The 90,230-nt window shown below is 68.2% G+C and carries 75 protein-coding genes; 43 read left to right on the top strand and 32 right to left on the bottom strand.

The features are described from left to right. Nucleotides 1-901 precede the first annotated feature (901 nt). From IHE47_RS01165 to IHE47_RS01155, 3 genes are all read right to left on the bottom strand, one after another. The gene (locus IHE47_RS01165; RefSeq protein ID WP_192103355.1) at nt 902-1,597 is read right to left on the bottom strand and encodes an AIM24 family protein; all 696 of its coding nucleotides are present in this window, start codon (nt 1,595-1,597) and stop codon (nt 902-904) included. Nucleotides 1,598-1,674: 77 nt separating this feature from the next. Beyond that, nucleotides 1,675-2,520, bottom strand: coding sequence for a restriction endonuclease (locus IHE47_RS01160; protein ID WP_192103353.1), 846 nt, complete (start codon nt 2,518-2,520; stop codon nt 1,675-1,677). Between the two features lie 53 nt (nt 2,521-2,573). After that, a complete protein-coding gene (locus IHE47_RS01155) occupies nt 2,574-3,527 on the bottom strand; it encodes an HNH endonuclease (protein ID WP_192103351.1) in 954 nt (317 codons plus the stop codon). 160 nt (nt 3,528-3,687) lie between these two features. On the opposite strand from IHE47_RS01155, the gene IHE47_RS01150 reads away from it, so the two are divergent. Next, nucleotides 3,688-3,969 (top strand): type II toxin-antitoxin system RelE/ParE family toxin, encoded by a 282-nt coding sequence (locus IHE47_RS01150; protein ID WP_192103349.1) that lies wholly within the window; start codon nt 3,688-3,690, stop codon nt 3,967-3,969. 16 nt (nt 3,970-3,985) lie between these two features. Then, nucleotides 3,986-4,276: a HigA family addiction module antitoxin gene (locus IHE47_RS01145; protein ID WP_192103347.1), complete on the top strand. Its 291-nt coding sequence runs from the start codon at nt 3,986-3,988 to the stop codon at nt 4,274-4,276. Nucleotides 4,277-4,382: 106 nt separating this feature from the next. Here the strand turns inward: IHE47_RS01145 and IHE47_RS01140 are convergent, their stop codons facing one another. Continuing rightward, complete coding sequence (locus IHE47_RS01140; RefSeq protein WP_192103344.1) at nt 4,383-5,768, bottom strand: M20/M25/M40 family metallo-hydrolase; 1,386 nt, start codon at nt 5,766-5,768, stop codon at nt 4,383-4,385. Nucleotides 5,769-6,234: 466 nt separating this feature from the next. Here IHE47_RS01140 and IHE47_RS01135 point away from each other — a divergent pair, with 466 nt between their 5' ends. Continuing rightward, on the top strand, nt 6,235-8,220 hold the full coding sequence (locus tag IHE47_RS01135; RefSeq protein ID WP_192103342.1) for an alpha/beta fold hydrolase: 1,986 nt from the start codon (nt 6,235-6,237) through the stop codon (nt 8,218-8,220). Nucleotides 8,221-8,377: 157 nt separating this feature from the next. Here the strand turns inward: IHE47_RS01135 and IHE47_RS01130 are convergent, their stop codons facing one another. Together IHE47_RS01130 and IHE47_RS01125 are read right to left on the bottom strand one after the other, a co-directional pair. Next, a complete protein-coding gene (locus IHE47_RS01130) occupies nt 8,378-9,223 on the bottom strand; it encodes a hypothetical protein (RefSeq protein WP_192103340.1) in 846 nt (281 codons plus the stop codon). A 319-nt stretch (nt 9,224-9,542) separates the two neighbouring features. Further along, nucleotides 9,543-10,187 (bottom strand): glutathione S-transferase family protein, encoded by a 645-nt coding sequence (locus IHE47_RS01125; protein WP_192103339.1) that lies wholly within the window; start codon nt 10,185-10,187, stop codon nt 9,543-9,545. 244 nt (nt 10,188-10,431) lie between these two features. On the opposite strand from IHE47_RS01125, the gene IHE47_RS01120 reads away from it, so the two are divergent. Continuing rightward, nucleotides 10,432-11,457: a VOC family protein gene (locus tag IHE47_RS01120; protein ID WP_192103337.1), complete on the top strand. Its 1,026-nt coding sequence runs from the start codon at nt 10,432-10,434 to the stop codon at nt 11,455-11,457. Between the two features lie 312 nt (nt 11,458-11,769). Here IHE47_RS01120 and IHE47_RS01115 read toward each other — a convergent pair whose 3' ends face one another. Then, nucleotides 11,770-12,384 (bottom strand): hypothetical protein, encoded by a 615-nt coding sequence (locus tag IHE47_RS01115; protein WP_192103335.1) that lies wholly within the window; start codon nt 12,382-12,384, stop codon nt 11,770-11,772. 662 nt (nt 12,385-13,046) lie between these two features. After that, a complete protein-coding gene (locus IHE47_RS01110) occupies nt 13,047-13,802 on the bottom strand; it encodes a M90 family metallopeptidase (protein WP_192103332.1) in 756 nt (251 codons plus the stop codon). 295 nt (nt 13,803-14,097) lie between these two features. Here IHE47_RS01110 and IHE47_RS01105 point away from each other — a divergent pair, with 295 nt between their 5' ends. Next, the gene (locus tag IHE47_RS01105) at nt 14,098-14,484 is read left to right on the top strand and encodes a hypothetical protein (protein WP_192103330.1); all 387 of its coding nucleotides are present in this window, start codon (nt 14,098-14,100) and stop codon (nt 14,482-14,484) included. A 269-nt stretch (nt 14,485-14,753) separates the two neighbouring features. On the opposite strand, the gene IHE47_RS01100 is transcribed toward IHE47_RS01105, so the two are convergent. Further along, complete coding sequence (locus IHE47_RS01100) at nt 14,754-15,707, bottom strand: hypothetical protein (protein WP_225561536.1); 954 nt, start codon at nt 15,705-15,707, stop codon at nt 14,754-14,756. Then, on the bottom strand, nt 15,704-15,868 hold the full coding sequence (locus IHE47_RS01095) for a hypothetical protein (protein ID WP_192103328.1): 165 nt from the start codon (nt 15,866-15,868) through the stop codon (nt 15,704-15,706). The genes IHE47_RS01100 and IHE47_RS01095 overlap by 4 nt, the downstream gene beginning before the upstream one ends. A 165-nt stretch (nt 15,869-16,033) precedes the next feature. Between IHE47_RS01095 and IHE47_RS01090 the strand changes: the two genes are divergently transcribed. The 4 genes from IHE47_RS01090 (at nt 16,034) to IHE47_RS01075 (ending at nt 19,529) form a co-directional block, all read left to right on the top strand. Next, nucleotides 16,034-16,702, top strand: a complete 669-nt coding sequence (locus IHE47_RS01090) for a glutathione S-transferase (protein ID WP_192103326.1) — start codon at nt 16,034-16,036, stop codon at nt 16,700-16,702. Between the two features lie 260 nt (nt 16,703-16,962). Next, nucleotides 16,963-17,643: a hypothetical protein gene (locus IHE47_RS01085; RefSeq protein WP_343227417.1), complete on the top strand. Its 681-nt coding sequence runs from the start codon at nt 16,963-16,965 to the stop codon at nt 17,641-17,643. Between the two features lie 147 nt (nt 17,644-17,790). After that, nucleotides 17,791-18,135, top strand: a complete 345-nt coding sequence (locus tag IHE47_RS01080) for a RidA family protein (protein ID WP_192103324.1) — start codon at nt 17,791-17,793, stop codon at nt 18,133-18,135. Nucleotides 18,136-18,491: 356 nt separating this feature from the next. Further along, entirely contained in the window at nt 18,492-19,529 is a 1,038-nt protein-coding gene (locus tag IHE47_RS01075) for a sensor domain-containing diguanylate cyclase (protein WP_343227416.1), read from the top strand. A 157-nt stretch (nt 19,530-19,686) separates the two neighbouring features. On the opposite strand, the gene IHE47_RS01070 is transcribed toward IHE47_RS01075, so the two are convergent. From IHE47_RS01070 to IHE47_RS01055, 4 genes are all read right to left on the bottom strand, one after another. Further along, the gene (locus IHE47_RS01070; protein WP_192103320.1) at nt 19,687-22,587 is read right to left on the bottom strand and encodes an EAL domain-containing protein; all 2,901 of its coding nucleotides are present in this window, start codon (nt 22,585-22,587) and stop codon (nt 19,687-19,689) included. A 264-nt stretch (nt 22,588-22,851) separates the two neighbouring features. Then, nucleotides 22,852-24,804 (bottom strand): CocE/NonD family hydrolase, encoded by a 1,953-nt coding sequence (locus IHE47_RS01065; protein ID WP_192103318.1) that lies wholly within the window; start codon nt 24,802-24,804, stop codon nt 22,852-22,854. Between the two features lie 94 nt (nt 24,805-24,898). Further along, on the bottom strand, nt 24,899-25,624 hold the full coding sequence (locus IHE47_RS17935) for a lysozyme inhibitor LprI family protein (RefSeq protein WP_192103316.1): 726 nt from the start codon (nt 25,622-25,624) through the stop codon (nt 24,899-24,901). A gap of 33 nt (nt 25,625-25,657) precedes the next feature. After that, a complete protein-coding gene (locus tag IHE47_RS01055) occupies nt 25,658-26,038 on the bottom strand; it encodes a DUF202 domain-containing protein (protein ID WP_192103314.1) in 381 nt (126 codons plus the stop codon). 164 nt (nt 26,039-26,202) lie between these two features. On the opposite strand from IHE47_RS01055, the gene IHE47_RS01050 reads away from it, so the two are divergent. The 3 genes from IHE47_RS01050 to IHE47_RS01040 all read left to right on the top strand — a co-directional run bounded on the left by IHE47_RS01050 (nt 26,203) and on the right by IHE47_RS01040 (nt 28,332). Continuing rightward, nucleotides 26,203-26,685 (top strand): DUF3455 domain-containing protein, encoded by a 483-nt coding sequence (locus tag IHE47_RS01050; protein ID WP_192103312.1) that lies wholly within the window; start codon nt 26,203-26,205, stop codon nt 26,683-26,685. A 16-nt stretch (nt 26,686-26,701) separates the two neighbouring features. Then, nucleotides 26,702-27,196 carry a gluconokinase gene (locus tag IHE47_RS01045; RefSeq protein ID WP_343227415.1) on the top strand — a complete coding sequence of 165 codons (495 nt, stop codon included), beginning with the start codon at nt 26,702-26,704 and terminating at the stop codon, nt 27,194-27,196. 173 nt (nt 27,197-27,369) lie between these two features. After that, complete coding sequence (locus IHE47_RS01040) at nt 27,370-28,332, top strand: PD40 domain-containing protein (RefSeq protein WP_192103310.1); 963 nt, start codon at nt 27,370-27,372, stop codon at nt 28,330-28,332. Between the two features lie 94 nt (nt 28,333-28,426). On the opposite strand, the gene IHE47_RS01035 is transcribed toward IHE47_RS01040, so the two are convergent. The 3 genes from IHE47_RS01035 to IHE47_RS01025 form a co-directional block, all read right to left on the bottom strand. Further along, on the bottom strand, nt 28,427-30,694 hold the full coding sequence (locus IHE47_RS01035) for a glycoside hydrolase family 3 C-terminal domain-containing protein (RefSeq protein WP_192103307.1): 2,268 nt from the start codon (nt 30,692-30,694) through the stop codon (nt 28,427-28,429). Nucleotides 30,695-30,802: 108 nt separating this feature from the next. Beyond that, entirely contained in the window at nt 30,803-32,050 is a 1,248-nt protein-coding gene (locus tag IHE47_RS01030) for a hypothetical protein (protein WP_192103305.1), read from the bottom strand. Nucleotides 32,051-32,163: 113 nt separating this feature from the next. Next, nucleotides 32,164-35,388, bottom strand: a complete 3,225-nt coding sequence (locus IHE47_RS01025) for a TonB-dependent receptor (RefSeq protein WP_192103303.1) — start codon at nt 35,386-35,388, stop codon at nt 32,164-32,166. A 453-nt stretch (nt 35,389-35,841) separates the two neighbouring features. Here IHE47_RS01025 and IHE47_RS01020 point away from each other — a divergent pair, with 453 nt between their 5' ends. Beyond that, a complete protein-coding gene (locus tag IHE47_RS01020) occupies nt 35,842-36,855 on the top strand; it encodes a LacI family DNA-binding transcriptional regulator (RefSeq protein ID WP_192103369.1) in 1,014 nt (337 codons plus the stop codon). Nucleotides 36,856-36,914: 59 nt separating this feature from the next. After that, nucleotides 36,915-38,219 carry an MFS transporter gene (locus IHE47_RS01015; protein WP_225561535.1) on the top strand — a complete coding sequence of 435 codons (1,305 nt, stop codon included), beginning with the start codon at nt 36,915-36,917 and terminating at the stop codon, nt 38,217-38,219. 4 nt (nt 38,220-38,223) lie between these two features. On the opposite strand, the gene IHE47_RS01010 is transcribed toward IHE47_RS01015, so the two are convergent. From IHE47_RS01010 to pyrC, 5 genes are all read right to left on the bottom strand, one after another. Further along, the gene (locus IHE47_RS01010) at nt 38,224-39,423 is read right to left on the bottom strand and encodes an amino acid deaminase (RefSeq protein WP_192103300.1); all 1,200 of its coding nucleotides are present in this window, start codon (nt 39,421-39,423) and stop codon (nt 38,224-38,226) included. 275 nt (nt 39,424-39,698) lie between these two features. Continuing rightward, nucleotides 39,699-40,136 carry a thioredoxin TrxC gene (gene trxC, locus IHE47_RS01005; RefSeq protein ID WP_192103298.1) on the bottom strand — a complete coding sequence of 146 codons (438 nt, stop codon included), beginning with the start codon at nt 40,134-40,136 and terminating at the stop codon, nt 39,699-39,701. A gap of 247 nt (nt 40,137-40,383) precedes the next feature. Then, nucleotides 40,384-41,454: a flagellar motor protein MotB gene (gene motB, locus IHE47_RS01000; protein ID WP_192103296.1), complete on the bottom strand. Its 1,071-nt coding sequence runs from the start codon at nt 41,452-41,454 to the stop codon at nt 40,384-40,386. Then, the gene (gene motA / locus IHE47_RS00995; protein WP_192103295.1) at nt 41,451-42,320 is read right to left on the bottom strand and encodes a flagellar motor stator protein MotA; all 870 of its coding nucleotides are present in this window, start codon (nt 42,318-42,320) and stop codon (nt 41,451-41,453) included. The genes motB and motA overlap by 4 nt, the downstream gene beginning before the upstream one ends. 108 nt (nt 42,321-42,428) lie before the next feature. Then, on the bottom strand, nt 42,429-43,466 hold the full coding sequence (gene pyrC / locus IHE47_RS00990) for a dihydroorotase (RefSeq protein WP_192103293.1): 1,038 nt from the start codon (nt 43,464-43,466) through the stop codon (nt 42,429-42,431). 63 nt (nt 43,467-43,529) lie between these two features. Between pyrC and IHE47_RS00985 the strand changes: the two genes are divergently transcribed. From IHE47_RS00985 to IHE47_RS00970, 4 genes are all read left to right on the top strand, one after another. After that, a complete protein-coding gene (locus IHE47_RS00985; protein WP_192103291.1) occupies nt 43,530-43,994 on the top strand; it encodes a helix-turn-helix transcriptional regulator in 465 nt (154 codons plus the stop codon). A 28-nt stretch (nt 43,995-44,022) separates the two neighbouring features. Beyond that, a complete protein-coding gene (locus IHE47_RS00980) occupies nt 44,023-44,433 on the top strand; it encodes a VOC family protein (RefSeq protein WP_192103289.1) in 411 nt (136 codons plus the stop codon). Between the two features lie 21 nt (nt 44,434-44,454). Beyond that, the gene (locus IHE47_RS00975; protein WP_225561534.1) at nt 44,455-44,928 is read left to right on the top strand and encodes a DUF1801 domain-containing protein; all 474 of its coding nucleotides are present in this window, start codon (nt 44,455-44,457) and stop codon (nt 44,926-44,928) included. Between the two features lie 101 nt (nt 44,929-45,029). Then, nucleotides 45,030-46,625 (top strand): carboxylesterase family protein, encoded by a 1,596-nt coding sequence (locus IHE47_RS00970; protein WP_192103287.1) that lies wholly within the window; start codon nt 45,030-45,032, stop codon nt 46,623-46,625. A 133-nt stretch (nt 46,626-46,758) separates the two neighbouring features. Here IHE47_RS00970 and IHE47_RS00965 read toward each other — a convergent pair whose 3' ends face one another. The 3 genes from IHE47_RS00965 to IHE47_RS00955 all read right to left on the bottom strand — a co-directional run bounded on the left by IHE47_RS00965 (nt 46,759) and on the right by IHE47_RS00955 (nt 48,619). After that, nucleotides 46,759-47,127, bottom strand: a complete 369-nt coding sequence (locus tag IHE47_RS00965) for a hypothetical protein (RefSeq protein WP_192103285.1) — start codon at nt 47,125-47,127, stop codon at nt 46,759-46,761. Next, nucleotides 47,124-47,621 (bottom strand): polymer-forming cytoskeletal protein, encoded by a 498-nt coding sequence (locus tag IHE47_RS00960; RefSeq protein WP_343227414.1) that lies wholly within the window; start codon nt 47,619-47,621, stop codon nt 47,124-47,126. Before IHE47_RS00960 ends, IHE47_RS00965 begins: the two co-directional genes overlap by 4 nt. A 155-nt stretch (nt 47,622-47,776) precedes the next feature. Beyond that, entirely contained in the window at nt 47,777-48,619 is an 843-nt protein-coding gene (locus IHE47_RS00955) for an MnmC family methyltransferase (RefSeq protein WP_192103281.1), read from the bottom strand. 142 nt (nt 48,620-48,761) lie between these two features. On the opposite strand from IHE47_RS00955, the gene IHE47_RS00950 reads away from it, so the two are divergent. After that, nucleotides 48,762-49,169, top strand: a complete 408-nt coding sequence (locus IHE47_RS00950; protein WP_192103279.1) for a hypothetical protein — start codon at nt 48,762-48,764, stop codon at nt 49,167-49,169. Nucleotides 49,170-49,290: 121 nt separating this feature from the next. Continuing rightward, nucleotides 49,291-49,845: an NADPH-dependent FMN reductase gene (locus IHE47_RS00945; RefSeq protein WP_192103277.1), complete on the top strand. Its 555-nt coding sequence runs from the start codon at nt 49,291-49,293 to the stop codon at nt 49,843-49,845. Between the two features lie 75 nt (nt 49,846-49,920). Here the strand turns inward: IHE47_RS00945 and IHE47_RS00940 are convergent, their stop codons facing one another. From IHE47_RS00940 to IHE47_RS00910, 7 genes are all read right to left on the bottom strand, one after another. Further along, nucleotides 49,921-51,078: an isovaleryl-CoA dehydrogenase gene (locus tag IHE47_RS00940; RefSeq protein ID WP_192103275.1), complete on the bottom strand. Its 1,158-nt coding sequence runs from the start codon at nt 51,076-51,078 to the stop codon at nt 49,921-49,923. Nucleotides 51,079-51,288: 210 nt separating this feature from the next. After that, on the bottom strand, nt 51,289-52,152 hold the full coding sequence (locus tag IHE47_RS00935) for a hypothetical protein (protein ID WP_192103273.1): 864 nt from the start codon (nt 52,150-52,152) through the stop codon (nt 51,289-51,291). Next, a complete protein-coding gene (locus IHE47_RS00930) occupies nt 52,149-52,691 on the bottom strand; it encodes a hypothetical protein (RefSeq protein ID WP_192103271.1) in 543 nt (180 codons plus the stop codon). The genes IHE47_RS00935 and IHE47_RS00930 overlap by 4 nt, the downstream gene beginning before the upstream one ends. Before the next feature lie 152 nt (nt 52,692-52,843). Further along, on the bottom strand, nt 52,844-53,665 hold the full coding sequence (locus tag IHE47_RS00925; protein WP_192103270.1) for a CsgG/HfaB family protein: 822 nt from the start codon (nt 53,663-53,665) through the stop codon (nt 52,844-52,846). Nucleotides 53,666-53,939: 274 nt separating this feature from the next. Continuing rightward, the gene (locus tag IHE47_RS00920) at nt 53,940-56,306 is read right to left on the bottom strand and encodes an MMPL family transporter (RefSeq protein ID WP_192103268.1); all 2,367 of its coding nucleotides are present in this window, start codon (nt 56,304-56,306) and stop codon (nt 53,940-53,942) included. Next, on the bottom strand, nt 56,303-56,917 hold the full coding sequence (locus IHE47_RS00915; protein WP_192103266.1) for an outer membrane lipoprotein carrier protein LolA: 615 nt from the start codon (nt 56,915-56,917) through the stop codon (nt 56,303-56,305). Before IHE47_RS00915 ends, IHE47_RS00920 begins: the two co-directional genes overlap by 4 nt. Before the next feature lie 121 nt (nt 56,918-57,038). After that, a complete protein-coding gene (locus IHE47_RS00910; protein ID WP_192103263.1) occupies nt 57,039-58,142 on the bottom strand; it encodes a Glu/Leu/Phe/Val dehydrogenase in 1,104 nt (367 codons plus the stop codon). A 434-nt stretch (nt 58,143-58,576) separates the two neighbouring features. On the opposite strand from IHE47_RS00910, the gene tssB reads away from it, so the two are divergent. The 23 genes from tssB to IHE47_RS00795 all read left to right on the top strand — a co-directional run. Next, nucleotides 58,577-59,095 carry a type VI secretion system contractile sheath small subunit gene (tssB, locus tag IHE47_RS00905; protein WP_192103261.1) on the top strand — a complete coding sequence of 173 codons (519 nt, stop codon included), beginning with the start codon at nt 58,577-58,579 and terminating at the stop codon, nt 59,093-59,095. 3 nt (nt 59,096-59,098) lie between these two features. Next, nucleotides 59,099-60,592 (top strand): type VI secretion system contractile sheath large subunit, encoded by a 1,494-nt coding sequence (tssC, locus tag IHE47_RS00900; RefSeq protein ID WP_192103255.1) that lies wholly within the window; start codon nt 59,099-59,101, stop codon nt 60,590-60,592. Nucleotides 60,593-60,794: 202 nt separating this feature from the next. Beyond that, a complete protein-coding gene (locus tag IHE47_RS00895) occupies nt 60,795-61,298 on the top strand; it encodes a type VI secretion system tube protein Hcp (RefSeq protein WP_192103249.1) in 504 nt (167 codons plus the stop codon). A gap of 54 nt (nt 61,299-61,352) precedes the next feature. After that, nucleotides 61,353-62,150 (top strand): type VI secretion system accessory protein TagJ, encoded by a 798-nt coding sequence (locus IHE47_RS00890; RefSeq protein ID WP_343227413.1) that lies wholly within the window; start codon nt 61,353-61,355, stop codon nt 62,148-62,150. A gap of 4 nt (nt 62,151-62,154) precedes the next feature. Further along, nucleotides 62,155-62,658 (top strand): type VI secretion system baseplate subunit TssE, encoded by a 504-nt coding sequence (gene tssE / locus IHE47_RS00885; protein WP_192103245.1) that lies wholly within the window; start codon nt 62,155-62,157, stop codon nt 62,656-62,658. A gap of 365 nt (nt 62,659-63,023) precedes the next feature. Further along, complete coding sequence (gene tssF / locus IHE47_RS00880) at nt 63,024-64,907, top strand: type VI secretion system baseplate subunit TssF (protein WP_192103243.1); 1,884 nt, start codon at nt 63,024-63,026, stop codon at nt 64,905-64,907. Then, a complete protein-coding gene (tssG, locus tag IHE47_RS00875) occupies nt 64,871-65,908 on the top strand; it encodes a type VI secretion system baseplate subunit TssG (protein ID WP_192103236.1) in 1,038 nt (345 codons plus the stop codon). The genes tssF and tssG overlap by 37 nt, the downstream gene beginning before the upstream one ends. A gap of 86 nt (nt 65,909-65,994) precedes the next feature. Beyond that, entirely contained in the window at nt 65,995-68,739 is a 2,745-nt protein-coding gene (gene tssH / locus IHE47_RS00870; RefSeq protein ID WP_192103234.1) for a type VI secretion system ATPase TssH, read from the top strand. A gap of 86 nt (nt 68,740-68,825) precedes the next feature. Then, nucleotides 68,826-69,665 carry a M35 family metallo-endopeptidase gene (locus IHE47_RS00865; RefSeq protein ID WP_192103227.1) on the top strand — a complete coding sequence of 280 codons (840 nt, stop codon included), beginning with the start codon at nt 68,826-68,828 and terminating at the stop codon, nt 69,663-69,665. A 279-nt stretch (nt 69,666-69,944) separates the two neighbouring features. After that, on the top strand, nt 69,945-70,970 hold the full coding sequence (locus IHE47_RS00860) for a hypothetical protein (RefSeq protein WP_192103225.1): 1,026 nt from the start codon (nt 69,945-69,947) through the stop codon (nt 70,968-70,970). A 35-nt stretch (nt 70,971-71,005) separates the two neighbouring features. Further along, complete coding sequence (locus tag IHE47_RS00855) at nt 71,006-71,569, top strand: hypothetical protein (RefSeq protein ID WP_192103223.1); 564 nt, start codon at nt 71,006-71,008, stop codon at nt 71,567-71,569. 67 nt (nt 71,570-71,636) lie between these two features. Beyond that, entirely contained in the window at nt 71,637-72,653 is a 1,017-nt protein-coding gene (locus IHE47_RS00850) for a hypothetical protein (protein ID WP_192103221.1), read from the top strand. 96 nt (nt 72,654-72,749) lie between these two features. After that, nucleotides 72,750-73,037 carry a PAAR domain-containing protein gene (locus IHE47_RS00845; protein WP_192103219.1) on the top strand — a complete coding sequence of 96 codons (288 nt, stop codon included), beginning with the start codon at nt 72,750-72,752 and terminating at the stop codon, nt 73,035-73,037. 95 nt (nt 73,038-73,132) lie between these two features. Then, the gene (locus IHE47_RS00840) at nt 73,133-74,413 is read left to right on the top strand and encodes a tetratricopeptide repeat protein (RefSeq protein WP_192103363.1); all 1,281 of its coding nucleotides are present in this window, start codon (nt 73,133-73,135) and stop codon (nt 74,411-74,413) included. Between the two features lie 271 nt (nt 74,414-74,684). Further along, a complete protein-coding gene (tssI, locus tag IHE47_RS00835; protein ID WP_192103217.1) occupies nt 74,685-76,805 on the top strand; it encodes a type VI secretion system tip protein TssI/VgrG in 2,121 nt (706 codons plus the stop codon). 9 nt (nt 76,806-76,814) lie between these two features. Next, nucleotides 76,815-77,372, top strand: a complete 558-nt coding sequence (locus tag IHE47_RS00830; RefSeq protein WP_192103215.1) for a hypothetical protein — start codon at nt 76,815-76,817, stop codon at nt 77,370-77,372. 2 nt (nt 77,373-77,374) lie between these two features. Continuing rightward, on the top strand, nt 77,375-78,724 hold the full coding sequence (gene tagH, locus IHE47_RS00825; RefSeq protein WP_343227412.1) for a type VI secretion system-associated FHA domain protein TagH: 1,350 nt from the start codon (nt 77,375-77,377) through the stop codon (nt 78,722-78,724). A 39-nt stretch (nt 78,725-78,763) separates the two neighbouring features. Further along, nucleotides 78,764-80,104, top strand: a complete 1,341-nt coding sequence (tssK, locus tag IHE47_RS00820) for a type VI secretion system baseplate subunit TssK (protein WP_192103213.1) — start codon at nt 78,764-78,766, stop codon at nt 80,102-80,104. Between the two features lie 37 nt (nt 80,105-80,141). Continuing rightward, nucleotides 80,142-81,488, top strand: a complete 1,347-nt coding sequence (gene icmH / locus IHE47_RS00815; protein ID WP_192103359.1) for a type IVB secretion system protein IcmH/DotU — start codon at nt 80,142-80,144, stop codon at nt 81,486-81,488. Nucleotides 81,489-81,492: 4 nt separating this feature from the next. Further along, nucleotides 81,493-85,008: a type VI secretion system membrane subunit TssM gene (tssM, locus tag IHE47_RS00810; RefSeq protein ID WP_192103204.1), complete on the top strand. Its 3,516-nt coding sequence runs from the start codon at nt 81,493-81,495 to the stop codon at nt 85,006-85,008. A 4-nt stretch (nt 85,009-85,012) separates the two neighbouring features. After that, complete coding sequence (gene tagF / locus IHE47_RS00805) at nt 85,013-86,539, top strand: type VI secretion system-associated protein TagF (RefSeq protein WP_192103196.1); 1,527 nt, start codon at nt 85,013-85,015, stop codon at nt 86,537-86,539. Continuing rightward, the gene (locus IHE47_RS00800; protein ID WP_192103194.1) at nt 86,536-87,252 is read left to right on the top strand and encodes a PP2C family serine/threonine-protein phosphatase; all 717 of its coding nucleotides are present in this window, start codon (nt 86,536-86,538) and stop codon (nt 87,250-87,252) included. Before tagF ends, IHE47_RS00800 begins: the two co-directional genes overlap by 4 nt. 11 nt (nt 87,253-87,263) lie before the next feature. Beyond that, nucleotides 87,264-90,230 (top strand): serine/threonine-protein kinase (locus IHE47_RS00795; RefSeq protein ID WP_192103192.1); only part of this gene is annotated, 2,967 nt, incomplete at its 3' end.

The raw sequence follows: 90,230 nt of genomic DNA, 5'->3' as shown, positions 1-90,230 counted from the left end.
CGCGCTCGTCCACGGACACATACGAAAACATGCCAAGTTGCTGGATATCGGCTCCGCGCACAGCCACGACCTGATGATTGATGGGAACTATGATTGTCGCTGCTTCGGGGCGTTTCTCAACAGCCTGTTAAAAGATCTTAATTGCCTCCGTCCCTTGTGATGGGTGACTTTCTGGTGAGTTGGGTGTGCAAGCCACACCTCGACTTCGGTCTGGACATTAGATAATTTCAACGCGAGGGAATTATGTCATTGCAACGCATCGGTGCTACGGGGGCGCTAATACTATTGGTTGGTTGTGCGCCGGTGAAGCATGATCCTGTGGTGGTTCCCGTAACCATTGTTAGTCGAGCACAGGCGCACTACCCGATCCTGGCGATTCGGGAGGCTCATGAGGGGACAGTCGTTGTCCTTGTTCTGGTTGGTGCGAATGGACAGAACATGGACATGCGGATAGACAAGAGCAGCGGATATCGTGAACTTGATAGAGCCGCCCTTGCTTGTGTGCACGAGTGGGTGTTCAGGCCAGAGACGGTCGACGGCGTGCCAACCCAATCTTACGCACGAATCCCGGTTAGGTTCGATTTCGGCGCGCAAAGGAAGCAAATTCAATTGAATGCGGCCAATCGTCCAATACTTCAGTACTTCCCGAACTCCACCACGCTGTCCTCACCTCCACCCCCATCTCAACATTAAGGTGGGGAAGGATTAAGGGAAGGGCCTCTGGCAGATCAGAAACGGGCGCATAGTGCACTTTCTAACCGAATAAAAGGGGGTGTGGCTAATAAAGTAGGGTGCGGCTGGCTTGAAAGCTGCTACTACGCATCGCCGAGTAAAGCGAGTCCGCCGCAAATCATGCTCAGGCAATGGCGACGGACGCGTGCCACGCCCGTCGCAATGGACCTCACCCTCCGGTCGCGTAATGCATGTACATTGACTGGATGCCGACTCGGCCGGGACCAGTAAACCGATTGAGGATCAGGTTCATGCCGCCTAACAAGCCGCTGGTCAGGCGATCGACGCGCGTTTCCATCCTCACTGAGGCGTCCTTGTACAGCCAACCACCTGGCTCGATGTCGATCGACTCGCCTGGTTTCAGTACTTTCTCGAATACGTTGCCGTAGCCATGCAACCACAGGACGCCATCGCCGGCGTGGCTGTGGAATTTGTCGATGAAGAAACCGGTGCCGCCGAACATCATGTTGGCCACGCCCTTCACCCGCTCGAAGCTGTAGTCGATGCTGCTGGTGGCGGCCAGGAACTGGTGTTCACGCACATGCAACTCGCGGCCCTTTTCCATATGCATCGCCAGAATGTGGCCAGCGCCGTCGCGGCTGAACGCGATCATGCCGTCGCCACTGGTTTCGGTCACAAATACCTGCATACCGGCCACCATGCGTTTCAGCGCACCAGGCATGGGCTTCAGGCCAATGTTCACCGTGGGGTGCTTCCACAGCAGGATGTGATGTTCGAAGTAGACCGATGCATACAACACATCGACGGTGAGCACGGGCACCAGCTCGCCACCGAGGTGATAGGTGACGCCACCGAACGTTTCGGATTCGGCGCTGCTTGGCATCAATCTGGGTAACTCTGCCATGGTATTTCCTTATGGGCTGGTGAGTGAGCCTTGCTGCAACTTGGCCAGCATATAGCCAAGAGCGAGATCAGGTTTGCTTACCTGGATGGAAAGATGCCGACGTCAGTGTGCGTTCCGTCAAGCTGCCGCGTACCGCGACAACTTGGGTAGGTCGTGCAGCCCCAGAACTGGTCGTTTGTTCGTCTGTTGATACGTTGCACCATCGCCTTGCCGCACTTCGGACAGCAGGGGGATGCTTCGGCTGGCGTGGGTACTGGCGCCTGGAGCGCGGGTTCCGTGGTTGCTGTCTGGACGCCACGAACCAGATCGAGCAGCGCCGCACCGGTAATCAGTTCTATCGGTTTGCCTTCGGCGAAGCGTTGCGCGTCCGGGGTGTAGGTGCCTACTGCGACAATCTTCACCGCCGAAGCCTGATGGTGGGCGAGCAACCCGAACATCTCGCGGACAACTTTCACATCGACGCGTTGGCTTTTCCAGCGCTTGCACTGCACTAGAGTCAGCTTGCCCTCTCTGCGCAGCAGCAGGTCGACGCCGCCGTCCGCACCGCCGAGCCCGGTTTCCTGCACGGTGTACCTCTGGCGCCGGAACGCCTCGCCCACCAGCAGCTCGAATTGGCGCCAGCTCAGCGCGCGAATGCTGTCCAGACTCGTCTGGGTCTCCAGCAAGCGACGGCGCCGTTGGGCGCCGATGTAGGAGGCGAGCGCCGCCAGCCAACAGATGACGAGCACGATCCAGGCGAACGGTGTGTAAGCACCGTTGGAAAGCTGCCTCCCCATGTTGGCGAAAATCACGTTCTGGCTGGTGCTCATCATCCAGCCGATGCCGTATCGCACACCCACAAAGCCGATGACGCCCAGCACTAGGGGGACGGGCCAGGGCATCGCTGCCAGTAGTTCGAAGCCGCCATTCTTGCGCTTTGCCATGCTCCTCTCCTTCCGTTGGAATGCACCAACCAAACGAAACAGGCCGCCTCCGGCTAACTGATTCTAGCCTTCTGGGCGAATAGTTCGCGGTGGCGTGCAAGGTAGTGCGCTTGCTCAGGACGAAAGCGCTCGACCTGTTTATTTGGATCAATGGCCCAGCGGTCGAGGACATCGCGCGCAAGGGCACGGTGTACGCGCATCTGTCCATCGTCCTCGAAGGTGATCCATTGTTCGTCGAACAAGGCATCCACGTGTGGCGATAGCAATATGCCGTTATGGCCGCTCAGGCGCTCGCTGTTGGACGCTTCCCGCCACGGCTTGATGTGGCTGGCGATCAATAGATGCGTGTCGGTGACGCCAGTAACCCGGCAGGCACCCTCCAGCAGAATCACTTGCTTCCGGAAGAAGCCCTGGCCGATACGTGCCTTGGCGAGCTGCAGGCGTTGGGTTTCCGGCACGGAGGTGTCGTCCTGGACTTGGCGAATGTCGTCCAGCACGGTCGCGTTGGGCTCGCGCTCAACCACATAAGTGGCAGGCACGTCTGATTCACGAACTCCGGGCGTGTCGAGCATTGCCATCAAGACGTGGCCGAGCGCGTCGGAGATCGCCGCCAGATAGCAACCTTGGTTGCCGTTGCCATTTTTCTGCAGCGGGGAATGGCGCTCGGGCAGCATCGGCCCGATCGATTCGATCGCTTGCTTCGGGCTTAGTGGCCGCCGTGCCGGAACAAAGTCCACTTCAACCAGCCAACCCTCATTCGACCAGTAGGAACCAACGTCCCCGAACTCGATTGGCTTGGGACTCGGTGACGCAGCCTCGATCACTCGCCCGACGGCACCGATCCGCCCGTGTGCGTACGAAAAGATGATGTCGCCCGGCCGGACGAGCTTCATGTTCTCGTAGGTCTGGTTGAAGGCGCCGTTCGTGTTTCTGTACGGCGACCACAGGTACCCGCCACGAACTTCGTGGTCGCGGGTTTGCTTGTGGTTAACCCACCAAAAGGCCATTGGATTTCCCCTTGGCCCAGGTTAACCAAAACCCGGACCGGAGTGCACTCCCCTGACAGCGTGTGGCTGGCCCAGGAAAAGGAGTTAGGGGCTTGTAGTGTTCTCGACGCCCAGTCCATGACGATTTGCGTTATATGACGGATAGCGTTATGGTTTGCCCGTGATCAGAAACTTTGCCGACAAGGAAGCGGAAAAGATCTGGGGCGGAACGCCTTCCCGGCGCCTGCCTGCCGATATCCAATCCGTGGCGCGCCGCAAGCTGCGCATGTTGGCAAACGCTTCGGTGCTGGACGATCTGCGCATTCCTCCGGCCAATCGGCTGGAAGCCCTGAAGGGCCAACGCAAAGGGCAGTACAGCATCCGCATCAACGATCAATGGCGCGTCTGTTTCCGATGGATCGACGGCGACGCCCAAGACGTGGAAATCGTCGACTACCACTGACGCCAACGAGTCGATCATGAAGAGCCTGCCCAACATCCATCCCGGCGAAGTGTTGCTTGAGGAGTTCCTGACGCCCATGGGCATCAGCCAGAACGCCTTGGCGCGCGCTGCCGGCGTGCCGCCGCGTCGCATCAACGAGATCGTGCTTGGCAAGCGCGGTGTCACGGCGGATACCGCCGTGCGTCTGGCCGCGGCCTTGGGGACCAGCGAGCGCTTCTGGCTGGGGCTTCAGGCGGACTACGATCTGGAAGAGGCTCACCGGACGCTCGGCAAGGCTGTCGACCGGATCGAGCGGATTGCGGCGTGAGTATTCAAGTCCCGGGCGCTGCAAACCGAAAATTCGGGGACAGGGCGCGCCTTGTCCGTCCCCTTTGGTTGCCCCTCGTCCATCGGAGGCCGAACGTTCGCCTGCCTCAGGGTTTCGCAGCGACCGGTGGCGAACGCCCGAAGCTGCCGGCGTCGCCGGGGAATACCACCGGGCTCTCGTAACCGTCGGCCGAGACCGACGACACGCCGAAGAACCAGTCGTCGATCACCACGTCCCTGAGCACGTAGTGGTCGACGTCGCCCACTGCCTGCGCGTGCTGCCATTGTGGCGCAGTGGTATCGCGCCAGTGCACGCGGTAGCCGGCGGCGCCCGGCACCTTGCGCCAGTCCAGCGTGGTGTCGGTGGCCAGCGCGCCGTGGATGTCCACGCCGCCGGGCGGCGCGGGCGCGCGGCTCAGCGCGGCCATGGTGATCGCGTTGAGCGCGGTGACGCGTGCGAGATAGCGGAAGTCGATGCCGTCGATGGTGTCGCCGTAGCGCACGCCCTGTTCGGTGCGCAGGTCCTGGTGCTGGCGGGTGTAGTCCTCGTGTGCCTCGGTGACGCGCACCGCGGGGTAGCCGGCCTCGAGGAACGGTACTTGGTCGCCGCCGCGGCCGTAGCGGTCGGTGCGGTAGACCATGTGCACGCGGAAGTCGGGCAGGTAGCGGTCGGCCAGCCCGGCCATGGTGCGGGCGAGGTTGCGCGAGGGCGAATCCACTTCGCCGCCGTGGTAACGGCGGTACGCCGCCTGCGCCGGCGTCTCGTTGGTTTTCGTACCCTCGGAGAACACCCGCACCACGGTGTTGTCGATCACGCCGTTCTGGCCGCGGCTGTTGCCCACGATGTCGTTGTTGAGCTCGGCCTCCACCTGCCAGCCCTGTGCCACCGCGTAGTCGGCGAGCACCTTGCCGCCGTACAGGCCCTGTTCCTCGCCGGACAGCGCGGCGAACACCAGGGTGGCGCGGTTGTCCTGCTTCGACAGCAGTCGTGCCGCCTCGATCAGGGCGGCCACGCCGGAGGCGTCGTCGTTGGCGCCGGGCGCATCGCTGCGGCTGTCCATCACGTCGCTGACGCGCGAATCCAGGTGCCCGGTGATCACGATCACGCGTTGCGGGTCGGTGCTGCCGCGCTTGATCGCCACCACGTCCATCACCTCGGTGGGTCGCGGGACGCGCTTGCCGGTGAAGGCCTGCGTCGGCGTGACCACGTCCAGGCAGTCGCCACAGTCGCGTGAGATCGCCTCGAAGCGCGCCTTCACCCAGCGCCGCGCGGCGCCGATGCCGCGGCTGTCGGACTGCGTGCCGGATAAGGTGTGGCGGGTGCCAAAGCCCACCAGTCGCGTGATCGTGGCGCGCAGCTCCGTTTCGCTCGGTGCGGTCGCCAGTGCGTGCAGCGCGGGCTGTTCGCGCGGCACCGGGGGCGATTCGGCGGCATGGATCGACGTGGTGGCGCACACGGCGAGCCAGCACCACACCGACGGGATTCGACGCATCAAGGCAGCTCCCTGGATGAAGGTTCGGGCCGGCGCGCTTCGCGGGCCCTGCGGCCGCCGCGGGTTGGTCGGCACGGGCGATCACGGTATCGCAATTTCATGCCTGTTGCCGGTTGGGCAATCGGCAGGAAAAGCGGCGGGGCTGGCCGATTGGATCGTGCGCGGGCAAAGAGAACGAAGTCCCCTTTGTCCGTCCCTTTGTCCGGGGTTTTCAGCAACCGCCGACTTCAGGTTCACTTCCCGCCCAGGGGCATGTGGTAGCCGATGCGCAGCCGGACGCTGGCGTAGCGTGAAAGCCAGAGGCGGAGTGCACTTTCCAACGCTCGAAAAGTGCACTCCGTCGCCCGGTTTCTCTGTACGATGCCGTCGACGGATACCGTCGAATCCGCAAGACGGCTCGACCACTGAACGCCCGCGCCACGCGGGCGTTCTTTCGCACTGTGGGTTGGCATCAGGGGGATGCACGATGTGGCGCTATTGGCTGGCGTGGTTGCTGGTTTCGGTGTCGTTCGCCTGTATCGCGGAAAGCGGTACGAAGACCATGGACTTGCTGCGGCGTCCTGAATACGAACGCGTGGCGATTTCCCCCGACGGGGCACTGCTGGCGATTGCCCATCGCGAAGACGACGGCACGATGGTCACGATCCTGCGGCGCTCGGATCTCCAGCCGGTCAAGCAGATCAGTCCGGGCAAGCAGGGGGAGATCGAGAAGCTGGCGTGGCTGGGATCCGACCGCCTGCTGATTGCGGCGAATCGCGACATCGGGCCTTATCACGCGCCCATCTTCGACTCCGTGCTTTATCTGGCGGACATCCACAAGAAGCATCCGCAGCTGTTGCCGGCGAATTTCTCCGGCACGGTGGACGGGGACGATCGCCACTTCCTGGTCCTGGAGTGCAAGGATTTCAGCAAGGACCACGAGTGCCGCTACAGCTTGTGGCTGCGTGACATCGACCATTTGCTGGACGAGGGGAAGGAGCTGGCCGTGGCTCCCCTGGGCGATGCCTCGCTCATGATCGATCACGCCGGTACGGTCCGCTTCGCCTGGGCCTGGAGCAATACGGCGCGTAGCCAGCTCTACGTGCGCAGCGACGGCGGGCAGTGGTCCGCGCTCAACGACAGCGACGCCTCGCATGTCGCGGTGGTGCCGATCGGCATTTCCCGCGACAACCGGACGGCCTTTCTGGAAAGCACGCGCGCGGACGGCCCGGATGTCATCGAGCGCTATGACTTTGCCAGCGGCAAGCGCACCGAACTGTTGAGCGACCCGGTATCGGATCCGCTGCGCATCATTTTTTCCATGGACGGCAAGGAACCCATCGGCGCCTGGTTCGGCCCTGGCCTGCCACAGGCGCGTTACTGGGATCCCGACAGCGAGGACGCCAAGTGGCACCGCGCGCTGGTGAAGGCTTTCCCTGGCACGGTGGTCAACGTGACGGGCCGCACCGCGGACGGTTCGACCCTCGTGGTCGCCACCTACAGCGACCGGGACGAGGGCACGTGGTATCTGCTGGACCGGACGACGCACAAGGTCACGCAGTTGTTCCAGGCCATGCCATGGCTGGACCCTGCGCATCTGGCTGCGATGGAGCCCTTCGAGTTCAAGGCCAGGGACGGGCTGCCCCTGCATGGATTCCTGACGCGCGCCCAGGGCACGAACGGTCCGGCGCCCATGGTGGTGATCGTCCATGGCGGCCCTTACTTCGTGGCGGACGAATGGAGTTTCGACGAGGAAACCCAACTGCTGGCGGCGCACGGCTACGGCGTGCTGCATGTGAATTTCCGCGGCTCTAGCGATTTCGGCCAGCGCTTCATGCAGCTTGGCTATCGCCAATGGGGCAAGGCCATGCAGGACGACGTGACGGATGCCACCCGCTGGGCCGTCGCCCAGGGCGTGGCCGATCCGAAAAGGATCTGCATCTATGGTGCGAGCTATGGCGGGTACGCCGCCCTCATGGGGGCCGCGCGCGAGCCCGGCCTGTATCGCTGCGCGGTCGGGATGTCCGGCCCATACGACCTGAGCAAGCTGTATCGCTGGGGCGATACCCATCGCAGCGACTACGGCATGTACTACCTGCAGACGGTGCTGGGCATGGACAAGGCGGCCCTGGTTGCCGATTCGCCGATCTCGCGCGCCGCCGCCATCACGGTGCCCGTCCTGCTGGCGCATGGCGAACTGGATGGGCGCGTACCGATCGCGTATGCCTTTGCCATGCGATCCGCCTTGAAGAAGTCGGGGCATCCGCCGGAGTTCGTGACCTACGACTGGGAAGGGCACGGCCTCAACGACCCGGCGGACGAACAGGATTTCTATACCCGCATGCTTTCGTTCCTGGCCAGCAACCTGGGACCGACGCAGGGGAATGCGGGCGACGAATCGTCAGGGGACGGAGACGCAAAAGTGGGCGGGGGAGTTGAGCCGGGAAGCGGGAAAGGGGGCGGCGGTAATTGAAAGCGCTTGATGACCCCGTCCCCCCTTTTGTCTCCGCAACGGCAGCAGCCCATCCACCGGCAAGCCAGCCGGGCCAGGGCTCCCTGTTGCCGCCAGGAGTGGCCCTGACCCGCTTTGATCCCGGCTGGCGGCGGGTGCTATTGCCTACTTTGGAGGCTTAAGGCTGCGCTGCCGAGCTTGCCGCAGCGGGCGGTGCGGCCGTGGTCGCGCCGGCGGGCTGCGCGCCTGCAGCGAATTGACCGACCTGCAGGGCGAACGACGCCTGTTGCCCGGACGGCAGCGCCGCGGGATCGGCGTACACCTCGATCGTGTAGGTCGTCGCCGCCACCGTCGCCGGCGCGGACCAGGTGTTCGAGCCGGCCGTGCTGCTGTCGATCAGCTGTTTCGAGGTCGGGTCCTGCACCTTGAAATGCACCTGGGGGTTCTTCGAGACGAGATTGACCGAGACCGTCATGCCCGCGGCAACGGCAACGGTGAAGTCGTGCGCTGCGGCGCCAGCGGCCAGGCTCCCGTCCTGTTCCGCCCAGGGTTTGCCGGGCTGGAACGTCACGGCGGTCGTCGGGGGACGCAGGTCTTCGGCGCCGTATGCCCCGATCTGCAACGCGTATTTCGCGGTCTCCTCGCGCTTTGCCGCGTCAGGGTCCAGGTAGACCTGGATCACATACGTGGTGGCCGCCGCGTTGGGCGTCGACCAGTTAGGGGTGCCTGTTTTATGGGAGTCGAGCACTTCCTGGCCGCGGCTCTGGTCGGTCACCTTGAAATACGCGTTCGCATTGTTGCTGATGAGCTTGACCTGCAAGGTCTTGCCTGCCGCGACCGCCACGGCGTAGTCGTGCGCGTTGTTGTCATGGTCGAGTTTGCCGATTTCCTGCGCCCAGACACTGTTGGCCGGGAAGGTCACCGTGTCGGGCGTGGCGGCCAAGGCGGGCAGCGCCATGCAGGCAGCGGCCAGGCCGAGGCTCGCGGCCATGGTGGTGCTGCGGAGAAAAGGGAAGCGTGACATGCGTGGAATCCTCGCATCGTTGGGTATGCGGTGGTCAAACCGGGAAAGGTGTTCCCGACAATTCTTGATGACAGCGGGGCCTGGGGCAAGACCGGCAGGGGGCGGAGGCCATCAGGCAGCCGCAATAGGGGCAGGTTCACGGGTTCCGTGCACCTTGCCTGCAGGTGCATGGTTCCTTCTTGCATGCGCCGTCCCCATTGACGGGCATCACAGGGGGAGTGGCGGTCCCGCCCATCGCAAGGGACGGCTCCCGGGCGGAGTCATGTCCACAGCCTGGGCTGCTACTCGAAACCGGGATGTCGGGACTGGAGGAACTGGGTCATGGGACAGGCGTCCTGGCAAACCAGGCCTTCCTCGACTGGCAGGTTTCCATGGCGCGCCGGTAGCCTGCGCGCGCGCTGGTGCGGGCGATATAGGATCGCTCCATTTCGCCGAGTGCAATGCCTGCACCGTGCTGCGCCAGTTCCAGCGCGTACGTCACCGAGATGTCGGCAGCCGTGAACGTCTCGCCGGCGAGGTAGGGCGTGCGTGCCAGCTGCCGCGTCACCAGGCCCAGCCGGCTCTGGAAAACGTCCAGCGCCTGGCCGGCGCTCCAGTTCTGCCGCTCGGACTCCGGCGCGAAATTGCGCGCGCCGACGACGAAGTAGACGGAGGCCGCGAGGCCGGCTTCGCCAAGGTGCAGGAACTGCTGGTAGGCGGGGAACGCCGGATCGTGCGGGGCGGGCGCCAGCGGCGTGGGCCCGTGGCGGGCCATCAGGTATTCCATGATCGCGATGGACTCGACCATGGTGACGTCACCGTCCCGGATCGCCGGGATGAAACCGGCGGGGTTGATGGCCAGGAACTCCGGGTCCTTTCCGACGCCGGCCAGCAGGTCCACCGGCCGCAACCGGTAGGCGAGCCCCATCTCTTCCAGCAGCCAGACGACCCGGAAGCCTCTTCCTTCGCCAAAGACGGTGATCATCGCCAGTCATCCTCCGGTGGTTCGGCCTTGTCGGCCCATGACAGGATGACGAACGGGGCTTGCGAAAATCGACGTCGATCGCCCGCTCGTCACCCCGACGCATGCCGGGGCCCAGCGACTCTGGTTCGAAAGCCGAAGCCGATCCGATCCCATCGGGCATGACATGAGGGCCATGACCTCCGAGGTCATGGCCTTCATGTCATGCCATCGGGAGAATCGCGGCTCCCCACCAAGAGGTTTCCCCATGCGACCGATGCTGCTCGTTCCGGCAATGCTCTTGTGCCTGGGCGCCGCGCAGGCCACCGCAGGCGCGGCCACGGCGCCACCCGCACGACTCGACCATATCCTGCTGTGGGGGCGCGGCATCGACCAGGTCACTTCGGTCATGGCAGTCAAGCTGGGATTCCAGGTGCGGCCCGGACGCGATCCCGGCGGGGTCGCCAACCGGTATGTGCGGTTCGCCGACAGCGGCTACGTCGAACTGCTGGGCATCACCCGGCCCGATCCGGCCTTCGATCCGGGCATGCAGGAAGACCAGCAGGCGCTCAAGGGCGGGCCGGGCTCGCGCACCTTCGGCATTCGTTCCTCCGCGCTCGATGCGATCCACCGCTCGCTCGCGGACCTCCATTACGCGGTCACGCCGTTCTTCACCGGGCCCGACGGCGCGAAGCCGGGCTGGCGCCTGTTCGCGTTCGACCGGGCGCCGCTGTCGAGCAACACCTTCTTCATCGACTACGCGGCCGACTACGCGCCGGACCAGTTTGATCCCGCCAATGCCGGCGATTACCGCGTGACGCGCGAGCATCCCAACGGCGCACGGGAGCTGTCGGCGGTATGGCTGGTGTCGGGCGACGCCGACGCCGACCGTCGCCAGCTCGCGAAGATGGGCTTCGGCAATGCGGTGCCGGTGCGCTTGCCCGAAGTCGGCGCGGTCGGTTTCTGCGTGCCGGTGGGGCCGACGGCGTTGCTGGCGTTGCAGCCGGAGGGCGGCGGCATCGCCGCCGAGACTTTGGCGAACGGCGGACCGCGCGTGCTGGGCGTGAGTTTCGGCGTGGTGGATCTCGGGCGCGCGCAACGCTGGGTCGAACGGGGCTACGAACGCACGCTGGCGACGTATCGCGGCTTGTCCGGTGAATCCTTCCTGGCCCCGACGCGGGACGACCTGGGCCTCTCGGTCGAATTCCACGCGGTCGTGCCGGGCAGGGCGCCGTGTGCCGGCGCGGCCGCCCTGGACGGGGCGGCCGGGAACGGCGTCGGCGGCAAGGCCTGACGATGGTTGCACGCGAGCGGCGCGGCGCGTGCATGGGCCGTGTCGATGGTCGATGTGTCGGCGCGGCCAGACGCCATCGCGCATGGTTCGATTTCCGCGTGGCGACCTTCCCGGCATTTCCCGCATGCGTTCAAGGTGTCGTCGACACCTCTTGCGCCCAGGTCCATGCGGAAGTGCGCAGACCGGCTTAGTTGAATCGGCTTAGTTGATCAGTAGAACCAATCGGCGATGATCAGCCCATTGGTACCCTGACCAGTGCTAGGCCACCGGCCGGAAGCGGACAGGAGCGGACATTCGTAATCGCGTCGCACGCTATTTATTGACCATTTCAAACAACGAAAAATTGTCGCTCGATGTTTTCACAAGTATTCGGTCGGCTTCCGACGCGACAGCAATTGGCCACCCCTTAAACACACCGACCACATCGCCGTTGGATAAGTCAATCACTTCATATGATGATGGATCGCTACCTTTCCCAAGAGTTGCAAATTTCCCACCAAAAAAAACGTGCAGTGTTATTATTTCTCCGGAAAAGCCAAGTTCATCGCTCTTTGTCTCTCCATTAATGCTCCACCTTTCATGTTCATCGCGAGTAAAGGCGCGCACGTAAGCGATATTTTGTGAACCCAAATAAGCTCCGGTGGCACCGTAAGCGACAAACAAATCGTAGGCATTAGAATAACTAACATCTAAACTCTCGCCAGTTTGCCATACCTCGTTCTCCAGAGGGACTCTGAAGAGCTTCTTCACCATGCCGCTGGAAAGGGACACGGAATGTAGCATCTGGTGGTCGCCGACAAAAACAAGTTCTGTTGCATCTTTTCCTCTAGGCAACAACACGCCGGGCTGCTCAGAAGGACCCAAGGCCACTAGCGCGCGTGATGTCGTTGTTGCCACGTAGTAATCGTTAAATTCGATGCTTTGCATGATGTAGGTCGCCCCACCATGCGAATGATCGATGATGTCGCAGTCAGCATGTATTGGCAGCGGCACGCTCGGAATAGGGCATTGCCGGAGACCGGATTTCTCCCCCCCCAGTGATGCACATGGCCGTTGCAAAAATGTTCGTACATTGCAGCGCCGGCGAAACAATTCCAACTCTGGACGCGGCTTCGAAGAGAGTGGTGTGCGCGGCCTTGGCTTCGGCACCACCTCTTCGCCAAGTTACCGCGCTTCCATCGGCACATCGTAACGCGACGGCATCTCCTCTCTCGGACACTATGGCGTGGTTTGCGGGAAAGCCGTTATTTCGAGGCGACAGAGGGCTTGGACAATTCGTGAAAGATACTATCGCGGACAAATGAAAGCGATCTTTCACGATCATAGGATGCTGAATCGAGTTCGCGTACAGGAACATGCCCGCCGCGCAAAGGATTACGATAACGCAGACGCCTAACGTTGGTGTCAGCACCCTCATTATTGCCTCCCTTGTTGTTCAATCAATGTCGGCTCTGGGTCGATTTCCGCCGGTCGACGTGGATCGGCAGTTGATCATACTGGCCGACGGCCTGGTCATCGTCGATCGGTCGTGTGATGCATTCGATTCGGCGCGTGCACGGAAGCTGATGACACTCCTGGGCACCGGGCACTCAGTACGGATGCTGCCGGTAGAACTGCTCGAGTTGCCGATAGACGTCCGGCAGGTGCAGGCGCAAGGCCGCCGGGGTCTCGAAGAATTGCTCGCTGGCCACCGCGAAGAACTCGGCCGGGCTTTCGAGGGCGTACGGGTCGATCGGCAGTTCGGCTCCGTTGCGCCGCTGCTCCTGCAGCTGATCCCACGCACCGGTGAAGGCCCGCGACCACGCGCGGCGGTCCATGCGCCGGTGCAGGGGCGGGAAGCCGTTGGCGTTGCCGTTGAGCATGTCGAGCTTGTGCGCCATTTCGTGGATGACCACGTTGTGCCCCGGTTTCCTGCCGGCATCCAGCACGTCCGCCCACGACAGGATCACCGGTCCGCGCTCCCAGGCTTCGCCGGCCATCGCGTCGGCGGTCTGGTGGACCACGCCGGCGGCGTCGGTCTTCGCGCGGTGCGGGACGAACGCATCCGGATAGACGATGACGCTGTGCCAGCCGTCGTACCAGGCCAGGCCCAGTTTCAGGATGGGCAGGCAGGCGTGCGCGGCGAGCAGGACGCGGTCGGCGTCGTCCAGGTGCAGGCCCCTGGCCGGCTCCAGCGACTTGCTGTCCAGGAACAACGTCGCCAGCACGCGCAGCGCGGCCTGGTCGGAAGCGCCCAGCGCACGCGCCGCGGCGCAGCGCCGGAGCGCGTCCTGCCATAGCGGTTCGGCGATGGGATGCCGGGCGACGAGGCGTCGTACCCGCCAGTTTCTGATTTTGTCGAACATGGCCACATGCAGGGGATCCGTATGGCCAAGAGCATCAGGGCGGCGTGCGCTTTCTCAAGGAAGGAGCTTGAAGCGCGGCCATCCCTCCAACGCGGTCCGGGGGGCGCAAGGTCTTGCATGGCGGGGCGTTCCTCTCCGGGCAGGAACGCCCCGCCGCCCGCCGGTGGTTCTGGTATGTTGCGCGCGACAGCCACGCCTGCATGGCTACTGTTGCGGTACGGCCTTTCGCGTACCGCTGCCGGATCGTCCGCGATCGTGCACACGTGCCTTCGCGTTCCGTCAAACGGGGGGAACCATGGGCCACGACAAGTCACGCTCCAGCGTTTCAGTCGGCACGGTGGACTGGAACGATCCGCACCTGAGTTCGCTGCTGGAGAAAGCCGACAGCTGGCGGCTGGAGAACCGCAGCAGCCTTCCGCCGCAGGAAGTGCAGATCCACATCAACACGGACTGGGGGACGGTCAGCACGATCAGCAAGCCTGCGCTGATGGTCGCGAAGAACGAGACCACCATGGTGCTGGTGACCCGCTTTCCCGTGCCGCTGGGCGAGCGCCTGCGGATCGACAGCCAGCGGGACGATGGCGCCCATATCGCATGGGGCAAGGTGGTCGAAGGACGCGAGGGGCATCGGGCCGAAGACCACGAGCATGGTCTGTTCCTGAACTGGTTGCGCCTCGACTGAGGCGCCAGCGGGAAAGTGTGCCGGTGCCCCTGCCTGCAGGGGGCGAAGTGCGGGCGGGCTGGTTCGCCGCGACGCCTGCATGGTCCCCGGGCCTTTTGCCCGGGACCGCGGAAATCGGGAAGGTTTGCAACCGGTGCCGCAGGTACATGGTTGCTGCCCGCATACCCGACCTGCGGCTACCCGGCTGCAAGCCTTCCCGATCTCGCGCGACTATCTATGACTGCCGATACGCGCCGTGGTTCCCGCATGGAAACGCCGGAAGGCGCACGTCAGTGCCGACTCGCGCTCGCGGCAGCCGCCGGCGTCGACGACTCGGCCGCTGCACGCTCGGGCGTATCGGCCGGGCACCAGGTCTTGAGGCGCTTGCCTGCGCGGAACAGGTCGATGCATTCGCGCAACTCGGCCTTGAAGGCCAGGTCGGGCGTGTCGATCGGGCAGCCATCCGACAGCGGCTTGGTGTCGTTGTACTCGGCGATGCAGGTCGACAGTGACGGCGGCCTGGCCGGATGCGGATCGGTGGCCAGCGGTGGCGGCGGCAGGTTGAGGCGCTCGTCGCCATCCTTGGGCGAAGGGGGCGGCGGAGCCACGCCGCACAGCAGGTTGGAAGCCGTGCTGCGCTTGGTGGGATCGCACACGCTTTTGGCGATCGCCTGGATCGCATCGCCGATATGGCGACCCACCGCGCCGCCGGCCGTCTCGTTCGGTGGCGGGAAATATTTTTCGAAGCGGGTGGCCTTGTAGTGCATGTGGTTGCTGTCGTGCTGCATGATCCGGCGGTCGTCCGCGGGCTTGGGCGGCTTGGCCTCGGCGCTTGCGGTCGTCGGGGCGTCCGTCAGCGAGGACGGCAGCCGTATCGAACCATCCTGGGCGAACAGGCTGCCGTTGGCCGGCGCGGCCACGGAGGCTGTTGGCGCAGGGGCCGTCTGGTGGTCCTGCACGAGCATCGCGTCGCGACGCGATTTCTCGCGCGGCGCGGGGCGGACGGGCGGGCTTGCCGCCTGTTGCTGCGGTAGCGATGCGGGCGGCCTGGGGGGCGCAGGCGGCGTGGCGCGTGGCGTGCCGGGATGATCCAGCAATCGCACGATCAGCACCTGGTCGCGATCGGCAAGGAGCGCCGCCGGATGCTGCGGCCTGAGCTGCATCGCGTTCCACAGCATCAGTGCGAACGCGGCGTGCAGCGCCAGCACCGCGACCAGCACGAGCACCCGCGCCTGGCGCGTCAACGCCGGCTGTCGCCAGCGCCGGCGATCCAGGGTCGCGCGCGTTTCGCCGTCGAGCCATGCCAGGCCGCGTGCATGATCCCCTTCGCCGTGATGTCGGCCCTGCCCGGAACGTTCGATGACTCGGCCTCATTCAAGCGGATTGCCCGCGCGAACTTGCGCATGGCGTCGGTGCGTGTCGCGGCCGATCCCGGTAGACAGGTTCTTTCATCAAGGGTTCCCTGGATGCCGCGGTCTGGCGTGATGGACCGTCGACGCGCTGCACATCCGCGTGCCGGCCACCATGCTAGCCTCCGGCGTCCGTCCCACCCACTGCACCGGCGACTGCCATGCTGACCGTGCACCACCTCGACAACTCCCGCTCCCAACGCGTGCTCTGGCTGTTGGAGGAACTGGACGTCCCCTACGAGATCCGCAGGTACCAGCGCGATCCGAAGACGCTGCTGGCGCCGCCGGCGCTGCGCGCGGTCCATCCGCTGGGCAAGTCGCCGGTGATCGAGGACGACGGGCAGGTGATCGCGGAGTCGGGGGCGATCGTCGAATACCTGGTCGACCGCTACGACACGGGGCGGCTGGCGCCGCTGCCCGGCATGCCGGAAAGGTTGCGCTTCAACTACTGGCTGCATTACGCCGAGGGCTCGGCGATGCCGCCGCTGTTGCTCAAGCTGGTGGCTGCACGCATCGCCACGGCGCCGATGCCGTTCTTCGCCAGGCCGGTTGCGCGCAAGATCGCCGGCAAGCTGCAGTCGAGCTTCGTCGACCCGCAACTGGCCGTGCACCTGGAGTATGTCGACAACGAACTGGCGACTACGGGCTGGTTCGTGGGCGGCAGCTTCAGTGCGGCCGACATCCAGATGAGTTTCCCGATGGAAGTGGCGATGGCGCGCAGCGGCCTGTCCGGCAGGCTGCCGCACGTCGCCGCGTTCGTGGAGCGCGTGCGGCAGCGGCCTGCGTATCGTCGCGCGCTGGAGCGTGGCGGGCCCTACGCGCTGGGTTGATGCATCGGTCCGGGTCGATCGGGTCGAAGTCCCTTCCGGTCGCCGAACGGGTGCCTGTCGCGGCCGGGGAGGATCAGGGGCCTGGCATGTCGATTTCCCGCCTCCGCGTTCGTCGCAGGTGAGGGTCGGCTTGCCGATGGCTGCGGCAGTGGATGTCAGCGGGGAGCGATCCGGATCGAGTCGGACTTGAAGCAACCACACTTGCGTGATCAGACGGGAGAACCACGATGAAGCAAGGTACCGGCCGCTGGAGGATCGGCGTGACGCTTGGCGCGTTTCTGGCCATGGCCGCCGCCCAGGGTTCGCCAGCCCAAAAACCGCCACACGCCTATCCGGACATGGCGCCCCTGTCGCAATACCTGATGGCGGAGCGCAATGCGGAGATCGCCCTGGCACGCAGCGCGGCGCCCGCGGCCATTTCCGGGGCAGCCACGATCCTGGTGCTCGGACCCCACGGCTATGTCACGGCGGTCAAGGGCAGGAACGGCTTCGTATGCCTGGTCGACCGCTCCTGGACGGCGCAGTTCGACTTCCCGGAATTCTGGAATCCCAGATTGCGCGGGCCGATGTGCCTCAATCCACAGGCGGTGCGGTCCATCCTGCCGATGACCTTCAAGCGGACCGAGCTGGCGCTTGCCGGGCGATCCAGGGAGCAGATCATGGCCGGCATCAAGGCCGCGCTGGCGAGCAAGGCGTTTCCGCCGCTGGAGCCGGGTGCGATGTGCTACATGATGTCGAAGCAGGGCTACCTGAATGATGCGGCGGGGCACTGGGTGCCGCACCTGATGTTCTACACCCCGCTGGGTACGGACTGGGGCGCCGACTTGCCCGGCTCGCCGGTGATGTTGAACCCGCAGTTCCACGGCCTGCCCGAGCCGATAGACGAGTTCATGATACCCACCGGCAAGTGGTCGGACGGAACGCCCGCGCCGGTGATGTAGGTGCGGTACGGAACCTGGCGGTGCCTGGCCAGGGTGCATGGCGGTTCACGCATGCGCTTGCCGGCCGGTGCGTGGTGACCGATGCTCCGTCTGGCCGGCGGCGGGCACGCGCCGACGGCTTCCCATTCCCTGACGGAGCTTTCCCGCATGATCCACCGCATCGACGCCGGCCCGCGCATGTCCGAGGCCACCATCCACAACGGCATCGCCTACCTTGCCGGCCAGGTCGCCGAGGACGGCGGCGCGGACATCGAGGGACAGACGCGCCAGGTGCTGGCGGCCATCGATGCGCTGCTGGCGCAGGCGGGCAGCGACAAGACGCGCATCCTCCGCGCGCAGATCTTCCTTGCCGACATCGCCGATTTCCCCGGCATGAACCGCGTGTGGGACGAATGGGTGGTGCCCGGCCAGGGGCCGGCGCGGGCCACGGTGGAGGCGAAGCTGGCCAGGCCGCAGTGGAAGGTGGAAATCGTGGTCACGGCGGTGGTCTGAGACCCTGGGGGCGTGGTCCGCAACGGCGCGCCCCAGCCTGCCGCCGCCGCGGCCCTTGCGCGGCGGATGCGGATCGGGCGGCCGTGCTGGCACCGCATTCGCCGCGCCATCGATGGCGCATCGCCCCGAACATTGCGTTGGACATCGACGGCCGTTGCCCGACGGGAAGCGGAACGGGCACCGCGCCCATCGGCCAGGGCTGGCAGGCGTGCCGGCGGGTCCTGGCGGCCGCGAAAACTTTCGTCCTGGGACTTACGGCGGCGACCGGGAATGGCGGCACAATGGCGCCGTGGTTTCCCTGCCGGCGACAACCGCGGAGGCCGGTGGTTCGATGTTGCTGCGATGAAGGGGTGGTCGTGAACACTTCGACTTCCGAAACTGGCACCCGCGATTCCATCGACAAGATCGTCGAGTCGCTGTCGCATGCCGCCACGCTGGAAGAACTGGCGCGGCCGCTGCTCGAGTTGCTGGAAAAGGTGACCGGGCTGGAGTCCACCTACCTCACCAGCATCGACATCGAAGCGGGCCTGCAGTACGTGCTGTACGCACGCAATACGTGGCGCCTGCAGATTCCCGAAGGCCTCGCCGTGCCGTGGGGCGACACGCTGTGCCGTCGTGCGCTGGACGAACGGCAGCCGTATTCCGACGACGTGTGCACGCGCTGGGCCGATTCCGCGGCGGCACGCGAACTGGGCATCGTCACCTATGTGAGCACGCCGGTGCACACCGCCGACGGCAAGTTGTACGGCACGTTGTGCGCGGCCAGCGACGAGCGCAAGCCGCAGGTGCCGGGTGTGGCGCAGATGCTGGAGATGTTTTCCCGCCTGATCGCGCAGCAGATCGATCGCGAACGCATGATCCGCTCGTTGCGCCAGGCCAACGACGCGTTGGCGGTGACCGCACGCACCGATGCCACCACGCGGCTGCCCAATCGCCGCGCCCTGCTGGACGAGATGCGCCACCGCCTTCTCGCTGCGTCGGACAACGAGGTGCTGCTGGTGGCCTTCATCGACCTGGACGGCTTCAAGGCGATCAACGACAACCACGGGCACGATGCCGGCGACCGTTTCCTGATCGCTCTCGGCAAGTGCCTGCATGGCGCCTTGCGCGACGGCGATTTTGTCGCGCGGGTGGGCGGCGACGAGTTCGTGGTGCTGTCCACGGCGCGGCGCGAGGTCGCGGCGGCGGTTTCCGAAGCGGTCGGCATGCGGCTGCTGGCGGCGACCAGCGGCCACTACGCCCTGGACGATGGTCTGGAGTTCGACTATGGCGGCCCCAGCATCGGCGTGGTGGCGGCGGAAAGGCACGAGTCCGACATCGATGCCGTGCTGGCTCGCGCCGATGCGGCGATGTATGCCGTGAAGCGCCGGCGCAGGGACGGGGCTGGGCGCTGATCCGATCCGTGCGCCTTTCCCGGGCATGGGGCGCTCCGGCCCGGGCGCGTGTTCCGCGACGGAGCGATGGTGCTCCCGGTTCCTCTACGGCGGCATGGCGACGCGGGACCTGGATGGCGTAACGTCCCTTGTCCCTGCGGTCCGGTCAACGCACGCGCTAGCCGAGCAGTGCCTCGAACGCGTCCAGCGGCAGCGGCCGCGAGAACAGGAAGCCCTGGAACGCGTCGCAGCCCTGGGCCAGCAGGAACCGCCGCTGCGCCTCCGTTTCCACGCCCTCGGCGATCACCTCCATGCCCAGGCCGTGGCCCATCGCGATGATGGTCTGCGCCACCATCGCGTCGCTGGGGTCGTCCGGCAGGCGCGCCACGAAGGACTGGTCGATCTTGAGCTGGTCCAGCGGCAGGCGCGAGAGGTAGGCCAGCGAGGAATAGCCGGTGCCGAAGTCGTCCAGCGCGGCGTGGATGCCCAGCGCGCGCAGTTGCATGAGCTTGGCGGCGGAGTCGTCGAGGTCGTCCAGGATCGCCGTCTCGGTGACTTCCAGCTTGAGCCGCGTCGGGTCGGCGCCGGTGGTGACCAGCGCGGCGCGCACGCCATCCACGAAGTCGGCCTGGGCGAACTGCCGTGCGCTCACGTTGACGGCGAGCGACAGCCCGCGGCGGCGCGCATCGCTGGCCCAGGCGACCAGTCGCGCACAGGCCTGCCGCAGCACCCAGCTTCCCAGCGGCAGGATCAGCCCGTTTTCCTCGGCGATGGGAATGAACGCGCCCGGCGCGATGCGGGTGCCGTCGGGACGCGTCCAGCGCAGCAGCGCCTCGGCGCCCACGATGCCGCCGTGCCGGTTCACCTGCGCCTGGTAATGCAGTTCCAGCGCGTCGTCCGCGATGGCCTGGCGGAGGTCGGCGACCAGCGCCGCGTACTCAGCGAGTTCGTCCTGCATCGCCGGTTCGTAGCGGCAGGCCTGGTCGCGGCCGGCCGCCTTGGCGTGGTACATCGCCAGCTCGGCCTCCTTGAGCACCGCTTCGGAGGTGCCCTGGCCGGGCGCCAGCACGGTCCAGCCGATGCTGACGGTGACCACCACCGGCGTGCCGTCGAGCAGGAAGGGTTCGTGCAGGGCGCGGCGCAGGTCCTCGGCGCATGCGCCGGCCTGCGCCGGCGACATCGCCTGGCCGTTCGCGCAGGTTTCCAGCAGCGCGAAGGTGCCGCCGCTGAAGCGGCCGAGCGCGCGGTGTTCGTCCAGGCCATGGCGCAGGCGCTGCGCGATCAGTATCAGCAGGCGATCGCCGGCGGCATGGCCGCGCAGGTCGTTGATCCGCTTGAAATGGTCGAGGTCGGCCAGCAGCAGCACCCCGCCGGCGGCGGCGGATTCCAGCAGGTGCTGCAGGCGGGCGTGCAGGAAGTAGCGGTTGGGCAGGTCGGTCAGCGGATCGAAGTACGTCATGTGGTCGACGCTGGCATACGCTTCGCGCTCGCGCGTCAGGTCGATGATGGAACAGACGTAGTGGCTGACGTTGCCGTCGGTGTCGACCACGTGCGACACGGTCATCCGCGCCGCCTTGGGCTCGCCCTGCGCGGCCTGCAGCCACAGCTCGCCGTGCCAGACGCCGCTGTGCTCCACCTGCGCCCACAGCTGTTCGTAGAACGCGGCGTCGTGGTAGCGCGAACGCAGCACGCTCGCCGGCTGGCCGATCAGCGCCGCCGGGCTGTGCCCGGTGAGCGTGGTGAACGCCCGGTTGATCCGCTGGATGACGTGGCCGGCGTCCATCACCAGCAGCGCGTCCTGGGACTCGAAGGCCACCGCGGCCAGCCGCAGCTCGGCCTCCGCGCGCTTGCGCGCGGTGACGTCGCGCGCCACGCCGAGCGTGGCATAGGCCGCGCCGCCGGCGTCGAGCAGGGGGACGTTGATGACTTCGAACTGCCGCCATTCGCCGTCGCCGACCTCGGTCGACAGCACGTAGGTGTCCTGCGCGCCGCGGCGTATCGCGCGGGCGTCCATCGCACGCACTTCGGCCGCCTGGGCCGGCGGGAACAGCTCGGCATCGGTGAGGCCGGCCAGCCCCCTGCGCTCCACGTGCAACTGCTCGAACACGCGGTCGTTGCACACGCGGTAGACGCCTTGCAGGTCCTTCATCCACATCGCGTCGGGGTTGGCGTCGAACAGCGCGCGCAGCTTGGCTTCGCCTGCCTGCAGTTCGCGCGTGCGCGTGGCCACGCTGCGCCGCAACGCCCAGATCCACGCCAGCATCAGCATGCCCAGCGCAAGCGCCACGGCCAGGGCGATGACCACGATGCGAGCGTAGGGCGACGGCGGCGGCGACGCTTCCTGCAGCCAGCGCTCGCCCAGCGCGCGGTTCTCCTCCGGCGTGATGCTGGCCATGCCACGCTCGATCAGCTGCAGCATCGCGGTATTGCCCTTGCGCACGGCCACGTGGAAGTGGCCGGTGTCGAGCACGAACGCGCGGCTGAAGAGCCGCTGCGCGCCGATCTTGCTGAGGTAGTAGTAGGCGCGGTACTCGTCCATGCAGAAGATGTGCGGCTCCGTGCGGATCGCCGCCGCCACCGCGTCTTCGTATTCGCCGAATTGCCGCAGGTCGGCGAAGCCGAGTCCGGCCAGCGTCTTCGCGCAGGCGCTGCCGCGGCCCACGTTCATTGTCAGGCCGCGCAACGAAGCCGTGTCGCGCACGGCGGGCCCGCGCGAGCTCACGTAAATGCCCAGCGGCAGGGTGACGTAGGGCGCGGAAAAGTCGAACTGGGCCTCGCGCGCGTCGGTGTGGTAGATCATGTCGATCGCGTCGGCGCTGCCGGTCAGCACGTCCTGCTTGGCGGCGTTCCAGTCGATCAGGTCGAGTTCGACGTGGATGCCGGTGTGCTTTTCGAACAGCCGCCAGCGATCCGCCACGTAGCCGCTCACCTGGCCATCGGCGTTGCGGAACAGGTACGGCGAGTAGCTTCCCGGGGCGACTACCCGGATGTGCGTGGGCGCGGCGGGCGCAACCGCAGCCGGTGCCGCGAGCGCAACGCAGCACAGCCATGCGACGCACGCGGATCGTCGACCTTTCACGTATACCCCTGTATCCGGACGTTCCCGCCCCGCCGGCGACATCGGCCCATGCCGGCGGGCGCGCAAGCCGCATCCGTGGCGGCAGGTTAACCCGTATGCCGCGGACATGACGGTACGCTCTATGGCGTATCGACCATGCCGACGGCTTCTGAAGCGGCAGCCCGGACAGCCGGCGCGGCATATCCGCCCCTGCCGCAGGATGGCTCCTGCGATGGCAAGGGTTTGCGAAGGCGGCCCGGATCGCGGAAGGGCCGCCGGTCCGGATCAGCGACCGGTCGTCGCACCGCCTGTCGCGACCACCGGCAACAGCACGGCGCTGCGCCCGTCCGCGCCGTGCTCGATGGTCACCGTGGCCTTGCGGTAATCGGACGGCCTGGCGAACAGGATGTTGGGCACCCAGGTCTGCGGGTTGCGGTCGTACAGCGGGAACAGGCTGGACTGGATCTGCACCATGATGCGATGGCCGGGCTTGAACTCGTAGTTCACGGTGGGCAGGCGGAACCTGTACTCCTGCACCACGTTCGCCGGGATGGCTTCCGGGTCGGCGAAGCTCTTGCGGTAGCGGCCGCGGAAGATGTCGAGCGATACCGGCAGCTCGTAGCCGCCCATGTCCGGGTCGGTGGGATCGGTGCCGGGGTAGACGTCGATCAGCTTGACCACGAAGTCGCCGTCGCTGCCGGTGGTGCTGGCGAACAGGTCGGCGATCGGCGCGCCCTGCACGGTCACCGTTTCGGTCAGCACGGGCGTGGTGTAGGAGAGCACGTCGGGGCGCGTCTCGACGAAGCGCTGGTCGTGCACCAGCCAGGTGCGCCAGCGGTCCTCGTTGCCGGTGGTGATCGGGCGCGGCAGGTAGGGCACGGGCTTGGCCGGATCGGACACATAGCTGTCGCCGCCGCCGTCGGCCTGACCGAAGCCCAGGCCCATGTTGGCCTGCAGGTAGAGCGGGGTGAGCCGCTGCTCGCTGGCCGGCTTCCAGTCCGCGAAGCTGTCCCAGCGCTTCTCCACCGGGTTGTAGATCATCGCCGCGGGCAGCGGCGTGGCCAGCGGCGTGCCGCGCAGGTAGTGGTCGAACCACGGGATCATCACCTGCTGGCGGAACTCGGCGGTGGTGTCGCCGGGCCACTTCAGCGGCCCCAGGTTCCAGCCCGCGCGGTTGATCTGGCTGTGCCACCACGGGCCCATCACCAGGTGGTTGTTGCCGCCGTGGCCGGCCTTGTCCAGCGCTTCCCAGGCATGCACGGCGCCATAGATGTCCTCCTGGTCCCACAGGCCCTGCAGCCACATCGTGGGCACGTCGGAGGGATGCGCGGGCAGCAGCCTGTCCAGCGCCTGCAGTTGCCAGAACGCGTCGTAGGCCGGGTGGGCGGAGAAGCGGTTCCACCACGGCAGCTGCCTGAAGCCGTTGGCGACGGCGTAGTCGCCGGCCGAACCGGCTTCGAGGAAGTTGGTGTAGTCGTCGCTGTTCCCGCGCGGCACGGGTTCGCCCGAGCCCTTGGCGCTCATCTGCTCGGTGAAGTAGTCGAGGTTGATCTGGCGCAGGGCGCCGTAGTGGTACCAGTCGTCACCCATCCAGCCGTCGACCATCGGGCTTTCCGGCGCGGCGACCTTGAGCGCGGGGTTCGGGTGGAGCAGGGCCATCGCGACCGTCCAGCCGTCGTAGGACGAGCCGATCATGCCGATCTTGCCGTTCGACTCCTTGACGTTCTTCACCAGCCAATCAATGGTGTCCCAGGCGTCGGTGGTGTCGTCGGTGCTGGTCGGGTTGAGCGGCCCCATCGGCGGGCGCGTCATGATGTACTTGCCTTCCGAGCCGTATTTGCCGCGCACGTCCTGCCACACCAGGATGTAGCCGGCGTTGGCCCAGTCCTTGTCGCCCGACCATACCGCGTCGGCCATGCGCGGCTTGTCGCCTTCCAGGAAGCCGCTGGCGTTGTACGGCGTGCGCTCCAGCAGCATCGGCCGGTCGTGCGCGTTCTTCGGGATCACGATCACCGTGTGCAGCTTCACGCCGTCGCGCATCGGGACCATCACGTCGCGCTTGACGTAGTCGAAGTTGCCTTGCGGCGTCTGCCAGCCGGCCGGGATGTCCGACGCGGTCTGGATCATGTCGGGCGTGACCTTGGACGAGTCCTGGCCGGTCGCGGTCGGCGCGAACGCGGTGGCCGCCAGCAGGCAGGCGAGCGAAAGGAGCGCCGGGTTCAAGGCGGCAGTCTTCATGTCCGTGGAATCCTCGTTGATGGTCGCGTTGCGCAACCTAGCACGGTCGGACGACCCGTCGTCGCCACTGGCTTCGCGCAATGGCCCGGAGGGCTCAGAGCGCAAGCGTCTGGATCATTTGTTGCAGCACCTTGATGCGCTGCGAATAGGCGTCTTGCAGGCAATCCTGTTCAACGTCGGCCCCTGCCGTGCCCATCGTGAGCTCCCCTTGCAGCCTGCAGTCCTCCGCAACCCAGGCGCGCCATTGCTTTTGATCGTCCCTCAAGCTCGCGGTGAACAGGTTGGGGGCCGTTCCGGGAATCTTCTCGAAGCGCGCGTTCGCCGCCATCACGGCATCGAATACGCGCTTGACTTCGAGTGACTTGAGCTGCGTCTGCTTGATCTCGCAGTCGATCTGGGCGGCGTGGCTGTTGAAGTTTTGGCTGTCGCAAACCTGTTGTGCGGAGACAGGGCCGCTGGCCGTGATGCCCCATAAAAGAATGACCGCATATCGGCGCATACGCTCCCCCTTCATTGCATGTTCGCTGGTTGCAGGCAAAACCGGAACCATGTCGAAGGAAGTGTGGCGATGCCGGCTGGCAATGGCATGTCGACTTGAGGGCGAAAGCCTGCCTCTTGCCGCATCTGCCGCCACCCCGTCGTGCGTGGCGGCGGCAAGCCGTTCTTCGCTGGCGCGCAGTCGCGGCTGCGTCTTGCATCCGGCGATCTGGTCGTCGGGGGCGTGATCAGGCTGGCGTACGCTCCTGCCTGATTGCGCGACGCGCTTGGTCGGCAGCGCATCGGGTCCACTGCGCCGTATCTGGAAGCCGGGGGCCGGCACGCGCGCCATCCCGGCATGGACGATGGAGATCAGTCAGCTCAGGCTGGTGAGCTGGTATCCCACGTACAGCACCAGGAACAGCGCCAGCGCGACCAGCAGCGTGGTCAGCACGCGTTCGACCATGGTGCCGTGGTAGGGCGCTTCGGCATCGGCCTGGATCAAGCGGCCGTTGCGGTAGAAGCCACGGGTGGCGAGCAGGATCAGCACCGCACCGAGCAGGATCATGCCCAGGCCCAGCCATTCGGAAGCGCGCATGTGCAGGCCGTTGTTCAGCACCGCGCCGCGCGTCGTGTAGACGAGGAACACGTCGAAGCGTTCGATCAGGAAACCGAAGCCCATCAGCGACACCGCGGTGCGGATCCAGGCGAGGTAGGTGCGTTCGTTGGCGGCGAGGTCGCTGAAGTGGGGGATCATCGAAACTGCCCGCGCGGAATGGTGAGGCGAGTCTAGTCCGCGAAACCGCAGGCGAAATGCATTTCCCGGATTGATGCTTCAATGGCGCGTGCCGAGGTATGTTCCGGCACCGGGCGTGCCTCGCCGGCGCGGTGAAAAGCCGGAAGTCCACCAGGAGACGTGCCATGCGCAATCCGTTGAAATGCTGTGCCGTGATCGCCGCGACGCTTGCCGGCGCCGCGCATGCCCAGGGGACGTCCAGGGCGCCCGCCATCGAAGCGTTCGGCAAGGGTGTGCAGACCTATGCGTGCAAGGCTTCCGGCGCTGCCTACGCCTGGGCGTTGAAGGCGCCCGACGCGACCTTGTCGGATGCCATGGGGAAAGTGATCGGCAGGCACTTCGCCGGGCCGAGCTGGCAGGCCGGCGATGGCAGCACGGTGGTGGGCGAAGCCTTGAACGCATCGCCTTCGCCCGATGCCGGCGCCATACCCTGGCTGGTGCTGAGGGCGAAATCGCATGCCGGCAACGGCGTGATGGCATCGGTGCAATACGTGGTGCGCGCACGCACCGAGGGCGGCCTGGCGCCCGCTTCTGGGTGCGATGCAGGCCATGTCGGCAGCGAAGTGCGGGTGCCTTACAGCGCGGTGTATCTGTTCTTCCGGGGGTGAGCCTTTGATTCCCGCAGTGCCGACCGTCGTGGTGATGGGTGTCTCGGGCAGCGGCAAGAGCCACGTCGGTGCCGCGCTGGCGCACGCCCTGGGCGTGGATTTCGTGGAAGGCGACGACCTGCACCCGCCCGCGAACATCGCCAGGATGAGCGCCGGCGTTCCGCTGGACGACGCGGATCGCCGGCCCTGGCTGGAGGCGATTGCCGCCGCCATCGCGGTGCACCGCGGGCAGGGCGTGGTGGTGTCCTGCTCGGCCTTGCGGCGCCGTTATCGCGACGTGTTGCGCCACGCCGATCCGTCGCTACGCCTGCTCTACCTGCGCGTGCCGCGCGAGGAACTCGCGCGCCGCATGCGCGAGCGCCGGCACTTCATGCCGCCGGCCTTGCTCGACAGCCAGCTGGCGGCGCTGGAGGAGCCGGCCGCGGACGAGCGCGCCATCGTGCTGGAAGCAGGTACCGATCTGGCGGTCACGGTCGCATCGGCCGTGCGGGCGCTGTCGTCGGCAGGGTGACCGGTTTGAAAAGTGCGGCGCCGATCCTCCCGGACCTGCCCGTCTTGATGCCACGCAGGCTGGCCAGTCCGAAGGGCGCCTCGTCCGGCGTGATGTTGCAGATCCGACGTTGGCCTGGGTACCCCTGGAAACCCGTTCAAGATTTCCCGCGCACTTGCAAGGAAAGAGCCCCCATGAAATGTCGTCCGGCAATTCGACGATCCGCTTCCGGAAAAGCCACCCTGTTCAGTGTGGCCCTGCTTCTGCTGCAGGCCTGCGTGTCACCTTCGCATTCGACCGAAGCCCCGATACGGAATGTCACGGACGACCCCGCCGGGGTCGACTATGGCCCGCATTTCTCGCCCGATGGCCGCTTCCTGATCTTCGACCGCATGGCGCTGCTCGGTGGCGGTCGCTGGAAGACCTATATCGTTCCTTTCGAAGGCGGCACACCCAGGCCACTGTCCGTGGGTGAGGTTCCCGTGCAACAAACCCGTACCCGCTGGTCGCCGAAGGGCGATCGCATTGCCTTCACCGGAATCGGGCCGGGTGGTGCGGCAGCTACCTGGCTGATGGACAAGGACGGCTCCCATATCCGTCGTGCACCGTCGCCAGAATCGGGCAGCGCCTTTTATCCGAGCTGGTATCCGGACGGTCGACGTGTGCTGGAGATGGTCCACGACAACACGTTGCGTTCGGTCGACACCCGCACGGGCACCGTGGTCGAAATCGATACGACGCCTGCCTTGATGTTCGGCATGGCCTCGGTGTCTCCCGACGGGAAATGGATCGCCGCCGCGGCCCAGCTCCGCCAGGGACAGCCTTACGACCAGCGGGCGAACCAGATCTGGCTGATCGGCAGTGACGGGCATGCGCACCCGTTGATCGCCATCCCGCACCAGGGCCGCGCGCCTGCCTGGTCGCCGGACGGATCCCGTATCGTCTTTGAGAGCAACCAGGGTAGTCCCCGTCCGGCGTTCTATGCCACGTTCGTGGCGAACATCGACGGCAGCGGACTCAGGCGGCTCACCCCGTTCGAGCGGAACACCCAGCATCCGGTTTTTTCACCGGACGGGAAGTGGATCGCGTTTTCGGAGCGCACGCCCAAGCTCCTCGGCGCATACGCGCAAAGCATCGCGGTGATGAGGGCGCCATGACGGATGATGGCGGGCAACATCCGTTTCCGGAAGCAGGCCCGGCGGGCCTGCCGTCACTCCTGCGGCATGCCGCAGGAGTGATCCGGGGCACGCCTCACTGCGCGCCGCTGGCCGTGCAGGGCTGCGGCACGCCGGCCGGCGACGCATCCGCCGCCCAGCTGGCCGCGGCCAGCGTGGCCTTGCCGTCGCCCTGGAACGATGTCGCCGAATGCCCCAGCTGCAACTGGTAGTCGCCCGCGGGCTGCTGCCAGTGCTGGCTCTTGCCGTCGAAGTCGGCCAGCAGGCGCGGGTCGGCAGTCACCGTGAGATGCGCGGACTGGCCGGGCTTGAGGTCGACGCGGCACCAGCCGGCCAGCCGCCGCACTTCGCCCGAGCCGGGCAGGGTGACGTAGAGCTGCGGCACGTCCACGCCCGCACGCGCGCCGCGGTTGGTCACCGTGAACGAGGCGGTGAGCTTGCCGTTCGCCGCGTGCGGCGCGAAGCCGCTGTAGTCGAAGTGCGTGTAGGTGAGGCCGTAGCCGAACGGGAACAGCGGTTCGAGGTGCTTGCGCTGGTACCAGCGGTAACCCACGTCGGCGCCTTCGATGTCGTAGTCCACGTCCTGCGCGGGCTGGCCCTGCGGCGCCAGGCCGATGGCGGCGAGGCCGGCACCGGGGATGACCGGGCGCGGCAGCTGCGATTCGTCGCGCGGCCAGGTCACCGGCAAACGGCCGGCCGGATCCACTTCGCCGTACAGCAGCCGCGCGATCGCTTCGCCGCCGCCCGCGCCGGGGTACCACGCTTCCAGCACCGCGCCCACGCGGTCCAGCCACGGCATGGCGACCGGGCCGTTGTTCTCCAGCACCACGATGGTGTGCGGATTCGCCTTGGCCACGGCTTCCACCAGCGCATCCTGGTTGCCCGGCAGGGCGAGGTGCGGCGCATCGAAGCTTTCCGCCGCCCACTGCTCGACGAACACCACGGCCACCTTCGATTGCGCGGCCAGCTTCGCGGCGGCGGCGATGTCGTCGCCGCTGGCGTAGCTCACCGCACCGTGCGCGCGTTGCCGGATCGCCGCCAGTGGCGCGGAGGGCTGGTAGATGCGCGGGCCTGGCCAGTCGGTGGGGGCGAGGCCCGGTACCGCGTTGCCCTGCGGCGACTGCACCGCCGAGGAGCCGCCGCCGGTCAGCACGCCCTTGTCGGCGTGGCCGCCGATCACCGCCACGGATTGCGCGGCGGACAGCGGCAGCAGCGCGTCCTGGTTGCGCAGCAGCACCGCGCCGGCTTCCTCGGCGCGCTGCGCCACCTTGCGGTCGGCGTCGAAGTCGATGGGCGACTGCACGGCCGGATGGTCGATGGCGCCGGCCGCGAACAGGCTGCGCAGGATGCGCCGCGCCATGTCGTCGATGCGCGACTGCGGCACCTCGCCGGAAGCCACGGCGGCACGCAGCGGCTTGTCGAAGTACACCTCCTTGTCGAAGGTCTCGCCGGCCGATTCCTGGTCCAGGCCGGCCAGGGCGGATTTCGCGGCGCTGTGCACCGCGCCCCAGTCCGACATCACGTAGCCGGGGTAATGCCAGTCGCGCTTCAGCACGTCGTTGAGCAGCCAGTCGTTCTCACAGGCGTACACCGCGTTGAGGCGGTTGTAGGAGCACATCACCGAGCCCGGCTGGCCGGCGGCGATGGCGATCTCGAAGGCGAGCAGGTCGGACTCGCGTGCAGCGGCTTTGTCGATGTTCGCGCTCAGCGTGGTGCGGTCGGTTTCCAGGTCGTTGAGCGCGTAGTGCTTGATGGTGGAGACGACGTGCTGGCTCTGGATGCCGGCGATGGCGTTGCCGGCCATCACGCCGGCCAGCAAGGGATCTTCGCCCGCGTATTCGAAGTTGCGGCCGTTGCGCGGGTCGCGCACCAGGTCCACGCCGCCCGCCAGCATCACGTTGAAGCCGCGATGATGCGCCTCGTTGCCGATCATCGCGCCGCCGGCATGCGCGATCGCCGGGTCGAAACTCGCCGCCGTCGCCAGGCCTGAAGGCAGCGCGGTCGCGCCAAGCTTGTGCGGCTTGGCCACGCCGAGGCCCGCGTCGCTCTCCTGCACGGCAGGCAGGCCCAGCCGCGCCAGCGCGGGCTGGTAACCGGCCGAGCCCAGCATGCCCGGGGACATGACGTGGCCGTTCTCGGTGTCGCCGAATTCGGTGCGGATGAGCTGGAACTTCTCGTCCTGCGTCATCGCCTTCAGCGCCAGCGCGGCGCGCTGGTCGGGCGTCAGCCTGGGGTTCATCCACGGGTGCGCGTCGTTGCCGGCCGATGCGGCCGTGCATGCGCCGGTCAGCGCCAGCAGCGCCACGCCGATGAAGGAGGCTATGCGGGTCTTGTGGAGTGCCATGACGTTCCCTTCGTTTTGCGAGAAAAGCAGGTTGGAGGCATGCGCATCGCGGGCGCGGACAGGCAAGCATGGTGCACGATTTCCGCGGCACGCGTGCGCTGCGCATGCTTATGATTTTGGCAAGTACGGATTGCGATTCGATGCGGCGAGCGCGGCCCATGCCGTCGCGGCGAGGCAGGGCCGGTGCTCGTAGTAGGAATACAGCGCGGCGACGCGCGGTGCGGGCGTGGCGTAGAGGAAGCCGCCCGGCGAAGCCTGTCGCGCGACCACCGCGAGCAGCCGCTCCGCCCTGGCTTCGTCGCCGCTCCATCGATAGGCGAGCGCGGCCTGCGCGGTGCCTTCCGTCCACATCCCGTCGCGGATGTCGGTGAAGCCGAAGCCGCCTTCGACGGCATGCCTGCGCTCGACCCAGGCCAGTGCATGCCGCCATGTCGCCGGTGCGTCCGGCAGCAGTTGCGCCCAGACCTGCACGTCGAGGGCGGCAGGCGAGCGCAGCGGCGTCACGCCATCGCCCTCGGTGCCTGTCCAGAAGTGCCCGCTCGCGGCGTCCCACTGCGCATCGACGAAACCGCGGGCGCGGCTGGCCTGCGCGTTCCAGTCGCCGCCCGGCGCGGCGATCCGTTGCAGCCACGCGAACATCGCGGCGAGGTCGATGTTGTGCTCGGTCGATTTCCACGTCGCCTGCCGCGGCACCAGCAGGAAGGACTCGATGCCGCCATGGAATCCGGCCGCGCCGTGCGTGTCCGAGGCATGGGTCACGACCCAGTCGGCGAGATGCACGGCGGCATCGCGCCAGCGCCCCGCGCCGGTGGCGTCGTGCAGCGTCAGCAGCGCCAGTGCGGTCCACGCGATGTTTCCGCACGACGTGCCGTCCTGGTAGGCGCCGGAGTATTGCCGCGCGGCATCGACCCAGTGCCTTTGCCCTGCGTCCCACCATCCGTTCGGCAAGGGCTTGCCGTCCGCGACGGGGCCGGCGCGATAGGCGTCGCGCAGGCGCGTGTCGTGGATGGCCGCGAGCCGCAATGCCTCGCCGATGCGTTCGGCCTGCGGCCGCCTGCCGCACGCGAGCAGGGCGATGACGGCGAGCGCGTTGTCGTAGGTGAACGCCGCCGAATGCAGGGGCGCAAGGTCGGGCGCGCCTTGCCCGCGGCGTCCGTCGTAACTGCGCAGCAGGACCGGGCCGTTCCCCGGCAAGGCATCGACGCGCGCGGCGATCGCGTTGCAGCTGCCGCGGGCGAGCGCGCCGACGCGGGTCGCCGCCGGATCCACGCCTGCCGTCGGCGGCGCCGTCGTTTCCGCATGGACCGGCGCCACCGCGGACAGGGCGAGCATCAGGCCGGCGAACAAGGCCGCCATTCCCGCTTGCGCGGGAACGGCGGCAATCGGGGAGGTCGTTGCGCCGCCGCCCGCCCCCGCCATGGCATGTGGTCCGGCATGCGCCATGGCGGGGAGCGGTCGCACGGGTCCGGTCAGAAGCTCGCGCGCAGGCTGAGGTTGTAGCGGGTGTCGTCGCGGAAGAAGCCCTTGGGCACTTCCAGGCCGTCGGTGTTGACGATCTCGCTGGTCTTGAACGTCGAGTTCAGGATGTTGGCCGCCTGCAGCGAGATCTTCACGTGGTCGTTCAACGCATAGATCAGCGAGGCGTCCAGCCGGCCCTGCGCGTCGGCCATCACCGGCAGGAACGGATAGTCCGCCTCCTGGCCCGTGATCAGGAAGGCCGAGCGCCAGTTGTAGGCGAGGCGTGCGGAGATCGGGCCTTTCTCGTAGTACACGGTGAAGTTGTAGGTGTCGCGCGACAGCTCGGACGGCGGCAGCTTGAGCTGGTTGACGCACTGCGTGGGCGCCACGTAGCCGGAGGGGCAGTAGTCGACCGCGCCGAAGCCCAGTCCGTGCGGCTTGATGTAGGTGTAGTTCATCTGCGTGCCGAAGCCGGACAGCCAGCCGGGCAGGAAGTCGTACTTCTGCTGGTAGGCCAGTTCCAGGCCGCCCACGCTGCCCTTCTGGTCGAGGTTGGCGAGGCCCGCCGTGTACTGCTCGGGGAAGCTCACGCCGTTGTTCGTCACCGTGGTGTCGACCACGTTGGTGATGTACTGGATGGTGTTGTTCAACTGCTTCCAGAACAGCGTGCCGGACACGGAGCCGACGTTGCCGAAATACCACTCCTGGGTGAGGTCGAAGTTGTGCGCCGTGATCGGCGTGAGGTAGGGGTTGGCGCCGGTGTAGCCGTTCGACAGGGTCGGCACGGTGCTGCCGTTGGTACCGTAGGGCAGCAACCCGCTGATCGTCTGCCCGGCCTGCAACTGGTTGAGCGTCGGCCGGTAGATCGACTCGGAGAACGCGAAGCGGGTGATCAGGTCGTTGGTCCAGCCGATGGCCAGGTTGAAGCTGGGCAGCCAGTTGCCGTAGGAGTGGCTGGCCGTGATCGGCGTGTACGCGCCGTTGGCGAAGCTCACGTACTGCTGTTGTTGCGCCGGCGTCAGCGCGCAGAACGTGCCCGGCTGCGGCGCGGGGCCGCTCGCGCTCTGCTGGCAGTACTCCGCGATGGTCTTGCCGTTGAGCGTCTGGTTCATGTTCGGCAGCAGCAGGAAGCCCGAGGCGTCGTCCTGCGTGTGCACGTAGCGCAGGCCGATGTTGCCGCTGATCTGGATGCCGCTCATGAAATCGGTGTTGTCGTTGCCGAAGTTCAGGCGCACGTAGGCGGCGTTGGTCTTTTCATCGTTGGAGGCGATTTCCTGCGGCAGGTAATACGTGCCCGGCACGAAGACGTCGCCCGCCACGTACTGCTCGCGCTGGAAGTTGGTGTAGTACGGGCCGCCGGCCATGCCGGGGTTCATCGCGAACCACTGCTGGTTGATCTGCGTCATCACGCTGGCCGCCTGCTGGAACTGCGTGAGCGGATTGAGATTGAAATAGGGCGCGACGATGCCGAAGTCGCCGCCGCTGAAGGCCGGCAGGTTGACGTGGTAGGGGGCGACGTCGCCGGGCGTGTTGGCCGCGGTCACCACGTTGATCCCCGGGCTCGGCGAGCTGACGGCCTCGTAGTTGTATGCCGAGTTCTGCACCACCTCGCTCTGGTCGGAGTGGCGGACGCCGAACTGCAGGTTGTCCAGGAAGCCCTTGTCGATGTCGAAGGTGCCGTCCAGGCGGAAGGTGCGCTGGTTGCCCCAGGAATGCTCCTCGTGGTCCTGCGCCGCCGCCCAGTAGGTGTTGTTGGGATTGCCGAAGTACTGCGCCGTCGTCTCGTTGGGGTCCGGCGAGAGGATGCTGATGCTGGGCACGTTGTTGCCGTGCAGGGCGATGTCCCAGTTCGCCATGGTCAACTGGCGGATGTAGTAATAGAAGTTGTCGTAGGTGGAGTTGGTGTCCTGCACGTCGGCGCTCAGGTGCAGCCGGTCGCTGACGTTCCATTTCAGGTTGAAGCTGTAGTCGTTGGTGACGTAGCGGTTGCGGTACGCCGTGCTGTCGAGCTGGGTGGGCAGGCCGCCGTACTGTGACGGGTAGTTGTACGCGCTGGGCAGCGCCGTGACGATGCCCGACTGGAACACGCCCTGCGAGTTGAACGTGGGGTAGGTGCCCGCCAGCGGGATGTCGCACTGGTTGGGATCCGACCAGGCGCAGCCATCCGTCGATGCCTGCAGGGTGTGCTCGTAGGCGGTTTCCGTGTCCGAGGCGCGGTCCCACTCCAGCGTGGCCTGCAAGGCCTTGTCCGGGCTTTCCCATTGCGCGGCGAACACGCTGCCGAAGCGCGTGCTGGTCTCGTCCTGCGTGCGCAGGTCGCCGCCGATCGGCACGTAGACGTACTGGCCGGGCGCCAGGCCGGGGAAGTCGTCGTTGCGCGAGCCGGGCAGGGTGCAGCCGTTGCAGCGGCGCTGGAAATCGACCAGCGAGATCGCGTTGTCGGCCTGGTCGATGCGGTCGTAGGCGATGTTGCCCAGCACGCCGAAGCGGCCGATGTCGGTGTCCCAGTTGTGGCTGAGCAGGGCGGAGACCTGCGGCGTGCCCTTCTTGTCCAGGCTGCCCCAGTAGTTGCCGACGGTGATGGACGCCTGCGTGTCCTTGGCGCTATCGAAGGGCTTGCGCGTGTTGAGATCGATCGAGCCGGCGATGCCGCCTTCGAGCATGTCCGCCGTCTGGTTCTTGCTCACCACCACCGAGCCGATCAGCTCCGGCGACACCGTGGAGAAGTTCAGTCCCTGGCCGCCGCCGGCGGAAAACACCGAGCGACCGTTGAACAGCGTGCTGGTGTAGGGCAGGCCCTGCAGGCTGATGTCGGAACCCTGGATGGAGAAGTGGTCCGGGTCGGCCGCGACGCCGAAGGCGCTGACGGCTATGCCCGGCACGCGCTGCAGGGCCTCGGTGACCGAGGTGTCGGGCAGGGAGCCGGCGTCCTGCGCCGAGATCGCGTCGACCACGGTGTCGGCATAGCGCTTGATCTCCTGCGCGCGGTTCAGGCTGCCCGAGTAGCCGTTGACGGTCATGCCGGTGAGTTGCTTGGCTTCCTTCTCGCTGGCCGTCGTGGTGGCGTCCTTCTTCTTCCTGTCCGCGGCCTTGGCGTCCTTCGTCGCGGCGGGCGCGGCCTGGTCGGTTTCCTGCGCGGCGGTCTGCGCCTGCAATGGGCCGGCCGCAAACAAGGTCATCGCGATCGCGAAAGGCAGCAGGCGCAGTTGCTTGGTGTTGCCTGCATGCGAACTCATGGACTGCTTCTTCACTTCGATATCTCCCCAGTGTTCAGTGAATGTCCGGCCGGTGCGTGTTCGCCCACCTGCGCCCCGGCCTGTTCCGCCCCTGGCCCGGAATCCAGGCCGTTCGCCCGGCCTGCGGTCGCAGAACGGACGCCGGGCCTGCATGCCCCGGCGGTCGCGACCGACCGGAGCAGCGGTCGCGGTCGCGAATGCGTGCAGCGGCAATGGCTGCAGGGCATGTCGCGGCGATCGCCGGATGGATGTCTCCCCCTCTCCCTCCGGCACTACGGTCCGTGGCGTTCGGGCTTTGGCGCGCATCGCAAGCTAGTCAAAAGTACCAGCGCTGTCAACATAAAATACCAGCGCTGGTACTTTTGGATGGAATGGATGGAATTCGGCCGACTGCGGGCCGCCCGCTTGGGGTAGCATGTGCCGCTGCAAGCCATACAGGGGCGGTATCTGCACATGCCGGCGAGAATCGAAGACGTCGCGGCGCATGCCGGCGTATCCACCAAGACGGTATCCCGCGTGCTCAACGGCGTTCCGAGCGTGCGCGCCAAGCTGCGCGCTCGCATCGAGGCCTCGATCCGCGCGCTCAGCTACGTGCCCAACGCATCGGCGCGCAGCCTGGCGGGGAACCGCTCGCACCTGGTCGCGCTGCTGTACGACAACCCGATGGCCGGTTCCAGCTACACCATGGAACTGATCGTCGGCGTGCTGCAGGCGTGCAAGGGGACGCCGTACAACGCCGTGCTGCACCCTTTCGACGCGGGGGAGGACCTTGCCGCGCGGATCGACGGCTTCGTGGCGCAGCACCGACCGGACGCGCTGGTGCTGGTGCCGCCGCACGCGAACAACGCCAAGCTGCTGCAACGCCTCGACGAGCTGGACATTCCCTACTCGACGATCTCCTCCAAATTGCGCCAGTCGCGCATCGACGTGGGCTTCGACGAGCGCCGGGCGGCGGCCGAGATCGTCGGGCACCTGGTTTCGCTCGGGCACCGGCGGATCGGGCATATCGCCGGGCTGCAGGGGCACGGCGCGCGCACCTGGCGGCTCAGCGGCTACCGCGATGCATTGCGCAAGGCCGGTGTCGCGTACGACGAGTCGCTCGTGGTGGAGGGGGATTTCGCCTTCGCCTCGGGCGTGGCCGGCGCCAGGGCGCTGCTCGACCGGCGGCGCCCCCCAACGGCCATCTTCGCGGCGAACGACGACATGGCCTGCGGCGTGATGCGCGAAGCCTACGATCGCGGCCTGGCCATTCCCGCCGACCTGTCGGTATGCGGCTTCGACGGCACGCCGGTGTCGCAGCTGATCTCGCCCGGCCTGACGACGGTGCACCAGCCGTGCCGCGAGCTCGGTTGCCTGGCCGCCGAGAGCGTGCTGCGGTCGATCCGCGATCCCGCCGGGCCGCAGCAGGCACGCGTGCCCTATCAGGTGCTGTTGCGCGCATCGACCGCTGCGCCCGGGAAACCGTAGTATTCCCGGGTGCCGGGGCCGGGCTCGAGCAGCGCCCGGCACTCGGAGCCATGGGGGCCATGACGGTGATCGACGACAAGGTTGAGGCGGCAGTGCGCTGGCTTCCCGCGACAGCCGGCGCGCCGGCGGCCGTGGCGCCGCAGGTGCGCCGCGCCGGCTGGCCGCTCATCGTGGTCTACGGCCTGGCCTACACGGGGCTGTGGATGGCGCTGCTGCCGCCCATCCTGGTGGGCCTGGCGATGCGCGTGCGCGAGATCGCTCCGGCGCATGCGACCGGTGGCCTGTCGCTGGTGGTGGGCGTGGGCGCGCTGATCGCGCTGTTCGGCAACCCGTTTTTCGGCCGCCTCTCGGACCGCACCACCTCGCGTTTCGGCATGCGCCGGCCCTGGCTGGTTGCCGGCGCCCTGGGCGGCGTGGCCGGGTTGGCGATCGTCGCGACGGCCGCGTCGGTTCCGCAACTACTGCTGGGCTGGTGCCTCACGCAGCTCGCCTACAACGCGCAGTTGGCCGCACTGGCGGCGATCCTGCCCGACCAGATCCCGGCGTCGCAGCGCGGCATGGTGTCGGGCATCGTGAACATCAGCCTGCCGCTGGGCATGGCGACGGGCACCTTCCTGGTGGCGTCCCTCGCGGGTTCCACGCTGGCGATCTTCCTGGTGCCGGCCGCGATCGCGCTGGCCGGCGCCCTCGTCCTGGTCTGGGCGCTACCCGATCACCGCCTGGCCGCGGCTGAGCGGCCACGCTACGGCTGGCGGGAATTCCTGGGCAGCTTCTGGATCAATCCGTTGCGCTTCCCCGATTTCGCCTGGGCCTGGGGCAACCGCTTCCTGCTCTACGCCGGCGTCGCGCTGTTGATGACGTATCAGGGGTTCTACCTGATCCGCCAGCTGGGCTGCGCACCGGCCGATGCGCCGCACTGGATCTTCCTGTCCACCCTGGTGCAGTCCTGCACGGTGGCGGCCGCCAGCGCCCTGGGCGGTGGCCTGTCCGACGCCCTCGGGCGGCGCAAGGTGTTCGTGTGCGGTGCGACGCTGGCCTATGCGCTGGCCCTGCTGATGATCGCCTTCGCCGCCTCGTATCCCGGGTTCCTTGCCGGCGTGGCGGTGGCCGGCATGGCGCAGGGCGTGTATCTCGCGGCGGATCTTGCCCTGGTGACCGACATCCTGCCGGAGCGCGAAACCCATGCGGCCAGGAACCTGGGCATCTTCAACATCGCCAGTGTCCTGCCGCAGTCGCTGATGCCGGCCATCGCGCCGGGCATCCTGTCCGCCGGCGACGGGAGCTACACGGCCCTGTTCGTGGTGGCGGCGGTGCTTGTCGCGTTCGGCGCCTGGGTCATCCTGCCGGTGCGCGACGTGCACTGATCCGCTAGAAGAGCGTCGGCATCGCTTCCAGCACGCGCAGCTCGTCATCGACGCACAGGATCTGCCGCCACTTGTCGAACGTCAGGCAGGGATGGGAGGCGCCGAACGACACGATGTCGCCGATGCGGAGGTCGGTGCCGGCGGGGATCGCCAGCATGGTGTGCTGGTCCATCACCTTGCGGGTCACGCAATCCTGCAGCGGCTGCGCCGGCGCGCCGGGGCGGTGCCGTTGCAGCGGGATCGGCAGGTCGGGGTCGCAGGAGATGTCGCGCTTGCCCATGGCGACCACGGCGAGGCCGGGTTCGGGCAGCGACTGCACGTGCGCGAACACGGCCAGCGCCGGTTGCAGCCCGCCTTCGAGTCCGGGGTGGCGGGCCTTCACCTCGGCCAGCGCATCGCGATACAGGCGGTGGTCGTGGACGACGTAGCAGCCAGGCCGCAGCACGGGCGTGCAGCGTTCGCGCAGGTCCGCCCGGTCGAACGCCTCGGCGATCAGGTCGAACCACTGCGAGCCCGCCGCGGTGACGATCGGCTTGCGGTCGGCGAACGCCTTCGAGTCCATGAGCCTGTGCAGGGTCGCGACCAGCCTCCCGGCGTAGGCGCGGACGCGGTCGGCGGCATGCTCGCCGCCGATCAGGCCCTCGTAGCCCTCGATGCCGCACAACGTGATGGCCGGTGCGGCCGCGATGGCATCGACCAGTGTCGCGAGCGCGGATTCGTCGCGCACACCGCAACGGCCGCCGGGCACGCCGAGTTCGACCAGCACCTGCAGGGCCAGGCCGCGCTCCCCGAAGAACCGGTCCAGCGCCGCGACGTTGGCCACGCTGTCAACCAGGCAGCAATAATCCGCGCCGCGCCCGATCAGGTCGGCGACGATCGCCATGTTGGGCGCGCCGACGAGCTGGTTCGCCATCAGCAGGCGGGTGACGCCGTGTTCGAAGGCCGTGGCGCACTGCGTGGCCGTGGCCAGCGTGATGCCCCAGGCGCCGGCGTCGAGCTGGCGCCGGAACAGCGCGGGCGTCATCGTGGTCTTGCCATGGGGCGCGAGCCGCGCGCCGTGCTCGTCGGCGAAGCGCTGCATCCAGGCGATGTTGTTGGCCAGCGCCGGCTCGAGGATCGCGGCGGCCGGCAGGCTCACGTCCTCGAGTAACGACTTGCCGGTGACGGGACTGCCTTTTTCCAGTGGCTGCATGCGTAGGGTCATGGGCTGCGGGTCGGTCGGGAGTTGGCGATCGGTGGCGTGGCGGCAAGCATTGGAACACGCGCCACCCGGGACGGTGCCGGCGAGGATGCCGCGTGGGGACGCTGCGCCGTCCGTTGCCATTCTGGCATCGACGCCATGCGCGAGGGCGGATGGAGATGCCGTCCGTGGCCCGTCATGGGATGGCTGTCTCCGTCGGCACCGTGATCGGTGGGGATGTTCCGCACGCCGCGGATCGAGCCGCCGGCCGGGCCGCATCGCCGCGGTGGCGTCGGTCGCTATGCGCCCTGCGCGTGCACCCATTGCACGATGCCTGCCGCCTGCATCGCGCCAGCCTGGCGCGCGACCTCGCGACCGCCCTTGAACAGCGCCAGGGTGGGAAGGCTGCGGATGGCATGGCGGGTGCCCAGCGCCGGTTCGGCGTCGGTGTCGACCTTGAGCAGGCGCACGCGCGGTTCGAGTTGCGCGGCGGCCTGCGCGAAGTGCGGCGCCATCATGCGGCAGGGGCCGCACCAACTGGCCCAGAAGTCCACCAGCACGGGGATGTCGTCGCGGGCGAGGTGTTTCTGGAAGCCGGCCGCGTCGACGGCCAGCGGGTGGCCGGTGAACAGCGCCTGGTGGCACTTGCCGCAGGTGGGCGACGCGCCCAGGCGCCCGACCGGCACGCGGTTCACGGCCTGGCAGTGCGGGCAGACGAGATGCAGCGGATCGTTCATGGCATGGCCCCGGGGCCGGATCTGGCGTTGCACGGGATATGGGGCCGGTGCCGTCGATCTCCACGGGCGTGGTGACCGGTACGGGCTGCGCGCCGTTCCTGCGCGCGCTGTCCGCCACCGTGTCCCGATCCCGCTGTCCCGCGGGTCGGCCGGCATGCGTGGGCGGATATGCCCAGCGGTCCTGCGTGCCGGCACGGGCGCCGAGGGGGCGGCATCTGACGAGTCCGGCACCCGCGTCAGGCGTCGCTCAACCGGCGCCTTGCCGGCTGCCCGCGGCGTGCAGTACGGGCGGTACCGGCAGCGTGGCGATGGTCGGGGCCGGCTGGCCGGCCGGCGCGGCCTGGACATGCGCGCTGCCTGCCGGTGCAGGCGCGGACGGCGTGTCAGGCTTCGGTGTCGCCGGTGCCGCACCGTCCTTGCCCGGCAGGAGGGCGCTGTCCACCATGCCGCTGGAAAGCGCCGCCGCTTCGGCCTGCCTGGTCATCACGATGATGCTGATGCGCCGGTTGACCGGGTCGCCGGGGTTGGCCTTGTCCAGCGGCACCGAGGCGGCCAGCCCCACCACGCGGCTCACCTTGTCGTCCAGCAGGCCACCGGCGATCAGCGCGCGGCGCGCGGCGTTGGCGCGGTCGGTGGACAGTTCCCAGTTGCTGTAGCCGTCGTTGCTGTCGTAGGACGCATCGTCGGTGTGGCCGGTGATGCTGATGTGGTTGGGCACGCGGTTGATGAACTTGGCCAGGTCGCCCAGTATCACCTGCGTGTAATCCTTCAGCCGCGCGCTGCCCAGGTCGAACATCGGCCGGTTGAGCTTGTCCACGATCTGGATGCGCAGGCCCTCGGGCGTGATGTCCAGCAGCAGCTGGTCCTTGAACGGCGCCAGCGCCTGGCTGTTCTGGATGGCCGCGTTCAGTTCGTCCTTCAGTTCCTGCAGGTGCGCGCGGTCGAGTTCGCTTGCGCGCTTTTCGATCTCGGCCTGCGAAGGGGTGCCGACCGGGCCGTTGTGGTGGTCCTTGCCGGGGCCGTGCGAGAGGTCCATCGCGCCACCGAGCTGGATCATGGAGTCGCTGGCGCCGCCGGGACCCATCTGGCCGGGCGGCGCCAGCGTGGCGTTGCCCGGCGTGGCGCTGGGGTTGCGGAAGTATTCGGAGATCGCCGCCTTCTGCTGGCGCGTGCCCACGCCGATGATCCACATCACGAGGAAGAACGCCATCATCGCGGTGACGAAGTCGGCGTAAGCCACCTTCCAGGCGCCGCCATGGTGGCCGTGGCCGCGCTTCTTCACCCGCTTGATGATGATCTGCGGGGGGATGTCGCTCATGCGCCGGCTCCGGCGTGCACCTTGCCGAGGTGCTCCTCCAGGTCCTGGAAGTTCGGGCGCGCATGCGCGGAAAGCACCTTGCGGGCGAACTCCACCGACACCTTGGGGTTGTAGCCGCGCAGGTTGGCCAGCAGGCCCACCTTGACGCACTCGAAGGCCTTGTTGTCCTCGCGCACGCGCGCCTCCATCGCCGCCGCCAGCGGGCCGATGAAGCCGTAGCACAGCAGGATGCCCAGGAAGGTGCCGACCAGCGCGCCGGCGATGTGCTCGCCGATCTGCGAGGTGTCGCCGGAGAGGTTGGACATGGTGGTGACGATGCCGAGCACGGCCGCCACGATGCCGAAGCCCGGCAGTGCGTCGGCCATCTTCGCCACCGCCAGCGCGGGCACCTCCGCTTCCATGTGGTGGGTCTCCACTTCGGCGTCGAGCAGCGTCTCCAGCTCGATCGCCTCCATGTTCCCGCCCACGATCAGGCGCAGGCAGTCGGTGATGAATTCCACCAGGTGCCGTTCGCCGAGCAGGCGCGGATAGGCGGCGAACAGCGAGCTCGACTGTGGGTCCTCGATGTGCGCCTCCATGCCGAGCAGGCCTTCCCTGCGCATGACGCTGAAGAGGTCGTACAGCAGCGAAAGCAGGTCCAGGTAGTCCTGCTGGCGGTAGGCGGGACCCTTGACCAGGGTCACCACTTCGCGCAGCGAGGCCTTCACCACCTTGGCGGGGTTGGCGGTGAGGAAGGCGCCGATCGAGCCGCCGAAGATGATCAGCAGTTCATAGGGTTGCCACAGGGCCAGCAGGTGGCCGTGCGACAGCACGTAACCGCCCAGCACGCAGCCGATCACCACCAATGACCCGACGAGTACCAGCATGTATCGACTCCGTATGACGCGCGTGTTGTTATCGACGGGGTATCGGTCGCTGCGCGTGGAGCTTGAGCGCGACGGCGCGTGGCGCCATCGATCGTGCGGGTGGCGTGGCTACGCCAGCGACCAGGCGACGTCCTGTCCGGCGCGGAACGGGATGCAGCTGCCGTCGGCGAAGGGCAGGGCGTCCGGCACGGTCCAGGGCCTGCGTTCCAGCGTGATCTTCCCGCTGTTGCGCGGCAGGCCGTAGAAATCGGGGCCATGGAAGCTGGCGAAGGCTTCGAGCCGGTCGAGCCCGCCGGCCTGTTCGAAGGCCTCGGCGTACAGCTCGATGGCGGCATGCGCGGTGTAGATGCCGGCGCAGCCGCAGGCCGCCTCCTTGGCCTCGCGCGCGTGCGGCGCGCTGTCGGTGCCGAGGAAGAAATGCGGGTCGCCGCCGGTGGCGGCTTCCACCAGGGCCTGGCGATGCGTCTCGCGCTTCAGCACCGGCAGGCAGTAGTGGTGCGGGCGGATGCCGCCTTCGAAGATCGCGTTGCGGTTGAGCAGCAGGTGGTGCGCGGTGATGGTGGCGCCCACGTGCGCCGGCGCCTCGCGCACGAACTCCACCGCGGCGCGCGTGGTGATGTGCTCCAGCACCATGCGCAGCTTCGGGAAGCGCGCGCGCAGCGGCACCAGGTGGCGGTCGATGAACACCTGCTCGCGGTCGAAGATGTCCACGCCGGGGTCGGTGACTTCGCCGTGCATCAGCAGCGGCAGGTCGTGTTGCTCCATCGCTTCCAGCACGGCCTGCACGTTTGCCAGGTCGCGCACGCCGGCCTGCGAGTTGGTGGTGGCGCCGGCGGGGTAGTACTTCACCGCGTGCACGATGCCGCTGGCCTTGGCGCGCGCGATTTCCTCCGGCGTGGTGGCTTCGGTGAGGTACAGCGTCATCAGCGGCTGGAAGCGCGTGTCCGCCGGCAGCGCGGCGAGGATGCGCGCGCGGTAAGCCTCGGCTTGCGCCAGCGTGGCCACCGGCGGCTTGAGGTTGGGCATCACGATGGCGCGGCCGAACTGGCGTGCGGTGTCCGCCACCACCGAGCCCAGCGCGGCGCCGTCGCGCAGGTGCAGGTGCCAGTCGTCGGGGCGGGTGAGGGTGAGGCGTGTGGCGGTCATGGGGACGGTTCGGCAGGCGGATCGGGGGCGCCATGGTATCGCGGGCGTGGGATGATGGTGCCGATGAGCAGCAGACCTGCCCCGGCGCATTACCTGCGCGACCTCGTTCGGCTGCGCCGCGTGCGCGACCGCATCGACCGCGAATACGCACAGCCGCTGGACGTGGAAGCGTTGGCGCGCGGCGTGCACATGTCGGCCGGGCACCTCAGCCGGCAGTTCAAGCTGGCCTTCGGCGAATCGCCCTACAGCTACCTGATGACACGGCGCATCGAGCGCGCGATGGCGCTGCTGCGCCGTGGCGACCTCGGCGTCACCGAGGTCTGCTACGTGGTGGGTTGCGCCTCGTTGGGCACCTTCAGCACGCGCTTCGCCGAACTGGTCGGCATGTCGCCCAGCGCCTATCGACGCGAAGCGGCGCGCGCAACGGTGGAATTGCCGTCCTGCGTCGCGCGGCAGGTGACGCGACCGGTCAGGACGCAACCGATCAGGAATGGAGAAGCGCCGGCCGATGCGTCCGAACTAGCATGATGGCTCCCTTCACTGCGAGTACGTCGCCATGGACATCAGCATCCACGCAAGCTTCCTCCCGCACGACGATCCGGACGCCTCGCTGGCGTTCTACCGCGACACGCTCGGCTTCGAGGTGCGCAACGACGTCGGCTACAACGGCATGCGCTGGATCACGATGGGCGCGGCCGGCCAGCCCGGCACTTCCATCGTGCTGTATCCGCCAGTCGCCAGTCCCGGCGTCACCGATGACGAGAAGCGCACCATCGCCGAGATGATGGCCAAGGGCACCTTCGCGACCATGCTGCTGGCCACGCCGGACCTCGATGCCGCCTTCGAGCGGATCCAGGCCAGCGGCGCGGAGATCGTCGAGGAACCCACCATGCAGCCCTACGGCGTGCGCGACTGCGCCGTGCGCGACCCGGCCGGCAACCTGCTGCGCGTGCAGGAACGGCGCTGAGATACCGACGAGGAGATCACGATGAGTCCTGCTGCAAAGAAGACCCCTGCCAAGACCGCCGCGGCGCCCGGCAAGAAGGCCAGCTTCAGCGCCGGGGAAAAAGCCGCGATGAAGGCCTATGCCCAGGAGCTGAAGGCGCAGGCACGCGCCGACCGGACCAGGGAGGACGGCGAGCGTGAGGTGCAGGCGGCGATCGCCGCGATGCCGGCGGCCGACCGTGCCCTGGCCGCGCGGGTGCATGCCCTCGTCAAGGCCCATGCCCCGGCGCTGGTGCCGAAGACCTGGTACGGCATGCCGGCGTATGCCCTGGACGACAAGGTCGTCTGTTTCTTCAAGGACGCGCAGAAGTTCAAGGACAGGTACGCCACCCTCGGTTTCAACGACAAGGCCAGGCTCGACGATGGCGCCATGTGGCCCACCGCCTTCGCGCTCACGGCCATGAACGCCGAGGTGGAGAAGCGCATCGCCGCGTTGCTGAAGAGGGCGTTGGGCTGAGCGCTGCGTTTCCGGCCGGCATGCGTGCGGCGGGATGTTTTCCCACACGCCCGGCGATCTCCCTAAGATGGGACTTTGCTCCCTGACCAAGGCAGTTCGCCATGCGCAAGGCTCTTCCGTGTCCGTACCGCGTCGTCCTGGGGTTGTTGCTCGCATCGTCGGCCCCATGGGCCGCAGCCGCCGACGCCGCGCCCATAGTGCACGTCGGTACCGGCAGCTTGTCAGGCATCCATGATGCCAAGGCTGGCCTGGACGAGTTCAAGGGCATCCCCTACGCTGCGCCACCGGTCGGCGCCTTGCGCTGGAAGCCGCCGCAGGCCGTGGCCGCGTGGAGCGGCGTGCGCGCGGCCGACCGCTTCGGGCCGCGCTGCATGCAGCGGCCGTTGTACGGCGACATGGTGTTCCGTTCCAACGGCATGAGCGAGGACTGCCTCTACCTCAACGTGTGGACGCCCGCACACCGGGACAAAGGCAAGCTCCCGGTGCTGGTGTACTTCTACGGCGGCAGCCTGCTGGCGGGCGATGGTTCGGAGCCGCGTTACGACGGCGCCAGCCTCGCGCGGCGCGGCATCGTCACCGTCACGGTGAACTTCCGCCTCGACGTGTTCGGCCTGCTCGCCTTGCCCGCGCTGGCCGCCGAGTCGCCGCAGCATGCCAGCGGCAACTACAGCCTGATGGACATGACGGCGGCGCTGCGCTGGGTGCAGGACAACATCGCCGCGTTCGGCGGCGATCCGGCGCAGGTCACCATCGGCGGCGAGTCGGCGGGCTCGATGGCGGTGTCGGCGCTGATGGCCTCGCCGGCGGCGCAGGGGCTGATGCAGCGCGCGATCGGCGAGAGCGGCGCGGTGCTCGGCAACCTCAAGCCGATGCCGCTGGCCGAGGCCGAGCAGAAGGGCACGGACTTCATGCGCAAGGTGGGCGCGCGCTCGCTGGCGGACCTGCGCGCGATGCCGGCGGACACGTTGATGAAGGCGCTGGGCAGTTCGGACAGCGGCGGCTTCGACATGACCATCGACGGCGCCGTGCTGCCGCGTTCGCCGGAGGACATCTACGCCGCCGGCGGGCAGGCGCACATCCCGCTGCTGGTCGGTTCGAATTCGCAGGAAGGTTTCTATGCGGCCCTGCTCGACCAGCAGGCGCCCACGCCGGCCAACTACCGCGCCGGCGTGCGGAAACTGCTGGGCGCAGAGCACGTGGACGAGGCGCTCAAGCTGTATCCGGGCAACGACGAGGCGGAAGTGAAAGCCTCCGGCACCGCCTTGTCGGGCGACCAGTTCATCGCGTTCTCCACCTGGCGCTGGATGGACTGGCAGTACCGCACCGGCGGCGCGCCGGTCTATTACTACTACTTCGGGCAGCCGCGCCCGGCGAAGCGCGACGGCAGCGCCGGCCCGGGCACCGGCGCGGTGCACAGCGGCGAGATCGAATACGCGCTGGGCAACCTGGCCGGCAACAAGGTCTATGCCTGGACGGATACCGACCGTCGCGTCTCGGCCACGATGGAAGGCTACTGGGCCAACTTCATCAAGACCGGCGACCCGAATGGCGCGGGCCTGCCGTACTGGCCGGCGGTGGCGGCGCAGGACGGCGGCCTGTTGCGCCAGGTGATCGGCGCGGATACGCACGGCGTCGTCGACCGCAACGCGGCGCGCTACGAATTCCTGCAGCGCGTGGAGCCCGACGCGCACCTGTGACGATCGCGGCACGGCGACGGCATCGCGCACGGAGCAAGCGATCCGGTGGGGCTGGCTCCTGCCGGGCTGCCACGCCGGATCCGCCACGCGGCAGCTGAGCGTGACTGCCCGAACCGGATCGTCCCCGATCCCGTCAGTAGGGCCGCGTGCGCTTGCCGCCCGTGCCGGCAGCGGCGGCCTGCATCTCGACGCTCAGGGTGAAGGTGCGTTGTTCGTCCGGCTGCATCGCGCCGACGCCCACCAGCTTGCGCGCGATCTCCTCGCCGCGTTCGTTGCGGATGGTCAGCACCATCGAGTATTCCCACGCGCCGCTGTCGGGGTTGCGGAAGCTGCCTTCCACGCGCAGCGGCACGGCTGCCGCCGCCGTGGCTGCGTCGGTCGATTCGCTGAAGCGCAGCTTGTGGCGGCAGGCGGGGCACACGCTCGCACTTTCGAGGATGGTCTCCCGGCAATGCGGGCAGCTGCGCGTCGCCCCGGCCGTGCCCGGGCGTGCGGCGGTCACGAAGCGGTGCCGCCGTGCCCGCGGGAGCCGTCCTTGTCGTCCCAGCCGAACTCGACCTGGCCGCGCATGCGCGAGCCGGCCGCCACGCTGAGCGATGCGGCCTTCAGGTCGCCGCTCAGCGCGCCGCTCTGCAGCAGCTCCACGTGCACCGCGGATTCGATGTTGCCGACCAGCTCGCCGGCGATGGTGACCTTCTCCGCGCGCACGCTGCCGGTCACCCTGGCGCCGGCCTCGATGGTGAGGTCGCCGCGCACGTTGATGTCGCCCTTGAAGCTGCCGGCGATGCGCACGTGGCCCGCGCCTTCGATCTTGCCTTCGATGGTGATGTCGGGCGCGATCAGCGATTCGGCCTTGGGCTTGCCGGGTGCGGCCACGGCCGCGGGGGCCGGTCGGGGTGCCGGTTGCACCGGTGCTGCCGCTTCGGATCGGGTTTCCGGGATGTCGAGGCGCGCCTGATCCGCGGTTTCGGGTGCCGCGTTGCTGGGGGACTTCACGGGCTCTTTCCACAGGGCCATGGCGGGGCTCCGGTTTGCTCGGGGGGAGATCGAGCGTACCCCCTGGGCGACGGCGATGGAAACCGCGGCAGACAGCCCGTGTTCATGGCGCGGAGGCCGGCGTGCCATCGATTGGCGCGGGCAGGCGGCCGGGTTCAGCGCCGCGTCGCCAGCACTCCGTCCAGGGTCAGCTGGGGCTTGAAGCCGGCTTCCTGCAGCCGCTGCGCCACTTCGCGCGGCACGTCGCGGCCGCTGGTGAGCTTGTTCGGGCTGCCGGTGTAATGGAACAGGCGGCCGCCCCGGCGCAACACGCGGGCGAGTTGCCGGTAGAACGCGAGCGAGTACAGCTCGCCCGCGATGCCGAAACGCGGCGGGTCGTGCAGCAGCGCATCCACCGAGGCGTCGGCGAGCTGCGCGATGGCCTGCGACACGTCCGCGTGGACTAGCTGCAGGCGCCCGCCGCTGGCAGGCGCCGCCGGGTCGGGCGACCACGGGTTCAGCGTGCGCAGCCACAGCACGTCGGGATTCTTCTCGAAAGAGCGGATGTGCGCCGCGCCCGCGTCCAGGCAACAGGCGGCGAAATAGCCCATGCCGCCACAGGTATCCAGCACGGCCTTGCCGCGCGGCTCGACCAGCGCCACCTTGCGGCGCGCGTCGTCCAGCGGCGACTCCTTCGAGGTGGGCAGCATCTTGATGCCGTCGATCTCGAAGGTGGGTACGTTCCACTCGGTGGGCACCAGCTTGATGAGCGAACCGGAGAAGCGCGCCGCCGCCGCGAACGCTTCGCCGTCCCAGTAATGGATGGTGCGGTCCTTCAGCGCGGCAGGCCAGGGGTAGCTTTCGCCGCGCCATTGCCAACCGTCCGCCTGCAGTGACGCGGTGCCGCTGCCGTACCCCAGGTCCAGCGAGCCGTGCCATTCGGTTGCGCCGGCGTCGCGGGCGGCAAGCAGCGCGTCGGCGGTGGCGCGGGTCAGCAGGGGGCCGGTGTAATGCGGCACGGCGGGCGATCCTGGTGGATGGTCGCGCATCGTAACGCAGGCATGGCGCCGGCCGGCATCGGGCTCCTTTCCGCTTTCCTCACGGTGGCCGCGCCATAGTCGGCGGACTGCGGCGCGTGCCGCGACGTTCGGGAGTCGTGCCATGACGAAGTGTTCCATGCATGCATTGCCGGCCCTGCTGCTGGCGCTTGTCCTGCCGATGGCGGCCCAGGCAGCCGATGCGGGTGGCGCGGCGTCGAAACAGGTGGCGACGGCCGCCGCGCACGCCGGCATGGCGCTGGGGGCGGCGGACCTGGCGACCGCGCATGCGCATCTGCATCACGTAGTGAACTGCCTGGTCGGCGCCTCGGGCAAGGGCTTCGACGCCAAGGCGGAAGATCCCTGCAAGGGCATGGGCAACGGAGCCATTCCGGACGCCAAGGGCGACGTCGCGACCTTGGACCGCCTGAATGCGGCGCTGGCGCAGGCCGAGCAGGGCCTGAAGGCGGCCTCGCTGGATGCCGCCCATGCCGACGCGAAGCAGGTCATGGAGACCCTGCAGGCGAAATAGCCGCCTGCGCCCATGGCGTGCGTGCATCGGTCACGCGCACCGCGCAGACTGGCCGAGCCGTGCGCGCCATGATCCCGATGCGCCGCGCACGAATGTCCTTATCCCGGTGGAGCAATCGAGCATGAGCACGATCAAGGTGGCGGTACTGGTGGGCAGCCTGCGCAAGGCGTCGATCAACGCGCGGCTGGCGAAGGCGGTGGCGCGGCTGGCGCCGAAGGAATTCGTCTTCGAGCACGTCCGCATCGACAACCTGCCGCTGTACAACCAGGACTTCGATGCCGACTATCCGGCCGAGGCGCGGCGCCTGAAGCAGGAGATCGAGGCCGCGGACGCCTTGCTGTTCGTCACGCCGGAATACAACCGCGGCATACCCGGCGTGCTGAAGAACGCGCTGGACATCGCCTCGCGCCCCTGGGGCACGAATTCCTTCGCCGGCAAGCCGGGGGCGGTGATCGGCGCCTCAATCGGCTCCACCGGCAGCGCGCTGGCGCAGCAGCACCTGCGCAACGTGCTGGCCTATCTCGACGTGGCGACGATGGCGCAGCCGGAGGTGTACGTGCAGTTCAGGGACGACGGCCTGATCGACGCCGAAGGCCATGTCGCGAACGACGACACGCGGAAATTCCTGCAGGCGTTCGTGGACCGCTACGTGGCGTGGGTGAAGCGGCACGCGTGAGCCCGGTTCCGCGGGCGCGCTCCCGGTGCGGGCAACCGCATGCCGGGAACGCGCCGGCATGCGCCGCGCGTGCGGTCACGCCTTGCCGTGGAACAGTTCCCGCCCGATCAGCATGCGCCGGATCTCGTTGGTGCCCGCGCCGATCTCGTACAGCTTGGCGTCGCGCAGCAGGCGGCCGGCGGGGAACTCGTTGATGTAGCCGTTGCCGCCCAGCGACTGGATCGCCTCCAGCGCCACCTTCACCGCGTTGGTCGAGGCGTTGAGCAGGCAGGCGGCGGGATCGATGCGCGACTTCACGCCGCCGTCGAACTGCTGCGCCACCATGTAGGCGAAGCCGCGCGAGGATTGCAGCGCGGTGTACATGTCGGCCACCTTGGCCTGCATGATCTCGAAGGTGCCGATCGGCGCGTTGAACTGCTTGCGCTCGCGCACGTAGGGCAGGGTGAGGTCCAGCGCCGCCTGCATCAGGCCGATCGGGCCGCCGGAGAGCACCAGGCGCTCGGTGTCCAGGCCGCTCATCAGCACGCGCACGCCTTCGTTCACCTCGCCCACGATGTTCTCGGCGGGGATCTCGCAATCCTCGAACACCAGCTCGCAGGTGTTCGAGCCGCGCATGCCGAGCTTGTCCAGCTTCTGCGCGGTGGAGAAACCCTTCATGCCCTTCTCGACGATGAAGGCGGTCATGCAGCGGCTGCCCGCCGGACGTGGCGCGGTGCGCATGTACACCAGCAGCACGTCGGCGTCGGGGCCGTTGGTGATCCACATCTTCGAGCCGTTGGCGACCCACGCGCCGCCCTTCAGCTCGGCCTTGCAGCTCATCGAACCCACCACGTCGGAGCCGGCGCCCGGCTCGCTCATCGCCAGCGCGCCCACGTACTCGCCCGAGCACAGCTTGGGGATGTACTTCTGCCGCTGCGCCTCGTTGCCGTTGTGGAAGATGTTGTTGACGCACAGGTTGGAGTGCGCGCCGTAGGACAGGCCCACCGAGCCCGAGGCGCGCGAGATCTCCTCCATCGCCACCATGTGCGCGAGGTAGCCCATGCCGGTGCCGCCGTATTCGGTCGGTATCGTCATGCCGAGCAGGCCCAGCTCGCCGAACTTCTTCCACAGGTCGGCCGGGAACAGGTTGTCGTGGTCGATCTGGGTGGCGCGCGGGGCGATCTCCTTCTCCGCGAAGGCGTGCACGGTGTCGCGCAGCAGGTCGATTTCTTCGCCGAGCGGGAAGGGGCGCATCGCAGGCTCCTGATTGTGGGTTCCAAGCCGGCGAATGGTAGCGCGTCAGGGTGGATTCGCCCTGACGCGATGCACCAGCGGGCGGGCTTTCCTGTGCCCCTGGGTGTGGAAGCGGCATACCGTTCAGCCCGGCCTGCCGCTGGCCGGAATCGCCCGCCGGGCGATGCAGGCCGCTTCCGGTGAAACGAGGGAAGCCGCGGCGGCATCGACTCAACCGTGCCGGGGTTCCGTTGCATGGGGGTGGGACAACGCACCGGCATCGGGCGGGCTGAACACGGCGAGCCGCGCCTCCGCCAGCACGCCGGGTGCTTCGATGCGGCAGGCGAACATGCCCATGCCGCCCTCTTCGTGGAGATCGCGCCGCGCCTCGACGCGCAACAGGCTGCCGGGTGCGAACGTCGCCACGTTGCAGTTGTAGCGGCGCGTGCCGAGCAGGAAGCCGGGTCGCACCGGCGTGCCGTGTTCCCGAGCCTGGCAACCGGCCCAGGCGGCAATGGCCTGGGCCATCAGCTCCACGCCCACCCATGCGGGCAAGGCGCCGTCGGCATCGTGGAACAGGCCGCGCGCCGGTACGACGCGGCTGCAGCATGCATGCCCGGGACCGTGCTCCAGCACGGCGTCGAGCAGGATCATCTCGCCAGCGTGCGGCAGCAGTTCCGCGATGGCGTCGGGTGTCGGGACGGGCGGTGCCATCGGGACATGGTCGCCAGCCTGGCGTTCCTGCGGCGCAGCCAGCACGAGGCGGCCGGTGGAATGCTGCCGCTCGCCGTCGTGGAATGCGAAGTGCAGCCTGCCGCGTGCACCGTCGTGGCGTAGCACCAGCGTCGTGTGCTCGCCCGGTTGCATGATGTGTTGGAACTTGAGCGCCTCCATTTCGTGGCAATGCGGCGAGGTCCCCAGGTGCGACGCGGCCAGTTGCAGTGCCCAGCCGACCTGCGCCACGCCGGGCAGCACCGGCGCCTGCGGGAAGTGGCCGGGGAAATAGTCGAGATCCGCGGGGACGGCCAGCTGCAGCGTGCAGTTGTCGCCATCGCGCTGCTCGTCGAGGATGGCCGGAGCGGTGCGCGTGCTCACGTGCCCACCCGCAGACGCCTGCGCAGCAGCCACTCGCCCGCGAACAGCACGCCCATGAGCAGGTAGGCGAGCAGGCCGTTGTACAGCGTCCACCACGCCAGCGGCGCCCACAGCGTGAGCGCTGCCGACACCGTGGCGTTGAACACGAAGAAGCCCACCCACACCCAGGTGACCTTGCGCGTGTAGGGGATGGCCGCATCCGGCAACCCGGGGTCGCTGGCGCGCGCAATGCGTTCCACCACGGGCGGGCCGACGACGAGGCTGAGGCCGAAGGCGGACAGCAGGAACAGGCTGATCAGGGTGGGATACCAGCGCAGCAGGGAGGATTCGCCACCCACCGCCAGCAGCACGCAGTAGCCCAGCGCCACGCCCAGCATCCAGCGTCCGCCCGGTTCGCGCCACAGGAAGGGGGCGCGCAGCAGCCACGCCGCCGCCAGCACCAGTGCGAACGCGCGCGGCGACACCGTCGTCATGCCGGCATAGACCAGGAACGGGTACAGCACGCCGACCAGCGGCAGCAGGATGGAACCGGGTTTCATGGTGTTGCCGCTGGAAGCATCGAATCGTCCGGTGCGCGGATGGCGTCGCGCGTCTGCAGGCGCGAGGATGCCATTGCCGGCCCCGAAAAGTCGCGAGCCCGGGAAAATCCCGGGCTCGCGTTGGTTGGCACTATCGGTGCGGCGGCAGGTGGTCAGTTGCTGCCCTGCACCTTCATCGCGCCGCCGGTGCCCGGGCCGCCCTCGATGTTCTGCGCCTTGTAGTTGCGCACGGAGCGCACGAGGTTGTTGTACGAGTCCATGAAGGCCGCGACCACCACCTTGCCCTCGGCCGTGTTGGTGTAGGCACCCAGGGCACCCACCGCCGACACGCCGCCCAGGGCGCCGAAGCCGCCGAAGTCGATGTTCTTGGCGCTGCCGGCCGCGGCGGCGATCTGCACGCCGGAACGGTTGTCGTCGAGGATCAGCATGGTGCTGGCCGACTTGGCGTGCATGCTGCCCGCCGCCGCACCCGCGACCAGGCCGCCCACTCCGGGAATGAGGCCGGCGAGACCGGCCGCCGCGCCGCCGGCGTTGTTGTTGGAGAAGGTCACCGACGGTACCAGCGTGTAGTCGGCCGACACCATCTGGCCGCCGTGGTAGTTGGAGTTCTGGCGCAGCTCGCCGGCCTTGGCCAGCTCGCGTTCCTGCATGGCGGCGTTCAGGCCGGCGGCGCGGTCCACCACCATGAAGCAGTTCGACTGCTGGATCATCAGGCGCAGCACCGGCGTGGTGCCCGGCAACTGGTACTGCGTCGTCAGGATCTGGTACCAGTTCTCGCCGGTGTGCTCGTCGACGGCCACGGTGCCGAGCGGCGTGGGGCAGTGCTCGAGCTGCGAATTGGCGCCCTGGGCGTTGCCGCCTGCGGCGCTGCCGGAGGCGACGGTGTTGTCTCCACCCATCTGCATGGTGGCGCAGGCGGAAATGGCGAGCGGCAACAGGGCGGCGGCGAGGAGGCGGGGCAGCTTCGTGTTCATGGGTCAATCCCTTGCGTGAATTTGTGGGCGACGAGCAAGGGCGCGCTTGTCTGGACGAGCGCGCTCGAAGGAGCCATCCGCAAGTCGTTCCCCTGTTCGGCGCTACCGGCATTGGTGCCGGCAGGGCGCGGCCAGACTATCCGAGAGCCTGTTGGACGGGTTGTAGGGGAATTCTGATTTTCCGCTGCCCGGTCGCGATCGACGCGGTATGCGTGGAGGCAAGGCCGTGCATGGGGATGCATCGGCGCGGGCTGTCCATGATCGCGTGATGACGTCACGCCTTCGGACGCGTGACATGGGCCGACCGGCTTGCCGGCACCAGCAGCGCGGTGAAGGCGATGCCGAGCAGCAGGGTAAGCCCGAAGTCGCGCAGCGCGGGCATCGAGCTCAGCGCCAACAGGCCGAAGGAGAGCAGGGCGGTGAGCGCGGAAAGCAGCACGCTGGCGTACATCGCGCCGGGTTTGTCGGCGGCGTGCGGCTCGCCCTCGTGCAGGAACACGGCGTAGTTTGCGCCCACGCCCAGCACCAGCATCAGCGCCATGCCGTGGAACAGGGTCAGCGGCTGGCCGAGGTAGCCCAGCGTGGCGAGCGTCAGCGCGATGCCCAGCACCGGCGGGGCCAGCACCCGCGGTGCGCGGCGCCAGCCGTAGCGCCAGCCGAACACCGGCACGATCAGCAGCATCGCGGCGAACAGCCATGCGCCGGCATAGCCGCGATAGCGGCCGAACAGCTTCGACACGCTGGCCGGCTTGTCCACCAGCTGCACGCCGGCCAGGCCGGCGCCGGCCCGTGCCAGCGTGGCCTCGCCGACACTGCCCTGCGGCAGTACCAGCGAGGCGCAACCCTGCGCGTCGCAGCCCATCCACAGCGGGCGGAACGGCGTGGACAGCGGCGTCTTCAGCCAGTCGGCCAGTCGCAGCGGCATGCCTGGCCATGCGGCGAGGTACGCGGCCATGGCATCGGCGCGGAAGCCGGTGTCGACGAGCGTCTTGCGCAGGCGCGCTGGATCGTCGAACAGCCTGGCGAGCAGGGCGTGGTCGCGTGCCTGCCGCGCCTGCGAAGGCACCATGCCGGCGAGGCCCGTCCAGCCTTCGAGGCTGCCGTCGTCCACCAGCGCCTGCAGGCGCTGCTCCAGGGCTTCCTCGCGTTGCAGGGTCTGCTCGGTGTCCCTGCCTTGCACGAGCCAGAACTGGCTGGCGTTGCCCAGTCCGCTGATCTCCCGGATCCGCTGCTCCTGCGCCGTGAGTCCGGCAGGCTGCGCGATCAGGTGGTGCACGTCGTCGTCGTGGTGCAAGTGCAGCCAACCGGGCGACGCGAGCAGCAACAGCAGGGCGGCGAGGCCCGCGCCGCGCCGGCCGCGCGCGGGCGCGGCCAGCATCCGCTGCATGGCGTGGGCGCCGCGCACCAGCGCGGGCGTGACCGGCCTCGCCGGGCGTTGCAACAATGCGGGAAGCAACCAGAACACGCTGGAACAGGCGGCGATCATGCCGCTGATCGCGAACACCGCCATCTGGCGCAGTGCCGGGAACGGCACCAGGCCCAGCAGCGCATAACCCAGCAGCGACGTGCCCAGCGCCAGCAGCAGCGCGGGGCGCACCTGCCGCAGTCCTGTGCCGGCCTGCCATCGCGCGCCGGCGTTGGCGCGGGCGCTCAGGTACTGGATCGAATAGTCCACTGCCTCGCCCAGCAGCGCCGCACCGAAGACCAAGGTGAGCAGGTAGAGCTGGCCGAACACCAGCAGCGAGACGGTGGTCGCGGCGACCACGCCCACGGCCGTGGAAAGGAAGGCGAGCAACAAGGCTCCGGGGGAACGGAACGCGCCGAGCAGCAGCAGCGCGATCCCCAGCATGGAGATCCAGCCCACCCGGTCCACGTCGCGCTTCGCGTCCGCGCGGGCGGCGGCGGCGTAGAACACCGCGCCGGTTTGCAGCACCCGTGTGCCAGGGTAGGCGTCCTCGACCTGCCGTTCGGCCACGCGCAATGCATCCAGGGTGCGGTGCTGCACGTCGTCGTCGTAGGAGGAGCCCTTGAGCGTGGCGGTGACCAGCACGTAGGTCGCGTCGTCGCGGTGCGCCACCAGCAGGTCGTCTTCGGGCAGCAGCGGCGAGCGGCTCCATGGCTGTTGCGCCAGCCAGTGCTGCAGCCAGCCGAACGGATCGTCGGCCAATGGCACGCCCACGCCGGTGAGGAACGGCTCGTTGAGCCGCTGCGCCAGCGCCTGCGCGGGGTCGAAGCTGGATTGCGCAAGCGCGGCGCGGTCGGCGTCGGCGAGCAGCCAGTCGCGATGCGCGAGATATGGGGCGATCAATTGCTGCAGATCGAACGGCGGCAGTTCGGCGGCGATGGTGCCGAACACTCCGTGCGCGGCCAGTGCCTTGCCCAGCGCACGGGCGGCATCCTTGGCGCGGGCGTCGTCGCCGTTCGAGACCAGCAGCACCACGCGGTCGCCATTGGCGTGGGCGAGTCGTTCCACCGTGGCTTCGGCCAGCGGGTTCTGTTCGGTGGCCGGCAGCATGGCGAGCAGGTCGGTCTGGATCGGCGGCTTGCCGCGGCCGAACAGCAGCCAGGCACCCAGCCCGGCGATCATCAGGGTGGCGACGGCGAACAGGCCGGCGCGCAGCTGCAAGGCCCGTGGCGTCATGGCCGGCCGAGGAGTGCGCGCCTTTCCAACGCGGTGAGCGGGCCGGCGTCGCGGGTGTGCTCGAAACGGATCTCGGTGCGGCTGCCGTCCTGCATGGCGATGGCGATGCCCTGCAGGTAATCGCTGCCGGCCAGGGTGATGCCGGCCAGCACCTGCGCCATGCGCGCCTGTTTCGGCACGAAGCGCAACGTCCATTGCGCGGGCGTGCCGCTGGCTTCCACGTTGAACTGGCGCCGCGCCTCGTCCAGCTTGCCGCCCAGCAGGCCTTGCAGCATCTGCGATACCTGGCTGATGCCGCGGTCGCCGTGCATGGGCGTGGCCTTGCCGTCCGCATCGATGCGCACGTTGCGGTTGCCGGTGAGCGCCAGCGTTTCCCGGTAGGGCGTGGTGGTCTGCCACAGCATGCCGTGCCCCAGCACGAACAGCAGCTGGCCCGCGCTCACCTGGGGCTTGTCCAGCGCGGGATTGCTGCGGGTCTGGGTGAAGTCGGCGCGCACGGCATCGTGCCGGCCCAGCCCGGCCAGCACGTTCTGCAGCAAGGCGTCATCGGCCTGCGCGCGGACGAATGGCGCAAGCAGGCAGAGCAACAGCAGGATCACCGGGCGACGCATGCGCTTCCTCCGTATCGGCCATGCAGTTTCGGGCAACGGGGCGGGATTTTGAACCCGCCCCGAAACGGACAGGCCGCCTTGCGGCGGCCTGTTCGCTGGAACCCGCGGCGGAGCAGCCGGCTTACTGGCCGCGCATGCGACCCTGGAAGCGGGTGCCGCCGTTGCCCATGTGCGGCAGCTTGATCCTGCCGATCGCGTTGATGCGCTCCTCGGCGAGGCGGTCGGCGGCCTTGTAGGTGGGCACGCCCTGGGTCTTGCTGATCTCGAAGATGCGGCCCAGGTTGTAGTAGATCGTGCGCATCATGCGCATCGCGCGCTCGCGGTTGTAGCCGTCGATCTCCAGCGACACGTTCATCACGCCGCCGGCGTTGACCGCGTAGTCCGGCGCGTACAGCACGCCGCGGCGCTGCAGCTCGTCGCCGATCTCGTCGGTGGCCAGCTGGTTGTTGGCGGCGCCGCAGATGATCTTCGCCTTGATGCGGTCGATGGTCTGCGCGTTGACGGTACCGCCCAGCGCGCACGGCGAGTACACGTCGGCGTCCACGTCGTAGATCTCGTCCAGGCCCACGGCCTCGCAGCCCAGCTCGTCGACGCAGCGCTGCACGGCGTCCTTGTTGATGTCGGTGACGAACACCTTGGCGCCCTGCTCGCGCAGCAGCTTGATGAACTCGCTGCCGACGTGGCCGCAGCCCTGCACGGCGAAGCTGTACTTGCCCACGTCCTCGTTGCCGTGCTTGAAGTTAAGCGCGGCCATCAGGCCCTGCAGCGTGCCGTAGGCGGTGAACGGCGAGGGGTCGCCCGAACCGCCGTGCACCTGGTGCACGCCGGTGACGTACTCGGTCTCGCGGAACACGTATTCCATGTCGTTGACGTCGATGCCGACGTCCTCGGCGGTGATGTAGCGGCCGTTGAGCGAGTTGACGAAGCGGCCGAACGCGCGGAACAGCGCCTCGGACTTGTCCTTGCTGGGGTCGCCGATGATCACCGCCTTGCCGCCGCCCAGGTTCAGGCCGGCCACGGCGTTCTTGAAGGTCATGCCGCGCGACAGGCGCAGCACGTCGTTCACCGCCTCCTGCTCGGTCTTGTACGGCCACATGCGCAGGCCGCCGAGCGCGGGGCCCAGCACCGTGTTGTGGATCGCGATGATGGCCTTCAGGCCGGCGTCCTTGTTGTGGCAGAAGACGACTTCTTCGTGACCCGTGTGGGCGATGGTTTCGAAAATCATTGGTACGGCGACTCCGTGGAAAGGTGCCCGGGGGCATCCAGGAATGGCGGCATCTCGCGATGGCCGCCAGGGGGACTGCAACGACGCGGCCACGCCACCCCGAGCGGGTCGGGACGACGAACCAAGTCGGACATTCTAGTACGCCGGTCCGCGCGGGCCGTGCCGCGACGCAGCACGTCGGGTTTCCGGTCTCCCGTCAATCATGAATGAAAGATGAATGATTCTGGCCGGCATGAACGCCTTTCAGGGTTGGTTGCGCATTGGACAGTGAGGGGAATTCCCGGCGGCGTCGTTTCGTCGCGCAGGGGGCCAGGCTCGACCGGAACCCGGGGGCGCGCGAGGTCATCGCGCGCCCCCGGGTTCCCGCGGCAACCGCGTGCAGGGAAAGCCGATACCTCGCATCCAGGCAGTACCTACGTCCCGGGAGACTACGCATGGCCAAGCAGAGCAGTCAGAAGTTCATCGCGCGCAACCGTGCGCCGCGGGTGCAGATCGAGTACGACGTCGAGGTCTACGGTGCGCAGAAGAAGGTGCAGGTGCCGTTCGTGATGGGCGTGATGTCCGACCTGTCCGGCGCGAACAACGCGGAGTTGCCGGCCATCGAGGACCGCAAGGCGCTGGAGATCGACGTGGACAACTTCGACAGCCGCCTGCAGTCGATGAAGCCGCGCGTCTCCTTCGCCGTGCCGAACACGCTCACCGGCGAGGGCAACCTCAACGTGGACATCACCTTCGAGAGCATGGACGACTTCTCGCCCACCGCCGTGGCCCGCAAGGTCGGTGCGGTGGCCAAGCTGCTGGAGGCGCGGACCCAGCTCGCCAACCTCGGCACCTACATGGACGGCAAGGCCGGAGCTGAGAAGCTGATCGCGCAGGCCATCAACGATCCGGCGCTGCTGCAGTCGCTGGTGTCTGCAGCCAAGCCCGGCGACGCCGGCAAGGACGGGGAATAAACCATGGCAACCGAGAAACTGGCCGAACAGGGCGGCGAAGTCCAGACCCTGGTACCCGACGATTTCGCCGCGCTGCTCAGCAAGGAGTTCAAGCCCAAGAGCGACCGCGCCAAGGAAGAGGTGGAGTCGGCCGTCCGCACGCTCGCCGAGCAGGTGCTGAACAAGGCCGACATCGTCTCCGACGACGTCACCCAGACCATCAACGCCTACGTGGCCGAGCTGGACCGCAAGATCAGCGAGCAGCTCAACCTCGTCATGCACCATGCGGACTTCCAGAAGCTGGAAAGCGCCTGGCGCGGCCTGCACTACCTGGTCAACAACACCGAGACGGATCAGCAGCTGAAGATCCGCGTGATGAACATCTCCAAGAAGGAGCTGGGCAAGACGCTGAAGCGCTACAAGGGCACGGCGTGGGACCAGAGCCCGATCTTCAAGAAGATGTACGAGGAAGAGTACGGCCAGCTCGGCGGCGAACCCTACGGCTGCCTGATCGGCGACTACTACTTCGACCACAGCCCGCCGGACGTGGAGCTGCTGGGCGGCATCGCGCAGGTGGCGGCGGCCGCGCACGCGCCCTTCATCGCCGCGGCCAACCACACCCTGATGGGCATGGACAGCTGGAGCGAGCTGGCGAACCCGCGCGACCTCGCCAAGATCTTCTCCACGCCCGAGTACGCCTCGTGGCGCTCGCTGCGCGAGTCGGACGACGCCAAGTACCTCGGTCTGGCCATGCCGCGCACGCTGGCGCGCCTGCCTTACGGCGTCGCGACCGACCCGGTGGAGGAATTCGATTTCGAGGAGGACACCTCGGGCGCCGACTCGTCCAAGTACACCTGGCAGAACGCCGCCTACGCGATGGCGGTGAACATCAACCGCTCGTTCAAGGAATACGGCTGGTGTTCGCGCATCCGCGGCATCGAGTCGGGCGGCGCGGTGGAAGGCCTGCCGGTGCATACCTTCCCCAGCGACGACGGCGGCGTGGACATGAAGTGCCCGACCGAGATCGCCATCACCGACCGCCGCTCGGCCGAGCTGGACAAGATGGGCATGATGCCGCTGGTGCACCGCAAGAACTCGGACATGGCCGCCTTCATCAGCGCGCAGTCGCTGGCCAAGCCGGAGGAATACGACGACCCGGATGCCACCGCCAACGCCGCGCTGAGCTGCCGCCTGCCGTACATGTTCGCCTGCTGCCGCTTCGCGCATTACCTGAAGTGCATCGTGCGCGACAAGATCGGTTCGTTCTCCAGCCGCGAGTCGATGCAGAACTGGCTGACCAACTGGGTCATGCAGTACGTCGACGGCGACCCGACCAACTCCAGCGAGGAGACCAAGGCGCGCAAGCCGCTGTCAGCGGCGGAGGTGGTGGTGGAGGAGGTGGAAGGCGCACCGGGGTACTACACCTCGAAGTTCTTCCTCAAGCCGCACTACCAGCTGGAAGGCCTCACGGTGTCGTTGCGGCTGGTGTCGCGGCTGCCTTCGGCGGCCAAGGCCTGAGCTGTCCCGGCAGGGGCGTGGCCGCGACCTGCGGCTGCGTCCGCCGGATTCGGGAGAGGAAAGGCCGGTGCCGCGGCATCGGCAAACACCGGGCATCGTCTGCGCGACATCGCGATGAAGGCGGCGACGGACGTGTGGCAACCGGCGGGGACGACCCGGCCGGGCGGATCAATTCATCAACAGGCGATCGAGGAGAAGGTTCATGGCATTCGACATGCACATCAAGTTCGGCTCGGGCAAGGTCAAGATCGAGGGCGCGTCCAACCACAAGAAGCACAAGGGCGAGGTGCCGATCCTGGCGTGGTCGTGGGGCGTCAGCAACACCGGCGACCTGCACAGCGGCGCGGGTTCGGCCAGCGGCGGCAAGGCGCACGTGCAGGACATTTCCGTCACCAAGTACGTGGACGGCTGCTCCAATGCGCTGCTCAACGCCTGCTGCACCGGCGGCCGCATCGATCAGGCCTGGCTGTACGTCACCAATGCCACCGGCGAGCAGACCGACTTCCTCACCATCGAGCTGAGCGAAGGCGTGTTGATCACCTCGGTGTCCACCGGCGGCAGCGGTGGCGAGGACAAGCTCACCGAGAACATCACCCTGCACTTCGGCAAGTTCAAGTACTCGTTCCAGCCGCAGGACGACAAGGGCGGCAAGGACGGCGGCACCAAGGACTTCACCTTCGACATCCAGCAGGTGGCCAGCGCCTGAGCCTGACCGGCTACTTGCAGTCGCCTCGTTTGGCCGACCCCTCAAGCACGGAAAGTGGACATGGCTGCGGAAAACTTGCTCAAAGAAGGTCGGTTGGACGAGGCGCTGCAGGGCTTGACCGCGCAGGTGCGCGGCAACCCCGCAGACGCCAAGGCGCGGGTGTTCCTGTTCCAGTTGCTGGCCCTGCTGGGCCAGTGGGAGCGGGCGCAGAACCAGTTGAAGGTGAGTGGCGAGCTCGACCCGCTCAACATGCTGATGGTGGAGGCCTATGGGCGCGCCCTGGCCGGCGAGCTGGATCGCCAGCAGGTGATGGCCGGTGCGCGTTCGCCCATGGTGATCGGCGAGCCGGCGCAATGGCTGGCGCTGCTGTTGCAATCGCTGAAGCTGCAGGCGGAAGGCCGGCACGTGCAGGCGCAGCCCCTGCGCGAACAGGCCTTCGAGCAGGCCGACGCGGTGGGCGGCGAGATCGACGGCACGCCGTTCGAATGGATCGCCGATGCCGACTCGCGCTTCGGGCCTTGCCTGGAAATGATCGTCAACGGCGGCTATGCCTGGGTGCCGTTCACGCGGATCAGGAAGCTGGAATTCGACGCGCCCGCCGACCTGCGCGACAAGGTATGGGCGCCGGTGCAGGTGACGTGGAGCAATGGCGGGCAGGCGGTGGGCTTCGTGCCCAGCCGTTACCCCGGCACCGAGCGCATGCAGGACAGCGAACTGGTGCTGGCGCGCCGCACCGACTGGGTCGACCTCGGCGACGAATGCTTCGCCGGCTCCGGCCAGCGCATGCTGGCCACCGACGCGGGCGATTACCCGCTGTTGGACATCCGCAGCATCACCTTCAACGCGGCCTGAAACCATGGCCGAGCTCACCACGCAGGAACGCCTGCAGCCGTCGCTGCTCGACCGCCTCACCGACGACGAACCGGGCAAGGCCGACGAGAGCCGCGAGAAGCGCGTGATCTCGGCCACGCGCCTGCGCGACTGCGTGGCGCGCGACATGTCCTGGCTGCTCAACTGCGTGAACCTGCGCGCGGACGCCGAACTGGCGGACTACCCGGAAGTGGCGACCTCCGTGCTCAACTTCGGCATTCCCGACCTCACGGGGGCGGCGCTGTCCGGCATCAAGGCCGACGCGCTGCAGCGCCAGGTGCGCGACGCCATCCTCGCCTTCGAGCCGCGGCTGACGCCCGGCACGCTGAACGTCACCGTGCAACTGGACGACAAGCGCATGGACCGCCGGTCGCTGGTGTTCAACATCGCCTCGGAAATGTGGGCGCAGCCGATTCCGCTGAACCTCTACCTCAAGACCGCGGTGGATCTGGAGACGGGCCGCTTCAACGTGTCCGAGAGCTTCGGTTGAGAGCGGGAGCCTGCCCATGACCCGCAAGCATCCCGCGTTGTCATCGAGTGGCCGCCAGGTGGTAGTGCGTGGCGCCGGCCTGATTGGGCGTCAGGCCGGGTCGCGCGCTGCCGCGTGGCGGCCACTCGATGGCAACTTTTGCCCGCTCCGCGAGGCCGGGTCCATCCAGGGACTCCCCTCGCGTGCGGGCCGGGCTGGTCTGCCTGCATCCCGGCGTCGCCACGCGGCCGTGGCCGGACCTCCACTCCCAGCCCTTCAGCGCCGCGTCCATCCAGCGACTCTTCCCGCGGGCCCTCGTTTCTTCCTGGCACGCATGCAGACGGATCCCGGCGCGGGGCGCCCGGGAATCATGGGCGGGCCCTAGCATGGACCCGCGCCTGCTCCGCTATTACAACCGCGAGTTGCAGCACGTCCGCGAGATGGGCGGCGAGTTCGCGCGCGAATACCCGAAGATCGCCGGCCGGCTCGGCCTGGAAGGCTTCGAATGCGCCGACCCCTACGTGGAACGCCTGCTGGAAGGCTTCGCCTTCCTCGCCGCGCGCATCCAGCTCAAGCTCGATGCGCAGTATCCGGTGTTCACCCAGCACCTGCTGGAGATGATCTACCCGCATTACCTCGCGCCGGTACCTTCGATGGCGGTGGTGCAGTTGAACCCGGACACCAAGGAAAGCGCACTGGCCGCCGGCCCGGTGGTGGCGCGGCAAACCGCCTTGCGCGGGCTCACCGGCCACGACGAGCGCACCGCCTGCGAGTACCGGACCGCGCACGACGTGACGCTGTGGCCGCTGGAGCTGTCCGAGGCCAAGTACTTCGAAACGCCGGCCGCGCTGGCCGCCGCCGGGGTGTCGCTGCCGCCGGACCGTGTCGTGCGCGCCGGCCTGCGCCTGAAATTCACCGTTACCGCGGGCGCGCAGGCGAACATGCTGGCACTGGACGAGTTGCCGCTGTTCATCGCCGGCACCGACGAGTTGCCCAAGCGCCTGTACGAGCAATTGCTGGGCAACGCGGTGGGCTTCCTGGTGCGCACTCAGGGCGCGGGCGGACTGGTCAGCGAGTTCCTCGGCGCGGACTGCATCCGCGACAAGGGGTTCGCCAACGACGAGGCCCTGCTGCCCTACACGGATCGCTCGTTCAGCGGCTATCGCCTGCTGCAGGAATACTTCGCCTGTCCCGAGCGTTTCCTGTTCGCGGTGTTCACCGGGCTGCGCCCGGCGCTGGCGCGCTCGCAGGCGTGCGAGTTCGAGATCGTCGCGCTGTTCGAGCGCGGCGTGAGCCGGCTGCACAACGCGGTGGATGCGAGCAACTTCCGGCTGTTCTGCACGCCGGCGATCAACCTGTTCCCGCGCCGGGCCGACCGCATCCACCTGCAGCAGGGCAAGGCCGAGTACCACGTGCTCGCCGACCGCACCCGGCCGATGGATTTCGAGATCCACAGTGTTTCCGAGGTCGAGGGGTTCGGCGACAGCCAGGAGCCGGAGCAGCGCTTCCAGCCGTTCTACGGCAGCGACGAGCGCACCTGGCACAGCCGCACGGCGGCGTTCTACACCACCCGGCGCGAACCGCGCCTGCTGTCCGCGCGCCAGCGCCTGCACGGCGCGCGCTCCAGCTACGTGGGCAACGAGGTGTTCATCGCGCTGGTCGATGCCAACGATGCGCCGTACGGCTCGCAACTGCGCCAGCTGGGCATGCGCCTGCTGTGCACCAACCGCGACCTGCCGCTGCAGATGCCGGTGGGCAAGTCGCACACCGATTTCACGCTGGACACCGGCGCGCCGGTGACCTCGATCCGCTGCGTGGCCGGCCCCACCAAGCCGCGCGCACCGGTCGCCAGCGGCGAAACCGCATGGCGGCTGATCAGCCACCTGCAGCTCAACTACGTCTCCCTGCTGGGCGACAGCGGCGAGGACGGCGCAGCCGCGCTGCGCGAAATGCTCACGCTGTACTGCGACGAGTTCGACGCAGGCGCGCGCCGGCAGATCGAGGGCGTCAAGGCCGTGGCGGCGCAGCCGGTGGTGCGGCGCATACCGGTGCCGGGGCCGATCAGCTTCGGCCGCGGGCTGGAGATCACGCTGACCTGCGACGACGGCGCCTTCGAAGGCACCGGCGCCTTCCTGCTCGGCACGGTGATGCAGCACTTCTTCGCGCGGCACGTCTCGGTGAACTCCTTCACCGAGACCGTGCTGCGCACCCTGGAACGCAACGAGGTGGCCCGATGGCCGGCACGGCTCGGCAAGCGCCAGATCCTGTAGCGCCGGCGCGCATGGAGTTCGAGCGCGCGCTGCGGGAGCGGCCGGAGGGCTTCGAGTTCTTCGAGGCGCTGCGCCGGCTCGAGTGCGCGCATCCCGGGCGTCCGCGGCTGGGCGAATCCGCCAAGCCGTCGGAAGACGTCGTGCGCCTGTGCCACACCCCGTCGCTGGAGTTTTCGCCGCGCCCGGTGGATCGCTACGAAGCCGCCGGGGACGGCAGGCCGGCGCGCCTGCACGGCTTGTTCCTCGGCCTGTTCGGGCCGAACGGGCCGTTGCCGCTGCACCTCACCGAATACGCCATCGACCGCCGGCGCAACGCGAAGGACCCGACCCTCGTCGCGTTCGCCGACATCTTCCACCACCGCATGCTCAGCCTGTTCTACCGCGCCTGGGCCAGCGCGCAACCCACCGTGCAGCTCGACCGCCCGGGCGAGGACCGCTTCAGCCTGTACATGGGCGCGCTGGTCGGGCTTTCCACGCGCGGGCTGGAGGGGCGTGACGCGCTGCCCGACCAGTACAAGCGCTTCTTCGCGGGCCGCCTGCAGGCGCAGGCGCGCAATGCCGAAGGGTTGCGCAGCCTGCTGGTGCATTTCTTCGGCATCCCGGTGCGCGTGCTCGAGTTCGTGGCGGGCTGGATGCGCCTGCCGCACGAAGCCCACCTGCGGCTGGGACGCTCCCTCGAGGTGGCTGGCCTGGGCCGCACCGCGGTGATCGGCGAATACGTGTGGGGGTCGCAGCAACGCTTCCGCCTGCGCCTTGGCCCGCTCACGCGCGTGCAGTTCAACAACTTCCTGCCCGGCGGCGAAGCGCTGCGCCAGCTGGTGGCGGCGGTGAAGACCTACGTGGGCGAGGAAAAGGCCTGGGACGTGCAACTGGTGCTCAGGCGGGCCGAGGTGCCTGGCACCAAGCTGGGCCTGGGCGGACGCATGGGGCTCACCACCTGGATCGGCGAGCCGCAGCGGGATGTCGATGCGGATCACGTGGTTTTGCGGCCGGTCGGCTAGGGCGGCGGCCGGCGTCGTTCTATTGGAATTCCATTACCCCGATGTCGCCGCAGTGCGTTCGTCGGGACCATCACAGGGGCAGGTCCATGGCAGAAATCAGTCGCAGCGCGCTGTTCGGCAAGCTCAACAAGCTGGCGTACCGGGGTATCGAGAGCGCCACCGTGTTCTGCAAGTTGCGCGGCAACCCGTACGTGGAGCTGGTGCACTGGATCCACCAGATCCTGCAGTTGCAGGACTCGGACCTGCACCGCATCGTCAAGCAGTTCAACCTCAACCCGTCGAACCTGGCGCGCGACGTCACCGACGCGCTGGACCGCCTGCCGCGCGGCTCCACGAGCATCTCCGACCTTTCCAGCGACGTGGAGGAAGCGGTCGAGCGCGGCTGGGTGTTCGCCACCCTGATGTTCGGCGAGGCGCAGGTGCGCACCGGTTATCTCATGGTGGGTGTGCTGCGCCTGCGCCACCTGCGCAACACGCTGCTCGGCGTGTCGAAGGAGTTCGAGAAGGTCAAGCCCGAGACCCTGGTGGAGAAGTTCGCCGAGGTGGTGGCCGGTTCGCCCGAGGACGGCCAGAACGCCAGCGACGGCTTCAAGCTGGGCGGCGCGGGCGCGCCGGGCGAGGCCAGCGGCGCGATGAGCCCGGCGCAGATGGGCAAGCAGGAGGCGCTCCGGCAGTTCACCGTCGACCTCACCGAGCAGGCGCGCAGCGGCAAGCTCGATCCCATCGTCGGCCGCGATGACGAGATCCGCCAGGTGGTCGACATCCTGATGCGGCGCCGGCAGAACAACCCGATCCTGGTCGGCGAGGCCGGCGTGGGCAAGACCGCGGTGGTGGAGGGCTTCGCCCAGCGCATCGTGCGCGGCGACGTGCCGCCCTCGCTCAAGGACGTCGAGCTGCGCACGCTGGACGTGGGCCTGCTGCAGGCCGGCGCCAGCATGAAGGGCGAGTTCGAGCAGCGCCTGCGCTCGGTGATCGAGGAAGTGCAGGCCAGCCCGAAGCCGATCATCCTGTTCGTCGACGAGACCCACACCTTGGTCGGCGCCGGCGGCGCGGCCGGCACCGGCGACGCCGCCAACCTGCTCAAGCCCGCGCTGGCGCGCGGCACCCTGCGCACCATCGGCGCCACCACCTTCGCCGAATACAAGAAGCACATCGAGAAGGATCCCGCGCTCACCCGCCGCTTCCAGACCGTGCAGGTCGACGAGCCCAGCGAGGAGAAGGGCATCCTGATGATGCGCGGCGTCGCCAGCACGATGGAGAAGCACCACCGCGTGCAGATCCTCGACGAGGCGCTGGAAGCCGCGGTGAAGCTGTCGCACCGCTACATCCCCGCGCGGCAGCTGCCCGACAAGGCGGTGAGCCTGCTCGACACCGCCTGCGCCCGCGTGGCGGTGAGCCAGCACGCCGTGCCGGCTGAAGTGGACGACACGCGCAAGCGCATCGAGGCGCTGGAGACCGAGCTGGCCATCATCGGCCGCGAGAAGACCGTGGGCGTGGAGGTGGCCGAGCGCGAAACCTCGGCCAACGAGAAGCTGGCCACGCAGAAGGCCAGGTTGGAGAAGCTGGAAGCCGACTGGCAGGCCGAGAAGGTGCTGGTCGAGCAGATCCTCGCCCTGCGCGCCAAGCTGCGTGGCGACGTCGCGCCGGTGGAAGGCACCGGCAGCAAGCTGGAAGCGGCGGCCAATGCCAAGGCCGAAGCCGTCGCCGCGCCGGAAGCGCCTGCAAGCCTCGATGAAGCCGAACGCGCCAGCACGCTGGAGCAGCTCAAGGCCCTGCAGGCGCAGCTGGCCGAGCTGCAGGGCGAGAGCCCGCTGATCCTGCCCACCGTCGACTACGTGGCCGTGGGTTCGGTGGTGTCCGACTGGACCGGCATCCCCGTCGGCCGCATGGTCAAGAGCGAGCTCGAGACCGTGATGAACCTGGCCAGGCTGATGGGACAGCGCGTGATCGGCCAGGACCACGCGATGGAGATGATCGCCAAGCGCATCCAGACCAGCCGCGCGGGCCTCGACAACCCCAACAAGCCGATCGGCGTGTTCATGCTCGCCGGCACCTCCGGCGTGGGCAAGACCGAGACCGCGCTGGCGCTGGCCGAGGCGTTGTACGGCGGCGAGCAGAACGTCATCACCATCAACATGAGCGAGTTCCAGGAAGCGCACACCGTCTCCACGCTGAAGGGCGCGCCTCCCGGCTACGTCGGCTACGGCGAGGGCGGCGTGCTCACCGAGGCGGTGCGCCGCAAGCCGTATTCGGTGGTGCTGCTGGACGAGGTGGAGAAGGCCCACCCCGACGTGCACGAGATCTTCTTCCAGGTGTTCGACAAGGGTGTGATGGAGGACGGCGAGGGCCGCCGGATCGACTTCAAGAACACCCTGATCCTGCTCACCACCAACGCCGGCACCGACATGATCGCCGGCCTGTGCAAGGACCCGGAACTGATGCCGGAGCCCGAAGGCATCGCCAAGGCGTTGCGCGAGCCGCTGCTCAAGGTGTTCCCGCCGGCGCTGCTCGGCCGCCTGGTCACCATTCCGTACTACCCGCTCAGCGAAACGATGCTGGGCGAGATCGTGAAGCTGCAGTTGGGCCGCATCAAGAAGCGCGTCGAAGCGCGCTACAGGATTCCGTTCGAGTACGACGACGAGGTGGTGAAGCTGGTGGTCAGCCGCTGCACGGAGAGCGAATCGGGCGGCCGCATGATCGACGCGATCCTCACCAACACCATGTTGCCGGACATCTCGCGGGAGTTTCTCAATCGGATGATCGATGGCGTGCCTGTGACGGGGGTTAGGGTCGGAGCAGGGGATGCCGGGTTTTCGTATGCGTTTGCTTGAGGTGGCGATTCATAAGCGAACCTGACCTCGTTTCTGATAAGCGTCGGGTGGAATGGTTTTTCTTATAACTGTGTTGGAAACCCGCCATGAAAATCCGTTTCGAACCATTCGGCAACTCCTGGCCGCCTCGGAAATCTCCGGTAACCCAGAAATTCACCGAGCAGGAGAAGGCGAAACTTGAGGAGGGCGTCAAGGTCGCCATCGAATGCTCCACCCTGGCCGTTGAGAGCATGAACGACGATTTCAAGCGGGCGCAGAAATTGTTGAAGGTTTTCTTTGCCAGGCCGGCAGACCTCGATCGGCTCAAGGCGGGCCTCAGGAAGATGCACGATTTCCTGACGGACGACGGTCGCACGATTACCTTCGTCGATGCGCGGGGGCAGAGCGAGAAGCTGTTGCGCCTGTGCGAGCGTGCGGTAGCCGGCGTGCCCGGGCGCCATGGTGCGGTCGAAACCGTGCTGGAGGGCACCCGGGTAGTGCCCATGGGGGCTGGCGACTACGCGTACGTGAAGACGCTTGCGGACAAGGATTCGAGTGCTGCGACCGAAGCGCACACGGGGTCGGGGATGCGCATCTACATCGGGGAGCGTGGGTTCCACCCATCCAAGGTCACCAAGGATACCGCCGAAACGGTTTACCACGAGATATGCCACAAAGTGCTGGGTACCGTGGATCACGCATACAAGGTTCCCGACTGCGCGGCCCTGGCAAATACCGACCGTGCCATACAGTGCGCCGATAGCTGGGCCTTGTTTGTCACGGCGTTTCAGTTCACCTGGCCGGATCTGGACTGGGACCCTCGCGACCTGATCGTAACCCGGCCCCGGAGCAACGCCGTCAGCGCCACGCCGCCCGCTACCGTCGGGCGTCCCCGCAGCAACGCGATTTCCGGCCCGCCGCCGGTATGGACGCCTGGAAAGAAATAGCCCTTCCTCCGGTCGGAATGGGCGCGCTCCGAAGAGAGACTGGATGACTTCCTGCAAAAAGGGCGGACTTCCATGAGGCTCGGCGAGGGTGTGATGGAAGGTGCCAGCGGCGGTCGGCTCGACGGCGTGGGTCTTTCGATCCTGTCGATCGCTGGTGCAGAAACACGGAAGCAGAGTCAGGTTCGCTCATATCTTTGATGCTTCACCCGGAGGTGGTCCCACATGCCTGCTATTCAATACAGTTCGCTTGGCGGAACAAAGAAGGTCAACGAGATCGTGATGGCGGGCAGCCACGACGCGGCCATCACGTCCGGCGGCGCCAGGGCGCAGACCCAGGAGCGCTCGATCTACGCGCAGGCATACCGCGGAGTGCGGATCTTCGACGTCCGCATCGCCGGACAGCGGGTTGGCTTGTCCGGCGCCAAGCTCTCGGCCTTCCATGGCAAAAACACACCGTCCACGGTCAGCAAGACGGTGGGCGGCGTGCAGAGGAATATCGACGTGACCCGCATGGTCCTGGGCGACTGGGGCATGGATCTGGACGAGATCCTGTCCAGCGCCAAGCGCTTCGTGACGAAATTCCCGACCGAATTCCTGATACTGAAATTCGACAAGTCCTCGAACTACGAAATGATCCTCGAGGCTTGCCGGACGAAGTTGAGGACCGCGTTGTACACGAAGCCGGGCAATATCGCGGACCACACGCTGAGCCATATGGCGGGAACCGTCGTCTGCGCCTTCATGCCGGATGGCTTTGCGGAGCTGCAGAGGGCGGGCAAGGGCATCGCCGATGGCGCGGCGCAGATCGTGAACCTCTACCCGAACGGACAGATGCCGGACTCGATCAACGGACTGGTCTACTTCGGCAAGGGAGGGACTTCGATCGTCCAGCCCAAGAAGTACGCATTCAGCGCGCCGGTCAAGGGGAAGTTCCTGCAGAACATCGACAAGCAGTCGCGGATCCTGGCCGACGCCAATACCCAGAACCTCTCGCGTGACGTGCTGCGCATGATGTACTGGACGCAGACCGGCATGGTGAGGAGCATCAAGGGTCGCGACGAAAAGGCCTGGACAACGGGGTCGAAGGACCGCCTCAAGCAGTTGTGGGCCGACGGCGGCTACGACTACATGCGGAACAACGTGCCGCGTGCATTCGGCCTCGAGTCGCACGCTACCGACTTCAAGCTGTACCTGCCAAATTTCATCATGATCGACTTCGCCAACAAGGACAAGGGCGAGACCATCTATGGCCTGAATCTCCTGTCGAGGGCGGAGATCATCCAGTTGAATGCCAACCTGGGGTGATGGCGTTCCGTGCTTGAAATCCTTGGAGGCTGACGATGCGGGTCGACAATAAAAAATTCGACAACAACACGATCACCTATGCCGTAACGAGCAAGTTCAAGCAGCAGGGCGGGCCTTCCAGGACCGTCATCGTCACCCTGTTTTCCAGGGCGACCCAAAACACCTTTTACGACAAGCACGTATTGCCGGTCGGCGAGTCGTCAAGGCAGACATGGAGCGATCGCAAGGGCTCCATGGATAACGCCGGATGGAACTATCAAAGTGTCGTCAACTCGATAAACAAGGGGATATTCACCGGTGCGAACAGGTCGACCTTCATACGATTGAAGAACATCGATGTAAAAGTGATGGTGTATCGCCTGGCGAAAGCCCTTCTTGAAAATTACCTGCAGGGCGCGTGGCCCGGGGGTGCCGGCACCTATGCCTTGCACCTTCCCGTGGAGGCCGTGTTTGACGAGGCCAACAGCGTCGTCAGTTATGACGGTGCTGGAAACAAGAACTACGCACGATCCATCCTGATGGGGGCGACGTTGGTGTCGATCAACGGGAACGACCTGAATTTTGATTTGAACCATTGCGGCGGGAATGGTTCGGTTTGAAAAGAAGGTGCAGGGGCGGATTTTGCACGCCGACGCGGGTCCAAATTGACGAATCCGGAGCATCGTTATGCCTTCCACCCCTCTAAGTCGCGCCGAATTCACCGCCCTTGGCGAACTCGCCAAGGCGCGCCGCCAGCTGATGGTGAACATGTTCGGCGGCACCAGGCTCAAGTTCGGCACCACCAGCGCGCTGTCGTCGGGCAAGTCGCTGCTGTCCTCCGGCAAGTCGCTGAAGTCGGGAATCGGCAAGCTGGCCAAGGGCGGCGGCGCGGCGAGCAAGACGGTCGCCAGCGTGCCGGGCATGAAGGAGGCGTTCCAGAACTTCATGGTCCAGTGCGCCGACGTGGACAACCTCCACGAGGTGATCGAGGCGATCGGCAGCGAGGCGATGCATGAACTGGTGGCGGAGGTTACGCCCTTCCTCGGCGTGGTCACCAGCTCGGTGAAGCTGGCCAAGGCCGGCAAGGCGGTGGCGGAGGACGGCTACCACCTCTACAAGAGCGACGACTACAAGCGCGGCTTCCGCATGGGCGACCCGTATGCGGCGGCCGAGGCGATCCAGGTCATCATCAAGCGCGACCTGGCCCAGCATTCGGTGAAGCTGGCGCAGCAAGCCGCCGCCACCGGCGCCAAGATCGGCGGCCTGTTCGCGGACTTCGGCACCGCGACCACCGCGGCCATCGGCGTGGCCAACACGCTGGCCAGCATCGGCCTGCAGCTGTTCTCCCTGGGACTGGACATCAAGGACATGCGCGCCGGCAACAAGCGGCTGGCACAGCCCAATTCGCTGGATCTCACCGTGTTCAACGATTGCCCGGTGCTCGGCTGCTACCTGCTGACCTGCGCCGACACCTCGGCGGTGGCCAACATGTTCATCGCCGACATCGGCCTGCCCGGCTGGATGGACCGGATCGAGGCGATGAAGAAGAAGCAGATGGACCCGCTGCTCAAGATCGCCAGCAAGAACATCAACAGCTCGCGGCTGCAGCTGGAAGGGCTGGCCTCCGACAAGGGCACGCATGTCAAGAAGGGCTTCTTCGCCGGCATCAAGAGCAAGGCGATCAAGCAACTGGGCCTGTCCTGAGCGCGGCCTCCCTGACGGGGGCGCCGAACAGGGCGACGCCATGACACGAATCCCCGGTCGATTGCGCATTGGCTTGGTGGAGAGGAGGAATCCCCGATGCAGCCAGCCGCCCGCCTTACCGATCTGCACGTCTGCCCCATGCTCACCGGCCCGGTGCCCCATGTCGGCGGCCCGATTTCCGGGCCCGGCGCGCCCACGGTGCTGATCGGTGGCCTGCCGGCGGCGCGCATCAGCGACATGGCGGTCTGCGTGGGACCGCCGGACACCATCATCATGGGGTCGCCGACGGTGCTGATCGGCGGCATGCCGGCCGCGCGCCTGGGCGATTCCTGTGCCCATGGCGGCACCATCGTGCTGGGGTGCTTCACGGTATTGATCGCGTGAGCCGGCGCGCGGGCCGGAACCCGGCGAATGTCCTCGTCCGTCCGCCTGCCGGGGCGGCGGCGCAACCTGCCTGGCGCATCGCGTTGCAGCAGGCGATGCAGGCGCACCAGGCCGACGAGCTGGCCACGGCCGAGCGGCTGTACCGCGAGGTGCTGGACCTGCGCGTGGCGCAGCCCGACGCGCTGCATTACCTCGGCGTGCTGTGCCACCAGGACGGGCGCAGCGACGAGGGCGTGGCATTGATCCGCACGGCGTTGCGGATCACGCCCAGGCACCCGGACGCGCACAACAACCTCGGCAACATCCACAAGGAATGCGGCCGCCTGCGCGAGGCGGAGGCCTGCTACCGCAGGGCGCTGGAGTGCGACCCGCGGCATCACAATGCGCTGAGCAACCTGGCCGTGGTGCTGGAGGCGCAGCAGCGCCCGCTGGAGGCCTTCGCGGTCTTCGAGAAACTGCTGGAGGCGGCGCCGCGCTTCGCACAGGGCTACTACCTGCTGGGCCTGTTCCTGCGCAACAACGCGCAGGGCGTCGAGCACGTCGAGCAGTCGGTGGGTTGCTTCCGCCAGGCGTATGCACTGGAGCCGCGCTTCGTGCAGGCGCTGGAGGCGCTGAGCGTGTCGCTCTACACGCTGGACCGGCAGGACGAGGCCGCACAGGTATACCGCGACTGGCTGGAGCGCGAACCGGACAACCCGGTGCCGCGCCACATGCTGGCGGCCTGCGGCGGGGCCGCGGCGCCGGTGCGCGCGGACGACGACTATGTTCGCGACACGTTCGACAGCTTCGCCGAGAGTTTCGACGAGCAACTGCTGAAGAACCTGGACTACCGCGCGCCGGAGGTGCTGGCCGCCGCGCTGGCCGCGGTGTTGCCGGCGCCGGCGGCGTCGCTGGACATCCTCGATGCCGGCTGCGGCACCGGCCTGTGCGCGCCCTTGCTGCGCCCGCATGCGCGGCGACTGGTCGGGGTGGACCTGTCGGGCGGCATGGTGAAGAAGGCGCGCCTGCGCGGTGGCTACGATGCCCTGGAAGTGGCCGAGCTCACCGCCTACCTGCAGCAGCACCGGCAGGCCTGGGACGTGGTGCTGTCCGCCGACACCCTGGTGTATTTCGGCGAGCTGGGTCCGGTGGCCGCCGCCGCCCATGCCGCCCTGCGGCCGGGGGGCTGGCTGGCCTTCTCGCTTGAGGCGGAAGAGGGCGACGACGACCGCGCCACGCTCAGCTCCAGCGGCCGTTACTGCCACACGCGCCGGCACGCGCTGCATGCGCTCGGCCAGGCCGGCTTCGGCGACATCCGCATCGCCGGGGACAGCCTGCGCAAGGAGTGCGGCCAGCCGGTGCGCAGCTGGGTGGTGATGGCGCGCCGGGAGGCGTGACCGCCGCGCCATCGCGTGCCTTCCGTCGCGGGAAAAGGCCATCGGGTCAATCGCTTGCGGCCGCGTCCCGCGGATTTCCGGGCGCATGACGCGAAATGCCGCCGGAATGCGCATTACAGGGGGAAGGAGTTCCCATGCCGCCCTTTGATCGCCATGCCCATCCGCCCGTCCGTCCGCCCTCCCGCGCGCCGTTGCCGCGTGCCGGCGGCACGGTGTCCTGCGGGAGCGGCGCCGGCAACCGGCCATCGCCATTTCCCGGGAGCGTAGTCGCATGAGCGAGCCCATCACCATCACCTCCAGCAAGTGCGACGATCTGTTCTTCATGGACATGGAGGCGCACGAGCAATTGGGCGAGCTGTTCCGCTACGAAGTCCGCTTCGGAAGCCAGGACGTGCAGATCGACCTGACCGCGCTGCTGGGTTCGTCGATGACGGTGACGCTGGAGTTGGACGACGGCTTCGAGCGCCACTTCAACGGCATGGTCTGCGAGGCATCGCAGCATGGCTTCGACAAGGTCGAATCGCTGGTGTACGCGCAATACGCCGTGACGCTGGTGCCCACGCCATGGTTGCTCGGGCAGATCGTGGACTGCCGCATCTTCACCGACCAGGCCGTGCCGGACATCGTGAAACTGCTGCTGCAGGAGTCCGGCTACACCGACGTCAAGCTCAGCCTCACCGGCAACTACGCCAAGCGCGAGTACTGCGTGCAGTACCGCGAGGATTGCCTGAGCTTCATCCAGCGCCTGATGGAGCAGGAGGGCATCTACTACTTCTTCACCCACGAGCAGGGCAAGCACACCATGGTGCTGGCCGATGGCGTGGGGGCGCATTCCGCCGCGGGCAAGTTCGACAAGGTGCCGTTCGTGCCCGGCGCCGACGACGTGCTGAGCAACGCGGCGACCGTCACCGCGTTCGGCGCCGTGCGCGGCGTGGACGCCGCCACCGTCAAGCTGACCGACTACAACCCGCTGACACCCAAGGCTTCGCTGCTCGCCACCCAGGTCAGCAGTGGCAACAGCCCCGCGGTCAAGCACAGCGCCTTCGACTTCCCCGGCGCGCACGGCGATGCGGGCCTGGGCCAGCACTACGCCAGCATGCGCGCCGAGGCGGTCACCGCGGCGCGCTCGCGGTACCACGGCATGACGTCGTCCTGCGCCGCATGCATCGGCAACCTGTTCACGCTGGGCGACAACCCGCGCGGCGAGCTCAACCAGGAATACCTGCTGACCGGTACGGAGATCCACCTGCAAGGCGGCGGGCGTGCCTCCGGCAGCGGCAGCCTGCTCGAGTTCCATTGCGACTTCCTGGCGCTGCCGGGCAGCGTGCCGTTCCGCACGGCGCAGCGCACGGCCAGGCCGAAGATCGCCGGCCTGCAGACCGCCACCGTCACCGGCAGCGACACGGACGAGGACATCGCGGTCGACAAGTACGGCCGGGTGCAGGTGAATTTCCACTGGAACATGCCGGACAAGCCGAACGCGAAGTGCTCCTGCCCGGTGCGCGTGGCTTCGCCTTGGGCCGGCAAGGGCTGGGGCGCGGTGAGCCTGCCGCGCGTGGGGCAGGAGGTGGTGGTGAGCTTCCTCGAGGGCGACCCGGACCGCCCGCTGATCATCGGCAGTGTCTACAACGCCGCCAACACCGTGCCCTACGGACTGCCCGACAACAAGACCCAGAGCGGCATCAAGAGCCGCAGCCTGCTCGGCGGCGCCGACGACGCCAACGAGTTGCGCTTCGAGGACAAGAAGGGCGAGGAGGATTTCTTCATCCACGCGCAGAAGGACATGCACGAGGAGGTGGAGCACGACCACGTGGTCACCATCGACCACGACGAGACGATCACCGTCAAGAACGACCAGACCACCACCGTGAAGCACAACCAGGCGCTCACGGTGGAGAACGACCAGACCACCGAAGTGAAGCACGACCAGACACTGACCGTGGACAACAACCAGACCGCCGAGGTCAAGAACAACCAGACGCTGACCGTCGACAACGACCAGACCGAGACGGTCAAGCACAACCGCAGCGTCACGGTGCAGAACGACGACAGCCTGAGCGTCACCGGCAACGGCACCTCCAGCATCGGCAAGAAGTTCTCGCTCACCGCCGGCACCGAGATCGACCTGGTCTGCGGCGCCGCCAGCATCACGCTGAAGAGCTCGGGCGAGATCGACATCAAGGGCGTCAACATCTCGATCTCCGGCGACGCCACGGTGAAGGTGGCGGGGCAGGCCTCGGTGGACATCGGTTCCGGCGCCAGCGTGAAGGTGCACTCGGACGCGATGATGGACGTGGAGGGCAGTGCGATGACCACGGTGAAGGGGGCGATGCTGCAGCTCAACGCCGACGCCATGGCGAAGCTGGGTGGTGCCATCACGATGATCGGCTAAGGGGGAGCCATGTCAGCGATCATGCAAGCATCGATGCAGATGGGCCTGTCGCCGGGGGCCATGGCGCATCTGCGCCAGGAGATGACGCCGCAGGCGGCGGTGCAGTCGCTGCTGGACGCCGGCGCGGTGCCGGATGCGCTGAAGCTGCTGGCGCGGCTGCTGCCCAAGCGCTACGCGGTGGCGTGGCTGTGCCAGTGCGCGCGCGACCAGCCGCTGGAGCTGGAGGACAAGGCCGGCGCCTCGCTGGCGGAGAAATGGGTGCGCGAGCCCACCGAGAGCAACCGCCGCGCCGCGTTCGAGTTCGCCAACTCCGGCGGCTACAAGTCGCTGGGCGCGTGGCTGGCCGCGGCGGCGGGCTGGTCGGGCGGCAGCCTTGCGCCGGCGGTGCAGGAGCATCCGGTGCCGCCGCCGGAGCACCTCACCGCCTGCGCCACGGTGGCGGCGGTCAACCTGATGGCGGCGCTGGTGACCGAACGCTTCGCGGCGCGCCGCGCGGAGTTCATCGCGCGCGCGCTCGGCCTGCTCGGCACCGGCGATGCGGCCGGCGCGGAAACCAGGGGAGCGTGAGCGTGTCGATGCAGACACTGACATTGGCGGTGCTCGGCCAGCAGGCCGCGCAGTTCGGCAGCCGCAGCCAGAGATCCTTCCCGGGCAGCGGCGGCAGCATCGGCCGCTCCGAGGATTGCGACTGGGTGCTGGGCGCGCCCGGCGTGTCGCGCATCCACGCGATGGTGCGCTGCCTGAACGGCGTCTACTTCATCGAGGACCGCAGCACCAACGGCATGCTGCTCAACGGCGCGCCGATGCCCAAGGGCGAACCGTCCGCGCTGAAGGAGGGCGACCGCCTGCAGATCGACACCTTCGAGATCTCGGTGCAGCTGCAGGCCCCGGCCGCGCCTGCGCCGGCCCCCGCGCCGGCGGCCCCGCCGGTGGCTGCGGCGATGTCCGGCGATCCGCTGCTGGATTTCGGCCTGTCCGACCTGCTCGCGCCCGCCAGCGCACCGGTGGCCGCCGCGGGCCCCAGCCTGATACCGGACGCGGCGGGCGTCATCAGCGGCGACCTCGACCCCTTGAGTTTCCTCGACGCGCCTTACGCGCCGGCCGCGGCGCCCGCGGCGCCGCAGTCCGAGCCCATACCGAGCTGGAACCACACCGCGGGCATGGCCGACCACTTCCGTCCGCCGATCACCGACGTGCAGCGCCAGGCGCAGATGCTGCCGGAGGACTGGGACCTGACGATGGGCGACCTGGAGTCCGTGCCGGAACCGGCCGCGGGTTCCGCGCCACCCGTAGCGGCGCCCGCCGCGCCGCCGGTCGCGCCGCCCATCGCACCGCCGCCGGCAGCACCGTTCGCCGCGCCTGCCGCGGTTCCGGTGGCGGCCACCGGCCTGCCGCCCGAGCTGGAGCAGATCCTGCACATCGTCGCCGACGGCGTGATGGACGTGCTGCGCGCGCGCGCCGAGATCAAGAACACCTTCCGCCTGCCGGTGACCATCATCCAGCGCTCGGAGAACAACCCGCTGAAGTTCGCGCCCACGCCGGACGAGGCGGTGCAGCGCATCCTCGCGCCGACCGGGCCGGCCTTCCTGTCCGGCGGCGCCGCGTTCCAGGACGCCTTCGAGGACATCCGCTGCCACCAGATGGCGATGCTGGCCGGCGTGCGCGCGGCGTTCGAATCGCTGCTGGTGCACTTCAACCCGGACCGCTTCGAGCACGAGGCCGACGGTGGTGCCAAGCGTGCGGCCTTCGGCGGCAAGGGCCGCTACTGGGACCGCTACCGCGAGCACTTCGAGGAGCTGATGGGCAATCCCGACGAATGCTTCCGCCGGCTGTTCGGCGACGAATTCGCGCGCGCCTACGAGGAACAGCTGGCGCGGCTGAAATCGGCGCTGCGGGCAGGGCAGGCGCGACGCCCGTAACCCGCGGGCCGGCGAGAACCACGACAAGCGAGCGAACGCATGACGCAGAACAACAAGGTGGTATGGAGCGAGGGCCTGTTCCTGCGGCCGCAGCACCTGCAGCAACAGGAGCGCTACCTGGAGCGCTTCGTGGAATTGCGCGCCGGCAACCTGCGCCCGCATGCCTGGGGCTTCCACGAGCTGGAACTGGAAACCGACCTGCTGGCGATCGGCAAGCTCGGCATCAGGCAGGCGCGCGGCGTGTTCCCCGACGGCACGCCGTTCGCGATGCCCGGCGACGATCCGCTGCCGCCGCCGCTGGACGTGGACGCTAACTGGCGCGACCAGACCGTGTACCTCACCCTGCCGCTGCGCTCGCCCACCCAGCCCGACAGCGGGCGGCCCGAGGCGCCGGCGGAGAAACTGTTCCGCTTCCGCGTGCGCGAGGCCGAGGTGCGCGACGCCTCCGGCAGCACCGACGGCACCACGCCGCTGGAAGTGGGCGGCATGAGCGGTCGCCTGCTGCCGCAGTCGCAACCGATGGAGGGGCTCACCCGCATGCCGCTGGCGCGCATCGTGGAATGCCGCACCGACCGACGCGTGATGCTGGACGACGCCTTCATGCCCACCGGCCTGTCCACCCAGGCGGTGCCGCGGCTGGTGACCTTCCTCACCGAGCTGCTCGGCCTGCTGCACCAGCGCGGCGAGGCGCTGGCCAGCCGCGTCGCGCTGACCGACCGCGGCGGCGCGGCGGAGATCGCCGATTTCCTGCTGCTGCAGGTGGTGAACCGCTGCCAGCCGCTGATCGCGCACCTGGCCGAGGCGCCGCTGCTGCATCCCGAAGAGCTTTATCGCACGCTGGTGACGATGGCCGGCGAACTGGCCACGTTCACCGCGCCGGGCAAGCGCCCGGGCGCGTTGCCGCCGTACCGCCACGAAGCGTTGCGCGAGAGCTTCGAGCCGCTGATCGCCGCGCTGCGCGCCAGCCTCAGCGCGGTGATGGAGCAGAACGCCACGCCGATCCCGCTGCAGGAACGCAAGTTCGGCGTGTGGGTGGCGGTGGTGCCCGACCTCACCCTGCTGGACAACGCCGCCTTCGTGCTGGCGGCGAAGGCCGACGTGAAGTCCGAGGAACTGCGCCGGCAGTTGCCCGCGCAATCGAAGATCGGCCCGGTGGAGAAGATCCGCGACCTGGTGAACCTGCAGCTGCCGGGCATCCCGGTGTCGCCGATGCCGGTGGCGCCGCGGCAGATCCCGTACAACGCCGGCTACCTGTATTTCGAGTTCGACCGCCACGCGGCGATGTGGCGCGAACTGAAGACCTCCGGCGGCATCGCGTTCCATTTCGGCAGCGGTTTCGCGGGGCTGGACCTGCAGCTCTGGGCGATCAGGGGAGGTTGACGTGAATACTCCAAGGGGCCCGCAAGACGACGACGCGATGCGCGACGCCACCGTGGTGCGTCCGCGCGGGGCCACGCCCGCAGCGACGCCAGCGCCTGCGCCATACGCACCGCCACCGGCCGCGCCCGCCTACGCGCGGTCGTCCGCACCGGCGCCTGCACCCGCCGCGCGCGCCGCGCAGGCCACGCCGGCCGAGATCAGCGCCTTCCTCGGCGGCGGCATGAACCCGCTGGTGCAGGCGGCCAGCCCGCTGCTGCTGCTCTCGGTGCAGCTGCGCCACAGCGCCACGCCGCCCGACGCGGCGAACCTGCGCGAGCAGACGATGGCGCAGGTGCGCAAGTTCGAGGCGCACACGCAGCAGGCGAACATCCCGCAGCAGACCGCGCTGGCCGCGCGCTACGTGCTGTGCGCGATGCTGGACGAGGCGGTGCTCAACGCGCCCTGGGGCGAGCAGAGCGGCTGGTCGCAGCAGACCCTGCTGGTGACCTTCCACGGCGAGTCCTACGGCGGCGCCAAGTTCTTCCAGATCCTGGAGCGGCTGTGCGCGGATTTCTCGCGTCACCTCGACCTGATCGAGCTGATGTACATCTGCCTCGCGCTGGGCTTCGGCGGGCGCTACCTGATCGAAGCGGGCGGCCGCGCCAAGCTGGCCGACATCCAGGAAGACCTGTACCGGCGCATCCGCGAGCAGCGCGCGCCCGCCGCGCAGGAGCTGGCGCCGCACTGGCGCGGCATCCAGGACCGGCGCAATCCGCTGATCCGCTACGTGCCGCTGTGGGTGATCGCGGCGGCGGCGGCCTGCCTGCTGCTCGGCGCCTTCCTGTATTTCCACGCGCGGCTGAACACCCTGTCCGCGCCGGTCAGCGCGCAACTGGCGCAGATCGGCCTGGAAAGCGCCACGCCGCCGGCCATGGCGCAACTGGACAAGACCAACCCGCCGCCGACGCATCCCACCCTGAAGCAACTGCTGGCGCCGGAGGAGCAGGCCGGCCGGCTCGCCATCGTCGAGCAGGGCAACGGCCACGAGCTGGTGCGGCTCTCCGCCACCGGCATGTTCACTTCCGGCGGCGTGGACGTCGCCGATGCGGCCTTGCCGCTGCTGCACAAGATCACCGCCGCGCTGAACCAGGTGCCGGGACGGGTGATCGTGGTGGGGCATACCGACGACCAGCCGATCCGCTCGCTGAAGTTCAAGGACAACTTCGCGCTCTCCGCGGCGCGCGCGAACGCGGTGCTCAAGGTGCTCAGCGACGGCCTGGACAGCCCCGGCCGGCTCGAGGCCAGCGGCGCGGGCGACTCCAAGCCGATCGCGCTGCCGCCGAACCTGCCGGACAACCGCGCGCGCAACCGGCGCGTGGAACTGATGTACATCCCCGAGGGTTGAGTCCGTGGCCAAGTTCCTCAGCGTGTTGAAAAGCGGCTGGTTCATCACCCTCGTCGGCATCCTGCTGCTGGCGGTGCTGATCTGGCTGGGCGGCCCGTACCTGGGCATCGGTTCGTCGCAGCCGCTGGCCGGCGCGGCCGCGCGCTTGCTGCTGATCGTGCTGATCGTGGTGGTGTGGCTGGCGATCCTGCAGATCCGCGCCTGGCGCGCGCGCGGCAAGGCGCAGCAGATGTCGGGCGAGCTGGCCGGGCAGGGCGCGCAGGGCGACGACCGCAGCAGCGCCGAGCGCAACCAGTTGCAGGCGCGTTTCCAGGAGGCGGTGGACACCCTGCGCAAGACGCGCCGCGGCGGCAACCTCTATGCCTTGCCGTGGTACGTGGTGATCGGCCCGCCGGGTTCGGGCAAGAGCACCCTGCTGCAGAACTCCGGGCTCAACTTCCCGCTGTCCGAGCGCTTCGGCAAGGAGGCGCTGCGCGGCGTGGGCGGCACGCGCAACTGCGACTGGTGGTTCACCGACGAGGCGGTGTTCCTCGACACCGCCGGCCGCTACACGCTGCAGGATTCCGACCGCGACGCCGACGCCTCGGCCTGGGCGGAGTTCCTCAAGCTGCTGCGCAAGTACCGCAAGCGCCGGCCGATCAACGGCGTGGTGATCGCGATGAGCATGTCCGACCTGCTCACGCTGGACGAGGCGGGGCTGGCCGGGCACATCCAGGCGATCCGCCGCCGCCTGGAGGAGCTGGCCACGCACCTGCGCATCGGCGTGCCGGTGTACCTGAGCTTCACCAAGTGCGACCTGGTCGCCGGCTTCGGCGAGTTCTTCGACGACCTCCCGCCGGAACTGCGCAGCCAGGTGTGGGGCTTCTCGTTCCCGATCGAGGCCACCATGGACGGCAGCGCGGCCAAGCGCTTCGGCGAGGAATTCGACCTGCTGCTGCGCCAGCTCGACACGCGCATCCTCGATCGCCTGCATGCCGAGCGCGACCGCAACCGGCGCGCGGCCATCCTCTCGTTCCCGCAGCAGCTGTCCGCGCTGCGCGACATTGCGAAGCGCTTCGTGGAAGGCGTGTTCACCGGCCACACCTATGCCGCGCCGCCGCTGCTGCGCGGCGTCTACCTCACCTCGGGCACGCAGGAGGGCACCCCGATCGACCGCATGATGGGTGCGGTGGCGCGCACCTTCGGGGTGGACGCGGCGCAACTGCACGTGCCGGGCGCGCAGCGGCGCACCTTCTTCGTGGAGCGGCTGCTGAAGGAAGTGCTGTTCGGCGAGTCCGGCTTCGCCGGCACCAACCCGGCGCTGGAGCGGCAGAAGGTGCTGCTGCAGGTGGCCTCGTATGCCGGCGTGCTGCTGCTGACGGCGCTGCTGGTGGCGGGTTTCTTCACCAGCTTCGGCCGCAACCGCGGCTACCTCGCGCAGGTGCAGGCCGCGCTGCAGGCCTACCCGGCGCAAAGCGACGTGGATGCGGCGACCACGCAGAAGGAATACTTCGCCCGCGTGCTGGCGCGGCTGGAAGGCCTGTCCGCCGTGCAGGACGCGGCGAACAAGTACAAGGGCCAGGTGCCGATGGGCATGCGCTTCGGCCTCTACCAGGGCAACGCGGTGGGCGACGAGGTGCACGACGCCTACCTGCGCGAGCTCAACGGCCTGCTGCTGCCGGGCGTGGCCGCGCAATTCCGCAGCGGGCTCACCGGCAACGCCGGCGATCCGCAGGCGCTGTACTACTACCTCAAGGGCTACCTGATGCTGGGCGAGCCCGCGCACCAGAACGCCGACGAGCTGGTGGCGCTCACCGACATCGAGTGGCGCAAGGTATTCCCGGGCGACACCGTGCTGCAGCAGGCGCTGGCGAAGCACTTCCACGCCCTCGTGGACGAGCCGGGCCGGCTGCGCGCGCTGGGGCTGGATCCCACCCTGGTAGAGCAGGCGCGCAACACGCTGCGCACCGCCGACCTGCCCACCCTGATCTACGGCAACCTCAAGCTGGGCGCCGGCAACACGGACTATCCGCCGCTGCAGCTGGACAAGTCGCTGGGCCTGCTCGGCAGCGTGTTCCTGCGCAAGAGCGGCGCGGCGCTGTCCGTGCCGATCCCGGCGCTGTACACGCAGCCGATGTTCCAGTACGAGGCGAGCAAGGGCGTGGCGCAGGCGGTGGACCAGTTCGCCAAGGACGACTGGGTGTTCGGCGCCAGCAAGATCGACGCGCTGCAGAAGGCCCGCCTCACGCAGCAGGTGATCGCGCTGTACGAGCAGGACTACATCAAGGCCTGGGACGACCTGCTCGCCGACCTCGCGCTGCAGCCGGTCGCCAGCATCCAGGACGCCAGCGCGATCGCCGCCAAGCTGTCCGGCCCCAGCTCGCCGCTGAAGGCGCTGCTGAACACGGTGCGCGACAACACCAGCGACATGCTGAAGGCGCCGCCGCAGGACGCGGAGGGCAAGGCCGTGGCTGGCGCGGAGCAGGCAGCGGAGAAGAAGGCCGAGCAGAAGCTCACCCAGAACGCGCTCGCCCGCGCGCTGGCCTCCTCGGGCGGTGGCGCGCCTGCCGCGCCCGCGGAGCAGCCGGGCGCGGCGATCACCGCGCACTTCGCCACGCTGGACCAGCTCAGCGCGGGCGCGCCGGGCGCCGCGCCCATCGACCAGACGCTGGCCGCGCTCGACCAGTTGGGCAAGACCCTGCTGACCATGACCGACTTCAGCAACGCCGCGGGCCAACCCAATCCGCAGCTGCTGCTGGCGCAGCAGCAGGCCGCGCAATTGCCGGCGCCGGTGTCCGGCTGGGTGGCCTCGCTCACCGGCAAGAGCGAGTCGCTGGTGGCCAGCGGCACCAAGGGCGCGCTGGGCGACCAGTTCCAGCAGGCGGTGGGCAAGGATTGCGCCAGCTTCGTGCGCGGCCGCTATCCGTTCGCGCCGGACAGCCGCACCGAGATCCCGCTGCAGAACTTCGGCGAGCTGTTCGGCAACGGCGGCAGCTTCGACGCGTTCAACAAGCAGACCCTGGCCAAGCTGGTCGACGCCAGCGGCAGCAACTGGCAGTGGAAGACCGGCCCCGGCGCGGTGGCCGGCCCGCCAGGCCTGCTGGCGCAGGCGCAGATGGCCGACGACATCCGCCAGATGTATTTCCGCGCCGGCAACGTGCCCGAGGTGGATTTCACCGTGACCGCGCCGCAGCTCGACGCCGGCATCGCCAAGCTGGAGTTCGACGTGGACGGCCAGAAGTTCGCCTACCAGCCCGGCGCCGCCAGCAGCATGGCGATGAAGTGGCCGGGGCCGCAGCCGGGCCACGTCACGGTGTCCGCCTGGGATGCCTCGGGCACCCTGCTCAGCACCTTCGACTACCAGGGCGACTGGGCGTTCTTCCGCGCGCTGCAGGCGGCGAACCTGCAGAAGCAGTCGGACCTGCGTTTCCTCGCCAGCTTCAATTTCGGCGGCCACGTGGCGAAGCTGGTGATCCAGGCCGGCAACCTGAAGAACCCGTTCCTCAACACGGAAGTGCAGCGTTTCCGGTGCGGGGGATGACCGCATGCCGAATCCGACAGGGGTGGGATTCTTCGGCAAGCTTCCCGGTACCGGGGACTTCGTGCAGCGGCGGCTGCCGGCGTCCTTCGTGGACGCGTGGGACCACCATTTCGAACAGGCGGTGAGCGCCAGCCGCGCGCAGATCGGCGACGACTGGGCGCAGGCCTGGCAGGATGCCGCGGTGTGGCGCTTCGTGCTGTCGCCGGGCATCTGCGGCGAGCAGGCCTGGGCCGGCGTGACCGGCACGGCGACCGACAGGGTGGGGCGCTGCTTCCCGATGGCCATCGCCGCGCCGCTGGCGAATGCCGCCGCCAGCGCCGTGGCCTTGCGCAACGATGCATGGTTCGACGCCGCTGAACGCGCGCACCGCGAGGCGCAGGCGGGTGGCGAGGGCGTCGATGCGTTCGATGCGCGCGTCGCCGCGCTGCCGGATCCGCTGGTCCCGGGCGCCGCCGCGCCGGCCGCGGTGCCGACGCTGGACTGGCAGGGCGCCACCCACTGGCGTCTGCCGTTGCCGTCGCTGGTCGACACCGGCTGGCTGTGCGCGTTGTGGGCCGAACTGCCGCCCGGCCATGCGTTGTGGTGGACGCTGGGCGCGCCGCGCATGCCGGCCAGCGTGCTGGCCACCCGCGGCCTGCCCGAGCCCTCCCTGTATGCCGGCATGCTCGATGTGGCGCACGCCGGCATGCCCCGGCAGGCGACGGCGGCCACCGATGCCGCGCCGCGCGTGGCGCGGCCATCCGCCACGCCGCCGGTGCGCCTGCCCGACGACCTCTCCGAATTGTTCGCCGACCTGGCGCCACGCCTCGACGACATCGCCCAGAGCACCAACGAACCCGACCCGGCGGAAGTCACCCAGCGCGCCGCGGGCGTGGGCGGCGCGCGCGTGCTGCATCGCTACGACTGCGCGCTGACCCTGGTGGTGGCCGACGACGGCGCGCCCGACCCGCGCCGCCAGGCCGCCGCCACCGTCAGCGAATTGATCGGCCGCTTCGTGCCCAGCGATTTCGTGGCCGGCATGCAGGCGCTGCGCACGCGCCTGCTGGTGCTGCACACGCGCCTGCGCCAGATGGCCGCGGGCCACGCCACGCCGGTGCAGGAGGACGGCGCGGTGATCGCCGTGCGCGTCACCGGGCGCTGGGCCGACCTGCTGCGCATCGGTACCGCCAGCGCATGGCACTGGCGGGCCGGGCAGTTGCATCCCTTGTTCGCCGGCGGCGAACGTCCCGCCGGCGATGCGGAACTCGGCGGCGAACTGGACGACCTGCTGTTCACCCGCACCTCGCCGGTGGCGCCCGGGCTGGGCGCGTCCACGCAACCGATCTGCGACGAGATCGTCTGCGAGATCGACACCGGCGACCGCCTGCTGTTGCTGGCCACCCGCCAGCTGGCCGAGTTGCCCGCGCCCGTGCTGGCCGAGGCCTTGGCCCTGCCGTCGCCGGATGCCGCTTGCGCGCGCATCGCCGCCGCCGCCGGCCTGGGTTCCCACGCGGCCGCCTGGCCGTTGGCCGTGATCGAGGTGCAGCCATGACCCTGCATTACCAGTCCGTCGGCCGCACCGAGACCGGCAAGGTGCGCCGCCACAACGAGGACTCGATCCTGGTGCGCGACGACGTCGGCCTGTGGGTGGTCGCCGACGGCCTGGGTGGCCATGCCGCCGGCGACTACGCCAGCCAGATGATCGTCGAGCGCCTCGGCCGCCTGCCGCGCAACGGCAGCGTGTTCGACTTCATCGAGTCCATCGAGGACAGCCTGCAGCAGACCAACGCCGACCTGGTCGCCACCGCGCTGGAACGCGGCAGCGACATCATCGGTTCCACCGTGGTGCTGTTGGTGCACGACAAGGACTTCATGCTGTGCGGCTGGGTGGGCGACAGCCGCGCGTACTGCAACGAGGACGGCCAGTTGCGCCAGATCACCCGTGACCACGTGCACGGCGCCAAGGACGACGTCACCCAGTTCGGCGGCGCGTCGTCGCCGCAGGCGGGCGCCGGCGTGCTCAGCCGCGCGGTGGGCGCCGAGGACCGCCTGTACATGGATTGGGTGGTGGCCAGCAACCGCCCCGGCACGCAGTTCCTGCTCTGCTCCGACGGCATCAACAAGGAGCTCGGCGACGAGGAACTCGACGTCGAGTCCCGCAACCAGCCCGAGCCGCAGGCCCTGCTGGCGCGCCTGTTCGACCTGTCGCTGCAGCGCGCCGCGCGCGACAACATTTCCGCCGTGATCGTGCGCCTCCAGGACTGACCAGACATCCCATGACTTCCATTGCCGACCTGATTGCCGACTACGAGGCCAAGCGGATCACGCTGCCGGGGCTGTTCGACGCGCTCGCCGCGCGCGGCGAACTTCCGGACGACGTCGTGCGCGGCGAGCACGCGCTGCTGGAGGCGATGACCGCCGACGGCCGCATCGAGCCCATGCTGTCGCGCGCACTGGCCGCCAAGCTGCGCAGCCTGCATCCGACCGCGTCGGCGCCTGCGCCGGAACCTGCGCCGGCCGACGACGGCGACGTGACCAGGGTGCGCGTCTCGCCGCCGCCGGCAGCACCGCCGGGGGACGCCGACATGACCGTGGTGCAGCCTGCCTCGCGGCCGCCGGCATCCGGCGGCAACGCCGACGCCACCGTGGTCGCGCCCGCCTCGCATCGCCCTGCCGCCGACGCGCCGCCGCTCACCTCGGTCACCGGCACGCAGGGCACCTCGTCCAGCAGCAGCTTCAACCGCTCCAGCTGGGAAAAGGTGGCCGGCGCCGAGAGCGGCGAATTCGCCAGCGTGGGCATGCTGCTCAAGGGCCGCTTCCTGCTCGAGCGCGAGATCGGCCGCGGCGGCATGGGCGTGGTCTACCTCGCCCGCGACGAGCGCAAGGTGGAGGCGCGCGACCGCGATCCCTACGTCGCGGTGAAGGTGCTGAACGACGAGTTCCGCCGCCATCCCGACTCGCTGATCGCGCTGCAGCGCGAATCGCGCCGCGCGCAGTTGCTGGCGCACGACAACATCGTGCGCGTCTACGACTTCGACAAGGACCGCACCATCGTCTACATGACGATGGAGTACATCGACGGCACGGACCTGCGCACGCTGATCCGCGAGCGCGCCTTCAACGGCATGCCGCTGGCCGAGGCGCGGCCGCTGATCGAGGGCATGGGCTGGGCGCTGAAGCGCGCGCACGCGGCCGGCATCGTGCACTCCGATTTCAAGCCCGGCAACGTGATGGTCACGCGCGACGGCGTGGCCAAGGTGTTCGACTTCGGCATCGCGCGCGCCGGCAAGCACCTCAACGAGGCCACCGGCGAGGAGACGGTGTTCGACGCCGGCACGCTGGGTGCGCTGACGCCGGCCTACGCCAGCCTGGAGATGATCCAGGGCAAGGAGCCCACGCCCTCCGACGACATCTACGCGCTGGGCTGCGTCACCTTCGAACTGCTCACCGGCAAGCACCCGTTCGACAAGCAGAGCGCCGAAGTGGCGCTGAAGGAAGGCCGCAAGCCGCCGCCGGTGCCGGGCCTGACCCGCCGCCAGTACAAGACGCTGTGCGATGCGGTGGCCTTCCATTCCGAGGACCGCCTGCAGACCGCGAGCGCGCTGATCGAGGGCATGCGCGAGATCGGCCTGCGCGAGCGGCTGGGACCGTGGCTGGGCTACGGCGCGGTCGCCGCCGTGGTCGTCGCCGGCGGCACCTGGGGCGCCGTCAGCTACCTGCACCAGCACCACATCACGCGCGTGATCGCGCGCTTCTCTGCCACCGATTCGCACCGCTACGCGAACGAGAACGAGGCGATGGCGGCGCTGCGCAGCCTCGACGAGGACGACCGCAAGCGGCTGGTGCTGGACCAGGGCGACACGATCCAGAACTACCTGCTCGCGCGCATCGACGCCTACTGGAACCCGGCGCAGGGACGCTACAACTTCCCCGGCGCGCAGCACGTGTTCTTCGTGCGCGACCAGCTCAAGCTGTACTCGCCCAGGCTCGACACGCGGCGCAGCGAAGTCACCCAGCAGAAGAACGACCTGCTCAACACGCTGGATACCGAGTTGTCGCAGCGCATCGCCGCCGGCGCGATCTTCGAGAACCAGCCCGACAACGCGGTGGCCACGCTGGACCGCATCCGCGCCATCGACCCGGACAGCGCGCTGCTGCACAACGCCGAGCTGGAGCTGAAGTACGACATCGCGATCGGCCAGTCGCTCAGCGCGAACCACGCGGACGAGGCGCGCCAGCAGCTTGCACTGGCCACCCGGCTGTTCCCGGACTCGGCGCGCCTGAAGCAGCGCGGGGCGCAACTGGCCGCGCTGGCCGCCGCCGCCGCGCCGGTCGCGCCGGCGCCGGGCACGGCAGTGCAGGGCATCCCGCAGGCGCGCAGCGCGCTGGCCGCGCTGGTGGCCGCGCCGTCGGCCAGCGCGCAGTGGGAGCAGTCGGTGGCGGCCGCGATGGCGGCGTTGCACAACGACACCTCGCCGGAAACGCGCAAGCTGGTGGATGCGCTGGGCAGCGCCATCGCCGGTAGCGCGGGCCAGCAGACCGACGCCATGCACCTGCCGCAGGACCTGGCGCTGGTGAACTTCGGCCTGCAGTACGCGCCGCAGTCGGCGCCGCTGCTGGCCCAGCGCGACAAGCTGGCCGCCCTGCAGGCGCAGGCGCAGGCGCAGCTCGACCAGGAAGCCGCCACCGCCGAAGTGGCCACGCGCATCGAATCCGTGCGGCGCGCGGCAGCGGCCGACGACAGCGCCAAGGCGCTGGAATCGCTGACCCGCATCCGCAGCCTGCAGCCGGACAATCCCTTCCTCGCCAAGGAGGGTCCGCAACTGGTTGCGCAGGCCTACCTGGGCCAGGCCGACGACCAGTTCCTGCACGGCAAGTACACCGCCGCGGCCAACCTGCTGGCGCAGGGCCAGCAGGCGCTGGGCAACCGCGGCGACCTGCGCGACGCGCAGGCGCGCTATGAACTGGCCGCGGCCCTGCTCAAGGCCAATGGCCAGCCGCTGGCCGATGCCGACTACCAGCGCCTGCGCAGCCAACTGGCGGCCGCGCGCAAGGCCGATGCGCAGGGCCTGGCCGGGCTGGAATCCTCCCTCAAGCAGCAAGGCCACCTGCCGCAGGGCAGCTTCGCGGCGCTGCTGGACAGCCTCAAGCCCGGTACGGCAGCGGCATCCGCCGCGCCCGCGGCTCCCGCGCCGGCCACGCCTGCGCCGGCGCTGCCCGGGCAGGCGCCGGCCGTCGCCGCG

The sequence above is a fragment of the Rhodanobacter sp. DHB23 genome, from assembly GCF_014842975.1.
GTDB lineage: Bacteria > Pseudomonadota > Gammaproteobacteria > Xanthomonadales > Rhodanobacteraceae > Rhodanobacter_A.
This window is presented reverse-complemented; position numbering and strand designations above follow the sequence as displayed.

Coding starts and splice junctions, on each gene's coding strand:
- IHE47_RS01145 (WP_192103347.1), top strand. CDS start 3,986: ATGAAGAGCCTGCCCAACATCCATCCCGGCGAAGTGTTGCTTGAGGAG.
- IHE47_RS01105 (WP_192103330.1), top strand. CDS start 14,098: ATGGGCCACGACAAGTCACGCTCCAGCGTTTCAGTCGGCACGGTGGAC.
- IHE47_RS00855 (WP_192103223.1), top strand. CDS start 71,006: ATGCGGGTCGACAATAAAAAATTCGACAACAACACGATCACCTATGCC.
- IHE47_RS01040 (WP_192103310.1), top strand. CDS start 27,370: ATGAAATGTCGTCCGGCAATTCGACGATCCGCTTCCGGAAAAGCCACC.
- IHE47_RS00970 (WP_192103287.1), top strand. CDS start 45,030: ATGCGCAAGGCTCTTCCGTGTCCGTACCGCGTCGTCCTGGGGTTGTTG.
- IHE47_RS00830 (WP_192103215.1), top strand. CDS start 76,815: ATGTCAGCGATCATGCAAGCATCGATGCAGATGGGCCTGTCGCCGGGG.
- IHE47_RS01035 (WP_192103307.1), bottom strand. CDS start 30,694: ATGGCACTCCACAAGACCCGCATAGCCTCCTTCATCGGCGTGGCGCTG.
- IHE47_RS00945 (WP_192103277.1), top strand. CDS start 49,291: ATGAGCACGATCAAGGTGGCGGTACTGGTGGGCAGCCTGCGCAAGGCG.
- IHE47_RS00800 (WP_192103194.1), top strand. CDS start 86,536: ATGACCCTGCATTACCAGTCCGTCGGCCGCACCGAGACCGGCAAGGTG.
- IHE47_RS01120 (WP_192103337.1), top strand. CDS start 10,432: ATGCGACCGATGCTGCTCGTTCCGGCAATGCTCTTGTGCCTGGGCGCC.
- IHE47_RS00930 (WP_192103271.1), bottom strand. CDS start 52,691: ATGAAACCCGGTTCCATCCTGCTGCCGCTGGTCGGCGTGCTGTACCCG.
- IHE47_RS00985 (WP_192103291.1), top strand. CDS start 43,530: ATGAGCAGCAGACCTGCCCCGGCGCATTACCTGCGCGACCTCGTTCGG.
- tssC (WP_192103255.1), top strand. CDS start 59,099: ATGGCAACCGAGAAACTGGCCGAACAGGGCGGCGAAGTCCAGACCCTG.
- IHE47_RS00840 (WP_192103363.1), top strand. CDS start 73,133: ATGCAGGCGCACCAGGCCGACGAGCTGGCCACGGCCGAGCGGCTGTAC.
- IHE47_RS00895 (WP_192103249.1), top strand. CDS start 60,795: ATGGCATTCGACATGCACATCAAGTTCGGCTCGGGCAAGGTCAAGATC.
- IHE47_RS00940 (WP_192103275.1), bottom strand. CDS start 51,078: ATGCGCCCCTTCCCGCTCGGCGAAGAAATCGACCTGCTGCGCGACACC.
- icmH (WP_192103359.1), top strand. CDS start 80,142: ATGCGCGACGCCACCGTGGTGCGTCCGCGCGGGGCCACGCCCGCAGCG.
- IHE47_RS01010 (WP_192103300.1), bottom strand. CDS start 39,423: ATGACCCTACGCATGCAGCCACTGGAAAAAGGCAGTCCCGTCACCGGC.
- IHE47_RS01030 (WP_192103305.1), bottom strand. CDS start 32,050: ATGGCGGCCTTGTTCGCCGGCCTGATGCTCGCCCTGTCCGCGGTGGCG.
- IHE47_RS01015 (WP_225561535.1), top strand. CDS start 36,915: ATGACGGTGATCGACGACAAGGTTGAGGCGGCAGTGCGCTGGCTTCCC.
- IHE47_RS01160 (WP_192103353.1), bottom strand. CDS start 2,520: ATGGCAAAGCGCAAGAATGGCGGCTTCGAACTACTGGCAGCGATGCCC.
- IHE47_RS01025 (WP_192103303.1), bottom strand. CDS start 35,388: ATGAGTTCGCATGCAGGCAACACCAAGCAACTGCGCCTGCTGCCTTTC.
- IHE47_RS01080 (WP_192103324.1), top strand. CDS start 17,791: ATGATCCACCGCATCGACGCCGGCCCGCGCATGTCCGAGGCCACCATC.
- IHE47_RS01055 (WP_192103314.1), bottom strand. CDS start 26,038: ATGATCCCCCACTTCAGCGACCTCGCCGCCAACGAACGCACCTACCTC.
- IHE47_RS01095 (WP_192103328.1), bottom strand. CDS start 15,868: ATGCGCAAGTTCGCGCGGGCAATCCGCTTGAATGAGGCCGAGTCATCG.
- IHE47_RS01130 (WP_192103340.1), bottom strand. CDS start 9,223: ATGTCACGCTTCCCTTTTCTCCGCAGCACCACCATGGCCGCGAGCCTC.
- IHE47_RS01115 (WP_192103335.1), bottom strand. CDS start 12,384: ATGCAAAGCATCGAATTTAACGATTACTACGTGGCAACAACGACATCA.
- tssI (WP_192103217.1), top strand. CDS start 74,685: ATGAGCGAGCCCATCACCATCACCTCCAGCAAGTGCGACGATCTGTTC.
- IHE47_RS01050 (WP_192103312.1), top strand. CDS start 26,203: ATGCGCAATCCGTTGAAATGCTGTGCCGTGATCGCCGCGACGCTTGCC.
- tssK (WP_192103213.1), top strand. CDS start 78,764: ATGACGCAGAACAACAAGGTGGTATGGAGCGAGGGCCTGTTCCTGCGG.
- IHE47_RS00910 (WP_192103263.1), bottom strand. CDS start 58,142: ATGATTTTCGAAACCATCGCCCACACGGGTCACGAAGAAGTCGTCTTC.
- tssH (WP_192103234.1), top strand. CDS start 65,995: ATGGCAGAAATCAGTCGCAGCGCGCTGTTCGGCAAGCTCAACAAGCTG.
- motA (WP_192103295.1), bottom strand. CDS start 42,320: ATGCTGGTACTCGTCGGGTCATTGGTGGTGATCGGCTGCGTGCTGGGC.
- IHE47_RS01020 (WP_192103369.1), top strand. CDS start 35,842: ATGCCGGCGAGAATCGAAGACGTCGCGGCGCATGCCGGCGTATCCACC.
- tssF (WP_192103243.1), top strand. CDS start 63,024: ATGGACCCGCGCCTGCTCCGCTATTACAACCGCGAGTTGCAGCACGTC.
- IHE47_RS00925 (WP_192103270.1), bottom strand. CDS start 53,665: ATGAACACGAAGCTGCCCCGCCTCCTCGCCGCCGCCCTGTTGCCGCTC.
- trxC (WP_192103298.1), bottom strand. CDS start 40,136: ATGAACGATCCGCTGCATCTCGTCTGCCCGCACTGCCAGGCCGTGAAC.
- tssB (WP_192103261.1), top strand. CDS start 58,577: ATGGCCAAGCAGAGCAGTCAGAAGTTCATCGCGCGCAACCGTGCGCCG.
- IHE47_RS00980 (WP_192103289.1), top strand. CDS start 44,023: ATGGACATCAGCATCCACGCAAGCTTCCTCCCGCACGACGATCCGGAC.
- IHE47_RS01110 (WP_192103332.1), bottom strand. CDS start 13,802: ATGTTCGACAAAATCAGAAACTGGCGGGTACGACGCCTCGTCGCCCGG.
- IHE47_RS00975 (WP_225561534.1), top strand. CDS start 44,455: ATGAGTCCTGCTGCAAAGAAGACCCCTGCCAAGACCGCCGCGGCGCCC.
- IHE47_RS01090 (WP_192103326.1), top strand. CDS start 16,034: ATGCTGACCGTGCACCACCTCGACAACTCCCGCTCCCAACGCGTGCTC.
- tagF (WP_192103196.1), top strand. CDS start 85,013: ATGCCGAATCCGACAGGGGTGGGATTCTTCGGCAAGCTTCCCGGTACC.
- IHE47_RS00850 (WP_192103221.1), top strand. CDS start 71,637: ATGCCTTCCACCCCTCTAAGTCGCGCCGAATTCACCGCCCTTGGCGAA.
- pyrC (WP_192103293.1), bottom strand. CDS start 43,466: ATGACCGCCACACGCCTCACCCTCACCCGCCCCGACGACTGGCACCTG.
- tssG (WP_192103236.1), top strand. CDS start 64,871: ATGGCCGGCACGGCTCGGCAAGCGCCAGATCCTGTAGCGCCGGCGCGC.
- tssE (WP_192103245.1), top strand. CDS start 62,155: ATGGCCGAGCTCACCACGCAGGAACGCCTGCAGCCGTCGCTGCTCGAC.
- IHE47_RS01135 (WP_192103342.1), top strand. CDS start 6,235: ATGTGGCGCTATTGGCTGGCGTGGTTGCTGGTTTCGGTGTCGTTCGCC.
- IHE47_RS00920 (WP_192103268.1), bottom strand. CDS start 56,306: ATGACGCCACGGGCCTTGCAGCTGCGCGCCGGCCTGTTCGCCGTCGCC.
- IHE47_RS00950 (WP_192103279.1), top strand. CDS start 48,762: ATGACGAAGTGTTCCATGCATGCATTGCCGGCCCTGCTGCTGGCGCTT.
- IHE47_RS01140 (WP_192103344.1), bottom strand. CDS start 5,768: ATGCGTCGAATCCCGTCGGTGTGGTGCTGGCTCGCCGTGTGCGCCACC.
- IHE47_RS01125 (WP_192103339.1), bottom strand. CDS start 10,187: ATGATCACCGTCTTTGGCGAAGGAAGAGGCTTCCGGGTCGTCTGGCTG.
- IHE47_RS00845 (WP_192103219.1), top strand. CDS start 72,750: ATGCAGCCAGCCGCCCGCCTTACCGATCTGCACGTCTGCCCCATGCTC.
- IHE47_RS00865 (WP_192103227.1), top strand. CDS start 68,826: ATGAAAATCCGTTTCGAACCATTCGGCAACTCCTGGCCGCCTCGGAAA.
- IHE47_RS01165 (WP_192103355.1), bottom strand. CDS start 1,597: ATGGCAGAGTTACCCAGATTGATGCCAAGCAGCGCCGAATCCGAAACG.
- IHE47_RS01155 (WP_192103351.1), bottom strand. CDS start 3,527: ATGGCCTTTTGGTGGGTTAACCACAAGCAAACCCGCGACCACGAAGTT.
- IHE47_RS00915 (WP_192103266.1), bottom strand. CDS start 56,917: ATGCGTCGCCCGGTGATCCTGCTGTTGCTCTGCCTGCTTGCGCCATTC.
- IHE47_RS00860 (WP_192103225.1), top strand. CDS start 69,945: ATGGCGGGCAGCCACGACGCGGCCATCACGTCCGGCGGCGCCAGGGCG.
- motB (WP_192103296.1), bottom strand. CDS start 41,454: ATGAGCGACATCCCCCCGCAGATCATCATCAAGCGGGTGAAGAAGCGC.
- IHE47_RS01065 (WP_192103318.1), bottom strand. CDS start 24,804: ATGAAGACTGCCGCCTTGAACCCGGCGCTCCTTTCGCTCGCCTGCCTG.